The organism is Pseudomonas sp. GW822-FHT02G04 (genome assembly GCF_058802085.1).
Window position 1 is genome coordinate 394,085 of sequence record NZ_JBXANU010000002.1, and the last position, 100,056, is coordinate 494,140.

The following is a 100,056-nucleotide window of genomic DNA, read 5'->3' on the forward strand; positions in this document are numbered from 1 at the left end:
TGTTCGGTGGACACCTGTGGCATCAGCAGGCGTGCACAGCTGCGTTGCATGCGCAGAGCGTTCTGATCCGGACGGAACAGGTTGATCGAACCGTCCTTGCAACGATAGGCCTTCATGCCTTCGAAGCATTGCTGGCCATAGTGAAGGGCAGTGGAGCCTTCGCTGATGTGCAGCACGTTGTCTTCGGTCAGGGTGCCTTTGTCCCACTCGCCATTACGCCAGTGCGACAGATAGCGCTTGTCTGTTTTGATGTAGTCAAAACCCAGCTTGTCCCAATTGATGCTTTCGTTACCCATGACACCCTCTATCACTTAACAACCGCCGAAACGGTTCAAGGCTTCTGACATTTTTCTGGATGGGGACAACAATACTTCATTCCGGGCCCGTTTCGCAGCCCGGAATGCGATCTCTCTCGCACTGATCGTTCCCACGCTCTGCGTGGGAATGCCTCAATGGACGCTCTGCGTCCGCTTCTGGGACGCGGAGCGTCCCGGGCTGCGTTCCCACGCAGAGCGTGGGAACGATCAGTTAGAGATGCAGCGCGTGACCGAGGGCACGTAGCGCTGCTTCTTGCACCGCCTCGCCGAGCGTCGGATGCGCGTGGATGGTGCCGGCGATGTCTTCCAGCCGCGCGCCCATTTCCAGGCTTTGACCGAACGCCGTCGACAACTCCGATACACCGACACCAACCGCCTGCCAGCCAACAATCAGATGATTGTCGCGCCGTGCCACAACCCGCACGAAGCCGCTTTTCGACTCCAGCGTCATCGCCCGGCCATTGGCAGCGAACGGGAAGCTCGACACGATGCAGTCCAGCCCCGCAGCCTTGGCCTCATCCGGGGTCTTGCCAACCACCACCAGTTCCGGGTCAGTGAAGCACACGGCGGCGATGGCGGTCGGGTTGAACTCGCGGTGTTTGCCGCTGATCAGTTCGGCAACCATCTCGCCCTGAGCCATGGCCCGGTGGGCGAGCATCGGTTCGCCGCTGAGGTCGCCGATGGCATAGACGTTGCGCATGCTGGTCTGGCAACGGTTGTCGATCTTGATCGCCGAACCGTTCATGTCCAGGTTCAAGGCTTCGAGGTTCCAGCCCTGGGTGTTGGGTTTGCGACCGACGGCCACCAGCACCTGATCGGTTGCAAGATTCAGGATGTCGCCGTTCGGGTCACGAACTTGTAGAGAATTTATTTGTGAATCAAAGCCTTCAACGCTGTGCTTCAAGTAAAGCTTCATGTCGAGTTGTTTGAGTGCTTCGTGCACCGGATGGGTCAGTTCGGCATCGTAAGCCGGCAGAATACGATCCTGCGCCTCGACCACGCTGACTTCGGCGCCGAGTTTGCGATAGGCAATCCCCAGCTCCAGGCCAATGTAACCGCCACCGACCACGACCAGCCGTTTCGGCACGCTTGTCGGCGCCAGGGCTTCAGTGGAGGAGATGATCGGCCCGCCAATCGGCAGCATTGGCAGGTTGACGCTTGTCGAACCGGTGGCCAGCACCAGGTGCTCGCACTGAATCCGCGTGTCGCCGACTGTAACGGTTTTGCCGTCGATCACTTTCGCCCAGCCGTGGATGACCTGGACCTTGTGCTTCTTTAATAGTGCCGAGACGCCGGTGGTCAGGCGATCAACGATGCCGTCCTTCCACTCGACGCTTTTGCCGATGTCCAGGGTCGGCGCCGATACGCTGATGCCCAGCGCCGAGTATTGGCTGTGGTGCTGTGTCTGATGGAACTGTTCGGCGACGTGGATCAGCGCCTTCGATGGGATGCAGCCGATGTTCAGGCAGGTGCCGCCCAACGATTGGCCTTCCACCAGAATGGTCGAAATGCCCAATTGACCGGCACGGATCGCCGTCACATAACCGCCAGGGCCGCCGCCGATGATCAGCAGCGTGGTGTTCAGAGTTTGCATTTCTTACTCCACAAACAGCGTTGCGGGTTGTTCGAGCAAGCCACGAATGGCCTGGATGAAGAGCGCCGCGTCCATGCCATCGACCACGCGGTGATCGAAGGAACTGGAAAGGTTCATCATCTTGCGGATCACGATCTGGCCTTTGATCACCATTGGCCGTTCGACGATCTTGTTCACGCCGACGATCGCCACTTCCGGCAGGTTCAGCACTGGCGTGCTGACGATGCCGCCCAGGGCGCCGAGGCTGGTCAGGGTGATGGTCGAGCCGGACAGCTCATCGCGGCTGGCCTTGCCAGTGCGCGCGGCAGTTGCCAGGCGGGAGATTTCCGCGGCGTTGTCCCACAGGCTGCGGGCTTCGGCGTGACGCACCACCGGCACCATCAAACCGATGTCGGCTTGCGTGGCGACGCCCACATGCACCGCGCCGAGACGGGTGATGACCTGGGCTTCGTCGTCGTAACGGGCGTTGATCTGCGGGAAGTCGCGCAGGGCCACGACCAAGGCACGCACGAGGAACGGCAGCAACGTCAGTTTGCCGCGGGTCGCACCGTGTTTTTCGTTCAGGTGTGCACGTAGCTCTTCGACGGCCGTGACGTCGATTTCTTCGACGTAACTGAAGTGGGCGGCACGCTGGGTGGCGTCCTGCATGCGTTGGGCGATCTTGCGGCGCATGCCGATCACCGGGATTTGCTGTTCGTCGTTACGCTGGGCGTAAGCGGCAGTGGCGGTCGATGCGTTCGACTGACCTTGAGCCAGATAGACTTCGAGGTCTTCGTGCAGAATCCGCCCGGCAGGGCCGCTGCCACGCACCAGACGCAATTGAATGCCGAGGTCCAGCGCATGCTTGCGCACGGCCGGGGAGGCCAGCGGACGTTCATCGGCTTCACGCGCGACCATCGGGCCTTGGCAAACAGCAGCCGGACGCGGCGCTGCTGCAGCCGGTTTGCTTTCTACGACGGCTTCAACTTTCGGCGCCGCCACCGGTGCTTCTTTAATAGCAGCCGCTGGCGCAGTCGATTCCTTAACGTTGCCCGCGCCTTCGACTTCAATGCTGATCAGCACACTGCCGACCGCCATGACTTCGCCGGGCTGGCCACCGAGCGCAATCACCTTGCCGTGCACCGGGGATGGAATATCGACCATCGCCTTGTCGGTCATCACATCGGCGAGTACCTGATCTTCGACGACCATGTCGCCGACCTTGACGTGCCACACCGACAGTTCAACTTCTGCAATGCCTTCGCCAATGTCCGGCATTTTAATAACGTGCGTGCCCATTCAGACCTCCATAACCCGATGCAAAGCCGCGCCCACACGGGACGGACCAGGGAAATACGCCCACTCTTGCGCGTGCGGGTAGGGAGTGTCCCAACCGGTGACGCGTTCGATCGGCGCTTCCAGGTAGTGGAAGCAATGCTCTTGCACCAGCGCGGCCAGTTCGGCGCCAAAACCACAGGTGCGGGTCGCTTCGTGAACGATCACGCAACGCCCGGTTTTCTTCACCGATTTGACGATGGTTTCCAGGTCCAGCGGCCACAGGCTGCGCAGGTCAATGACCTCGGCGTCGACGCCGCTTTCTTCAGCGGCGACTTGCGAGACGTAGACGGTGGTGCCGTAAGTGAGCACGGTCACGTCCTTGCCCGGACGCGCGATGGCGGCGACGTCCAGCGGCACGGTGTAGTAGCCGTCCGGCACTTGCGCGGCGGGGTGTTTCGACCACGGGGTTACCGGGCGGTCGTGGTGGCCGTCGAACGGGCCGTTGTACAGGCGTTTTGGCTCGAGGAAGATCACCGGGTCATCGTTTTCGATGGAGGCGATCAGCAGGCCTTTGGCGTCGTAAGGGTTGGACGGCATAACGGTGCGCAAACCGCAGACCTGGGTGAACATCGCTTCGATGCTCTGGCTGTGGGTCTGGCCGCCATAGATGCCGCCGCCGCAGGGCATGCGCAGGGTCATCGGCGCGGTGAACTCGCCGGCCGAGCGATAGCGCAAGCGCGCCGCTTCGGAAATGATCTGGTCCGATGCCGGGTACACGTAGTCGGCGAACTGGATCTCGGCCACCGGCCGCAAACCGTATGCACCCATGCCCACGGCGACGCCGACGATGCCGCTTTCGGAGATCGGCGCATCGAATACGCGGGAGGTGCCGTACTTGGTCTGCAGGCCTTCGGTGCAACGGAACACGCCACCGAAATAGCCAACGTCCTGGCCGAACACCACGACGTTGTCGTCACGCTCAAGCATCACATCCATGGCCGAGCGCAGGGCCTGGATCATGGTCATGGTGGTCGTGGTCATGGCGGTTTCCAACTGAATATTATTGTTGTGATCGTTCATGTCAGATCCCCAACTCCTGACGCTGGCGCTTCAAGTGCTCCGGCATCTCTTTGTAGACGTCTTCGAACATGGTCGCGGCGCTCGGAATCTGGCCGCCGGCGAGGGTGCCGTACTGCTCGGCTTCTTTCTGCGCGGCGATCACTTCGGCTTCCAGTTCGGCGCTGACGGCGGCGTGCTCCTCTTCGGACCACTGGCCGATTTTGATCAGGTGCTGCTTGAGGCGCGCAATCGGGTCGCCCAACGGGAAGTAGCTCCAGTCGTCGGCAGGACGGTATTTGGAAGGGTCATCGGAGGTCGAGTGCGGGCCGGCGCGGTAGGTGACCCATTCGATCATGGTCGGTCCGAGGTTGCGGCGCGCGCGTTCGGCGGCCCAGGTGGAAGCGGCGTAGACCGCGATGAAATCGTTGCCATCGACCCGCAGGGAGGCGATGCCGCAACCAACGCCGCGTCCGGCAAAGGTGGTGGCTTCACCGCCGGCAATCGCCTGGAAGGTCGAGATCGCCCACTGGTTGTTGACCACGTTGAGGATCACCGGCGCACGGTAGACGTGGGCGAAGGTGAGGGCGGTGTGGAAGTCCGCTTCAGCGGTGGCGCCGTCGCCGATCCAGGCCGAGGCGATTTTGGTGTCGCCTTTGATCGCCGAGGCCATGCCCCAGCCTACGCCCTGGACGAATTGAGTGGCGAGGTTGCCGGAAATGGTGAAGAAACCGGCGTCCTTGACTGAGTACATGATTGGCAGCTGACGGCCCTTGAGCGGATCGCGCTCGTTGGACAACAGTTGGCAGATCAGGTCCACCAGCGGCACTTCGCGCGCCATCAGAATGCTTTGCTGACGGTAGGTGGGGAAGCACATGTCGTCGATGTTCAAGGCTAGGGCCTGGGCGCTGCCGATGGCTTCTTCGCCAAGGCTTTGCATGTAGAACGACATTTTTTTCTGACGCTGGGCGACCACCATGCGGTTGTCGAAAATCCGCGTCTTGAGCATGGCGCGCATGCCTTTACGCAGGATCTCGACGGGGACGCCTTCAGCCCATGGGCCGAGGGCATTGCCCTGGTCGTCGAGCACCCGAATCAGGCCTTTGGCCAGATCGGCGGTGTCGGCGGGTTCTACGTCAATTGGGGGTTTGCGCACCAAGCCTGCGTCGGTCAGACGCAGGTAGGAGAAGTCGGTTTTGCACCCTGGGCGGCCCGAAGGTTCGGGAACGTGCAGGCGCAGCGGTTCGTACGCTTGGTTCATGGCTTCTACGCTCGATCTTGTGAATTTCTTGTAGTGAGCTGGCAGTCATTCTTCGGTAAAAGAATTCTTGTCCTACAACAATCATAGGCCTGGCCAAGAAGAATATTTCTCTCTGTTTCGTTGCGCTGGAGATCATTTGAGGATAAAAAATCTGCATAAACATAAAAAACAGGTGGTTTTGTCTCATGCGCAAACTGGACCGTACCGACATCGGCATTCTCAACAGCCTTCAGGAGAACGCGCGCATCACCAACGCCGACCTCGCACGCTCGGTGAACCTGTCGCCAACGCCGTGCTTCAATCGGGTCAAGGCGATGGAAGAATTAGGGCTGATTCGCGAGCAGGTGACGCTGCTGGATGCCGACCTGCTGGGGTTGCATGTGAATGTGTTCATTCACGTCAGCCTGGAGAAGCAGGTGGAAGAGGCGCTGCAGCATTTCGAAGAGGCGATTTCGGATCGCCCTGAAGTGATGGAATGCTATTTGATGGCCGGCGACCCGGACTATCTGATCCGCGTGTTGGTGCCGACCATCCAGTCGCTGGAGCGCTTCATGATGGACTTTCTGACCAAGGTGCCGGGAGTGGCGAACATTCGTTCGAGCTTTGCGCTCAAGCAGGTCAGGTACAAAACGGCGCTGCCGTTGCCGGCGAATGGGTTGACCCTGGCCAACTGATCGTTCCCACGCTCCGCGTGGGAATGCCGCCAGGGACGCTCCGCGTTCCGCTTCCGGATGTGACGCAGAGCGTCACGGGATGCATTCCCACGCGGAGCGTGGGAACGATCGATGGCGTGGGTCAGAGTTGGTTCAGGGGGATTTTCAGGTAGGTCACGCCATTATCTTCCGCCGGTGGCAAATTCCCCGCCCGCACATTCACCTGAATCGCCGGCAGCAACAGCGTCGGCATGCACAAACTGGCGTCACGCTGGGTGCGCATCGCGACGAAGGAGGCTTCGTCGACGCCGTCGTGAATATGGATATTGCTTTTGCGCTGCTCGCCGACCGTACTCTGGCATTGCGGGGCGCGGCCCTCGGGCGGGTAATCGTGGCAGACGAAGAGGCGCACGCTGGAGGGGAAGGCCAGCAGTTTGCGGATCGAGGCAAACATCTGATTGGCGTTGCCGCCGGGGAAGTCGCAGCGCGCGGTGCCGACGTCCGGCATGAACAACGTGTCGCCCACCAGAATCACATCGCCGTCGATCAAATAAGCCATGTCTGCCGGGGTATGCCCTGGCACATGCAGGGCCGTGGCCTTGAGGTTGCCGATGCGGAATGACTCGTCCGGCGCGAACAGGTGATCGAACTGCGAACCGTCGACCCTGAATCCCGGTTCAAGATTGAACAGCGTCTTGAACACGCCCTGAACCTGGCTGATCGACTGACCAATCGCAATCTTGCCCCCCAGTTCCTGACGCAGGTACGGCGCGGCCGACAGGTGGTCGGCATGCGCATGGGTTTCCAGCAGCCATTGCACCTGCAACTGGTGTTGGCGAACGAAGTCGATGATCTTGTCGGCCTGGACGGTCGAAGTACGCCCGGCGGCGGCGTTGTAATCGAGCACCGGGTCGACAATCGCGCATTGCCCGCCATCGTGCTCGTAGATCACGTAGCTGTAGGTCTTGGATGCGGGGTCGAGGAAGGCTTCAATCAAGGCGAGCATGGTGGCCGTTTCTTCTTGGACAGGTCTTGAGGGTAGTTTCATTTTCCCTGCATTGACCAGCCCCGCATCCATTCAGTTGATGAAAAAAACTGTGCGGGCTCTATCCTGTCACTCAATCGATACCGGGCGTACCCGGCCTTTTTTCGCGGATCATGAGTGTTTTATGTTGTTGGCAAGTTTTTTTGGCCTGGTCATGGGCCTGGTGCTCGGCTTGACCGGAGCCGGTGGCGGTATTCTTGCGGTGCCGGCCCTGGTGCTTGGGCTGGGTTTGACCATGACTCAGGCGGCGCCCGTCGCTTTGTTTGCGGTGGGCAGTGCGGCGGCGGTCGGTGCGATCGATGGTTTGCGCCATGGGCTGGTGCGCTATCGCGCGGCGTTGTTGATTGCTTTGCTCGGCGCGGTGTTTTCGCCGGTGGGCATCTACTTCGCGCATCAGTTACCGGAAAAGATCCTGATGATTCTGTTCAGCCTGCTGATGGTCATGGTGGCCTGGCGGATGCTGCGCCCGGAAAAGCTCGACGCCGGCCCGAGCGATCACGGCCACGCCAACTGGGGCCAGAAGAACTGCATGCTCGATCAGCAGACCGGGCGTTTTTCCTGGACCGCCAAATGCACCGCGACCCTCGCCGCACTCGGCGCGGTCACCGGTGTGGTCTCGGGGTTGCTCGGGGTCGGTGGCGGTTTTCTGATAGTGCCTGCGTTCAAACAACTGACCGATGTGCAGATGCGCGGCATCGTCGCCACGTCGTTGATGGTGATTAGCCTGATCTCGATCATCGGGGTGATTGGCGCGTTTCACGCCGGGGTGCGGATCGATGGTTTGGGCGTGTCGTTCATCGTCGCCAGCATCGTCGGAATGATCCTCGGCCGAAAACTCTGCGCACGGGTGCCGGCCCGAGGGCTGCAGATGGGCTTTGCCAGCGTCTGTGTGGTGATCGCCGTTTACATGCTGTTTAGAGCGCTCGCCTAGCGGCCACCAGTTCCTGTGGACGCCAGTCGGGTCCACAGGCTTACGTCCTAAGTTCCGTGCCTGGCCGACGGGCGGTCTTACACCGAATTTGCCGCGCGCTACCGGCCAGCCCAAAGCACCTGACAACCGCCCCCAAGGCAGCGTATGACGCCGCCTGTCCGCTTTCGATAATCGCCTCCGACATCAAGTCCCCGTAGCGGAGCGCGTCATGCACAACAATAAGAATTTCAAGCATCGTTTCTTGCCGGCTTTCATCGTTAGTCTGTCATCCCTGGGCCTGAGCTCAATGGCCCAGGCCGAGATCATGCTGTACGACAAGGACCAGACCACATTCTCCACCGATGGCTACATCAACGCCTTCTACGTCAACAGCAACGTGGACCGGGCCGGCGAACAGTACGACCGGAGACAGGCGCGGGTGAAGATGGGGTTCCTGCCCAATTACCTGGGCTTCAACATGGGCAAGCAGGTCGATGACCTCAAACTCGGCGCCCGGGCTTCGTTCTGGGTGACCATCAATGACAGCGAAACCAACGGCACCGACACCGCCATCGACGTGCGGCAGTTCTATGGCACGGTGGCCAACCCGGAGTGGGGCGAGGTGCTGATCGGCAAGGACTTCGGCCTGTTTGCCCGCTCCAACATCCTGCTCGACGAACTGCTCGCCGGCTACGGTCAGGTCAGCGATACGTTGGGCCTGGTGGACGGCGGCGGGGTGTCGTTCGGCAACATCGGCAGCGGCTATCCGTACCCGTTCCCGACGTCGCAGATTACCTATCGCACCCCAATGATGGACGGCTTGCGGGTCGCGGTGGGGATCATGGACCCGGTCGACACCAACGACAGCAGCGCAACCGGCAAGGCCTACCAGAAGAACCCGCGTACCGAGAGCGAGATCACCTATCAGTTCGACCTCGGCGGAGCGAAGATTTACAGCTGGCTCAACGGCAGCTACCAGACCTCGGACAACACCGACTCCAACGTCGAGTCCGTCACTTCCAAAGGTGTCGGTTACGGTGTGCAGGCGAAGATGGGCGGGCTGTCGCTGACCGGCTCCGGTTTCCAGGCCAAAGGCATTAACCCGTTCTTCACCAACAATGCCGGTGAACCGACCCTGCGCAATGTCGACAGCAACGGTTACCTGTTGCAGGGCTCCTACAAACTGGGCAAGAACCGCCTGGCCTTGTCTTACGGCAAGACCAAGGACGACGGTAACGGCGTGGTCGGCAGCGGCGCTGATTACGAAACCCGGGGCGTTGCGCTGTTCCATGACGTCAACGACAACCTCAAGCTGGTGGCCGAGTACAACCAGTTCGAAATCAACGGCCACGACACCAGCGCCCAGAATGAAAACACTGATACGTTTGCGGTGGGGGCGGTGTTGACCTGGTAACCCCGTAGCCCGCACAACGCAGATCTTCTGTAGGAGCGAGGCTTGCCCGCGAAGAGGCCGTCACATTCAACATCAATGTCGGCTGATACACCGCTTTCGCGGGCAAGCCTCGCTCCTACATGGGAATGTGGTGTTTTGTAGATACTGTCCGTCCTCTCATCCCATCGAACCACCCACCCGCTACCCAAGTAGCATTCGTCGCCGCCCGCAGGCTTCGTACACTCGAGCCTCATACAGGCGAGGGGCGACGATGCAGCAGGTTCAGAGCGACGGTGTGGTCAGTGCCATGTCCCAGGCCATCGATGCCCAGCAAGCGGCGCAGGATCTGGCGCGGCAACTCTTGCACCCCCATTTGGGCTTCGTGCTGTTCTTCTGTTCCGCGGAGTACGACTTGCAGGCGCTGGGGCAGGCGTTGCAGCAGAGCTTCGGCGGCATTCGCCTGGTGGGTTGCACCAGTGCCGGCGAAATCACCCCCCAAGGTTATGGCCGCAGCTGCGTGACAGCGGTGGGTTTCGATCATCGGCACTTTTCCATCGCCATCGAACTGATCGACGAGATGGAGCATTTCAGCCTGATCGATGCCCAGCAAATGGTCGAGCGCCTGGTCAGTGGTTGTCGCAGCAATACCCTGGCGCCGATCAAGGGCAACAGCTTTGCCCTGACCCTGCTCGATGGCTTGTCCAGCCGTGAAGAAATGGTGCTCGCTGCTTTGAGCGCGGCGTTGGGCGACATTCCGCATTTCGGCGGCTCGGCCGGCGACGACAATTACCTGACTCACACCCATGTGTATTTCGGCGGCGAGTTTCACAGCGGCGCGGCGGTGGTGGTGCTGGTCAATACCTGGCTGGACTTTGAAGTCTTCACCACCCACCACATCCTGCCCAGGGCCGAAAAACTGGTGGTCACCGCTGCCGACAGCACTTCGCGCCGGGTATTCGAACTCAACGCCGAACCGGCCGCCGAGGAGTACGCCCGGCATATCGGCGTGGCGGTGGCCGACCTCGATTACCGGACCTTTGCCGCGCACCCGTTGGCGGTGCGGATCAACGATCAGTATTACGTGCGGGCGATCCAGCAGGTTCATCCAGACCTGAGCCTGAGTTTCTACTGTGCGGTGGAAAACGGCATCGTCCTCACCGTCATGAAACCCGGCCCCATGCTGCCCAATCTGCAAGGCCTGTTCGAGGGTTTGCGCGAGCGTCTCGGGGACTTGTTGCTGACCATCGGCTGCGACTGTTTTCTCCGGCGCCTGGAACTGGAAGACGCCGGCAGTCTCGAGCAGATCGGCGCGTTTTTGCGGGACCAGCGGGTGATGGGTTTCAACACCTACGGAGAACAGTTCAATGGCATGCACATCAACCAGACCTTCACCGGGGTTGCCATTGCCCGAGGACGCGCCCCTGGACAGCGCTGACCTTCAGGCGCAGATCGCCAGCCTGCGGCACGAAAACCAAAAATTGCAGCGCATCAATGACGCGCTGATCGAACGCATCGAGTCCGGCATCACCCGGGGCAACGACCCGTATGCGGCGTTCCAGCATTCGGTGGTGCTGGCCGAACAGGTGCGTGAGCGCACCGACGCCCTGAACCAAGCCATGGCCGAACTCAAGGCCGGCAATCATTTGCTCAGCGAAGCGCGGCTACGGGCCGAAACCGCCCATCAACACTTGATCGACGCCATCGAAAGCATCTCCGACGCCTTTGTGCTGTTCGACGCCGAGCAGCGGATCGTGCTGTTCAACAGCCGCTTCAAGGCGTTTTGGGGTGACAGCCGGGTACGGATCAACGCGGGCATGCGCCTGAGTGAGGTCAAACGGTTGATGACTTCTACCGGGCTGTTCAGTGAAGAACCCCGGTCGCATGTCGACGAAAGCCTGCTCTATCGCCTGCACAATGGCCGTTGGCTGCAAGTCAGCGAGCGGCCGACCCAGGAAGGCGGGCGGGTGATCCTGTTCACCGACATTACCGACGTCAAACTCAGCGAAACCCTGCGCCGCGAGCAGGCCGTGGCGCAAAAGTCGCACCTGTTGCAACGGGCGGTCGACAACCTGTCCCAAGGGGTGGCGATGGTCAACGCCGAGGGCATTCTGGAACTGTGGAACCGACGCTTCCTGGAACTCAGCGGCCTGGCCCCGGTGGCGGCTCATCGACCGTTCGCTGAAGTGATCGCTGACAGCGAACTGAACCTGCTGACCCCGGCCAGTCGCGATGCCAACGGGCGGTACGTGCAGGAATGCGAGCAGCGCCTCTACGATGGCCGGGTCCTGGAAATCCGCACCCATCCGTTGCCCACCGGCGGCTTCGTCAACACCTTCACCGACATCACCGAACGCTACCAGCACGCCGAAGCCCTCAGCGAAAGCGAGCGCTGGATTCGCTTGATCACTGACCACGTGCCGGCGCTGATCGCCTACCTGAATGCCGATCTGGTCTATGAGTTCACCAACAAAGTCTACGAAGAATGGTACTGCTGGCCCCGGGGCGTAATGCTCGGGCAGAGCCTGCGCGAAGTGCACAGCGAGCAGCACTATCAGCGCCTTGAGGCCTATGTGGCCCGAGCTCTGGCCGGCGAGAGCGTGACGTTCGAGTTTGCTGAAACCAACATCAACAATCAGGAACGCTACATGCTGCGCTCCTACGTGCCCAATCGCCTGGCCAGCGGAGAAGTGGTGGGGATTTTCGTGTTGATCCGCGACATCACCGAGCGCCGCCGCACCGCCGAGGCGCTGCATCAGGCCTATCAGAACCTTGAGTTGCGGGTACGCGAACGCACCACCGAACTGACCACCCTCAATGACCAATTGCTGCGCGAAATCGACGAGCGTCGCCGCGTGGAATCACGCTTGCGCGAGGCCAAGCTCGAGGCCGAGCAGGCCAACCTGTCGAAGACCAAATTTCTCGCTGCCGTCAGCCACGACCTGCTGCAACCGCTCAACGCCGCGCGGCTGTTTACCAGCGCGTTGCTGGAGCGCCGGGAACCGCTGGCCAACGAGAATTTGGTGCGCAATGTCAGCAATTCCCTGGAAGACGTGGAAAACCTGCTGGGCACACTGGTGGACATTTCCAAACTGGATGCCGGGGTGATCAAGGCCGACATTGCGCCGTTCGCCCTCAGCGAATTGCTGGAAAACCTCGCCGCCGAATACACCCAAGTGGCGCGCAGCGAAGGCCTCGAGCTGCATTTCATCCCGTGTTCGGCGCTGGTGCGCAGCGACATTCAGTTGCTCGCGCGGATTCTGCGCAACCTGCTGAGCAACGCCATTCGCTATACCTACAGCGGGCGGGTGGTGCTCGGTTGCCGGCGCCATCACCAGCGGCTGACCATCGAAGTCTGGGACAGCGGCATGGGCATTGCCGAAAACCGTCTGGAGGAGATTTTCCAGGAGTTCAAACGCGGTGACGTACAGCGTCCGGATCAGGATCGCGGCTTGGGGCTGGGCCTGGCGATCGTCGAGAAAATTGCGCGTATTCTCGGCCACCGGATTCACGTGCGTTCATGGCCGGGCAAGGGCTCGATGTTCTCCGTCGAAGTGCCATTGAGCGCCACGGCGCCGAAGGCGTTGCCAAGTTTGTTGATGAGTGAACCGATGCTCGAACGCCTGCGCGGTGCGCGGGTGTGGGTGCTGGACAACGACGCGGCGATCTGTGCCGGGATGCGCACCTTGCTCGAAGGTTGGGGTTGCCGAGTGGTCACGGCGCTGTCGGAGGAGGACCTGGCGCGGCAAGTGGACAATTATCACGCCGAAGCCGACCTGTTGATCGCCGACTATCACCTGGATGACGAGCAGAACGGTGTCGATGCCGTGGCCCGCATCAACGCCCGTCGCGCCTCGGCGATCCCGGCGATGATGATCACCGCCAACTACAGCAATGAGCTCAAACAACAGATCCGCGAACTGGGCCACACCCTGATGCACAAACCGGTGCGGCCGATGAAGCTCAAGACGGCGATGAGTCATTTGCTGAATTCATCCAGATAGAGTGATCGTTCCCACGCTCTGCGTGGGAATGCCTCACCGGACGCTCTGCGTCCGCTCTTTGGGACGCGGAGCGTCCCTGGCTGCATTCCCACGCGGAGCGTGGGAACGATCGACAGAACCGGGCAGTTACCGCCGCAAATACGACCCGAAATCAATATCCCCGGCACTCAATATCGCCTGCACCCGGTTGTGTACATTGAGTTTGCGCAAGATCGCCGAGACATGGGCCTTGACCGTGGTTTCGGCGATTTCCAGGGTGTAGGCGATCTGTTTGTTCGATTCGCCCTTGGTCATACGCTCAAGCACCAGCAGCTGTTTGCGGGTCAGCGCCTGGAGCAGCTCCGGCGGGAAGCTCGGGGTCTCGCTCATGCGCCGGCTGGCACCGCTCTTTTGCGTGCGGATGATGTCCGGCGGCAGGTACACATTGCCATTGAGAATCTGCTGGATGGCTTCGGTCATCTGGATGCGTGGCGAGGACTTGGTGATGAACCCCACCGCGCCATAGGTGATGGCTTGCAGCACGATCTGCTTGTCCTGTTCGGCCGAGACGATCACCACCGGAATGGTCGGCGCCTCGTTGCGCAGGTTGATCAGGCCATTGAGGCCATGCATGCCGGGCATGTTCAGGTCGAGCAGGATCAGGTCCAGGTCATCGTGCTCCTGGGTCAGGGCCAGGGCGCTGTCGAGGTCGGCGGTTTCCATGACCTCGCTGCCGGGGAAACCGTCGCTGATGACGTTATGAATGGCTTCGCGAAACAGCGGGTGATCGTCGGCAATCAGAATTTTGTACATGGCCTTTCACCTCATTATTTTTTTTCAGGGTGTGGCAACAACACGCAAGCGCTCAAGTCAGGGAAAAGGCTCGGGCTTTGCCTGCGTCACGGGCAGATTCGCCGCTTGCCAGGCATCCAGTCCGTCGCGGTACCAATACAGTGTTTTATAGCCCATGGAAGCAGCGCGTTTTACCGCGTTCCAGCTCAACCAGCAATCGGAGCGGCAGTAAAAGACCAACGGTCGGGCCTGGTCGCCCGCTGTCAATTGCTGCAAGTAGCGCGCGAAATATGCCTGCCAGGACGGTGTCAGGTCACCGTCCCCGGTATTGGCCAACCAATGGCTGCCGGGCAGGTTTTCGTGGGGCTGGTCTTCGATGAAACGGCCCTGTAGCCATTGCCGGCGGTAGACGTCGATCAGCACCGGCCGGGGCGTCTGCTTGAGCAGGTCTTGCAGGGCGGGCGTGTCGATGATGTTCGCGCCCTGGAGCTGAGTCGGGGTCGGGCTGCGGTACAGGCCGATGCGATAACCGTCGGCGGAGAACAGCGCCGTTTCGGCCTGTGCGGCGCCCAGCAACAGGCTCAGCGACAGCGCAGCGAGAGAAGGGCGCAACAGAACACGTCGGGCACGCGGCATAGGGGTCAGTCCTTATAGTTATGAACCCATTACATGCCAGTAGCGATGCGTTGTGAATGCGACGATAGACAGGTAAACCAGTACCAAAGTAGTAATTTGCCCTGGTTTGCCGGGTGCTGATCGTTCCCACGCGCAGCAAAGGAATGCCTCACCGGACGCTCTGCGTCCGCTCTTGGGACGCGGAGCGTCCCTGGCTGCATTCCCACGCAGAGCGTGGGAACGATCCGGATAGTGTTGTCAGCCGGTTTTGCGCAAGGCGGCGTGTTGCGGGTTGAAGGTGAGCACGGCGAGCAGGGCGAACACCAGCGTCAGCCCCGCGCACACCGCCAGCGCCAACGGGTTGAAGCGTTCGTACAGCGCGAATCGCACCAGCTCCACCGCATGGGTGAACGGGTTCAAGGCGCACAGCCAATACAGCCACTCGCTGGAGTCGCGCATTTTCCACAGCGGATACAGCGCCGACGACAGGAAAAACAGCGGGAAGATCACGAAATTCATCACCCCGGCAAAGTTCTCCAGTTGGCGAATCGCATTGGACAGCAACAGGCCCAGCGCACTGAGCATCAACGCCACCAGCAGCAACGCCGGCAACGCCAGCAACAGGCCCATGGCCGGCGGTTGCACGCCGTACAGCCAGGCAATCGCGAGGAAGGCGTACACCTGCAACAACGAAATCAGCGACGTCGCCAGCAATTTGCTGCACAGCAGAAAGGTCCGGGGCAGGGGGCTGGTCAGCAGCACGCGCATGCTGCCCATCTCCCGGTCATACACCATCGACAACGAACCTTGCATGCCGTTGAACAGCAGGATCATGCAGGCCAGGCCCGGGATGATGTAAACCTCATAGGGAATGTAGGTGTCGTAGGGCTCGATGATGGCGATGCCCAGTGCCGCGCGGAAACCGGCGGCGAACACAAGCAGCCACAGCAACGGCCGCACCAGCGCACTGAGAAACCGCGTGCGCTGCAACACGAAGCGCAGCCATTCGCGCAGCACGATGCCGCTGAAACATTGCCAGTAAGCGTTCATCGGATGACTGCTCCTGAAGGGGCCAAAGTGGTCAGGCGGGCGAAGGCCGAATCGAGGTCGCCGCCATGTTCCAGGCTCAGCGCATCAGCTAGTCCGCTGGCGACCAAATGGCCTTGATGCAGGATCAGCAAGTCATCGCTGGGTTGCACTTCATCCAGCAAATGAGTGGTCCAGAGCACGCTGATGGTTTGCTCGCGGCACAGGCTGCGGATGTGCTGGTTAAGCGCCAGGCGGCTGGCCGGGTCGAGGCCGACGCTGGCCTCGTCAAGCAACAGCAGGCGCGGTTCGTGCAGCAACGCGCGGGCGATTTCCACCCGCCGGCGATGGCCGCCATTGAGTTCGCGGACCCGCTCGCGACGGCGCTCGGTCAGCGCCTGACGCGCCAGTTCTGCGTCGACCCGCAGCCCGGTCTGGCGTCGGGACAGACCATGCAGCGCGGCGTGATAACGCAGGTTCTGCTCGACGCTGAGGTCCAGATCCAGCGTGCTTTGCTGAAACACCACCCCTAATTGCTTGAGCGCCGGGCGTGCCGCGTTGCGCAAGGAGCAGCCGCCGACCCGGATATCACCGCGTTGCAGATCATAGAGGCGGGTGAGCAGGGCGATCAGGGTTGATTTGCCCGCGCCATTCGGCCCAAGCAATGCCGCAAAACGCCCCGGTGCCAGGCTGAAACTCACCTGGCGCAAGGCCTCGCGCGGGCCGTAGGCGAAACTCAGGTCGCTGACCTCAAGGGCGTTCATGGCGTGACCACCACGCCCCATGGATAGCGCCCGACCTTCACCGATTTGCTCACCTTGAGGGTGTCGACATCGATCACCGACACGTCGCCACTGACGCCATTGGTGGCCAGCAATTGCCGTTGATCCGGGGTGAACGCCATCTGCCAGACCCGTCGGCCCACCAGCAGGTAATCAACAATCTCGAAGGTCTTGGCGTCGATCACCGCCACATGGTTGGCCGGGCCGAGGGCGACGAAGCCGTACTTGCCGTCGGCGCTGAGTTTGATGCCGACAGGCTGGACTTTGTCCGGGTGCACGCCTTTGATCTGGAAGCTCAGGGTCTTGAGGATCTTGCGGCTGGCAACGTCGAGAATCGTCACCGTGCCGCCGATTTCCGCCGAGGCCCAGAGCTGCGAACCATCGGGATTGAACTCGACGAAACGCGGCCGCTGATCCACCAGCGTATTGTCGGCCAGGGTCTGGGTGCCGGTGTCGATCCAGTGCAGCATGTTGGTGGTTTCACTGGTGTTCACCGCCCACTTGCCATCGGGGCTGACGGCCATGCCTTCGGGCTCGACGCCAACGTTGATCTGCCCGAGCACCTTGGAGGTTTCGGTGTCGATCACCGTCACCAGCGCATCGTCTTCGTTGGAGACATACAACCAGCGATTGTTGGGGTGCAGGGCGAATTGTTCAGGGTCTTTGCCCGAGGGCAGTTCCTTGATGATCTTGCGGGTGGCGACGTCCATTACCTGGACCCGGTCCGAATCGCTCGCGCAGATGTACAGCAGCTTGTTGTCGTGGGACAGCAACAGGCCGCGCGGGCGCTGGCCGACGGGCAGGGTTTCGGTGACCTGCAGGGTCTGCATGTCGATCAGGCTCAGGCTGTTGTCCTTTTCGTTGGAGACCCAGGCAGTGCTGGCCGCCGCATGCCCGGCGGCGAGCAGTAGAGCGCATGAAAGCAGGGTGCGGCGCATGGCAGATTCCTTGTTGTTGTGGTGGTAGGGCTTTCAGGGAAAGCGGCAGCTGACCTCGGCTTTGTCGTAACCCAGGCTGTCCATTTCGTTGAAGGGGTGCAGGAAACCGTCTTGCGGCGAGGTGCTGACCAGCGCCCGGGGCTGCACGATGGGGATCGGCTGGCGCAACTGACCGTTCCACGGCCGATAACTGAGCTTTCGGCCCTTGAAGCCGTCCAGCGGCAATTGCTCGCTGATTTCAAGCGTACGAATCGCCATGGCATCGACCTGGCGCAATTTTCCCACCGCGCTGGCGATGCTGCGCACCGCCATCCATGCGGCGAAATCTCGGTCGTTCATCCAGCGCCCGGCCAGGGCTTCGAAGCGTTTTTGCAACTGCGCGGCACCATAGGTTTCCACGGTCTTGTGCCAGCCTACCGGGGTCAGGCCCTGGGTGCCGGCGACCGGGCGTGGGTACCAGGTCTGGTAGGGCACATACTCGCCGAAGTCGCCGCGTTCATCGGCGACCAGCACCACGTCGTATTCGGCGGTTTGGGTGAACAGCGGCATGTCGGCTTGAGCGCTGCGCCGTTGATCGTTATCGAAGCTCCAGGCTTTCTCCGCCACCAGTTGCAGGCCGAAGCGTTTCGCCCCCCGGCGCAGGGCGGCGGCGTAGGCTTGATCGTCGGCGGTCGGGCCGACGATCAGCAGCGCCCGTTGCCATTTGCGCAGCACCAGAAATTGCGCGAGTGCATCGGCCAGCATCGCCCGGCTTGGCAGACTGTGCAGCACGTTCGGCAGGCAATCGGTAGTGCGCAGGCTGTCATCGGGGCTGCCGGCATTGAACAGCAGGCTGTCGGGTAGCACGGCGCTGAGTCGGCGCAGGGTTTCCACTGGCGCATTCACCACAAACAGGCGCAGGCCCTGTTCGTGTTGGGCTTTGGCCGCTTCGATCAGCGCATCCGGATTGTCGACGCTGGCGCTGACCAGGCTGTAGCTGTGATTGAGGAAACGCCCGGTACTGTTGCTGTCGATGATCGCCAGTTCCGCGCCACGCAGGCCGGCATCGGTTGGCTCGGGAATGACGTTTGACAGCAACGGCCCGGGATCGGGGCGATACCCCAGATAGCCGATCCGCACCTGCAACGGTGCATCCGCCGCCTGACTATGGGTCGCCAGCCCGGCGGCGCAGGCAATCGCCAGCAGGTAGATCAAGGCATAAGGGGCGAGCTGGCGCATAAGGCACTCCATCACAGGTAGCGCCAGCATAGGAACCCAGGACGGGTGGGGAAATATGCAGAAAGTATCGATGGGCCAGTACCAAGGTAGTAACGGCGTGCGAAACGTACCTGGGTGGTTCACCACAAGCCCTACTACCAAGGAAGTAGGCCGCGGCCACCAAAGCAGCATAGGGTCGGCGCGACGGGATTCCTAAGATGGCTGCCATAGCCTCTGTAAAGAGGTTTTGCGTGCAATCTTGAGGGCATAACAATGACAACAAAACGCAACGCCTTGCTCGTTGCCGGACTGCTGGCCGGCTTCATCAGCGCAGGTTCCGTCTGGGCCCACGGCAACGTGGTACCCCAGGCCGTCGAAACCAAGGGACTGACCCCGATCAAGGATGCCGGCGTGCAGGTCAATGCCGATGGTTGGGCGGCGGTGAACCCGTATCGTTCTTCTCCAGAACACGATAAAGCGTTGGAGATCGGTTCTTCGGCCTACAACCAGAATTGCGCGGCCTGTCATGGCCTCGAAGCCAAGTCCGGCGGCATTGCCCCTGACTTGCGCATGCTCGATGTCGGCGAGGCTGGTGATGAGTGGTTCGTCGAACGGGTGCGTAATGGTGCCGTGCGTGATGGCCGGGTGTACATGCCGAAGATGGCCGACTACTTGAGCCAGGAAGCCTTGTGGGCGGTACGCACCTACCTGGATAGCGTGCACGTCGAGGAGTGACCCATGCGCCTGCTCGCGGTGTTGATCAGCGCTGTGTGGTTGTGCTGCCAGGCAGCGCAGGCACAGGTCCGAACCTATGACGAAATGATCGCCGCCGCCGAGCTGAAAGTCGCGGTCTACAAGGACTTCGCGCCCTACAGTTTCGAAGACGCCGGCCAGCCTCGCGGAGTCGATGTCGAACTCGCCCAGGCCTTGGCCAAGGCCATGGGGGTAAGCCTGAAACTGATCTGGGCACCCGCCGGGGAGAAGCTCGACGACGACCTGCGCGATTACATCTGGCGGGCCAGTCAGCTGCACAATCAGCAACTGGCCGACCTGATGATGCGCGTGCCCTACGACCGCGATTACTCACAGAAACGCAATGAGCTGGGCGAACTGGAGAACGGCCATGTGGTGATGTTCGGGCCGTACCAGACCGAGCAATGGCAAGTGGCTTATGACCGTCGTCGGCTGGACTCGGTGGCCAGCGTCGCGGTGTTCCAGCAGCACCCGATCGGCGTCGAAGTCGACAGTGTGCCGTCGTTTTACCTGACCTCGGTGTTCAACGGCATGCTTGCCGCCAAGACCCACCATTACCCCGGCGTGCCCCAGGCGTTTGCCGCGATGAAGGCGGGTGAAGTCGACGCGGTGATGGCTATGCGCGGCGAGATCGACTGGCAGGTTCATCAGGCCGCCGACCCGCAAGTGGCGCTGGCGGAAAACGCCTATCCGAACATGGGCAAGCAACGCTGGGAGATCGGCATGGCGGTGCATGAAAGCAACCGGCAACTGGCCTATGCGGTGGAAGAGGCGCTGGAGGCGTTGATTCGCGAGGGCACGGTCAAAAGCATTTATGCCCATTACGGCCTGCGCTATGACGTGCCTGAGATGTATCAACAATGAACTGGCGCGCGCGTTGGCTGTTGGCCTGTTGGTTGCCCTTGGCCGCGCAGGCGGTTGAGGTCGACCCGGTGCCGTCGGTGATGTGGGCGTTCTATCACAAGCAGATGCTTGGCGACGCACCGTTTGTGTTCGACGAGCGGGTCAAGCTGCTGGCACCGCCGTTCGCCGAAGACGCCCGGCAAGTGCCGTTGGAAATCGACGCTCGGGCGTTCAAGGGCGAAGTGGTGCGAATCCTTGCCTGGGCCGAACTCAACCCGCTGCCGAAAATCGTCGACTTCGAGCCTTTGACCGGTGTGCTGCCCTGGCTGTCGATCCGCATTCGCGTTGAACAGGCCACGCCGTTGCGCGCGGCAGTGTTGACCCGCGATGGGCTGTGGCATGTCGGCTCGACCTTGATCGATGCGGCGGGCGGCGGTTGCACGGCGCCGAGCGTGGTGCGCACCCAGCCGGGCTGGGAAGAACACATCGGCGAAGTGCTTGGCGGTCGTTATCCCCGTGGTGAATTCAGCCGCGTGCGTTTGCAGGTGGCGCATCCGATGGACAACGGCATGGTCAGCGGCATCCCGGAATTTTTCCTCAACCAGGCCGAGCTGCGGGACTCAGACAACCGGGTACTGGCGCGTCTGGAGCTGTTCCCGGCGGTCAGCGAGAACCCCAACCTGGCTTTCGACATCGAAGGTGCGGGGCGGACGCGCCTGATATTGCGCGACAACAGCGGCAATCAATTCGATGCGGCCATACCCTGACCCAAGGAGCGTGTGATGCGCTGGATGCTGTTGTTGTTCATCTGTGTGAGCCTGCCGACCCTGGCCGATCCCGATTACGCACTCAAGCCCCGACAGATTGCCGAAGACACCTGGCTGCTGGAGGGCAGCACCGACAATTTCGCCAAGAACAACGGCGGCAACATCGTCAACACCGCGTTCATCGTCACCGGGCAAGGGGTGGTGGTGATCGATACCGGGCCATCGAAGCGCTATGGAGAAGCCCTGCGCAAAGCGATTGCCGCAACCACCGATAAGCCGGTGATCCAGGTGTTGCTGACCCATCACCATCCCGACCATGTGCTGGGCAATCAGGCCTTCACAGACGTGCCGATCGGTGCACTGGCCGGCACCACCGAGCTGTTGCATCAACAGGGTGATGCGATGGCCGAGAACATGTATCGGCTGGTGGGTGACTGGATGCGCGGCACCGAAGTGGTGTTGCCGACGCAGACGCTGACGCCTGGCGTGCAAAGTTTTGGGAACCACGATCTGCGGCTGCTGAGTCTGGGTGGGCACACCGGCGCGGATCTGGCTATTCTCGACCAGAAAACCGGCGTGCTGTTTGCCGGGGATCTGGTGTTTTATCAGCGGGCCCTGACCACGCCGAACAGCCTGGGGCTGTCAGTGTGGCTGGCGGATATCGCCACGCTACAGGGGCTGCCGTGGACGCTGATCGTGCCCGGGCATGGGCCCGTGGCAACGGACAGCAAACCGTTCGAGCAGATGCGCGATTACCTCTCCTGGCTCGATCAACTCATGCGCGACGGTGCGGCGAACGGCAGCGACATGGCCGAGATGATCCGCAGCCCCATCCCCGAACGTTTCGCCGGGATCAGCCTGAGCCGCTATGAACTGATCCGTAGCGTCAGCCATTTGTACCCGCGCTATGAGCGTGCACAGATGAGCCGAGTCGATTCCGGCACGCGCTGACTCTGATCGTTCCCACGCTCTGCGTGGGAATGCCTCAACGGACGCTCCGCGTTCGGCTCTGCGAGGGACGCGGAGCGTCCCGGGCTGCATTCCCACGCGGAGCGTGGGAACGATCATCATCCAGTGTTCATCTCCTCCGACCCGCTACCAAGGAACTAGAAATCTCCGCATTGCGGGCAATTGTTGCAAGGGCGGCGGCGCCCAAGAATCTGCACCAGACCGGGAAAATTTCCCGGGTATAACAAAAACCGCAGAGGTAGCCGTCATGACCCAACCCGCACGTCGCCAACCCTTCGTCTTGAGCGTGCTGCTCAGTGCCATGCTGTTGTCCGGCCAGGCAATGGCCGCAGTCTCCGATCAAGACATCCTCCAGGATCCGAAGAATCCGGAACAGGTCGTCACCAATGGCCTGGGCGTCCAGGGTCAGCGCTACAGCCCGCTGGACACCCTCAATGTCAACAACGTGAAAGACCTGCGCCCGGTCTGGGCCTTTTCGTTCGGCGGTGAAAAGCAGCGCGGTCAACAGGCGCAGCCGATGATCAAGGACGGCGTGATGTACATGACCGGCTCCTACTCACGGGTGTTCGCCGTGGATGCGCGCACCGGCCGCAAGCTCTGGCAATACGACGCGCGCCTGCCGGATGATATCCGTCCGTGCTGTGACGTGATCAACCGCGGGGTGGCGCTGTATGGCGACCTGGTGATCTTCGGCACCCTCGACGCCAAGCTCGTGGCCCTGAATAAAGACACCGGCAAAGTGGTGTGGAGCAAGAAAGTCGCCGACCACAAGGAAGGCTACTCCATCAGCGCCGCGCCATTGGTCATCAACGGCAAACTGATCACTGGCGTGGCCGGTGGCGAGTTCGGGGTGGTGGGCAAGATCGAAGCCTATGACCCTAAAAACGGCGATCTGCTGTGGACCCGGCCAACGGTCGAAGGCCACATGGGTTACGTCTACAAAGACGGCAAGGCCGTAGAGAACGGCATCTCCGGCGGCGAAGCAGGCAAGACCTGGCCGGGCGATCTGTGGAAAACCGGCGGCGCTGCGCCTTGGCTGGGTGGCTACTACGATCCGGAAACCAATCTGCTGCTGTTCGGCACCGGCAACCCGGCACCGTGGAACTCGCACCTGCGTCCGGGCGACAACCTTTACTCATCCTCGCGCCTGGCGCTGAACCCGGACGACGGCACGATCAAATGGCACTTCCAGAGCACCCCGCACGATGGCTGGGACTATGACGGTGTGAACGAATTGGTGTCGTTCAACTACAACGAAGGCGGCAAGGAAATCAAAGCCGCAGCCACGGCGGACCGTAACGGTTTCTTCTACGTGCTGGATCGCACCAACGGCAAATTCATCCGCGGTTTCCCGTTCGTGGACAAGATCACCTGGGCCAGCGGCCTGGATAAAAACGGCCGGCCGATCTACAACGAGGCCAGCCGTCCGGGTGCGCCGGGTTCCGAGGCCAAAGGCAGCTCGGTGTTTGTAGCGCCGGCGTTCCTCGGCGCGAAAAACTGGATGCCGATGGCCTACAACCGCGACACCGGCCTGTTCTATGTGCCGTCCAACGAGTGGGGCATGGACATCTGGAACGAAGGCATCGCCTACAAGAAAGGCGCGGCGTTCCTCGGCGCCGGTTTCACCATCAAGCCATTGAATGAAGACTACATCGGCGTGCTGCGCGCCATCGACCCGAAAACCGGCAAGGAAGTCTGGCGCCACAAGAACTTCGCGCCGCTGTGGGGCGGGGTGCTGACCACCAAGGGCAACCTGGTGTTCACCGGTACGCCGGAAGGTTTCCTACAAGCGTTCAACGCCAAGACCGGCGAGAAAGTCTGGGAATTCCAGACCGGCTCCGGCGTGCTCGGCTCGCCCATCACCTGGGAAATGGATGGCGAACAATACGTTTCGGTGCTCTCCGGCTGGGGCGGCGCGGTACCGCTGTGGGGCGGCGAAGTGGCCAAGCGCGTCAAGGACTTCAACCAGGGCGGCATGCTCTGGACCTTCAAGCTGCCCAAAGACCTGGTTGCCAAGCACTGATCGTTGATCGTTCCCACGCTCTGCGTGGGAATGCAGCCCAGGACGCTCTGCGTCCCCTCCAGAGCCGAACGCGGAGCGTCCGTTGAGGCATTCCCACGCAGAGCGCGGGAACGATCACCTGCAGCGGCGCCTTCTACTACCAAATAACGAGAGTCCCCCTGCCAACGGCGCATTCGTCTGGCACGCGGGGCTCTCTACTATCGGTTCATCGCCTGTTGGCCTGACAGGCATCGACCCAGACAGAGGCCCATCATGATCTACGCACAACCCGGAACACCTGGCGCCATCGTTTCCTTCAAACCGCGCTACGGCAATTTCATCGGCGGCGAGTTCGTCGCCCCGGTCAATGGCGAGTACTTCACCAACACCTCACCGGTCACCGGTGAAGTGATCGCCGAGTTCCCGCGCTCCAGCGCCGCCGACATCGAAAAGGCCCTCGACGCCGCCCATGCCGCCGCTGATGCCTGGGGCAAAACCTCGGCGCAGGACCGTTCGCTGGTGCTGCTGAAGATCGCCGACCGCATCGAACAGAACCTGGAAATCCTCGCCGTCACCGAAACCTGGGACAACGGCAAGGCCGTACGCGAAACCCTCAACGCCGACGTGCCGCTGGCCGCCGACCACTTCCGTTACTTCGCCGGGTGCATCCGCGCCCAGGAAGGCGGCGCCGCCGAAATCAACGAACTGACCACTGCCTATCATTTCCACGAACCGCTGGGTGTGGTCGGGCAGATCATCCCGTGGAACTTCCCGCTGCTGATGGCCGCGTGGAAACTCGCCCCGGCGCTGGCGGCCGGCAACTGCATCGTGCTCAAACCCGCCGAGCAAACACCGCTGTCGATCATGGTGTTCGCCGAGCTGATCGCCGATTTGCTGCCGGCCGGTGTGCTGAACATCGTCCAGGGTTTCGGTCGCGAAGCCGGTGAGGCGTTGGCCACCAGCAAGCGCATCGCCAAGATTGCCTTCACCGGTTCCACCCCGGTGGGCGCGCATATCATGCATTGCGCCGCCGAGAACATCATTCCAAGCACCGTTGAACTGGGCGGCAAGTCGCCGAACATCTTCTTCGAAGACATCATGAACGCCGAACCTGCGTTCATCGAAAAAGCCGCCGAAGGCCTGGTGCTGGCGTTCTTCAACCAGGGCGAAGTCTGCACGTGTCCGTCCCGGGCACTGGTGCAGGAATCGATCTACGAACCGTTCATGGCCGAGGTGATGAAGAAGATCGTCAAGATCAAGCGCGGCAACCCGCTGGACACCGAAACCATGGTCGGCGCCCAGGCGTCCGAGCAGCAATACGACAAGATCCTCTCGTACCTGAAAATCGCCCAGGAGGAGGGCGCCGAGCTGCTCACCGGCGGTGCGGCCGAGCGTCTGGAAGGCGACTTGTCCAGTGGCTATTACATCCAGCCGACGCTGCTCAAGGGCCACAACAAAATGCGCGTGTTCCAGGAAGAAATCTTCGGCCCGGTGGTGGGTGTCACCACCTTCAAGGACGAAGCCGAAGCCCTGGCGATTGCCAACGACAGCGAATTCGGCCTCGGCGCCGGCCTGTGGACCCGCGACATCAACCGCGCCTACCGCATGGGCCGGGCGATCAAGGCCGGGCGCGTCTGGACCAACTGCTACCACCTGTACCCGGCCCACGCCGCGTTCGGTGGCTACAAGAAGTCCGGTGTCGGCCGTGAGAACCACAAGATGATGCTCGACCATTACCAACAGACCAAAAACCTGCTGGTGAGCTACGACATCAATCCGCTGGGGTTCTTCTAACCCCATAAGCACACCACAAACCCTGTGGGAACGAGCCTTTGTGGCGAGGGGGCTTGCCTGTGGCGAGGGAGCTTGCTCCCGTTCGGCTGCGAAGCAGTCGCGAAGCTTTTGGGGCCGCTTCGCGACCCAACGGGAGCAAGCTCCCTCGCCACAGGCCCCCTTCACCACATTGGCCCGTTCCCGCATTGGTTCTGTGTGTGCTTGAAAGCCTTGCAACACCCCCTACCAACGCACGCCGCCACCTCCTTCGAAAGTAGCATTCGGGCAGTTGGCGCCCCGTGCATTAATGGCTCTACCGGAATCGTCCGGCACAAGAAGAGGAATGACCCATGTGGCATAAACCCGCGTTTACCGATCTGCGCATTGGCTTCGAAGTGACGATGTATTTCGCCAATCGTTGATTGATCGCCCGGTCAGCCGTCGCGTTGGCCGGGCCTGCTTTCTGGAGCCTGCCATGCACATCCGCGTTCTCGGTTCCGCCGCCGGCGGCGGTTTTCCGCAATGGAACTGCAACTGCCGCCAATGCGCGGCGATGCGTCACGGCAGCCTGCGCGCACAACGCCGCACGCAGTCGTCCATTGCCCTGAGCGACGACGGAGTGGAATGGATACTCTGCAATGCTTCACCAGACATCCGCGCACAACTCGAAAGTTTCCCGACGCTGCAACCGGCCCGCCGCGTGCGTGACACGGCGATTGCCGGGGTGGTCCTGCTGGACAGTCAGATCGACCATTGCACCGGCCTGTTGAGCCTGCGCGAAGGCTGTCCGCATTCGGTCTGGTGTACCGAGCGGGTGCATGAAGACCTGAGCAGCGGCTTTCCCTTGTTCAGCATGCTCAAGCACTGGAATGGTGGTTTGCAGTGGCAACCCATCGAGCTGGACCGTGAACCGTTCAGCATCGCGGCCTGCCCACACCTGCAATTTCGCGCGATTCCATTGGTCAGCAACGCGCCGCCGTATTCCCCCAATCGTGGCAACCCGCAGCCGGGGGACACCATCGGCCTGTTCATCGAAGACCTGCGCAGCGGTGCATCGGTGTTCTATGCGCCGGGTCTGGGGCAGGTCGACGCCGAAGTATTGAGCTGGATGCAGCGCGCCGATTGCCTGCTGCTGGACGGCACGCTGTGGCGCGACGATGAAATGCGCGTGTGCGAAGTCGGCCAGAGCCTGGGCCGCGAAATGGGCCACCTGCCACAAAGCGGTCCCGGCGGGATGCTCGAAGTGCTGGAGGGCTTCAATCGCCAGCGCAAGGTGCTGATTCACATCAACAACACCAACCCGATCCTCGACGAAGACTCGGCCGAGCGGGCGTTGCTGGAGCGGCGGGGGATTGAAGTGGCCTATGACGGCATGAGTATTGAGCTGTAGCGGATGGCCCCATCGCAAAACCCAACGGTTGTTCCCCGGAGAACCGCAATGACTGACACCCCCATGACCCCCGCCGAATTCGAAGCGGCCCTGCGCGCCAAAGGCGCCTGTTACCACATCCACCATCCATTCCACCAAGCCATGTACGCCGGGCGCGCCACCCGCGAGCAGATCCAGGGCTGGGTCGCCAATCGCTTCTACTATCAGGTGAACATTCCCCTGAAGGACGCGGCAATCCTCGCCAACTGTCCGGACCGCGACGTGCGGCGGGAATGGCTGCAACGGATTCTCGACCATGATGGCGCCCCCGGCAGCGAAGGCGGCATCGAAGCCTGGTTGCGTCTGGGCGAAGCGGTGGGCCTGGATCGTGAGCAGATTCTGTCTCAAGAACGAGTGCTGCCCGGTGTGCGTTTTGCCGTGGACGCCTACGTCAATTTCGCCCGTCGCGCCTGTTGGCAGGAAGCGGCCAGCAGTTCGCTGACCGAGCTGTTCGCGCCGCAGATCCATCAGTCCCGGCTCGACGCCTGGCCCAGCCATTACCCATGGATCGACCCGGCCGGTTACGACTATTTCCGTACGCGCCTGAGCCAGGCCCGGCGCGATGTCGAGCATGGTTTGCGGATCACCCTGGCGCATTACGTCACGGTTGAGGGCCAGCAACGCATGCTGGAGATTTTGCAGTTCAAGCTTGATGTGCTGTGGAGCATGCTCGACGCGATGAGCATGGCCTATGAGCTGGACCGCCCGCCGTATCACACCGTCACCGCCGAGCGGGTCTGGCACCGGGGGATCGCCCTGTGAACGCGGTCGAACAGCAACCCGGCCCACCGCTGTGGTTGTTGGCGGAGTTGACCTATCGCTGCCCGCTGCAATGCCCGTATTGTTCCAACCCATTGGATTTCGCCCAACAGGGCGAAGAGCTGACCACCGCCGAATGGATTCGGGTGTTCCGTGAGGCGCGGGAGATGGGCGCTGCGCAACTGGGCTTTTCCGGTGGCGAGCCGTTGGTGCGCCAGGACCTCGCCGAGCTGATCAAGGCGGCGCGAGACATGGGTTACTACACCAACCTGATCACCTCGGGTATCGGCCTGACCGAGCAGAAGGTCCGCGACTTCAAGGTCGCCGGGCTGGACCACATCCAGATCAGCTTTCAGGCCGCCGACGAAGCGGTCAACAACATGCTCGCCGGCTCGCGCAAGGCCTTCACCCAGAAACTGGCCATGGCCCGGGCGGTGAAAGCCCAGGGCTACCCGATGGTGCTGAACTTCGTCACCCATCGGCACAACATCGACCAGATCGCGCAGATCATCGAACTGTGCCTGGAGCTGGAGGCGGATTTCGTCGAGTTGGCGACGTGTCAGTTCTACGGCTGGGCCGAACTCAACCGCGTCGGCCTGTTGCCGACCCGCGAACAATTGCAGCGCGCCGAGCGCATCACCAACGAGTATCGCCAGCGGCTTGAGGCCGAGGGCCACCCGTGCAAACTGATTTTCGTTACCCCGGACTACTACGAAGAACGCCCCAAAACCTGCATGAATGGCTGGGCCAACCTGTTTCTCGACATCACCCCGGACGGCACGGCGTTGCCTTGCCACAGTGCTCGCCAGTTGCCGGTGCAGTTTCCCAACGTGCGCGAGCACAGCGTCGAACACATCTGGAACGACTCCTTCGGCTTCAATCGTTTTCGCGGCGATGACTGGATGAAAGAGCCATGCCGCTCTTGCGATGAAAAACATAAGGACCTGGGCGGCTGCCGCTGCCAGGCATTCATGCTCACGGGGGACGCGAGCAACGCCGACCCGGTGTGCAGCAAGTCGCCGCACCACGACGTTATTCTCAAGGCCCGGGACGAAGCCGAAGCGCCGGGGCAGGGCATGGAACACCTGACGTTGCGCAATGAGAAGGCTTCGCGGCTGATCTTTCGCGGATAAATTGCGAACGCGAAGCCCCACCCCAGGCAGTTGCTACCCATTGGTCTGATTGCATTCGCAGCCGGATGCTTTAGTGTTGGCTTTACCTTCCAAAACAATAAAAACAGGCTTTCCAATGAGCCACAATCTCAGTCAACTGCGTAAATTCGTTTCGCCTGAAATCATCTTCGGTGCCGGCTGTCGGCATAACGTCGGCAATTACGCCAAGACCTTCGGCGCCCGCAAGGTGCTGGTGGTCAGCGACCCCGGTGTGATCGCCGCCGGTTGGGTCGCCGATGTCGAGGCCAGCCTGCAAGCCCAGGGCATCGATTACTTTGTGTACAGCGACGTTTCGCCCAACCCGCGGATCGAAGAAGTGATGCTCGGTGCCGAGTTGTACCGGGAGAATCACTGCGATGTGATCGTCGCGGTCGGCGGTGGCAGCCCGATGGATTGCGGCAAGGGCATCGGTATCGTCGTCGCCCACGGGCGCAACATTCTTGAATTCGAGGGCGTGGACACCCTGCGCATGCCCAGCCCGCCGCTGATCCTGATCCCGACCACCGCCGGCACGTCGGCCGATGTGTCGCAGTTCGTGATCATCTCCAATCAGCAAGAACGCATGAAATTCTCCATCGTCAGCAAGGCTGCGGTGCCGGACGTGTCGCTGATCGATCCGGAAACCACCCTGAGCATGGACCCGTTCCTGTCGGCCTGTACCGGCATCGACGCGTTGGTCCACGCCATTGAAGCCTTTGTTTCCACCGGTAACGGACCGCTCACCGATCCCCACGCGCTGGAGGCGATGCGGCTGATCAACGGCAATCTGGTGCAAATGATCGCCAACCCGAACGACATCGCCCTGCGGGAAAAAATCATGCTCGGCAGCATGCAGGCCGGGCTGGCGTTCTCCAACGCGATCCTCGGCGCGGTGCACGCCATGTCCCATAGCCTCGGTGGATTCCTCGATCTGCCTCACGGCTTGTGCAACGCGGTGCTGGTGGAACACGTGGTGGCGTTCAACTACAGCTCGGCGCCGGAGCGCTTCAAGGTGATTGCCGAGACCTTCGGCATCGATTGTCGCGGCCTGAACCACCGGCAGATCTGCGGGCGTTTGGTCGACCACTTGATCGCCCTCAAACACGCCATCGGCTTCCACGAAACCCTGGGCCTGCACGGGGTGAGTACGTCGGACATTCCGTTCCTGTCGCAACATGCCATGGACGACCCGTGCATCCTTACCAACCCGCGCGAATCCAGTCAGCGCGACGTCGAGGTCGTCTATGGCGAAGCCCTCTGACGAACAGCAACGGGCGCTGACCGGGTTACTCGGCCTGGGCAATCACTCGGCGCGCAAGAGTCATTACCCGGAACTGGCCGCGCGCCTGGATGAACTGGAGGCCGAGCGCAATCGCTACAAATGGCTGTTCGAAAACGCCGTGCACGGAATCTTCCAGGCCAGCCTGCAGGAAGGCATGCGCGCCGCCAACCCGGCGCTGGCACGGATGCTTGGCTATCAGGACCCCCAGGAGGTGCTGTTTTCCCTGACGGACCTGGCGGGCACGCTGTTCGTCGGCGGCGCGCAAGAGCTGGAAAGCATCGGTGAAATCCTCCAGCGCGAACGCAGCCTGCTGGGCTATGAAACCCAGCTGCGGCGCAAGGACGGCAGTGTCCTCGACGTGTTGATGAACCTGCTGCTCAAGCCGGATCAACAAGGCCTGGTGGAGGGTTTTGTCGCCGACATCACCGAGCGAAAACAGGCCCAGGAGCGTTTGCAACAGCTCAACGACCAACTGGAGCAGCGGGTCACCGCGCGCACCAATGAGTTGCTGGAAGCCAACCGCAATCTGCAACAGCAGATCACCCAGCGCAAACAGATCGCCGAAGCCTTGCGCGATGCCCGTGATGCCGCCGAGGCCGCCAATCGCAGCAAGGACAAATACCTCGCCGCCGCCAGTCACGACTTGCTGCAACCGCTCAACGCCGCGCGTTTACTGATCTCGACCTTGCGCGAACGCCATTTGCCCGACGTCGAACAGGTACTGGTGGAGCGCACCCATCAGGCACTGGAAGGGGCCGAAGACCTGCTCACCGACCTGCTGGATATTTCCCGGCTCGATCAGGCCGCGGTAAAGCCGGACGTTGCCCTGTACCGCCTCGACGAATTGCTCACACCACTGGTTTCGGAATTTCAGTCGGTGGCCGCGGCGGCCGGGTTGAACCTGCGGGTGCACATGGGCGATTACGCCATTCATACCGACTTGCGCCTGATGACGCGGATTCTGCGCAACTTCCTCAGCAACGCCTGCCGCTACACCGACGAAGGCAGCATCCTGCTGGGTGCCCGACGCCGGGGAGACGCGCTGCGTATTGAAGTCTGGGACACCGGGCGCGGGATCCCGGCGGATCGTCTCGACTCGATTTTCCTTGAATTCAACCAACTGGACGTTGGCCGCGCCGCCGACCGCAAGGGCGTGGGCCTGGGGCTGGCAATTGTCGAACGCATCGCCAAGATCCTCGATTACAGGATTCAGGTTCATTCGCGGCCGGGACACGGTTCGATGTTCAGCATCGAGGTGCCGATTTCCCGTGAGATTCCATTGCCGATCAGCCAGGCCGCGCCGCAGCCGAGCACCGGCAACCCGCTGCCGGGGCGGCGCCTGTTGGTGTTGGACAACGAAGTCAGCATCCTTGAAAGCATGAGCGCGCTGCTCGGGCAGTGGGGCTGCGAGGTGGTGACCGCCACCGACGAGGCTACCGCGCTGGTGGCCTTGCAGGGGCAGGCCCCGGAACTGATTCTGGCGGACTATCACCTCGATCACGGAGTGGTGGGCTGTGAAGTGATCCGGCATTTACGCGAGCATTTCAGCCGGGCGATACCGGCGGTGATCATCACCGCCGATCGCACCGATCAGTGTCGTCGCTCGTTGCAGCGACTCGACGCGCCATTGCTGAACAAACCGGTGAAGCCCGGCAAGTTGCGTGCAGTGTTGAGTCAGTTGTTGGCGTAGCGATAGTGCGGGGCGAGGGGGAGAGGTGCTTTTGTGGCGAGGGGGCTTGCCCCCGTTGAGCTGCGAAGCAGCTCAAAAATCTCTGATTTACCAAAAATCTTGTGAGTGCTACGCACTCAGACGGGGGCAAGCCCCCTCGCCACAGGCTCGCTCCCACATGGGTATGTTTCCCCCATGTTTTTCCGGCAAACTGACAACACTCCTTGAATCAAGGCCATCGAATGGATCACTACACCCCGCGCGACTGGCAGCCCCACGAGCGGCCCAGCCTGCCCGGTTCGCCCTCGACGCCGTTGCACTCCAACCCCAGGCGGCTGGCCTACGCGCTGGTGGGGGTGTTGGTGGCATTGACCGGTGGACTCGGCAACTCGCTGGTGGTCGCCAACCTGCCTTACCTGCAAGGCGCGCTGGGGGCGACCACGGCCGAGATGGCCTGGCTGCCGGCGGCTTACGTGATGACCAACGTGTCGATGAACCTGCTGCTGGTGAAGTTTCGTCAGCAGTTCGGCCTGCGGGCGTTCACCGAAGTGTTCCTGATGCTCTATGCGCTGGTGACTTTCGGCCATCTGTTCGTCAACGACTTGAGTTCGGCGATTGCCGTGCGCGCGGCCCACGGCATGGTCGGCGCGGCGCTGAGTTCGTTGGGCCTGTATTACATGATCCAGGCTTTCCCGGCGAAATGGCGGATGAAGGCGCTGGTGTTGGGCCTCGGCACCTCGCAACTGGCCTTGCCCATGGCGCGGTTGTTCTCCGAGGACCTGTTGCAGATCGCCGAATGGCGCGGGCTGTACCTGTTCGAACTGGGCATGGCGCTGTTGTCTCTGGGCTGTGTTTTTCTGTTGAAACTACCGCCGGGTGACCGCTTCAAGACCTTCGAAAAACTCGACTTCCTGACCTTCGCCATCCTTGCCAGCGGCGTGGCCTTGCTCTGCGCGGTGTTGTCTTTGGGGCGGATCGACTGGTGGCTCGAGGCGCAGTGGATCGGAGTGGCCTCGGCGGCTTCGATCGTGTTGATCCTCACGGGCCTGGCCATCGAGCATAACCGCAGCAACCCGATGCTGATGACCCGCTGGCTCGGCAGCGGGGCGATGATTCGCCTGGCCCTGGCGGTGATCCTGATTCGCATGGTGACGTCGGAGCAGTCCACCGGCGCAGTGGGGTTCATGCAGGCGCTGAACATGAGCAGTCAGCAGTTGCATAGCCTGTATGTGGTGATGTTGATCGGCAGTATCGCCGGCCTTGCCACCAGCGCCCTGACCATCGACCCCAAGCACCTGATCATGCCGCTGAATATCTCCTTGGCACTGATGGCGGTCGGTTCGGTGATGGACAGTTATTCGAACAACCTGACCCGCCCGGAAAACCTGTACTTCAGTCAGTTTTTGCTGGCCTTCGGCGGGACGTTTTTCCTCGGGCCGACCATGGTCTACGGCATGCGTAACGTGCTGTCCAGCCCGCGCAACCTGGTGAGTTTCTCGGTGCTGTTCGGTATCTGCCAGAACCTCGGCGGCCTGATTGGCGCGGCATTGCTGGGGACGTTTCAGATCGCGCGCGAGAAGTTTCATTCCAGCCACATCGTCGAGCAACTGACGTTGCTTGACCCGCGTGTGGCGGCGCGGGTCCAGAGCGGCGGGAATGCGGTCGGCTCAATGATTGCCGACCCGAGCCTGCGCAACCTGCAGGGCATTCGCAGCCTGGCCGCGGCGGCCACCCGCGAGGCCAATGTTCTGGCCTATAACGACGTGTTCATGCTGATTGCCGTGATCGCGGTGCTGACCATGATCTGGATTTCCATTCGCGCCCTGTGGCTGATGAGCACTACCCAGGCAGTCACCCCGGCGCCTGCTACTCCAACCAAACAACCCAGCGGTGCCTCTTCTCCATGACCGAACCGACCACCACCAACACCATTGCCGCCACCCCCGAAGGCGTGACGCCGCCATCCTCGCCGGGCACTGAACCGCGTTCGCTGGGGGTACGGATCATCTCGTCCCTGGGCTTTGCGGCGATTGCCATCGTCGGTGTGCTGATCGTGTTGTATGCCTGGCAACTGCCTCCGTTCAGCAGCGCGGTCGAGACCACGGAAAACGCCCTGGTGCGCGGGCAGGTGACGATCATCGGCCCGCAACTCAGCGGTTACGTGTACGAAGTGCCGGTGCAGGATTTCCAGTATGTGAAGGCCGGGGATTTGCTGGTGCGCCTCGACGACCGCATCTACAAGCAGCGTCTCGATCAATCCCTGGCGCAACTGGCGGTGCAGAAAGCCGCGCTGGCCAATGTGGTACAGCAACGCAACAGTGCCGAAGCGACCATCAAATTGCGCCAGGCGGCGGTCGCCGACGCTCAGGCGCAGTTGCGCAAAAGTGAAGCGGATTTGCGCCGTAACAAAGAGCTGGTCGGTGATGGCTCGGTGTCGAAACGCGAGCTGGACGTGACCCTGGCCGCCAACGCCCAGACCGTTGCCGCCGTGGCGCAAGCCCAGGCCAACCTGGACATCGCCCGGCAGGATTTGCAAACGGTGATCGTCAATCGCGGTTCGCTGGAAGCGGCGGTGGCGAGTGCTGAAGCGGCGGTGCAACTGGCACGGATTGACCTGTCGAACACCCGCGTGGTGGCACCGCGTGACGGTCAACTCGGGCAGATCGGCGTGCGCCTGGGCGCCTACGTCAACTCCGGGGCGCAGCTGATGGCGCTGGTGCCGAACCAGTTGTGGGTGATCGCCAACATGAAGGAAACCCAGATGGACAACGTGCGGGTCGGCCAGCCGGTGAGCTTCACCGTCGATGCGCTGAACCACCAGAAATTCCACGGGCGGGTGCAGCGGATTTCACCGGCCACAGGCTCCGAGTTCAGCTTATTGCAGGCTGACAATGCCACTGGCAACTTCGTCAAGATCGCCCAGCGGGTGCCGGTGCGGATCACCGTCGATGCCGATCAGGAGCAGAGCGAGCGGCTGCGGCCGGGGATGTCGGTGGTGGTGAGTATTGATACCGCTGCGCCGATTACCCCTGACTGACACCGCCCCTTGTAGGAGCGAGGCTTGCCCGCGAAGAGGGACTGTCAGCCGACATCAATGTTGAATGACAGACCGCTTTCGCGGGCAAGCCTCGCTCCTACAGGGGAGGTGTGTTTCAGGAGGCGATCATTGGGGGCAGGGTGCCCAGCAGTGAAACCGCCGCTACCGCGCCGATCCCCAGTATCCATTCCAGCATGACGCTGGTGCGCAACAGCCCCGGACGCTGCTGGCAATCCTTGACCCGCAGCCGATTGAACAGCGCCAACCCCAGCATTGCGATCACCAGCACGACCTTGATCGACAGAATCAGCGCAAACCCGGACAGCAACGGCGTCGGCCAGAACACGCCGGTCAATACCCGCACGTTGATCAGCCCCGTTATCACCAACCCCGCCACCAACGCGTAACCGATCCCGCTGAAGCGTTGCAGTATCGTGCTCAAGGGATGAGCGTCCGGTTGGCGCAGGATCATCACCAGCAGCATCAACCCACCGAGCCAGGCGCCAACGCAGGTCAGGTGAATAATCTGGTTGAGGATCAACAGTTGGCCTTGCAGGCCATCGAGCATGGCGCCATGACCGACCGGGGCCAGCGTCGCCAGCAGCAGGCTGGAAAGGCCGATGCGCAAGGGCATGCTGGAGCGCCAGGGCGTCAGCAGCAGGGCCATGAGCAACAGATTGAGCATCAGATGCCAGCGCCAGACCTGACCGAAAAAGGTATTGCTCAGCACCAGACTCAGCGTCGCCGGATCGAATGCTGCGTTCGAGGAGCCGGCCATGCTGGCGGTGATCAGCAGCAACCAGCCGACGCCGCTGAGCAACGCCACCGCGCTGAGCCAGCGGGTCACTCGCGCCAGGGCCGGATCCAGCAACGCCGTTTCACGGCCCAACAGCAAAGGCCTGAACACCCAGGCCCCGAACAGCATCAGCACCACGGTGAAATGCAGGAAGCGGCACAGCACCAGCGCATCGGTCATGAATTACTGACCCACCTTGAAGCGGTAGGCGCCTTCACTTTTATGGGTGTCGACCGACACGGCGTGCCATTCGACCTTGTAATCGCCAGCGGTCAACGGCGCTGCCGGAGTGACGACCAGGGTTTTCTTGTCGCTGCCTTCGGTGGCGAGGCTTTTTACCGGTACGTCGGCACCGTCCTTGCTGATCGTCACTTTGGTGAACGTTGCTTCAACCCCTTCGGAAAACACCAGGCGCAGTTCCGCAGGCGCGCTCACCGTGCTGTCGGCCGCCGGGGTCTGGCTTTTCAGATGGGCGTGGGCAAATACCGATGAAGCGGCGAGCAGCGAGCCGAGCAGGGCAGCGGTGGTCAGGGCGTTCTTGAGCAGCATCGTGAATACCTCGCAGGCAAGTTCAAAGAGGCGACCAGTTTACCCGCCGCAAGACCGCTGTACGAAGTTTCGTTTTCCCCTGTCGCCGCGACGTAGAGCGGATGCTAGTCTTGACCAACGCTGTTGTCAGGGAGCCCTCATGGGCAATCACAAGATCGAGATTCGTCGCAGTAACGTCGAAAAAATCCTGCTGGCGGCCGAAAAGGTCTTCGCCGAAAAAGGCTTCGGCAGCACCGCCATGGCCGACATCGCCGCTGAAGTGCAACTGCCGCGCTCCAACCTGCATTACTACTTCAGCACCAAGAGCGAGCTGTACAGCGCGGTGCTCCTGGGGTTGCTGGAGGTCTGGAAGCAGGACGCCCTGTGCTTCGAAATGTTCGACGACCCGCGAGTGGTGCTCAGCAGCTACATCCGCGCCAAGATGAATCATTCCCGCAGCCGGCCGTATGGTTCGAAAGTCTGGGCCAACGAAATCATCCACGGCGCACCGACCCTCGGTGAGAAACTGGATGCCAGCCTGTACGACTGGGCCAAGATGAAAGAAGCGAAAATTCGCCAGTGGGTGGAAGACAAACGCATCCTGCCGGTGGAGCCTTCCAGCCTGCTGTACATGATCTGGGCCTCGACCCAGCACTACGCCGACTTCGATCATCAGGTGAATATTCTTAATGATCATCAGCCGTTGTCGGACATGCAGTTCGAACGGGCGGTGCAGACGGTGACCAGCGTGATCTTGCGCGGGATCGGTTTGGAGCCTTGAGGTAGGCCAGATCGTTCCCACGCTCAGCGTGGGAATGCAGCCCGGGACGCTCCGCGTCCCAAGAGCGGACGCAGAGCGTCCATTGAGGCATTCCCACGCAGAGCGTGGGAACGATCGGCGCCCGGACGATGCATTACTCAAACGGAAACGTGATACGGATTCCTCGGATCATGGTTCCAATCCAGAAACGGCTTGCCCGTATCCACCGGCACCATCTCGATGCAATCCTGCACCGGGCAGGTGATCTGGCACAGGTTGCAGCCCACGCACTCCTCATCGATCACTTCATATTTATGCGTGCCGTCTGCCTGTTTGAGGCTGGCAATCGCCTGGTGCGAGGTGTCTTCGCAAGCGATGTGGCAGCGACCGCAACCGATGCACGCCTCCTGATCGATTTTCGCAATCACCTGATAGTTGATGTCCAGGTACTTCCAGTCCGTGGTATTGCCCACCGCGCGCCCGGAAAACTGCGACACGCTGGTGTAACCCTGACTGTCCATCCAGCGTGACAAACCGTCCTTCATCTCCTCGACAATCCGGAAGCCATGCAGCATCGCCGCCGTGCACACCTGCACCGAGCCGCTGCCCAGGGCTATGAATTCCGCCGCATCGCGCCAACTGCCGATGCCGCCAATGCCGCTGATCGGCAAGCCCTGGGTCTGCGGGTCGCGGGCGATCTCGGCGACCATGTTCAACGCAATCGGCTTCACCGCCGAACCGCAATAACCGCCGTGGGTGCTTTGGCTGCCGACGGCGGGATTGGCGACCATGCGCTCCAGATTGACGCTGGTGATCGAGTTGATGGTGTTGATCAACGACACCGCATCGGCGCCACCACGGTGTGCGGCACGGGCGGCGACGCGGATGTCGGTGATGTTCGGCGTGAGCTTGACGATCACCGGCAACGAGCAATAGGTCTTGCACCAGCGAGTGACTTGTTCGACGTATTCCGGTACCTGGCCGACCGCCGCGCCCATGCCCCGTTCCGGCATGCCGTGGGGGCAACCGAAATTCAGCTCGATGCCATCGGCGCCGGTGGCTTCCACCAGCGGCAGGATGTTTTTCCACGATTCTTCAACGCAAGGCACCATCAACGACACGATCAGAGCACGGTCTGGCCAGTCCTTTTTGACCTGGGTGATTTCTCGCAGGTTGATTTCCAGCGAACGGTCGGTGATCAACTCGATGTTGTTGAAGCCCATCACTTCACGGTTAGCCCCGAAGTGCGCGGAGTAGCGTGACGACACGTTGACCGCCGCCGGGTCTTCCCCCAGGGTTTTCCAGACCACGCCACCCCAGCCTGCCTCGAACGCACGGACCACGTTGTAGGCTTTGTCGGTCGGCGGCGCGGAAGCGAGCCAGAACGGGTTGGGGGCCTTGATGCCGGCGAAGACAATCGAAAGATCGGCCATTTACGCAGCCTCCACGTTGAGCATGAGTTGGGCGTTGATGGCCTCGGCGGCCAGCTTGCCGTGCTGCACGGCTTGCACGGTGAGGTCTTGATCGAGGCTGGTGCAGTCGCCGCCGGCATACACGCCGGGAATGCTGGTGCGCAGATGTTCGTCGACGAGAATGCGATCACCCTGACGCTTGAGTTCACGGGCCAGCGGATCGGCGAGGGCGCTGGCGTCGAAGGCCTGGCCGATGGCTTTGAAGATAGCGTCGGCGGCCAGTTCAAAGGTTTCGCCGGTGGTTTGCAGGCGACCTTCCACCAATCGAGTGCGGGCGAAGCGCATGCCGCGCACGTTGCCTTGGTCGTCGAGCAACACCTCTTCGGGTTGCGCCCAGGTCAACAGCCGCACTTGATTGGCCTTGGCGATGTCCTGTTCGTGACCGGTGGCGCCCATGTCCGTGACGCCACGGCGGTACACCAGATTCACGTCACGGGCACCGAGGCGGGCCATTTGCACGGCCATGTCGATGGCGGTGTTGCCGGCACCGAGGACGATGCAGCGCTCGGCCAGCGGCAGCTGTGTCAGGTCATCGGCCTGGCGCAGTTCGCGGATGTAGTCGGTGGCGGGGAGCAGGCCGGGGGCATCCTCGTTGGGCAGGCCCAGTTGTTTGCTGGCGGCCAGGCCCAGGCCGAGAAACACCGCGTCGAATTGCTGATGCAGTTCGCTGAGGGTCAGGTTATCGCCGAACTTCTGCCCGTGGCGAATCTCGATTCCGCCAATCCCCATCAGGAATTCAAGTTCCTTCTGTGCGTAATCGTCCACCAGTTTGTACTTGGCGATCCCGTATTCGTTGAGGCCGCCAGCCTTTTCCCGTGCCTCGAAAATCACCACGTCATGGCCGTGCATGGCGCTGCGGTGCGCGCAGGACAAACCGGCCGGGCCGGCCCCCACCACGGCAATGCGCTTGCCGGTTGCGGCGGCGCGCTGGAACGGGTGTTCGCTGAAATTCGCGTTGTCCACGGCGTAGCGTTGCAACAGGCCGATCAGCACCGGCGCGCATTCCTGGGCGTTGTTGCGCACGCAGGCTTGCTCGCAGAGGATTTCCGTCGGACAGACCCGGGCACAACTGCCACCGAGGATGTTGGCCGAGAGGATCTTCTGCGCCGCGCCCTGAACGTTTTCCTGATGGATATTGCGGATGAACGACGGAATATCGATGTCGCTCGGGCACGCGTTCACGCACGGCGCGTCGTAGCAATACAGACAGCGCGAGGCTTCCAGGTGCGCCTGACGGTCGTTGAGCGGCGGCGCCAGGTCGGTGAAATGGCCGGCGAGGGCGGCCGCGTCCTCATGGGGATGCGGGAGGTGGTTCAAAGTCTTGATCACGGTGTTGGCCTCACGGTTAATTGAGGTACTGCCTCTGATGGGCTGATCGTTCCCACGCGCCGCAAAGGAATGCCTCAAGGGACGCTCCGCGTTCCCCTCTGGGACGCAGAGCGTCCCGGGCTGCATTCCCACGCAGAGCGTGGGAACGATCGGGGGTCAGCGTTTTACTGCTGTCGGCTTATGCAACTCAGCCCGCTTGCTCAGCAAATCAAACACCGCCGGATACGCCGGCCGTTCGATATACCGGCCCGCGCCACGCTCGGCGCGCAAATCACCATCGGCCCACACCACTCGGCCCTGGCTGACGGTGTGGCTCGGCACGCCGCGCACGGTCTTGCCTTCGAAGATGTTGAAGTCGACCTGCTGGTGGTGAGTCTTGGCTGAAATCGTCCGCGTGCCTTCCGGGTCCCACAACACCAGGTCGGCATCGGCACCGACACGGATCGCACCTTTGCGCGGGTAGAGGTTGAAGATCTTCGCGGTGTTGGTGGAGGTGAGCGCTACGAAGTGCTGCATCGACAAACGCCCGGTGTTCACCCCTTCATCCCAAAGCACTGCCATGCGGTCTTCGATACCGGCGGTGCCGTTGGGGATCTTGCTGAAGTCATCGCGGCCGGCAGCTTTTTGCTCGGCGCAGAAGCAGCAGTGGTCGGTGGCGGTGGTGTGCAGGTTGCCCGCTTGCAGGCCATGCCAAAGGGCTTCTTGATGACCGCGCGGGCGGAAGGGTGGGCTCATCACGTAACCGGCGGCGGTCTGCCAGTCCGGGTGTTGGTAAACGCTGTCGTCCAGCAGCAGATGCCCGGCCAGCACTTCGCCGTAAACCGGTTGGCCCTTGGCGCGGGCATAGGTGATTTCGTCGAGGGCTTCCTTGGTCGAGACATGGACCAGGTACAGCGGCGTGCCGAGGGTTTCGGCAATGCGGATCGCCCGGCTCGCGGCTTCACCTTCCACCTGCGAAGGCCGCGACAGCGGATGCGCTTCCGGCCCGGTGATGCCCTGGGCCATCAACTTGCGTTGCAGGTGATAGACCAGCTCGCCGTTTTCCGCGTGCACGGTCGGCACCGCGCCCAATTCCAGGCAACGCTCGAAACTCGCGACCAGGGTGTCGTCAGCAGCCATGATCGCGTTCTTGTAGGCCATGAAATGCTTGAAGCTGTTGACCCCGTGCTGGCTGACCAGCTCGGCCATTTCCTCGCGAACCTGCTCGCTCCACCAGGTGATGGCGACGTGAAAGCCGTAGTCAGACGCCGACTTTTCGGCCCAGCCGCGCCATTGATGAAAGGCCTCCATCAATGATTGCTGCGGGTTGGGTATCACGAAGTCGATGATCGACGTGGTGCCACCGGCCAATCCCGCTGCGGTGCCGCTGAAAAAATCTTCGCTGGCCACCGTGCCCATGAAGGGTAGTTGCATGTGCGTGTGCGGATCGATGCCGCCGGGCATCAGGTATTGGCCGCTGCCGTCGAGCACTTGCGCATCGGCGGGAACATCGAGGTTTTCACCGATGGCTTTGATCACGCCGTCGGCGCAATACACGTCGGCGCGATAACTTTCATCATGGGTAATAACGGTGGCGCCACGGATCAACAGAGACATTCCGAGTTCCTCGCAGGCATGACCGACTATTGCCGGTTCTAGATGTTTTATATGCAGCAGACGCCAATCGGTGTATTCCTGTCAGCGCTGTCAAGAATAGACGCTAGCTGCAGTTCATGAATTGAGCAAGAATATTTTTTATAAGCTTATTACTGTTTTAACTGTTTGATAAATAAAGATAAAAAATGAAAATAACCAAAATGGTGAGACCGCTCACCATTTTGACGCACTTGACAGGTTGGAAATATGGTCAAGATTTTCTATGTGAAATCAGCTGGTTGAGGATGGTCTATGGTTGATGCGCAACCTTTCAAAAAAAGATCGACGCACCAGATTGAGTCCTGACTGTTCGGACAACTTGCATGGCATTTGGCCTGAGTGACAGGGCAACTGACCGGGGACTCGCTAGTTGGATAAATAAAGCTGATTAACATCAGTTGGTTAGCAAAGTTTTATGGCACTGCCCGAGGCGCAAGCGGGGCACCCGGCACGTTTATTGATGCCGCCGCTGACACCGTGGCCGGTCCGTAAAAGTTGTCAGTTTCTCCGGCCATCGTCCGGCTCGCGCACATTGCGCCAGCCTCTGATGAGCAAAAATAATCAAAAGAACAGTGGAGCGGCCATGCAACAGATCAGATCGCAAGTGACCGAGCGCGACGGCTTGTTTGAGCTCGAAGCCGGCAGCGATGTCCTCGACAGTCCCCGATACAACCACGACATGGCACCGACCAAGGTGCGCGAACGAACCTGGAACAAATGGCACATCACCGCGCTGTGGGTCGGCATGGCGATCTGCGTGCCGACTTACACCCTCGGCGGTGTGCTCACTGCCTACTTCGGCCTGACCGTGGGCGAAGCGCTGCTGGCGATTCTGTTCGCCAATATCATCGTGCTGATCCCGCTGACCCTGAACGCCTTCCCCGGCACCAAGTACGGCATTCCGTTTCCGGTGTTGCTGCGCTCGTCCTTCGGCATTCTCGGTTCCAACATTCCATGCCTGATCCGCGCCTTGGTGGCGTGTGGCTGGTTCGGCATCCAGACCATGTTCGGCGGGCTGGCGATTCATCTGTTCCTCGGCTCGGTGTTCGATGACTGGAAAGCCCTGGGCGGTATCGGTGAAGTGATCGGCTTCATGCTGTTCTGGGCCTTGAACCTGTGGGTGGTGATTCGCGGCGCGGACTCGATCAAATGGCTGGAAACCCTCTCGGCGCCGTTGTTGGTACTGGTGGGCGTGGGCCTGCTGGTGTGGGCCATGCCAAACGTGTCGATGACCGAGTTGCTGGCGATCCCGGCCAAACGTCCGGAAGGCGCCAGCGTGGTCAGTTACTTTGCCGCCGGGCTGACGGCCATGGTCGGCTTCTGGGCCACGTTGTCGCTGAACATCCCGGACTTCAGCCGCTACGCGAAAAGCCAGAAGGACCAGATCGTCGGGCAGATTATCGGTTTGCCCCTGACCATGTTCCTGTTCGCCTCCCTCGGCGTGGTGATGACGGCCGCGTCGGTAAAACTGGTGGGTGTCACTGTCTCTGATCCGGTCACCCTGATCGGCCATATCCAGAGCCCGGTCTGGGTCGCACTGGCCATGGCGCTGATCATCATCGCCACCTTGTCCACCAACACTGCGGCCAACATCGTGTCGCCAACCAACGATTTCCAGAACGTCGCGCCCAAGTACATCAACCGCACCACGGCGGTAATGCTCACTGGTTTGGTCGGGTTGGCGCTGATGGCCCATGAACTGCTGAAAAAGCTCGGGCTGATTGTCTCGGATCTGAGCCTGGAGACGGTGTATTCCAACTGGTTGCTCGGCTATTCGAGCCTGCTGGGGCCGATCGCCGGGATCATGGTGGTGGACTATTTCCTGATCAAGAAACAGCAACTGGATTTGGCTGGCCTCTACCGTGACGACGTGTACCCGGCGTGGAACTGGTTTGGCTTCATCGCATTCGGCGTGCCGGTGGTGTTGACGCTGCTGTCGCTGGGCAGCGATGCCTTCAGCTGGTTCTACAGCTACGGCTGGTTCACCGGCTCGGCCCTTGGTGGGCTGATTTATTACGGGTTGAATTCGATGCGGCCGAGTCCGTCTGTTGCGAAATCTGCAGTTTGATCATTCCCACGCTCTGCGTGGGAATGCAGCCCGGGACGCTCCGCGTCCCAGAAGCGGACGCAGAGCGTCCATGGATGAATTCCCACGCAGAGCGTGGGAACTAGAAGAACTGAGGAGATCACCATGAACGCTGCCGTAGACGTTCTGCAATCCACCCATCAGCACATCAATCGCGACCGTCTGTGGCAGTCGCTCATGGACCTGGCCAAGCTCGGCGCGACGGTCAAGGGCGGTGTCTGCCGGCTGGCCCTGACCGACCTCGACCGCCAGGCGCGCGATATCTTCGTGAAGTGGTGCGAGGAGGCCGGTTGCACGGTCAGCATCGACGCCGTCGGCAACATCTTCGCCCGTCGTCCGGGGCGCAATCCGAACCTGCCACCGGTGATGACCGGCAGCCACATCGACACCCAGCCCACCGGCGGCAAGTTCGACGGTTGCTTCGGCGTGCTGGCCGGGGTCGAAGTCTTGCGTACCCTCAATGACCTCGGCGTGGAGACCGAAGCGCCGCTGGAGGTGGTGGTCTGGACCAACGAGGAAGGCTCACGCTTCGCCCCGTGCATGATGGGCTCCGGCGTGTTCGCGGAAAAATTCACCCTAGAGGAAACCCTGGCCAAGATCGATGCCGAGGGCGTGACCGTCGGTGAAGCCTTGAACGCCATCGGCTACGCCGGGCCACGCAAGGTCAGCGGCCATGCCGTGGGGGCGTATTTCGAGGCGCACATCGAGCAAGGTCCGATTCTTGAGGACGAACACAAAACCATCGGCGTGGTGATGGGCGCGCTGGGCCAGAAATGGTTCGACCTGAAATTGCGCGGTGTCGAAGCACATGCCGGCCCGACACCGATGCACCTGCGCAAGGATGCGCTGGTCGGCGCCGCAGTGATCGTCGGCGCAGTCAATCGCGCCGCTCTCGGCCATCAACCCCACGCCTGCGGCACTGTCGGTTGCCTGCAAGCCTATCCCGGCTCGCGCAACGTGATTCCCGGCGAAGTGCGCATGACCCTGGACTTCCGTCATCTGGAACCGGCGCGACTCGACTCAATGATCGCCGAAGTCCGCGAGGTCATCGAAACCACCTGCGAGCAACATGGCCTGACTTTCGAACTGACACCCACCGCCGACTTCCCGCCGCTGTATTTCGACAAGGGCTGCGTCGAAGCGGTACGCGGTGCCGCTCAAGGGTTGGGGCTGTCGCACATGGACATTGTTAGCGGGGCAGGGCACGACGCAATCTTCCTCGCCGAACTCGGCCCGGCCGGGATGATCTTCGTGCCTTGCGAAGGTGGCATCAGCCACAACGAAATCGAAAACGCCGCGCCGGATGATCTGGCGGCCGGGTGTGCGGTGTTGTTGCGAGCCATGCTGGCGGCTTCGCAGGCGATTGCCAGTGGTGAGCAGGCGGCTTGACCACTGGCCTGGCGGGGGTGCTCAACGGCGGGTTTGCAGCGCTTTGAACATCAGCATCCCCGCCAGCATGGCGATGGCGAACACCCAGGCCTGCCAGTGCCCCGTCGGCAACAACACCAGTGCCGGGCCGGGGCAGATGCCGGCAATACCCCAACCGATGCCGAAGAGCAGGCTGCCACCGATCAGGCGTCGGTCCAGCTCACGGCTGACCGGCAATTGCATAGGCGCACCCAGCAAGGACGCCGGTTGTTTCATGGCCCAGTGAAACGGCCCCCAAGCCACGGCAATGGCGCCGATCATGACCAGCGCCAGCGAGGGATCCCAAACGCCGGCAATGTCCAGAAAACCCAGCACTTTGGCCGGGTTTGCCATGCCGGCCAGCAACAGGCCGATACCGAACAGCAGGCCGGCGAGGAAAGCGGTCAGTTTGCGCATGTTCAATACCCCAGCAGATGACGCAGGACGAACACGGTCACGAAGCCTGTGAACATGAAACTCAATGTCGCGGCAATGGAGCGTGGTGACAGGCGCGAGATACCGCACACGCCGTGGCCACTGGTGCAGCCGGAGCCATAACGAGTGCCGATGCCGACGCACAATCCGGCGATGATCAGCCCCACCGTACCGGTTTTGAATTCGATGGCCGGCCACACATGAAACAGCGCCCACACCAACGGTGCTGCCAACAGTCCAAGCAGGAATAGGGCTTTTTCACCCCGCCCCGAATCATTACGCTCAAGCAGGCTGCCTAACAGCCCGCTGATCCCGGCAACCCGTCCGTTGGCCACCACCATGACGCTTGCGGCCAGACCGATCAGCGCACCTCCCGCCAAGGCGGACCATGGGGTGAAGTGAAGCGAGTCAAACATCATGGCAACTCTCCAGACGGGCAAAGAACGGCACTAAACCACTCTTTTTTGTTTGAGCATAGGGCTGCTTTTGGGTACCCGTGTCACAAACCCGAATCCTCAATCGTCATCCTGTTGAACCCCTCAATTAGCGGAGCAACACGATGTCGTCCAACACCCAACCGGTCAACCTGCTGCAGTCCATCCCTCAGGTTTTCGAAAGCCTGACCCAAGTCCATGTCACCCTCGACAACCATGACCTGGCCCCGACCCTCAAACACCTGCTGCACCTGCGTGCCTCGCAGATCAACCAATGCGGTTTCTGCGTGAAGATGCACACCCGCGAGGCGCGTGAAGCCAATGAAACCAACGAACGCCTGGACCGTCTGATTGTCTGGCGTCACGTCAGCGATTTCAGTGCATCGGAGCGCGCCGCGCTGGCCTGGACCGAAGCCCTGACCGTGCTCGATGAAAAGACCGACTACGCCAGCCTGCGCGGCGACTTGCGCGAACATTTCAACGATGCGCAGATCGGCGCCTTGACTGCCGAGATCGGCATGATCAACCTGTGGAACCGTTTGCAGGTGTCGAGGCACTGATCGATGAACTCCGCTGAAAACGCCGTCGCTGTATTCGAACAGCGCCGGCCCTTTTTGCTCGGTCTGGCGTATCGCATTCTCGGCTCGCGCACCGAAGCCGAGGATGTGGTGCAAGAGTTGTTCATCAAATGGCTAGAGGCCGACCGGGCCTCCATCGCCACGCCGGCCGCCTGGCTCACCACGGCCTGCACCCGGCACTGCATCGACCTGCTGCGCTCGGCGCACACGTCACGGGTCGATTACATCGGCACCTGGCTGCCGGAGCCGATTCACACCACCCACCAGCATTCACCCGAGCATATGCATGAACTGGCCTCGTCATTGTCCACCGCGTTCCTGCTCTTGCTGGAACGGCTGACCCCCAAGGAGCGCGCCGCGTACCTGCTCTACGAAATCTTCGACATGGACTACGCCCAGGTCGCCGAAGCGATCGGGGTTCAGGAAGCCGCTTGCCGCAAGCTGGTGTCCCGGGCCAAGGTCGGTCTGGGGAGTGGGCAAATCCGCTATCAACCCGAACCCGCACGTCAGGACCAGTTGCTGAATGCTTTCCACAGCGCCATCGCCAGCGGCTCGACCGCGTCCCTGACCGCGCTGCTGGCCGAAGACGTCGAACTCTGCGCCGACAGCGGCGGCAAGGCCTCGGCGATTCGCGAAACCCTGTTCGGCATCAACCGCGTGCTGGATTTCATCGGCCACTCGCTGCATGCCTACTGGCAGACGTGCGAATGGCTGCCCACGCAAATCAATGGCGCTCAAGGCGTGATCATCAAAGCCGACGACGAACTCACTGCGTCGCTGAGCTTTGGTTTTGACGAAGCAGGGCGGGTGAACCGGATTTTCATCATGCGTAATCCGGAGAAGTTGGCGGGGTTGGAGGCTTCGCTGAATATGCAATGAAAAGATCGCAGCCGTTGTAGGAGCTGCCGAAGGCTGCGATCTTTTGATCTTGATCTTTTGGGGGGCGTTGAAAATCAAAAGATCGCAGCCTTCGGCAGCTCCTACGGGGGGATGCAGTTCAAATAATGTGGGAGCGAGCGCCCGGGATTTTTGACAGGGCGCATATCCATTCCTGCGATAACGGCCGCTGTTTTTTGGCATTGGCGAGTGGCTGGGCTATAAGGAATGCAAGGGTATATCTTTTCTGTGACAGGGCCGCGGGTTCGCGGGGTGGTTTTCGAGTCGCGGAAAATGTCGATTACTTACCGCGGGTCAGCCTATGAACAGTCTTGGGAAATGTGCTTTTTCGCCACTGTCGCTCGCACTCTGCGTGGCGATTCTGGGTGGTTGCGCCAGTCCGCCGCCCCCACCACCCGCTGCGCCGCCACCGCCACCGGTTCGTACCTGTTCGACCACCGAAAGCACCGATGTGCAGGGTGATATGAGGGCTGAAGGGCAGGTGACCCGAACCACGACCCTGACCCGTTGCGTCACTCAGTAAACCGGGTCTGGTGTACCGCCAGTAGCACGTGCAACTGGCGGTGTATTACCTGAGCGTCGGTTCAGACTTCCTCGATCCTGACCCACCGCGACTCCCGTGCCGCCAGACGAATCGCCGTCGCCAGGCGTTCGACTTCCCACGCCTGGTCGAAATCCGTACCGTCCTGACCTTGGCCGGCCAGCGCCATTACCAACTCATGCACTTCAAGGGTCTTGAGTTCGTTGTAACCCAACTGGTGCCCTGGCGCCGGGCTGAACGCGGCGTAACCCGGCAAATCCGGCCCCGCCAGCAGCCGTTGGAAACCGCCTTGCCCGGCACGATACAGCCGCAGTTCATTCAAGCGTTCCTGATCGAACGCCAGGGTGCCTTGGGTGCCGCTGATTTCAAAACTCAGGTGATTCTTGTAACCGTGTTTGAGCCAGCTGCTGCTGAAGGTCCCTCGCGCGCCATTGGCGAACCGCAGCAACGCGTGGACCTGATCGTCGACCGCGACCTCGCGTCGTTCCTGACCACCCGCCGTCACGGGGCGCTGCGCATGCACGGTCTGGGTATCCGCGCACACCGCCTCGACGTCGCCCAGCAGATGACGGGCCATGGCCAGCAAGTGACTGCCCAGGTCCGCCAGGGCGCCGCCGGCGTAATTGGCGTCGCAGCGCCAGGACCAAGGTGAAACGGGATCGGCCATGAAGTCTTCGCTGAACTCGCCCTGGAAACTGATGACCTGGCCCAGCGCGCCGTTTTGAATCAAATCCCGAGCCAGGCCGATGATCGGGTTGTGCTGATAGTTGTAACCCACCCGCGTCACCACGCCTGCGGCTTTGGCTGCAAGGCGCATGGCACTGGCCTGCTCGAGGCTCACCGCCAGCGGCTTTTCGCAGTACACCGGTTTCCCGGCGGCGATGGCAGCCATGGCCATGGGGTAGTGCAGATGATTAGGGGTGGTGATGGCGATCAGGTTGACCTTGGGGTCATCGATCAGCTGTTGCCAGTCGCTGTGAGCAGCATCGAAGCCCCAGGCGTCGGCGCAGTGGCGGGCGCGCTGCGGGTCGGCGTCGGCAAGGGCGGCGAGTTTGAGCTTCAGCGGCAATTCAAAAACAGCGCTGACATTGCGAAAGGCCAGGGCGTGGGCGCGGCCCATGAAACCTGTGCCGATGAGTCCGATACCGAGTTCGCGCATAGCCGGGGTCCTTTTGGATTTTTGTTTTCAGGAGGGCTATTTATGGAATAAAAATTCGTAATATGCAATGAAGTGGAATAAATATTCTTTTTATTTGTGGGGGGGCAGGAAGCACTGAGAATGGCTACACCGCCTTGCGTCATTGCCTGCAGCAACGCCGGATTGTCAGGTCATTGATGCGTTGCATACCTTCCGAGAGCCGGCCTTTCGATGGAAGGGGTAGACCTCAGGAGGCACACAGCGCTCTCAGCCTTAGGGGCTGGTAGCCAGAGGCCAACCGACGCGCGCGGCACGCAGGAGGCTGGCCTTGACAACCAAGCGGTGAAATGGGGCAATAACGAAGATGTAGGCCCGGCCTAGACGGTTGTGGCACTGGACCACGGTTGAAAAAACCAGTTGGCGACTGCCTTCTGGCTCTGCCTCTCCAGAACACAGGATCGATATCCGGAAGTCGAGGTGCTTGTCGTCTTCTCCCAACACGATTTCAGTCTGGTTCGTGCTGTAGACCTTGAAGATTCCAATCCGATTAGCAAGTGATGCCAAATGTTTGGCTGTCTTGAGACCAAAACAGGCAACGATAGTGTCTCGGACTTTCATGAGCCATCCAATCCAGGATGGCTGGTGGGAAAGGATGAATCGCGCTAGCAAATCCGGATTGCTGGATGTGCCCGCAGGGAGCCGAATCGCAAAAGCGTCCGCCAGGTTCATCGACTTGTAAAGGTGGGTGATGCCGGACCTCGAGGGGACTGGCACGGACATAATGAGCTCAAATTCTCGGGGCATCGGGGATCTCTCCTGAGTTCTAACTACCAATTAGACGACATGCCATGTCGCGTTTCTTGTTGCGATGGTTTGTCGTATAACGCTCCTTCTCCTTGTCGGATACTGAGCCCGATCAAGGCATCATAGAGCTCTTGCTGCCCAGCTGGCAGAACAGGGAGCAACGTCGCACGGCGCTTGTCGACATCGAACCAGGATTCAACCAACCATCCCACCAGATAGAGCGCCGAAAGGCATCCGCCAGCGGTTGCAACGTTCCCCTGGCATACAAGAGGCTGGTCCACGGGCTCAAGTCCCAGAGCTTGCAAGCCCGATCGTGCATCCGGGTGTGTCGTTGCCTGGCCGCTGAGCAGCCCAAGCCGTTCGAGAATGAAAGCTCCGGCGCATATGGAGCCGATTCGCTGGCGTCTGGAGTCAAGTTCAAACGACGGCAGGAAATCTGGGGCGGCAAGTGCAGCGGGTATCCCTTCCTTGCCGCTGACGAACAATACCGCGTCGGCACTATTGGCCTCGGAAAGCGGACCGTGCACCGAAACAGGCAGGCCGTGCGCCGATCGCACGATAGAGCTGGAACCCAATATTCGGACGTGCCAGTCCACAGTATTGCGGCCTAATATGTCCCACATCAGGAATAGGTCGATATCAGTGAATTGGTCGAAAGCAACCAGAACGATTTTCTTCAAGGCGAGCTCCATGAAAAGTGCTGGCGTGCAAAACGCAACGGCCATCTTTGCTGGTGTTCGCAGCGTATCAATCGGTTGCGCACCATACACAGTCTGTATGGCGCTAAATACGGAGCGAAATAACTGGTGAGAAAACTAACTCGTAACCATTGGATCGCGGCTGGTTTTGAGGCCCTCGACCAAATAGGGTATGTTGGCGTTTCGGCCGAGAGTCTATCGCGCCGATTGAATGTGACCCGCGGATCGTTCTATCACCATTTCCGCAATCGCGAAGACTTTGTCCGCACCTTGCTGGCCGCTTGGGAAGAAGACTACACGGAGCGCATGCTCGCTTATGCGGCGCAGGGTCGTAGCGCGGGCGAAACCTTGAAACGCTACTTGAGTATTGCCGCTGAGAAACAACCTGGGCGGGAAGTTTCCATCCGGGCCTGGTCGTTGCACGATCCGTTGGTAGGCGAGTTTCAGCAGCGTGTTGACACAAGACGACTGGAGTTCGCGATACGGACGTGCCGCCGCTTGGTCCATATGCCAGGCCAAGCAGAAGTGATTGGTCAGGTGGCCCATCTGTGCCTGATTGGTGGTCAACAGGCAGGGCTGCGGCGTGATGCCGCTCGCTTCAACGGTTTCCTGCATCGAGCCTTTTCACTTTTCGAAGGGGCTCTTCCACCGTGGCGGGCCTAAGTCATGAGCTAAATTGGGTAACTGAATAAATAGAGTTCGCTTTGCACAGGCGAGAGTCTTCCACGAGTCCTCCGATCAAACATCAAAGGCAGCCCTGAGGCTGCCTTCGATTTATTCGCAGAACCGAATCAGGACAGGAACCCGCCATCCACATTCAGCGAAACCCCAGTCGTATAACTGGAAGCATCACTCGCCAGATACAACACCGCCCCCGCCATTTCACTCGGATCCGCCACGCGCTTGAGCGGAATCTGCTGCAGCGCGGTTTTCAGAATCGCGTCGTTCTTCACCAGCGCCGAAGCAAACTTGGTGTCGGTCAAACCGGGCAGCAGAGCGTTGCAGCGAATGCCGAACTGCGCGCATTCCTTGGCAAACACTTTGGTCATGTTGATTACGGCTGCCTTGGTCACCGAGTAGATGCCCTGGAAGATCCCCGGCGAGATGCCGTTGATCGAGGCGACGTTGATGATGCTGCCGCCGCCGTGTTCGCGCATCAGCTTGCCGGCTTCCACCGACATGAAGAAGTAGCCGCGAATGTTCACGTCGACGGTTTTCTGGAAGGCGCTGAGGTCGGTGTCCAGCACGTTGCAGAACTGCGGGTTGGTCGCGGCGTTGTTGACCAGGATGTCCAGGCGTCCAAACTGTTCGCGGATGCCGGCAAAGACTTGGGTGATCTGTTCCATTTCACCGATGTGGCAGGCAATGGCGGTGGCCTTGCCGCCGGCGGCGATGATCGCGTCGGCGACGTGCTGGCAGCCGTCAAGCTTGCGGCTCGAAACGATCACGTGGGCACCTTGCTGCGCCAGCAGTTTGGCGATGGCTTCACCGATGCCGCGACTGGCACCGGAGACGAAAGCGATCTTGCCGTCGAGGTCGAACAACTGAGTCTTGGACATGATTTTTCCTTGTTATGTGGCCCGATCAGAGCCGCGATCAGAGGCTGGATTTCTGAATGACTTGCAGGCTCATCTGCTCCAGCAGTTTGTTCATGTGAATGAACTGTGCGAAGCGTTTGTCCTGGGTCTGACCATGGAAGAAGCGGTAGTAGATCTGCTGCACGATGCCGGCCAGACGGAACAGGCCATAGGTGTAGTAGAAATCGAAATTGTCGATCTGGATGCCGGCGCGCTCGGCGTAGTAATCGACGAATTCGCGGCGGGTCAGCATGCCAGGGGCGTGGCTTGGCTGGCGGCGCATCAGTTGCACCGGTGCCGGGTCGCCGGCTTCGATCCAGTAGGCGAGGGTGTTGCCCAAGTCCATCAGCGGATCGCCGAGGGTGGTCAGCTCCCAATCCAGCACACCGATGATCTGCATCGGGTTATTCGGATCGAGGATCACGTTATCGAAGCGGTAATCGTTGTGGACGATGCTCGACGTCGGGTGATCGGCCGGCATCTTGTCGTTGAGCCAGGCCTTTACTGCTTCCCACTTCGGCGCGTCCGGGGTCAGGGCCTTCTCGTAGCGCTCGCTCCAGCCTTTGATTTGCCGCGCGACATAACCTTCGGGTTTGCCGAGGTCGCCCAGGCCATAAGCCTTGTAGTCGACCCGGTGCAGTTCGACGAACTTGTCGATGAAGCTCTTGCACAGGGTTTCGGTCTTCGCTGAATCAAGGCCCAGTTCCGGCGGCAGTTCGGAGCGCAGGATGATCCCCTTGACCCGTTCCATCACATAGAACTCGGCGCCGATCACCGATTCATCGGTGCAGTGCACATAGGCTTTGGGGCAGTAGGGAAAACCTTCCCGCAGCTGATTGAGGATGCGAAATTCGCGGCCCATGTCGTGGGCGGACTTGGCCTTGTGGCCGAACGGCGGCCGACGCAGGACGAATTCCTGTTCGGGGTATTCCAGCAGGTAAGTCAGGTTCGACGCACCGCCCGGAAACTGGCTGATCACAGGCAAGCCACTCAGGCCCGGAATGTGCGCCTTGAGGTACGGATCGATCAGGCTGGCATCGAGTTCTTCGCCAGAGCGGATACGGGTGGACTGGTCAGTAAGCGCCATGCTTATCCCTTCTGCTTATTTTGGAGGCCAGACATCATTGGCTAATCTAATGGCGCGCCAGGGTGGCCACAAGCGCGGCACGGTCTTATAGGTTAGCGTGTTGCCGGATAATCAGCGTTCCTGATGTGCGCGAACAGGCTCGGCGGACGCAAACGGGGCGTGGAGTGAGTGGGGCAACAAGCCCCTGAGCGAGCTCTGGGAGAACTGATCAGCGCCGATGCCGAGTCCCGACGACTCTGGACGCTATTGGGCGTTCTTTAGTGATTGAGTCGGGTGGCTGTCGACGGCGGCGGTAACGCAATAGGCGTCAGTACCGGTTGACCGGAAAAAAACGCCGTCAGGTTTTTGCCGGCCAGTTCGACGGTGCCTTGGGTGGCCTCCGGGGACAATCCGGCGACATGCGGGGTCAGAATCACGTTGGCCAACCCCTTGAGGGCGTCCGGTACCTGGGGTTCGTTGTCGAAGACATCCAGCGCGGCACCGGCGATCCGCCGCTGTTCGAGCGCGCTGATCAGGTCGGCCGTGACGACCACACTGGCCCGGGCGATGTTGACCAGGAAGCCGTTGGGCCCCAGGGCGTCGAGCACTTGCCGGTTGATCAGGTGCTGGGTGCCGATCCCGCCCGGGGTGGCAACTATCAGAAAGTCCGAATGGCGTGCCAGCTCGGTAGGCGTCGAGCAATAGCTGTACGGCACATCGCTGCGATGCTGGCGGTTGTGGTAACTCACCCTCATATCGAAGCCGTTGGCGGCACGTTTGGCGATAGCCAGGCCAACGGCACCGAGGCCGAGGATGCCTATGTGTTTGCCGGCCAGCGAAGGACGCATGATTTTCGGCCATTCGCCCCGACGAACGGCAGCATCGGCCCGAGGGATGTCACGAACCAGTGCCAGCAGCAACGCCATGGCGTGATCGGCGACGGAAGAGGCATTGACGCCGGCGCCGTTGGTGACGGTGATGCCCCGGTTGACGGCGGCTTGCAGGTCGACGTGTTCGTAACCGGCGCCGATCACGCAGATGATCTTGAGGTTGGGCAGGGCGGCGATTTCATCGGCATACAGGCCCAACGGGCCACGCGTCAGCACCGCCTCGATCTGGTTGCCCTGTCGGGCAATGGCAGCGGCGCGCTCGGCCGGGGTCGGGGCCAGGATCAAATGAAACCCCTGATGTTCGAGAATCGGCAGGTATTCATTGATGGTTTCAACCAGTACCAGAACAGTTGCGGTCATGCTGGGCTCCTGTGGCAGCGGAGTGTCGGGGCTCGAACGTCGCGTCAGATTGCTGACTCCAGAGCGGTTTGGCAATGGTCCGCGATCATAGGCTATTGGTTGGCAAGCACCCGTGCAGGCGTTGGCGATACCGGCGAGCTTCTTAGATACAACACTAGATCAGCGCGCGGCAGGTGGAGAGGATTTGTCCGCGATGAAATTGCCGTAGCAGCTGTCGAGCCTGCGAGGCTGCGTTCGGCTGCGCAGCAGTCGTAAAATCAGGCGCTGCGGTCCGTCAGGCACACCGTACATCAGGGTTTACTAAAGCGTGTCAGAAAACGACATGTCGCATACCCGATGCCGACAGTTATTTTTCTAAAAACGACAGGCCTTTGATCTGCTCCGCACAACCATTGCTCAGCTAAACCTTTGCTTCTGCTCGTTTATCGCGGAGAATCCCGCCCCTGTTTCGGCCGGAGCATGTCTGTCGGTTTTTTCCGACGCGTCCTGACCGAGTGGCAAGTGACCGGAAAGCGGAGATCCGACCGGATGAATGATCAGGCCAATAGCGTCGACGAACGCTATGTAGCGGCGACACCAGCGAGCCTCGAAAGCTGGAATCGCCATGACACCACCTGGATGCTGGGCCTGTTTGGCACGGCAATCGGGGCTGGTACCCTGTTTTTACCGATCAACGCGGGGCTGGGCGGCTTTTGGCCGCTGCTGATCCTGGCGTTGCTGGCGTTCCCCATGACGTTTTACGCGCACCGCGGCCTGACCCGCTTTGTGCTGTCCGGCCGTGAAGGCGCAGACATCACCGAGGTGGTGGAAGAACATTTCGGCATTAAGGCCGGCGCGCTGATCACCTTGCTGTATTTTTTCGCGATCTTCCCGATCCTGCTGATCTACAGCGTGGCCCTGACCAATACCGTGGGCAGTTTCCTCGAACATCAGCTGCACATCATGCCGCCACCGCGCGCCGTGCTGTCGTTCGTGCTGATTCTCGGCCTGCTGGCGGTGGTGCGTTGCGGTGAGCAGGTGATCGTCAAGGCCATGAGCCTGATGGTGTATCCGTTCATCGTCGCGCTGCTGTTCCTGGCGGTGTTCCTGATTCCTCACTGGAACGGCGGCATTCTCAGCACCGCGTCCACGCTGCCTGAGTCGTCGGCGCTGCTGCACACCCTGTGGCTGGCGATTCCGGTGATGGTGTTCTCGTTCAACCACTCGCCGATCATTTCGGCGTTCGCGGTGGACCAGAAACGTCGCTACGGCACTCATGCCCAAGAGCGCAGCTCGCAGATCCTGTCCCGCGCCCACCTCTTGATGGTGGTGATGGTGCTGTTCTTCGTCTTCAGCTGCGTGCTGACCCTGTCGCCGGTGCAACTGGCCGAAGCCAAGGCGCAGAACCTGTCGATCCTGTCGTATCTGGCCAACCACTTCAGCAACCCGACCATCGCCTTCGCGGCGCCGTTGATTGCCTTCGTGGCCATTTCCAAGTCGTTCCTGGGCCACTACATCGGCGCCAGCGAGGGTTTGAAGGGCTTGATCGTCAAGAGCGGCAAACGCCCGGCGCCGAAGACCCTGGACCGTATCGTCGCCGCGTTCATGCTGGTGGTCTGCTGGATTGTCGCTACCCTGAACCCGAGCATTCTCGGCATGATCGAAACCCTCGGTGGCCCGGTCATCGCGGCGATCCTGTTCCTGATGCCGATGTACGCGATCCGCAAGGTGCCGGCCATGGCGCGTTACCGTGGCCAAGCCTCCAACGTCTTCGTGACGCTGGTGGGCCTGGTGGCGATTACGGCGTTGATCTACTCGCTCACCGCCTGAAGCAGCGGGCGATCAATCGGGACTGCCCCGGTTGATCGCCCCCTGCGAATGCCCGGCCAGACGATCTTTGGTTCGCTGGTGGCAATGCTCGATAGCCGCAACGGCTTTTTCGCAGGCCTTGCACAGTGTGGCCGGCGCAGCGGCTTGCTGCGGTGCGAACCACTCGGGGCAGAAGCTGATCACGCCGTCCGGCGAATGCATCCATTGGCTGATAACGTGGTGAACCGTCCCGCCCAGGCCCTTTCTGGCCCTCAAGGCGTTAAGCGATGGCGCACAGAGTTGGTCCAGCGCCAACCGATGGACCTCGCGCAAGAACGGTGAAATTTGTACCGAAAGGTAGGCAATGCCGAACTTCTCCTGGGCCACTCGTGCGCCCAACGCCCAAAACGAGCCCACCACCACGATATCCTCATGGCGCCGCGCGGCGAGGTAGTCGAAGGTCGGTTCGAGCAGGCTGGAGACCGCATTCCACTGTTCCGCCAAAGCGCTTTTCGAGTTTCGCAGGCGGGGCATGTCGTCACAGGTTTGCTGGCCTAATGGCTCGAATTCCAGCCCGTACTGTTCGATGGTGGCCTGGAACGCCGGCAGGCTGCACAAGGTCGCGCGATGACCGCGCAGGTTCAGCGCATTGGCCAGGCCAATAAAGGGGAAAACGTCATCGGCCGAACCGATGGCGATCAGGATCACCCGCATGACTCCTCCTTGAGATAAGGCCCGCGAGGGCCTCGTGGCACGCCGTCCTGGTGCCGACATCAGGCAAAGATAGCTGGGTAATTGGCGCCAGGCATAAAAAAACGCCGCTCATCTCACGATGGGCGGCGTTTTTCATGGCTTTGTAGCGTTAGGCTTGAACGACCGGGATGTTGGCGTTCGCAGCAGCTTCACGGAACTCGGCGATCTGGTCGAAGGACAGGTAGCGGTAAACGTCGGCCGCCATGCTGTCGATCTTGCCAGCGTATTCCATGTACTCCTCGACGGTCGGCAGGCGACCCAGGATGGACGCAACGGACGCCAGCTCGGCCGAAGCCAGGTAGACGTTCGCGCCGTCACCCAGACGGTTCGGGAAGTTACGGGTCGACGTCGACACCACGGTGGAGTTCGGCTCTACACGTGCCTGGTTACCCATGCACAGCGAGCAGCCTGGCATTTCCATGCGTGCGCCGGCCTTGCCGTAGATGCCGTAGTAGCCTTCTTCGGTCAGCTGGTGAGCGTCCATTTTGGTCGGCGGCGACAGCCACAGACGGGTTGGCAGCTGACCTTTGACCTGTTCCAGCAACTTGCCGGCAGCGCGGAAGTGACCGATGTTGGTCATGCACGAACCGATGAACACTTCGTCGATCTTCTCGCCAGCAACGCTGGACAGCAGACGGGCGTCGTCCGGATCGTTCGGTGCGCAGAGCACAGGCTCGTTGATGTCGGCCAGATCGATTTCGATGACTTCGGCGTATTCGGCGTCGGCATCGGCTTCCATCAGTTGCGGGTTGGCGATCCAGGCTTCCATCGCTTGAGCGCGACGCTCCAGGGTACGCGCATCGCCGTAGCCTTCGCCGATCATCCAGCGCAGCAGGGTGATGTTGGACTGCAGGTACTCGGTGATCGACTCTTTCGACAGCTTGATGGTGCAACCGGCAGCCGAACGTTCGGCCGACGCGTCGGACAGCTCGAAAGCCTGTTCCAGCGTCAGGCCTTCCAGGCCTTCGATTTCCAGGATGCGGCCGGAGAAGGCGTTTTTCTTGCCTTTCTTCTCGACGGTCAGCAGACCGTTCTGGATGGCGAAGTAAGGAATGGCATGAACCAGGTCACGCAGGGTGATGCCAGGTTTCATTTTGCCTTTGAAGCGCACCAGAATCGATTCCGGCATGTCCAGCGGCATGACGCCGGTGGCAGCGGCGAACGCGACCAGACCGGAACCGGCCGGGAACGAGATGCCCATCGGGAAACGGGTGTGCGAGTCGCCACCGGTACCCACGGTGTCTGGCAGCAGCATGCGGTTCAGCCACGAGTGGATGATGCCGTCGCCCGGACGCAGGGATACGCCGCCGCGGGTCATGATGAAGTCAGGCAGGGTGTGGTGGGTGGTCACGTCGATCGGCTTCGGATACGCCGCGGTGTGGCAGAAGGACTGCATTACCAGATCAGCGGAGAAGCCCAGGCACGCCAGGTCTTTCAGTTCGTCACGGGTCATTGGACCGGTGGTGTCCTGGGAACCTACGGTGGTCATCTTCGGTTCGCAGTAGGTGCCAGGACGAACGCCTTTGCCTTCTGCCAGGCCGCAAGCCTTGCCGACCATTTTCTGCGCCAGGGTGAAACCCTTGGTGCTTTCGGCCGGAGCTTCAGGCTTCTTGAACAGGTCGAACGGCGGCAGACCCAGCTCGGCGCGAGCCTTCTCGGTCAGGCCACGGCCGATGATCAGCGGAATACGGCCGCCAGCACGGACTTCGTCCAGCAGAACCGGGGTCTTCATTTCGAAGGTGGTCAGGACTTCGTCGCTGTTGTGCTTGGTGACTTTGCCAGCATGCGGGTACAGGTCGATCACGTCGCCCATGTTCATGTTGGAAACGTCGAACTCGATTGGCAGTGCGCCGGCATCTTCCATGGTGTTGTAGAAGATCGGAGCGATTTTGCTGCCGAAGCAGAAACCGCCAGCGCGCTTGTTCGGCACGTAAGGAATGTCGTCGCCGAAGAACCACAGTACCGAGTTGGTAGCGGATTTACGCGAGGAACCGGTACCGACCACGTCACCGACGTAGGCGATAGGGAAACCCTGGCCGCGCATTTCTTCGATCTGCTTCATCGGGCCGGTCTTGCCTTGCTCGTCCGGAACGATGCCGTCACGGGCCATTTTCAGCATGGCCAGGGCGTGCAGCGGGATGTCTGGACGCGACCAGGCATCTGGAGCAGGGGACAGGTCGTCGGTGTTGGTTTCGCCGGTCACCTTGAAGACGCGCAGGCTGATCTTGTCGGCCAGCACAGGGCGCTTCTTGAACCACTCGCCGTCGGCCCAGGATTGCAGGACGCCTTTGGCGTGAACGTTGCCGTTCTTGGCTTTTTCAGCCACGTCGTGGAAGGCATCGAACATCAGCAGGGTGTGCTTGAGTTCTTCGGCAGCTACTGGTGCCAGTTCGGCGTCGTCCAGCAGGTTTACCAGGGTCACGATGTTGTAGCCGCCCTGCATGGTGCCGAGCAGTTCAACAGCGCGCTTCTTGTCGATCAGAGGGGATTTTGCTTCGCCTTTGGCGAGGGCAGACAGGAAACCGGCCTTTACATAGGCGGCTTCGTCCACTCCTGGCGGAACGCGATTGGTGATCAGGTCAACGAGGAAAGCTTCTTCGCCAGCCGGGGGATTCTTCAGCAGCTCGACCAGGCCTGCAGTTTGTTCGGCGTTAAGCGGCTGGGGAACGATACCCAGTGCTGCACGCTCTTCGATATGTTTGCGGTAGGCTTCAAGCACAGTTATTACCCTCATCAGTGGTCCCAAATGGGTGTCCGGGACGCTCATCCCGAAATTGCCGTACTCATGCGCTGCGTGGCGTTGTGGGCCGCTTAGCCAGAATTACCGGCAATTCCTTACAGAAGCTGCTTTCAAAGTTTTACGCCTGCAGAACGGGGAGCTGATGAGGGTTGGCGTTGGGCTTTTCCCCGCTGGAAAAACCCTTCGCCAACACCGCTCTGAAGGAACGACTGTGCTCGTGACGCTTTGAAAACAGCTTCTTGACGGACATTGGCGCCTTAAAAGGCTGGCTGATTCTACGGCAAAAAAATTTGAAAGGTAAGTTAGGTCCAAAACTTTGAGGGGTGATGAATGTTAGACAAAGGGCTAACATGCCGACCTGTTCTGCTTTCCCGTGTTTTGTCTACCTATGCCCAATCAGACCATCAAGACCCCCTGCGTCGGCCTCTGCTCCACTGTTTACGGTGATTTGGTGTGCCGTGGCTGCAAGCGTTTCCACCACGAAGTGATCCACTGGAACGGTTACAACGAGGAAGAAAAACGCGCGGTGTGGTTGCGTCTTGAGCAGTTGTTGTCCCAGGTGATGGCCGCCAAGGTAGAAATTTTCGATCCCGCGCTGCTGAGAATGCAGCTGGAACAGCGCAAGATTCGCTTTGTGCCGCATCAGTCGGAATATTGCTGGGCTTATCAGCTGATCGCCCGGGGCGCGCGGGTCATCAATAATCTGGAAGCCTACGGAATGGTGTTGCTGCCGGAGTTTCGCGACTGGAACCTGCCGGAACTGAGGGATGCCATTGATCGGGAGTTTTTCCTGCTCTCGGAAGCGCATTACCAGCGCTACATTGCGCCGGGGTTCCTAAAAGACGCCTTTGGCGGCTGATTGTTTAACCTGTGGCGAGGGAGCTTGCTCCCGTTCGGCTGCGCAGCAGTCGTCAATCGGCCAATGATTTTTGTCTGACACACTGCGCCGACCGACTTGGGGTCGCTTCGCAACCCAACGGGAGCAAGCTCCCTCGCCACAAGTCTTCGTGGCCTCAATGCCGGGTCACGATCTCTTCCAGATGATCCATGATGTCGTCCGGCTTGAGCACCAGCACATCGCTCTCCAGCGCATCAAGCACCACTTCCGCTGTATTACCGATCAACGCCCCGGACAACCCGGTCCGCGCCACCGTGCCGATTACCGTCACAGAGGCGCCCAGTTTATGGGCCATGAACGGAATCAACACATCCGCCGGGCCTTCCTCGATGTGCAGGTGGTCGTCGTCGATGTCGAACTCGGCCTGGAACGCCTTGCACTGCTCGCGGTAACGGGCCTCGATGGTTTCCTTGAGCTGCAACGTCGGGTCGGCCGCCGACAGCATCGGCGACGGATGGGCGCTGATCACATGCAAATGGGCCTTCGCCAGGCTGGAAATGTCGTAGCCATGATCGATGATGCTGGCGTGCAAGGTGCGGTGTTCGCCGTCCATGTTTCCGACATCAATGGCCGCCAGGATCACGCCACCGGCCCAGGGTTTGGCGGTTTTCACCAGCAGCACCGGAGTCGGGCAGTAGCGCAGCAGTTTCCAGTCCGCCGGGGTCAGCAGGGCCTTTTTCAGTGGGCTGTCGGGATAATGCTGCTTGACCACCAGCCCGCAACCTTCAGCCTGTTGCACATCGATAATGGTGTCGTGCAGGCTTTCGCTCCAGGCTTGCTCGGTGGTGACGTTGTAACCGTCTTCCAGCAGGGCCGCCTTGAGCACGCTGAGCATCGCGCTGTGGTCGTGCTTTTTATCGCAGACCAGCAGATGCAGATGAGCCTGGGTCACACCAGCGATCAGTTTGGCCCGTTTGAGCGCCAGGCTTTCCGAGTGTTCGGGTTCGATGACCACCAGGATGCTGCGAATGGCTTGCATGATCGGGTTCTCCAGGAAGGTAAAAACACTGCGTTGGACAACTATAGTTGCTGGTCGGGCATTCGCGACTTGATGCATATCAACGGTGGCGACTGGTGGTCTGTCGGCAGGCCGGTATAATCGGCGCCCTTCGTTTTGAACCTTTTATCCGTGAGCCCCATGATCCTTCCCGAAATTCACGAGTTCCTTGGCTGCCGCACGCCCGACGGTTGGGTCCAGGCCGCGCTGGCCGATCAGGAAACGCTGCTGATCGACCACAAAAACTGCGAATTCAAGGCGGCCAGCACGGCGTTGAGCCTGATTGCCAAGTACCACTCCCACGTCGATCTGATCAACCTGATGTCGCGTCTGGCCCGGGAAGAGCTGGTGCACCACGAGCAGGTCATGCGCCTGATGAAAAAACGCAAGATCGAACTGCGTCAGCTGTCCGCCGGGCGTTACGCCTCGGGGCTGCGCAAAGTGGTGCGCAGCCACGAGCCGGTGAAACTGGTGGATACGTTGGTGGTCGGCGCGTTCATCGAAGCTCGCAGTTGCGAGCGTTTCGAGGCATTGGTGCCGCATCTGGATGAGGAACTGGGCAAGTTCTACTTCGGCCTGCTGAAAAGCGAGGCCCGGCATTTCCAGGGGTATCTGAAACTGGCTTATCAGTACGGTGACGCCAAGGACATCGCCCAGGTGATCGACAAGGTGCGTGATGCCGAACAGGCGTTGATCGAGTCGCCGGATGTGGAGTTCCGGTTTCACAGTGGTGTGCCGGTCGCGGCGTGACAAAGTTTTATCTTCAATAATTGTTAAAAACTCTTAAAAGAATGAAACATCGCCAAAAACCGGCCCCCGCGGCCGGTTTTTGCTGTCTGCGATAACCGTCCCTTCATCGATTGGCGCCATAATGCCGGCCATTTCATTCAAGGGTTGGCAGACGGTCATCATGGAGAGCCTGGGTTTTGGCAAAGTATTGCTGGTGGAAGACGACGAGAAGCTCGCCGGGCTGATTGCGCATTTCCTGGCCCAACACGGTTTTGAAGTTCGACAGGTGCACCGCGGTGACCTCGCGGTAGCCGCTTTCCTTGAATTCAAACCGAAAGTCGTCGTACTCGACCTGATGTTGCCGGGTCAGAGTGGCCTGCATGTGTGCCGCGAAATCCGCAGCATATCCGACACACCCATCGTTATCCTCACCGCCAAGGAAGACGACCTCGATCACATTCTCGGCCTGGAATCCGGTGCCGACGACTACGTGATCAAACCCATCAAGCCCCCCGTGCTGCTCGCCCGTTTGCGCGCTTTGCAACGCCGTCAGATGCCGGACAGCAGTGTGTGCAGCTCGCTGGAATTCGGTCATCTGATTATCGATCGCAGTTGCCGCGAAGTGCGCCTGGCGGGCGAGGGCATTGAGCTCACCACCATGGAATTCGAACTGCTGTGGTTGCTGGCCAGCGCTGCCGGCAAGACGCTGTCCCGCGACGACATTCTCAACCGCATGCGCGGTATCGCTTTCGACGGCCTCAACCGCAGTGTCGACGTGTACATCAGCAAATTGCGCGGCAAGCTCAAGGACAACCCGCGCGAACCGGTGTGCATCAAGACCGTGTGGGGCAAGGGTTATCTGTTCAATCCGTTTGCGTGGGAGCTGTAAATGCTGCGGTTATTTTTGGGACTGTTTCTGGTGATGACGGTTGGCCTGGTACTGGGGCTGCAAACCGTCGAGCGCACGTTCGATGCGCTGCTCGACGGTCAGATGCGCAGCTACAACCAAGAGGCGGTGCGTGGTCAGGCCTGGTCGCTGGTCGAGCAGTTGCGCGGCCTGGACAGTCCGGCCCGGGAGCGACAACTGGAAGCCTTACGCCCTCACTACGGCTTGGGCCTGGCCCTGGCCGAGACCGATCAATTGTCCCTGACCGATCAGGAACAAGCCGAGTTGGCCCAGGGCCTGCTGGTGATGCGCGACAAGTACACGCAGTTCATCTCGCGCATTGACGACGGTTCGCAGCTGCTCAGCATCAAGCTGCCGGCCGAGCCGAGTCTGATGCCGTTCTACATTGCCGCGGCCTATCTGATGATCGCGGTGATGATCGGTTTCGTGTTGTATTTCTGGGTGCGCCCGCACTGGCGCGATCTGGAGACACTGCGCCTGGCCGCCGAACGTTTTGGCGACAACGACCTGTCGGCGCGCATCCAGCTGTCCAAGCGCTCGAACATTCGTGACCTGGCCGAACACTTCAACCTGATGGCCGCGCGCATCGAGGGGCTGATCGCCAATCAGCGCGAGCTGACCAACGCGGTGTCCCACGAATTGCGCACGCCGATTGCACGGTTGTCGTTCGAACTCGATCAACTCAAGCAACAACCGGATCCGACCCAGAACCGCGAGTTGATTGCCGACATGTACGCCGACCTCGGCGAACTGGAAGAAATGGTTTCCGAGTTGCTGACGTACGCCAGCCTTGAGCGTGGCGCTACGGTAATTTCGCGGGAGAACATTCAGGCCAGCCATTGGCTCGACAGTGTGGTGGGTAGCGTGGCGCTGGAGGCCGAAGCCGCTGGGGTGCAATTGCTGATTGTCGAATGTCAGGTTGACGAAATTCGTATCGAACCGCGCTTCATGGCCCGGGCGGTGATCAATTTGCTGCGCAATGCCATTCGCTACGCCGACCAGCGGGTGGAAGTGTCGTTGGTGCGCACCGGTGATCGTTACGAAGTGCAGGTCAACGATGATGGGCCGGGCGTGCCGCTGGACGGGCGGGAGAAAATCTTCGAACCGTTCTCGCGCCTCGATGCCAGCCGCGACCGTCGTACCGGTGGTTTCGGCCTGGGCCTGGCGCTGGTGCGGCGGGTGTCTCAATCCCATGGCGGGCAAGTGGAAGTGGCGGATTCGCCGTGGGGCGGGGCGTCGTTTCGCATGACCTGGGCGCACCTGGATTAGGTTTTTTTGGGACACCAATCCACCTGTCCAACTGACGACGTCTGCATCCGTCGTTGCACAGTCGGGCTGTCGGCCGCATCGTTGGCCAGGCACTGCGCTGCCAGCACCGTCGAAAAACTCCACGGATCATTGACCGGCAATGACCAGTTAAAATCCGCTCCGCGACTCGCATGTTCGAAGGTAGCGCCGAGGATGATCGGCCCCATCTGATAGGTCCCATCCAGCCCCAGTGGCGAGTGCGACTTGATCGGGCCCATGCCGTCGAGCTCATCCGAGCCTTTGAATCCGCTCTTGCGATCCTTGCGCACATCACTGGCGCCGACGTACACGCTCAAACCGAAATCGTCTTCATCAAACGCCCAGCCCGGACCTTTATGGGTATCGAGGAAAAATCCATAAGGGCTGCTGATCTTTGCCCCCAACAGCGGCGCCACTACACGTTCGTCGCTGCCGCTGTAACGCCACTCTTCGGCGTGCGATGAGTCGGCGGGGAAGAGCAGGCAGCATGAAGCCAACGACAGAGACAACGAACGGAACATGGCAGCACCCGAAGGGAAGTTGGATGCGGCCATGCTAGGCGGGTGCCGACTAGCAATCTTCGACAGCTTTGTCGGGAAACTGTCAAAGACTGTGAACGGACTTAGCGGCTTAAACCCAGGCGAACATGCCACTGGGCGATGGATTCTGAGGGGTAAACCTCGAATTGCTGGTCGCGTGGATGCGCCTCGACTTTCACCCACGGCGCTTTGGAACCGAGCATCAGATGCGTGTGCTCGGGCGGCACCGGCAATGGGGTGTCGATGGCCGAGGCAAACGGGTGAATCAGCTCCGGCCATTCAGGGCTGAACAGCCATAACCCCGAACCGCACAGGGAACAGAAATGCCGCTCGGCGGTGCTGCGCCGGGCGCGCTTATCGCCTTTGTCCTTGAGGCGCGCATGGTAAATCGAGATGTGCTTGCGACCGCGCACCTTGAGGCTCCGGGCATCGCCGCCGAGGTTGATCGCATAACCACCACCGCCCTGGGTCTTGCGACAGATCGAGCAGTAGCAACGTTGATAAGGGTAGGGGTGGGCGCTGGTCAGACTGAACGACACCGCGCCGCAATGGCAGGAGCCTTCGAGCTGCATGGGAGCCTCCGATGGGGAGGATGACTCAAGACAGACTAGACCGTAAGCGTTTCTGCACTTGAATTTATGGTGGCCGTTCGGGCGCCTTCGCGGGCAAGCCAAATGTGGGAGCAGGCTTGCTCGCGAAGAACGATGACGCGGTCTCAGTTACGAGCACTGCCCCTGCGGCACCTTCAGGCAATGAGCCTCGCGACCCTCCCACTTGGCGATCACCAGTGGTGCCAGCGCATTGCCAAGCACATTCAGGGCGGTGGTCGGCATCTCCATCAACCGGTAAACCCCGGCAATGAACGCGATGCCTTCCAGCGGTAATCCGGCACTGGCCAGGGTGGCCGAGAGAATCACGAACATGAACCCCGGTACACCCGCGGCGCCCTTGGAAGTCAGGACCATGGTCACCACCAGCAACGCCTGATCGCCCAGGCTCAGGTCGATGCCGTACAACTGGGCGACGAACAAGGTGCCGATGCCGAGGAACAGCGATGCGCCGTCAAGGTTGAAGGAGTAACCCACCGGTACCACGAAACTGACTAGCGACGGCGGCACGCCATAGGTCTCGAGTTTCTTCATCAGTTGCGGCATCACCGCCGCCGAGCTGGCGCTGGAGAAGGCCAGGACCAGTTCATCCTTGATGTGGCGCATCAGCGCGAACAGGTTGATCCCGCACAGTCGCGCCACCAGGTTGAGCACCACCAGCACGAAGAACGCAATCGCCACGTAACTGACCATGATCAGCTTGGCCAGTGGCAGCAAAGAGCTGAAACCGAAGTTGGCCACGGTCACGGCAATCATCCCGAACACACCGATCGGTGAGTAGGCCATGATCATCGACGTGACCTTGAACATCGCTTCCGAGACACCGCGCAGCAGCGCGATCAACGGCTCCTTGCGTTCGTTGCTCAGCTTCGAAACACCGAGGCCGAACATCACGGCGAAGAACAGCACCGACAGCAGACTGCCCTGGGCCATCGCGTTGATGACGTTGTCCGGAATAATACCGACGATGATCTGCCCCAGGCTGTGCCCTCCGGCTGCGCTGCTGGTCGGCAGGGTAACGGCGGCCGCCTTGAGGCTCGCCAGATCAGTGCCGGCACCGGGTTTGAGCAGGTTGCCGATTACCAGTCCGACGATGATTGCCAGGGTGGTGATGCTGAAGAAATACGTCAGCGACTTGACCCCGATGCGGCCCAGGGATTTGCCGTCGCCATGACCGGCAATGCCGACCACCATGCAGGAAAACACAATGGGTACGACGATCATCTTCATCAGCTTGATGAAAATGTCGCCGGCCGGTTGCAGCAGGTTGTTCACCAGCCATGGACGAGACTCGGGAAAGCTGTGCAGCAGGGCGCCGATGGCAATGCCGGCGAGCAGGCCGATCATGATTTGCCAGACCAGCGCGATACGGGGCTTGTGCATGGGGGATGCCTCATTTGATGACATGATTATGAGTGTTGTTCTAGGCAGTCAATGAGCAGCCGTCCGATGGCTGTCGGGTGTTGCGATCAGCCGTCAGCGCAAGCGTTGGCACGCTTCTTTGAGACGACGGCAACCTTCTTCGATCACGTCCAGCGAACTGGCGAACGACAGACGGATATACGGCGACATGCCGTATGCCGCGCCGCTGACCGTGGCCAGGCCGTGCTCCTTGAGCAGGTAGGCGACCAGTTGCGTATCGCTGTCGATGCGCTCGCCACTGGTGGTGGTTTTGCCCATCAGCCCGCTGACGTTGGCGAACACATAGAACGCCCCGTCCGGAGGGGTGAAGCTCAGGCCGTTGATCGGTTGCAACAGTTCGAGCATGCGGTCACGGCGTTGTTGGTAAACCTCGCGCATGCCAGCAATCGGTGCCTGATCCCCGGCAAACGCCGCGACCGCAGCCGCCTGGCTGACCGAACTCGGGCATGTGGTGGTTTGTGACAGCAGTTTGCCGATGGCCCCGATCAACCAAGCGGGACCTGCGCCAAACCCAAGACGCCAACCGGTCATGGCGTAACCCTTGGATGCGCCGTTGACGATCAGCGTGCGCGCTTTGAGGTCTGGGGCGTGTCTGGTCAGCGGCACGTGCCGGGCATCGCCATAGACGAACTGCTCGTAGATTTCGTCGGCCATGATCAATACGTGAGGATGCCGACGTAGGACGTCTGCCAGTGCCAACAGCTCGGTTTCGCTGTAGACCGCACCACTCGGATTGTTCGGCGTGTTGAGGATCACCCATTTACTGCGCGGGGTGATTGCCTTTTCCAGCGCCGTTGGCGAGAGCTTGAAACCGTTGGACTCATCACCGGGAATGATCACCGGCGTGGCGTCGTTCAACCGGGCGATATCCGGGTAAGACACCCAGTACGGCGTGTGCACAATCACTTCATCGCCCAGGTTCAGTGTTGCGGCCAGGGCGTGGTAAATGATGTGCTTGCCGCCGCAGCCGGTAACCACTTCGTCGAGCCCGTAATGCAGGCCGTTATCGCGTTCAAGCTTGAGGCAGATCGCTTTGCGCAAGGCGAGTGTGCCGTGGGTGGCCGTGTAGTGCGTGTCACCGCTGTGCATCGCGGTGCTGGCGGCGTCGAGGATATGTGCCGGGGTGTCGAAATCCGGTTCGCCCATGGTGAAGTTGACGATGTCCAGACCCTGGGCGCGCAACTCGGTCACCAGTGCGTTGGCGGCGATGCTCGGCGAAGGCTGAATGCCCAGCACCCGATCAGACAAAAATGCAGTGCTCATTGTGTTCCCCCTTAATCGGCCAGGCCGGCCTGTTGCAAGACCTTGTCCATCCAGCTCTGACGCAGGGCGCCGGTGGCGATTTCGGCTTTGACTTCTTCTTCGTGGGCCGCATGTTGTGCGGCGCGACGCAGCACTTCGGCCGCATCGGCCTGGGAAAACGCCACCAGTCCGTCTTCGTCGCCGACCAGCAAATCGCCCGGTTGAACCAGCATGCCGCCGATCGACACCGGCACGTTGATCTCGCCCGGACCGCTCTTGTAAGGGCCGCAGTGCACGACGCTGCGGGCGTAGCAGGGTGTGTCGTCGAAACTGGCGACATCGCGAATCGCGCCGTCAATCACGAAACCGACGCAGCCACGCTGCTGGGCGTAGAGCTTGACCAGTTCGCCGATCACCGCGTTGTTGGTATCACCCAGGGCGTCCACCACCAACACATGGCCGGGTTGCAGCATGCTCATGGCCTTGTAGATCAGCAGGTTGTCGCCTGGACGGGTTTTGACGGTCAGGGCGGTGCCGACCAATTTGCCGCTGCGGTTGTAGCGGGTCAGGCCGCGAGCACCGATGTGCCGGCCAAGGTTGTCGCTGATGTGCGGCGTGACCACATGGGCGAACGCTTCGAGCACTTCGGCAGCGGCCAGCGGTGGGTTGGGAAGAATGCGTGAACCGGGCAAGGACATGGCTGATCTCCTGAAGAATGAAGTAGCAGCCGATCAGGGCTGTGGCTCGATCTTAGGAGCGATGAACAAACAGTTTTAGCGATATTTTATTATGCGGTATTATCGCTTTTTTTCATCTGGTGTTTGCAATGATCACCTTCAAGCAGATAGACGCGTTGTTCTGGATTGCCGAGTTGGGCAGCTTTGAAGCGGCAGCGAACAAGCTGAACATGTCTCAGTCGGCGATTTCCAAGCGTATTCAGGAGCTTGAAGAAACCTTCGATGTGGAGATTTTCGACCGCAGCAAGCGCAACGCACGGCTGACCGAGAAGGGCGGCGAACTGCTGGATTACGCCAAGGATTTGCTGGAGCGCCGTGACTACTTGCTGGAGCGGGTCAGCGCCCGTGAAGTATTGGTGCGCAGGTTTCGCCTCGGGGTCACCGAACTGACGGCGCTGACCTGGTTGCCGGCGTTGGTCGAGTCGTTACGGCAGGCTTACCCCAAGGTGCAGATCGAGCCTTCGGTGGAACTGAGCAGTGAACTGTTTCGCAAGCTGGAAAATGATCAGCTCGATCTGGTCATCGTCCCGGATGTCTACAACGATACGCGGTTCGTCAGCACCCCGTTGAAGACCGTTGAAAACGCCTGGATGTGCGCCCCGGGCCTGATTACCGACCCGGATCCGGTGAGTATCGAGCGCTTGGCCGGCTGCACGGTATTGACCCAGGGCTCCCAGTCCGGGACAGGCTTGATCTACGAGCGCTGGATGGCCTCCCACAATGTGCAGATGCCTAAAACCATCACCAGCCATAACTTGCTGGTGCAGGTCGGATTGACCTTGTCCGGGGTCGGTGTGAGTTATTTGCCCAAGGCATGCCTGTCGCACTTGATCGAACGAGGCGCATTGCGCGCACTGGTGACGACGCCGGGCCTGCCGCGGATTCGCTACGCCGCGCTGCACCGCACTGATCGTCAATTCGGTCTGAATCAGGATGTCGCAAAACTGGCGTTGCAGTGTTGCGATTTTTCGCGGCTGTTGCTCTGAACGTTAGATGTCGGGCTTGCCCGCGATGAACGATTACACGGTCTACCGGTTAGGCACCCGCCACAAGTACCACGCCGCCACCGTCCGATAAGGGCTCCACGCCAGCCCGATATCAATCATCTGCTTGCGGCTCGGCTGTTGTTCCAGCCCCTTGAGCCGGCGATAACCCTCACGCACTCCAAAGTCATCGGCTGGCAAAACGTCTGGCCGCTCCAGGCTGTACATCAGCAGCATTTCCACGGTCCAGCGGCCCACTCCGCGCAAGGTAATCAAGCGCTCGATCAACGCTTCATCGTCCATCGCCAGCGCCGTGGCGTAGTCCGGCACCACGCCGTCCAGAGCCGCCTGAGCGATGCCCTGAATGGTTGCGATCTTGCTGGCGGAAAAGCCGCAACTGCGCATCTGTTCGAAGTCGGTCGCCAGGATCTGCTCGGGTCTGGGGAAGGTGCTCGCAGGAAACAACGCCAGCAGCCGACCGACAATCGCATCACCGGCCTTTGCATGCAGTTGCTGATAGGCAATCGCCCGCACCAGCGATTCATAAGGATCGCGAGCCGCATGGGGCTGATGCAGGCAGGGGCCGATGGCGCTGATGTGGCGCTGCCAGTCGGCATCGAGGGCCGAGAGGAATTCGCTGGCCAGTTGATAGGTGTCGGGCATGGAACATCCTGAGGGGCGGGTGGCTGCGGCAAGACTAGTCGTCCCCCCGCAGCGCCGCACTCCATTGCTTGCGGTCAAACTTTCCCGGTCGGGGCCAGCAGGGCGTTCACTTGGCCATAGGTGAAGGCCTTGAGGTTACTGCTGTCGAGCGTGCCGGTTTGCAGAAAGCTTTTGGCCAGACCGGCCATGGCGCCGTAGAGGAATTCGGCGATGCCCGAGCCGGCGCTCAAACGGCGCACGCCAAGGGTTTGCAGTTCCTCAGGAGATGGCAGGCCCGGGAAGCCGAGCACGTTCAACGGCAGCGTCGTGCCGTGGCACAGGGCGTCGATCTCGTACGCCGCCGTGACGCCCGCGGCGAACAGCCCGTCGGCACCGGCCGCCTGATACAACGCGGCGCGTTTGAGCGTCTCGGCGACACGATCTTCGGCCGGCACCAGGCCCCTGAGGTATACGTCGGTGCGGGCATTGATGAACAGCTTCACATCCCGGCGACTGGCAACCTGGCGCGCGATTTCGATCTTGCGGGCCAGCAGGTCGGGCGGGGCAGAGCCGTCCTCGATATTGATCCCCACGGCACCGGCGGCGATCACCGCGTCGACCACTTGCGCAACCCGTCCCAGGTCATCGGAATAACCCGCCTCAATGTCCACGCTCAACGGCACACTGATGACCCGGGCGATGGATTCGACCGTGGAAACCAGCCGTTCCAGCGGCAAGGTGTTGCCATCCGGATAACCATGAACCCACGCCACCGCCGCGCTGCTGGTGGCCACGGCTTTGCTGCCCAACTGTTCCACCAGTCGCGCCCCGGTGGCATCGGCGACGTTGGTCAGAATCAGCAGCCCGCTCTGGTGCAGTTGGTGGAATTGAGTGTCGAGTGTGTCCATGGAATGTCCTTCCTTATGACTTTTTATTGGAAAACTGTTTATTTTATTGGAAAGCCGTGGAGTGATCAGAATGCCAGTTGTTGGGTGATTTGCACCGCGGCGCTTTCCAGCCGGAGCAGAAACGCTTTACGCGGTTGTCCTCCACCATAGCCGGTCAACGAGCCGTCTGCGCCAATCACCCGATGACAGGGCAACACAATCGCCAGACGGTTTTGCCCATTGGCCATGCCCACGGCGCGACTGGCGCCGGGCTTGCCCAACTGCGCGGCAATCGCGCCATAGGTGCTGGTCTGGCCATAGGGGATCTTGATCAATTCGCTCCACACTTGCCTGGCGAAAGCGCTGCCGGGCAGGTGCAGGGGCACGTTGAATTCGCTCCGTTTGCCGGCGAAGTATTGCGCCAGTTCTTCTTCGATCTGCTGCAAATGCCCGTTGTGACCGGGGGCCACGGCGTAGCCATAACGGTTCTGCAGTTCTTCGATTTCCTTGGTCAATGCCGGTCGATCGAGAAACTCCAATAGCACCAGTCCACGTCGTTCGGCCATGGCGATCATCGGCCCCAGCGGCGTGGTCAAGCGGGTGAACAGCAGGGGTTCGCTGTGGGCGGCGCGACCGGGGGTGATGTGGAATGACTTTTGAAACGCATCGCGAAAACCGCTCAAGGATTCGTAGCCGGAATCGAACGCCGCGTTGTCGATGGATTCGCCTTGCTTGATGCCACCGAGGGCGATGCCCAGCCGTCGGCTGCGCAGCCAGGCGTGAAAGGTCATGCCGAAATGCTGCTTGAACCAGCGCCGCAGTTTCAGCGGCTCGATGCCTTCGGCGAGCAATTGGGCATCGGTCCAGCGCAGGTCGGGGTCGGCGTCGACGGATTTCAGCAGTTGCTGCACCCAGTCCGGCGCAATGGCCGCGGCGTCCAGCGGTTTGCACCGCAGACAGGCCCGATAGCCCGCCGACATCGCCTCATCGGCATGAGCGAAGAACTCGACGTTTTCCGGCTTCGGTTTGCGCGCCGTGCAACTGGGGCGGCAGAAGATGCCGGTGGTTTTGACCGCGGTAAAGAACACCCCCTCGTAGGCGGTGTCGCGTTCGAGCATGGCGCGAACCATCTCGGCGTGGGGCGGAAGCACAGCGTTTTGTAGGTTCATGGGCTGAGCATAAGCCGCGTCGCCTGGCGTCTCCACCGGAAAATCGACAGAGAATTTTTGTGGCCCTAAGCTACAGTCATCGGGTCATCGGCAATGCTGTAAACGCTATTTTCAGGAATCCATCCCAATGCAAGCATTCACGATTAAACACATCGATCACATCGTCCTGCGCGTTGAGAACCTCGAACGCAGCATCGCGTTTTACGGCGAGGTGCTCGGCGCCGAACTGGTCAAGCGCCGCGACGATCTGGGCCTGGTGCATTTGCGTGCGGGCACCTCGATGATCGACCTCGTCGACATCCAGGGTGAAATCGGCCGCACGGGCGGTGCTGCCGCTGGTCGCGAACGGCGCAACGTCGACCACTTCTGCCTGCGCATCGAACCGTTTGACGAGGAAGCACTGGTCAGTCACTTGCAGTCCTTCGGCCTGAAACCCGAGAAAGCCGCCGTGCGTTTCGGCGCCGAGGGCAACGGGCTGTCTATCTATTGCTTCGATCCGGACGGCAACCAGGTCGAACTGAAAGGACCGTCCCAAGCGTAAAGGTCACGCCCGTTTCGCCATCAACAGCACCGAAGCCGCCGCCGACAACAATCCCGCGCAGCAACGGTTGAACATCCGTTTGCCCCGTGGTTCAGCGAACCAGCGGCGCATGTGCAGGCCCATGTAGGCGTAGGCGCTGATGGCGATCCATTCCAGCAGCAGGAACAACGCGCCGAGCACCGCGAATTGCGGAGCCACCGCCTGTGTCGGGTCGACGAACTGCGGCAGGAAGGCGGTGAACAGCAAAATGGCCTTGGGATTACCCGCCGCCACCAGAAACTCCTGTCGCGCCAGGGCCAGGATCCCCACCGGAGCGCCGGTGATGTGCTGCTCGGCCTCGGGATTGGCGCGCCACAGTTGCCATGCCAGGTACAACAGGTAAGCGGCACCGATGATCTTGATCGCGTAGAACAGCCATTCCGAGGTTTTCAGCACCACCGACAACCCGGCGGCGGCCAGAGCGATCATTCCGGCAAACGCCAGCAAGCGCCCGACGCCGGCCACACAGGCGCGACGATAGCCATAACGGGTGGCATTGCTGACTGACAGCAGATTGTTCGGGCCGGGGGCCATGTTCAGGGCAAAGCAGGCCGGCAGAAACAGGAAGAGGGTGGCGAGGTCCATGAACGGGGCTCCAGGAACGAGAGCGGTATTTTTATCACGGGTGGTTGGTGATTTGGCCCATACAGCGGTGGATGCAAATAGCCGTACAGAGAACAACACGGGACAGCCCACGATTGTTCGGCATTTGCCTTAAGTCGTGATCTGTCCCTTTTTACGGGTGAAATCAAAAGATCGCAGCCTTCGGCAGCTCCTACGCCGGACGTGGTGCTTCTACGGGCGGGGTGCCGTCGTGGAACATTGTTTTCAGTTGAGCACGCAGTTCTGGTGAATCGGTGTGCTTGTGAACACTGACTGCATGCTGTGCAGCGGCCTCGAGCAGTTCGTTTTCAGAGTCTGCGGACAGTGCGACCGAGCATTTGGAAGCGCTTGGGAACTCGCGGCAGTCGATGTATTTACGCGCCATGATCTTCTCCTCCCTACGATGAAGGCAGGCCGTGGCCTGCGGGAACGATCACTCGACGCGCCCCGCATCGAGTGTGCCGACTCTTGAAGTATAGGCCCGCCATAAGGTGCCTCGTGACGGTCTTGCAACCTACAGGGCGCGACATGCATCGCGGGACAGGCAAGGGTTGTTTTCTTCAATACAGCATTTCCCTGGCTCTTTACCTTGAGCCCTGGTTCAACTGAATTGAAGAAGGTATGCAATGAGTCTGATTCTTTCGATGGCGGCGTTTGCCTTGGTCGCTTCCATTACACCGGGACCGGTGAACATTGTGGCGTTGAGTTCGGGGGCGCAGTTTGGTTTTCGCGCCAGTCAGCGGCATGTGGCCGGGGCGACTCTGGGGTTTGTGTTGCTGTTGGTGCTGATGGGCCTGGGGTTGCATGAGGTGTTGCAGCGATGGCCGGCGCTGACGCAGGTGGTGCAACTGGCGGGTGTAGCGTTTCTGTTGTTCATGGCCTGGAAGCTGGCGGCGGACGATGGTCGCATCGATGCAAAAGAGTCGCGCCGGGCACCGTCGATGCTGTACGGCGCGGTGATGCAATGGCTCAACCCCAAGGCTTGGCTGGCCTGTGTGGCGGGGATGGGCGCGTTTGTTGCCGACGGCGAAGCACGGTTGGTGTGGCAGTTTGCGGCGGTGTATCTGGTGATTTGCTATGTGTCTGTCGGCTGTTGGGCGTATGCCGGGACATGCCTGCAGGGTTATCTGAATAATCCTGCAAGCATGCGTTTGTTCAATCGGGTGATGGCGGGATTGCTGGGGGGGAGTGCAGCGTATTTGCTGTTTTCCTAGCACCATCCCCCAGACAATCATTTCATTCGAGGCCGTGTAGCAAGCTGAACTCGTTTTTTGTCAGCGGTGTGAACCGGTTGTTTCGTAGCTGGCTGATGGCATACAGCGCACGACCGGTTCGGCCGTTACCGTTGCCCAGACCGTGGAAGCCCACGACGGTGGCGAGCAAATGTTTATCGAAATGCTCATGGCTGGTGTTGAGTAATTTCAGGTGTTCCTTCATCGCAGCGAACCCACTGATATTGCTAGGGTATGTCGTTTCAAAATGTAGTCCGATGCGCTCGATGCCTGCGGCATCTGGTGCAATCCGGACGTTCAGCTCTCTGATCAATGCCGGATCGGTCAGCGACTTTTTATTCCCGGCATACTCACGCAATACCGCAACGATGTTGTCGAGGTCGTTAGTTGGAGTGGTTGAACCGTTCACGATCCAGGCTCCCGCCCTTTGCGAATTATCTGTAAAGCCGCTTGGATTGAAAGCCGATTCCGGCATGATTTGGCCAAAAGGCGCCTTGCCCAGATCTTGTTTCAGCACATTTTGCTGGTAATTTTTTACATAGGTGACATTTTTCGTGTCGAGCTGGGCCAGGACTTTCAGCGCCTCGCCATAATTATCGGCTCCTGATCCTGGTCGGGCGGAGATGTAGTCGTGTGGCAAATTTTTGAGGTAGGTCTTGAACAGATCATCTACGGCCGCTCGGCCAATCAAAGCCTCCAAATCTTGTGCTGACTTGAGTTTTGTTGTCGATTCAACGACTGCATTGTTGAACAGATGTTCTAGTTCAATGTTGGTTACGTTACTCGGCAAACGACTGTCTTTGTTCCCCAAAAGGGTCACAATCTGTTCGACGGTTTCGATGCTGTCGTCCTTGAACAGCGCACGCCCATGGGCAACCGTGTCCAGTGACATGCGGATCCGGGGAGCCGAGCCGGTATGGTTGATGGCCTTGATCAAGTCGTAGCCGTTTGCACCGGACATAAAACGCAATTGCTGTCTGGCCAGGTGAGAAGCGGAGCGGGCGTGGCCGCTCAATTTCATTACACCTCGAGCCAGCAGCTTGCTGCCACCGGTGAGTAATTTTGTAGGATCGTCGATGGGAGTGAAGAGGCTGATGACGGTACTGCCAACCACTTTGGAAGTGGAAAGCAGTTTCGAGACCAGGGTTGTGGCCTTCGCGCTGATAGCGGCAACTTTAATGCCGATGACGGCAACGGAAACAGCGAGGGCCGCGGCATCCATGACGCAGCCGAAAATGGCGTTTTTTTGTCGGGAAGGCACCCCTGAGGAAAGCTCCTCGACGCATTCCTTGAACGGAATGATCAGGTTCAGCATGAACGTGTATATGGCTTCGGTCTTTGCAATCGCTTTTTCACGTGTGGTCTGATCGAGGCCCAGTTGCATCAGTTCATCTTCAGTGAAATAGGGGTTCTCTTTTGCAATAAGGTTGCTGATTGCTTCTTTTCGCGTCGAACGAAAGTAGGGGTTCGGCGTGGTGGTGTCTGCACTTGCTGATGGGTTGAATTCACCGATTTTGCGGATGAAAAAAGCGGATTTTGCATAGCTGCGGGGGGCCGTGTTCGATTGATAAGCCTGTATGTCCAGTTGGCCTTCCAAATGTCGTTTGTGGTCCACAAATGTTGCGCCGGTTGTGGACCCGTTGGCCATGAAGAGAGGGCGAAACACTTCGCTAAGCTCCTCGCTGTATACGCATTCCGTCCTCATCGGAAATAGCTGATAACAACGAAGCTCTGAATCAAGTACTGCACAAATGATAACGCCATAACGACCGGTCTTTCCGGGAGTGGGCGTTGCCGGTCTTGCAGCACCCGTCGGGTTGGGGATATTAGTAAATCGGGTGGTGGTGTATTCCTGAACACAATAGAGACCCAGGTGGCCGTCCTCAATGAACGACCTGTCCGTCAGGCTTAGTTGCGAAAATGTAACATTGATAATGGCCGACAACGCTTCGGTCATTGAGTTGTAATGATTGTGGATCGCTTGTTCAAATAAATCTGCAATGGGGTACAGGTCAGTCAGATCAGGGAATGCGTCGTAAATACTGTTCCCTTTGGTTCGGTCCCAATCCTGGGTGTGAAGCTCGTCGCCCAGGTAAAGATCGACAACCGATACCCGCCTTCCTGCACCACCGCCCGTTCCGCGATGTTTGACCAACAGTTCCTCAGGGTCACAATCCGGCACCTGGGATTTGAGTTCTTTAAGTGCGAGCGCCTTGCGATGGGGCAGCGGTTTGCCCAGATCAATCAAGGCGCTCGTCATCATGTCAGCATGTTGCTTGTACTCATCCATCGCCACCGTAACGGCTTGCTGATTGAGGTTACCCTCTGAATCCCGGGTGATCAGATCGTTCATCAGCGCCCAAGTGATCACCGGGTCAGCCGAGTGCGTGGCAAACACTGTTTTGAGTTCAGGGGTCAACTGCGATGCGCGGGCGAACCCCAGCAAGTGTTGGTAGGCCATGCTCCGGGAAACACCGGGGACGATCTCTTCGGCAAAGTGTACGGCTTGCGTGAAGACGACCCAGGCCGGTGTGCCAATACGCAGGTTTGACGGCAGTTCATCGGCAAGATATTCCGGCGCCATGCCTCCCAGGACCAGTTCCGCGACGAGCGGGGCAATCATGGCGTCGAGCTTGAGTTGGCTGACCAGATGCTGTTCAAGTTGCGTGCGGACCGCTGAGGGGGGAAGCAGCAAATAGCGTTTCGAGTAGAGGTCAAAACCTGCAAACGAGGTATTGGCGCTGTCCAGTTCCGGATCAAGGTCAAGCAGCATCACCGCAATCATCAGTTGTTCGATGAACTGTGCGGTTGGCTTGGGGCCGTTTTCATCAGTGAACCAGCCTAATGCCGTCATGAACGCATGCCCATTATTCGCGCTCGACACTGCAATATCGATCAGCCGTGTCAGACGGTAACCTTGGCTGGTGGGCAGTTTATCGGCGGAAAAGCTTTCAAGTTTCAGCGAATGGCCATAAAGCGAAACCAAAGGAAGTTCGCCTCCGGTTTCTTCCTCGATCACATCGCGAATGAGGGTGCGATTTTTCTCCGTGAGTTCGAACGGTGAGTCTTTGGGGGAAATCAGCAACTGCCAGTAGTTCCCATAGGGCGACGGTGCTGGAAGTGTGGTGACATTCAGTAAATCAATTAACTCTTTCGCACTTTCCACGCTGGCCGGAAGTGGCAAGCCATGAAAACGTAACCACTGACTTATTGTAATTTTTCCGGTGGACGTCACCCATCCGCCGGTCAGCTTGGCACTGCTTGAAAGGAGGCGCAGCTGTTCATCGATATCGGCAACGCCAGTGAAGTGATGGGCGATGTCGTTACGCTCAGAGAAAAAACCAACGGTGACCAGCTCGCCGTTGAGTACACGGGTACTGATGTTGTCATAGGTGTAAAAGAGTTGGCCGTGTTCGTTGACATGAAAGATGTTTGTTTGGGGGATGCCTTGTTCGGCCCCGATTTTTTTGAAGTCGGGTTGCCGGATGAGCCTCGCCAGGCAGGTAGTAGCTGGACGATGTAGTTGGGAGAAGTCGGAATCCGGGTCGCAGGTAACGGATACACGGTCCCACGACCATCCAACGGTTGCCATGACGTCTTCATCGCTGAGGAAGTTGGCAATGGTTTCAATGACTGATTGTTTCTCGCGTTGGTTGTTGGAATGAAATACATAGTTATCTGGCGTGTTCAAGTAAGAAGCTCCATCTTCTGATGTTGGGTTGTAACGTGGGAAGGGAGCTTAAATAAGAGTTCGGCGCGTTGTCATTTTATTTATATGACTTTATATGACTTTTGCAGGCAAGGGTCGTGGGTTGATTTTAACTAACCTGTTTTTGATAGGGGAACTTGTCGATGTATTAACTTACCCGCGATATTGCCCAGGCGTCGCCGCCAGATGCTGTTTGAACGCCCGCTGAAAATGCGCCTGATCAGCAAAACCCGCCTCTAACGCAACATCAGCAATTAATCGCCCATTGCGCAGTCGATCCCGGGCGAACTGGATGCGGCGGTTGACCAGAAATGCATGGGGCGTCATGCCGTAATGCTGTTTGAAGGCGCGAATAAGGTAGGACGGCGACAGTTGCGCCGCTTCGCAAATGTCTTCGAGCTTGAGCTGGTGCGTGCAGTTATCGCGGATGTAGTCGGCGGCCCGTTCCAGCTTGAAGTTAGGCTCGCGCAGCGGTTGATCTATAGGATTGAGCCGCTGTTGCACCTCGGTGAAAAACTCCACCGCCGCGCTGTGCTTGTGCAGCACATCCTGCTGCCGATCGACCAACACCTCGTACAAGTTCTTCAGGCCGGCGAACAGCTCGACATCGCGATTGTGGGTGATGGAAAACCGGCGAAACGCCGAGTCCTGGCTGAAGCCGAGCTGATGCTGCAAGTCAGTCAGCCACGGCGTCTCGACGTACAGCATCAGGTACGACCAGGGCTGGTCATCGATCGGATTGCAGGCATGCACATCGCCGGGGTTCATCAGCACCACGGTGCCGGCGCTGACCTGAAACTCCGATTGCTCGTGGATGTAGGTGCTGCGTCCGGCGGTGATTGCACCGATGGAAAAGTGTTCGTGGGAATGCCGGGCGTAGCAGACCTCGCGGCCGTCGGCGATGGAGCGGGCTTCGATGAAGGGCAGGGCGTCGTCGCGCCAGAAGCGCGGGGCTTTGTCTGCATCTTTGGCGACGATGTGCTTCATCTCGGTGTCCTTGGCGGGCCAGTACCTCAGTGTATTAGCTCTGGCCGGCAAAGGCTCGTTCCAGTTCGGCGATGTCGAGTTTTTTCATCTGCAACATCGCTTGCATGGCACGCTGGGATTTTGCCGTGTCGGGGTCTTGCATCATGTGCATCAGCGCCACCGGCACGATTTGCCACGACACGCCGAATTTATCCTTGAGCCAGCCACATTGCTGCGCCTGCACAGGCCCACCGGCGGACAGGTTGCCCCAGAAGTGGTCGACTTCCTCCTGGTTCTGGCAATTGACCTGGAACGACACCGCTTCGTTGAAGGTGAACACTGGCCCGCCATTGAGGCCGGTGAAGGTCTGGCCATCGAGCTCGAAACTGACCGTCATCACCGAGCCTTCCGGCCGGCCGTGGATTTCCTGACCGGCCTTGCCGTAATGGGTGATGGCGGTGATTTTCGAATGATCGAAGATCGAGCAATAAAACTTCGCCGCCGCTTCGGCCTGATCGTCAAACCACAGGCAGGGTGTGAGTTTTGGAAAGCGTTGCATGGCGGTTGTCCTCGGCAGGTTGAACACGCTGGATTATCAGATTAGCCAGCCTGTAGGCGATTGGACGGACCGTAGATCGACAAGTCCGTAGCAGCTGCTACGGGATGGGAGCGACCGGTGGTCGATGAACATGGCTTGTGGATCAAATTGCGCTTAGCTGTAGGGATGACCCAAGGCACGCGTAAACCGCCGACCCTGTAGGAGCGAAGCTTGCTCGCGAAGAACGATAACGCGGTGTGACAGCAGTGACGCCTTCGCGGGCAAGCCTCGCTCCTACAGAAAAATAATGGCGTCGCGGTAGAGACGCCCCTTCAGAACACTGTGAGTCTGAGGAAATCCGCCATGCTGACCCTGAACATCAATGGCAAGGACCAGGAACTGGATGTCCCCGCGGACATGCCATTGCTCTGGGTTCTGCGCGATGTCGCGCACCTGACGGGCACCAAATTCGGTTGCGGCATGGCCCAGTGTGGCGCCTGCACCGTACACGTCGATGGCGCGCCGCTGCGCTCCTGCATCACGCCCGCCACGGCGGTGGCCCACGGGCAGAAAATTCTCACCATCGAAGGCCTGTCCAGCGATGGCTCGCACCCGGTGCAACGGGCCTGGGCCGAGCTCGACGTGGTCCAGTGCGGTTATTGCCAGTCCGGGCAGATCATGTCGGCGGCCGCGTTGCTGGCGAAAATCCCCAAGCCTACCGACAGCGACATCGACCAGGCGTTGTCCGGCAACATTTGCCGCTGTGGCACCTACCCAAGAATCCGCGCCGCGGTCAAACGCGCCGCCGAGATCGGGTGAGGCCACGTTGAAGCTATGTTGAAGCCATGTAGATGGGAGCCTGAATAATGAACAGCATCAACCCTGTCTCGCGTCGCGGTTTTCTCAAGGGCAGTGCGGTGTTGGGTGGCGGTCTGGTGGTGGCGTTTGTCATTCCTGGCGGCCATCGCTTTGCCCAAGGTGCCGAGAATCAAGGAGAGGTCTTCGCGCCCAATGCCTTTTTACGCATAGGCAACGACAACAGCGTTACCGTGCTGCTCGGCCATTCGGAGATGGGCCAGGGCATCTGGACCGGCCTGACCATGTTGATCGCCGAAGAACTGGACGCCGACTGGGCGAAAATCCGCGTCGAACACGCGCCAGCCTCGGCCGCCGAGTACGGCCTGCCGGCGTTTGGCGGGATGCAGATCACCGGCGGTTCGACCTCGACCTGGATGGAGTTCGATCGCTATCGCCAGGCCGGAGCGGCGGCGCGCCTGATGCTGATCGAGGCAGCGGCCAAGCGATTCGACATGGCGCCTTCGCAGATCCGCACCGAGTCGGGCGTGGTGATTGCCGGCGACAAGCGCGCTACTTACGGCGAATTGGCGGATGACGCCGGCAAGTTGCCGGTGCCGGATCCGGCCTCGATCAAGTTCAAGGAGGCCAAGGACTGGAAGGTCATCGGCAAACCCACCAAGCGTCTCGACACCCCGGAGAAAATCACCGGGCAGGCCAAGTTCGGCATGGACGTACAATTCGATGGGCTCATGACCGCAGTGGTCGCTCGGCCGCCAGTGTTCGGTGGCAGCGTCAAATCCTTCGAAGGCGCCGAAGCGCTGGCGGTGCCGGGCGTGCACAAAGTGGTGCAGGTGCCCACGGGTGTCGCGGTGATTGCCGATCATTATTGGGCGGCGAAGTTGGGGCGCGATGCGCTGAAGGTCGAATGGGAGCCGGGGCCGAACGCCGGCCTCGACAGCCAGCAACTGCTGGAAAGCTTCCGTAAACTCGCCGCCACCCCCGGCACCTCGGTCAGCCAGGCCGGGGACGCGACGGTGATGTTGGGTAGAGCGGTGAAGACTATCGAGGCCGAATACAGCGTGCCGTACCTGGCCCACGCGCCGATGGAACCGCTCAATTGCACGGTGAAAATCACCAAGGACAAATGCGAAATCTGGACCGGCACGCAGTTCCAGACCCTGGATCAGATGATCGCGGGGAAGATCACCGGGCTCAAACCCGAACAGGTCGAGATCCACACCCAATTCCTGGGTGGCGGCTTTGGGCGTCGGGCCAACCCGACCTCGGATTTTGTCAGCGAGGCGGTGTACGTCGCCAAAGCGGCGGGCGAACCGGTGAAAACCGTCTGGTCCCGAGAGGATGACATTCGCGGCGGTTACTATCGCTCGGCGTTCCTGCATCAGGCGCGCATCGGGCTGGACGCCGACGGTATGCCGATCGCCTGGAAGCATGTGCTGGTCGGGCAGTCGATCATGGCCGGTACGTCGTTCGAGGCGACCATGGTCAAGGACGGCGTCGACAAAACCTCCGTCGAAGGTGTGGCCGACAGTCCTTATCTTGAGGGGCTGGCCAATCACCTGGTCGACCTGCATTCACCGCAAACCGGCATCAGCGTGCTGTGGTTGCGGTCGGTAGGGCATACCCACACTGCATTCGTCATGGAATCGTTGATCGATGAACTGGCAGAGGCGGCCGGCAAGGACCCGGTGGAATACCGACGAACCTTGCTCAAGGCGCATCCAAGGCATCTGGGGGTGCTGAATCTGGCGGTGGAGAAAGCCGACTGGAAAGCCCCGTTGCCGGACGGCCACGCATTGGGCGTGGCGGTGCATGAGTCTTTCGGCAGCTATGTCGCCCATGTGGCCGAGGTATCCCAGGACAATCTGGCGATTCGCGTACACCGGGTGGTGTGTGCGGTGGATTGCGGCATTGCGGTCAACCCGCAGAGCATCGCCGCGCAGATGGAGTCAGGCATCACCTTCGGCCTCGGATTTACCTTGCACAGCAAACTGACGTTCAAGAACGGTCAGGTGCAGCAGTCCAATTTTCACGACTATCAGGTGCTGCGCCTGAACGAAATGCCCGTGGTCGAGGTGCACATCGTCCCCAGCAGTGACAAACCCGGTGGCATCGGCGAGACCGGTGTTCCGCCCGTGGCGCCGGCCGTGGCGAACGCGGTGTTTGCCCTGACCGGGCAGCGCCTGCGGGAACTGCCGCTGCAACTGTCGGGGGTGTGACATGAAACGACATCTGGTGCTGGGCGCGGTGGTGCTGATCGGGCTGACTGGCTATGCCTCGGACCTGTTCGCTGACGATAAAGCTGCGGTGAAGGCGTTCGAAACGGTGCAGAAGGTGTTCCAGAGCCCCCGTTGTCAGAACTGCCATATCCCCGGCGATTCGCCTTTACAGTTCGATGCCGGCAATCCTCACGCGATGAGGGTGGTTCGTGGGATGGATGGCAAAGGGGCAGCCGGTCTGCCGTGTGCCAGTTGCCATGCCGAAAGCAATCCGCCCGCCAGTTATGGGCCTCACGCACCGCCCGGAGCGCCGCATTGGAGCCTGCCGCCGGCCGCGCACAAAATGGCCTGGATCGGTCTGCCGCCCGACAGGTTGTGCGCGATGATCAAGGACCGTTCCAGTAATGGCGATCGTGATTTTGCGGCACTGATCAAACATGTCAGCGAGGACAAACTGGTGCTCTGGGGCTGGCATCCGGGTGAGGGACGGGCGCCGGTGCCGGTGCCCCACGATATCTTCGTCACCCAGTTCAAGCTCTGGGCGGGCGCTGGAGGGCCGTGTCCGGTGGCGGGTAGCTGACCAGCGGCGCGTTTATAGGGAGTCAAACCGGGTGTGAACGACTCTAACGTTCATACCCATCAAGGGAGTGAGTAATGTTAACCCCGAACAAACCGCTCAAACCCGGCGCTGGCACGCCAAACGTCCTCGACAGCGCCGTGCAGGATCGCGATGTATTGCGCGACCTGGCGCGCAAGGCCGAGCAAGAACTGATGGGCGTGCAGATGGCGAGCATGGATGAGTTGACGCTGCTCTCCAATCGTCATGGCTTCGAGGCTCTGTCCCAATTGGCGCTGGAGGCCTGTCAGCAGCTGGGCAAACCCGCGACCCTGCTGTATTTCGATCTCGACGACTTCAAGCGCATCAACCGGTTGTATGGGCGTGCCGAGGGCGACAACGCCCTGAAAACCTTTGCCGACGTGTTGCGCATCGCTTTTCGTGAAAGCGATGTGATCGGTCGGCTGGGCAGCGATGAGTTTGCTGCCTTGTTGACCGGCGCCCACACGGTGGAGATCGCCGCGATCAGGGCGCGCCTCGAAGAAATACTCGATGAGCGTAATGCCACGGTGCATCGTGGCTATGACATTCGCTTCAGTGTCGGGCAGATCGAGTTTGATGTTCAGCTACCCCAAACGGCGCAAGACCTGCTGGCTCTGGTCGATAAGGCGTTGCGCGCCCGACAGTTCGACGCTCGTTACTCTTGAATGGCGCCTTGCAAAACCGCTGCAACGTGCTCGGCTGTTCGTAACAGCCGGCCATCGTCTCTGAACCGTCCGATCATCTGTAGCCCGACAGGCAACATGGCTTGGGCGGGCCTCAGCGGGATGTTCAGTTGCGGCCAGCCAAACGCCCCCCAGAACTTGATGAAATCCGATGGTCCGGTGCTTTCCAGGCCTACCGGCGCGACCATCCCGCAAGAGGCGCCGAGCATGGCGTCGAAGGGTTGGCAAAGCTCGCTCAAGCGTGGGGCAAGATCGGCCAGACGCGCCTTGGCGGCGGATTCCTGTTGCCAGGCTGTAGTTGCCGCTCGCTCGAACATGGCCAGGGTCGAAGGGCTCAATTGTGTTCGGTGTTGTTGAAACTCCTTCGCCAGCGAGCGGGCACCTTCACAATCGTTAATCAACTGATGATCGTCGAACACACCGGCAAACTCATCCGGCAGCCGTACTTCGCTCACGTGATGGCCGGCGCTGCGCAGCTGATCCACCGCCTGTTCCAGGGCAAGGGCGACGTCGGGGTCCACTTGATCCCAGCGCGACGTGCGGCAGAACCCCAATTGCAGTGGACGCCGCTCGATGTCAGGCACCACGAACCCGGGAATCAACACGCGCGCTACCAGGTGCAGGTCGCGCACTGACTGTCCATACCAGCCCACGGTGTCGAAGCTCGGCGCCAACGGTTTTACCCCTTCCAGCGACACCAGCCCCAGCGACGGTTTGAAGGCGAAGAGGCCGCAGTAGGACGCCGGCTTGAGCAACGAGCCGGCCGTCTGGGTGCCCAGCGCCAGGGCAAAGAACCCCGCTGCCATCCCGGCCGCCGAGCCGGCGCTGGAGCTGCCTGGCGTGCGGGTGAGGTCGTGGGGATTGCGGGTTGGACCGGTGTGCATGTATGCAAACTCGGTGGTATGGGTCTTGCCCATGATCAGCGCCCCGGCCTGGCGCAGCAGCGTCACGACGTGGGCGTCCCGGGAGGGTTGATGGTCGGTATAAATGGGTGAATAGAACTGTGTGGGGTAGGCAGCGGTGTCGAAAATGTCCTTGATGCCCACGGGGACGCCGGCCAGCAGGCCCTGGCCGTTGTGCTGCGCCGCATCGGCGCGTACCTGCCGGGCGTCGAACGAGACAAAAGCCTGGATATCCGGCTCCTGCGCCTGAATGCGCTGAAGAAAGGCTTCGGCGACGATGGCAGCAGTGGTCTCGCCATTGACCACCGCTTCACTGAGGTTGGTGGCGTCAATGGGTAGGCGGATCATTTGGCGAACAACTGATTGATATTTTTGAATGCCTTGAACTCCAGGGCATTGCCGCAGGGATCGAAGAGAAACATCGTGGCCTGTTCGCCCACCAATCCCTGAAACCGGATGCCCGGCTCGATCACGAAGTGTGTGCCCAGGGCTTTCAGGCGTTCGGCCAGCGCCTCCCATTCTTCCATCGGCAATACCACACCGAAATGCGGCACCGGTACGTCGTGGCCATCCACGGCGTTGGTATGGGCGGCTTCCTGAGAAGCGTTTTTCGGGGCCAGATGAATCACCAGCTGATGGCCGAAAAAGTTGAAATCGACCCAGTGATCGCTGGAACGACCTTCTTCCAGGCCGAACACCTCGCCATAGAAACGCCGGGTAGCGTCCAGATCGTAAACCGGGATGGCCAAATGAAAAGGGGACAGTTGCATCGGATGTGCCTCGACGGGTTGAGAGTTGAGACTGAGTTTAGTCCTGTGCTTTTTGATTGAAAGACGATAGTTTTTGCAGCGAGCTCAAATTATTTCGATCAATTGGGGGCTGTATGCTGCGGGAACTGAAAACCTTCATTGCCGTGACGCGCCATGGCACGTTCGCCGCGGCAGGCATGCACATCGGCCTGACTCAGTCGGCGGTCAGTGCGCAGATCCGCAATCTGGAGCAGGCGTTGGGAATACGTCTGTTCGATCGCACCGGGCGTCAGGCGCTCCTCAATGCCGCAGGGCAGCGAGCGCTGCCGATGGCTCAGGAAATGCTCGAGATCTTCAGTCGCATGGCCGTCAGTGATGACATCAGCGAGTTTCGTGGCGAATTGAAGATCGGCGCGGTGGCCACCGTCCAGACCGGGTTGTTGCCACGGGCGCTGTTGCGACTCCGGCAACAGGCGCCATTACTGGAGGCGAAACTGGTGCCGGGGGTATCCCTGAACCTGTTGAGCCAGGTGGACACTGGTGAAGTGGACCTGGCGATTCTGATCAGGCCGCCGTTTGAATTACCCAAGGAGCTATCGGTGCAAGTCATTCGCCGGGAGCCGTTTGTGCTGATCGTGCCGACAGATCTTGAAGGGGACGACCCGCTGCAGTTACTCGCCAACCACCCCCACGTACGCTACGACCGCAATTCATTCGGTGGGCGATTGGTGACGCGGTTTTTGCGCGAGCAGCAGATTGACGTGCAAGTAGCGCTGGAGCTCGACGAGCTGGAGGCCATTGTCAAAATGGTGGAATGCGGGCTGGGTGTTTCGCTATTGCCCGAGGCGGGGCTGTGGCTTGAGCATGGGGCGAAGGTCAGGATCATCCCGCTGGGAGAGCTGACGTTCTACCGGGAGATCGTGCTGTTGCAGCGTTATAGCCAGCGCACACAGCCGATCCAGCAGTTGTTTGCCCAGTGTTTGTTGTGAAGATCTTTTGATTTTGAAGGCACAAAAAACCCGCCTGAAGAGGCGGGTTTTTTAACGGCTAACCGAAAATCACTCTTCGATGTTGCCCATGGCGGTGGTGTTGAAGCCACCGTCTACGTACATGATTTCGCCGCTGATGCCGGACGCCAGGTCCGAGCACAGGAAGGCGCCGGCGTTGCCGACTTCTTCGATGGTGACGTTACGACGCAGCGGGGTTTGCGCTTCGTTGGCGGCCAGCATTTTGCGGAAGTTCTTGATGCCGGAAGCAGCGAGGGTGCGGATCGGGCCGGCCGATACGCAGTTGACGCGGGTGCCGTCCGGGCCCAGGGAACCGGCCAGGTAACGTACGCCAGCTTCCAGGGAAGCCTTGGCCATGCCCATTACGTTGTAGTTCGGCATGGTGCGCTCGGCGCCCAGGTACGACAGGGTCAGCAGGCTGCCATTGCGGCCTTTCATCATTTCGCGACCGGCTTTGGCCAGGGCCACGAAGCTGTAGGCGCTGATGTCGTGAGCGATGCGGAAACCTTCACGGGTGGTGGCTTCGGTGAAGTCGCCGTCCAGTTGGTCGCCCGGTGCGAAGCCGACGGAGTGCACGATGCAGTCCAGGCCGTCCCACTTCTTGCTCAGCTCTTCGAAGACCTTGGCGATCTCTGCGTCGCTGGCCACGTCGCACGGGAAGCACAGCTCAGGGCTCGAACCCCAGCCCTGTGCGAACTCTTCGACACGACCCTTGAGTTTGTCGTTCTGATAAGTGAAGGCAAGCTCAGCGCCCTCGCGATGCATGGCGGCAGCGATGCCGGATGCGATGGACAGCTTGCTGGCGACACCGACGATCAGTACGCGCTTACCGGCGAGAAAACCCATGTGTTGCTCCTCTCTTTCAGGTTTATTGCGCAGTGGCTGGTGCCAGAAAAGCGGCTTCCAGCAACTGCTGTGTATACGGATGTTGGGGGGCGGCAAAAATACTTTGCGCGTCTCCCTGTTCGACCACTTGGCCATGCTTGACCACCATCAGCTGGTGGCTCAGCGCTTTGACGACAGCCAGGTCATGGCTGATAAACAAATACGTCAGGTTGTACTTGGTTTGCAGTGAACGTAGCAGCTCCACCACTTGGCGTTGCACGGTGCGGTCGAGGGCCGAAGTCGGCTCGTCCAGCAGAATCAACGCCGGTTTTAGCACTAAAGCCCGGGCAATGGCGATTCTTTGCCGCTGCCCACCGGAAAATTCATGGGGGTAGCGGTGCCGGGTTTCCGGATCCAGGCCTACCTCCTTGAGTGCCGCAATAATCGCTTGTTCCTGCTCGGCCTCGGTGCCCATCTTGTGGATCCGCAGGCCTTCGCCGACGATCTGGCTCACGCACATCCGTGGGCTCAGGCTGCCGAAAGGGTCCTGGAACACCACCTGCATTTCCCGCCGCAGCGGCCGAACCTGTTGCTGCGTCAGGCAGTCTAGCTGCTTGCCTTCAAAACGGATCGCACCTTTGCTACCGATCAGCCGCAAAATCGCCAGACCGAGCGTCGACTTGCCGGAACCGCTTTCTCCCACAATCCCCAGGGTCTGGCCCTGGGGCAGGCTGAAATTGACGCCGTCCACCGCTTTGATGTGGTCGACGGTCTTTTTCAGAAAGCCTTTCTTGATCGGGAACCAGACTTTCAGGTCCTCGACCTGCAGCAATGGCGGGCCAATTACATTGGTCGCCGGCTTGCCGCTGGGCTCCGCTGCCAGCAGTTCCCGGGTGTACGGATGCTGCGGCGCGCGGAACAATTCTTCGCACGATGCCTGTTCGACGATGCAACCGCGCTGCATGACACATACGCGATGCGCAATTCTTCGTACAAGGTTCAAATCGTGACTGATCAGTAACAACGCCATGCCCAGGCGGGCCTGCAATTCCTTGAGCAATTCGAGGATTTTCAGCTGAACAGTCACATCCAGCGCGGTGGTCGGTTCGTCGGCGATCAGCAGTTCCGGCTCGTTGGCCAGGGCCATGGCGATCATCACCCGCTGGCGCTGGCCACCGGACAATTCGTGGGGCAGGGCCTTGAGACGTTTCTCGGGTTCGGGGATGCCGACCATCTCCAGCAGTTCCAGCGTGCGCTTGGTCGCGACTTTGCCGGTCAGGCCCTTGTGGATGCCCAATACCTCGTTGATCTGCTTCTCGATCGAGTGCAGTGGGTTGAGCGAGGTCATCGGCTCTTGAAAGATCATCGCAATCCGGTTGCCGCGGATGTGGCGGATGGTTTTCTCTTTCAGCTCCAACAGGTTCCGGTCGGAATAGGTGATGGTGCCGGACGGATGCCGGGCTAGCGGGTAGGGCAGCAGCCGCAGGATCGAGTGGGCGGTCACCGATTTGCCGGAGCCGCTTTCACCCACCAGCGCCAGGGTTTCGCCGCGCTTGATGTCGAAGCTGACGCCTTCGACCACCCGCTGAACGTGCTCGCCGACGACAAATTCGACGGCCAGGTCGCGCACTTCGATCAGATTGTCCTGATTCATTTCACTTCCTCGGGTCGAAGGCATCGCGAGCGGACTCGCCAATGAACACCAGCAGGCTCAACATCAGCGCCAGCACCGCAAACGCACTCATGCCGAGCCACGGCGCTTGCAGGTTGGACTTGCCCTGCGCCACCAGTTCACCCAGGGACGGCGCGCCCGGCGGCAGACCGAAGCCCAGGAAGTCGAGGGCGGTCAGGGTGCCGATGGCGCCGGTCAGGATGAACGGCATGAAGGTCATGGTCGAGACCATGGCGTTGGGCAAAATGTGGCGGAACATGATCGCACCATTCTGCATGCCCAGCGCCCGGGCCGCGCGCACGTATTCCAGATTCCGTCCACGCAGGAACTCGGCGCGTACCACATCCACCAGGCTCATCCACGAAAACAGCAACATGATCCCCAGCAACCACCAGAAGTTCGGCTGCACGAAACTGGCGAGGATGATCAGCAGGTACAGCACCGGCAGCCCGGACCAGATCTCCAGGAAACGCTGCCCGGCCAGGTCGACCCAGCCGCCATAGAAACCCTGAAAGGCGCCGGCGATCACGCCGATGATCGAGCTGAGGATGGTCAGCGTCAAAGCGAACAGCACCGAAATCCGGAAGCCGTAAATCACCCGGGCCAGCACATCACGACCCTGGTCGTCGGTGCCCAGCAGGTTGTCGGTAGACGGCGGTGCGGGAGCCGGGACTTTCAGGTCGTAGTTGATACTCTGGTAGCTGTAGGGGATCGGTGCCCATAGCACCCAGGCGTCCTTGGCCTTGAGCAGTTCACGGATGTACGGGCTCTTGTAGTTGGCTTCCAGCGGGAACTCGCCGCCGAACGTGGTTTCCGGATAGCGCTTGAGCGCCGGGAAGTACCAGGCGTTGTCGTAGTGCACCACCAGCGGTTTGTCGTTGGCGATCAGCTCGGCGCCGAGGCTTGCGCCGAACAGAATCAGAAACAGCCACAACGACCACCAGCCACGCTTGTTGGCCTTGAACAGTTCGAAACGTCGGCGATTGAGAGGGGACAGGTTCATCTCAATGCTCCCGGCTTTCGAAGTCGATGCGCGGATCGACAAGGGTGTACATGAGGTCGCCGATCAGCTTCAGCACCAGCCCCAGCAGCGTGAAGATGAACAGTGTGCCGAAGACGATCGGGTAATCGCGGTTGATCGCCGCTTCGAAGCTCATCAGACCGAGGCCGTCGAGGGAGAAGATCACTTCCACCAGCAATGAGCCGGTGAAGAAAATGCCGATGAGCGCTGAAGGGAAACCGGCGATCACCAACAGCATGGCGTTGCGAAACACATGGCCGTAGAGCACGCGGTGACGGGTCAGGCCCTTGGCTTTGGCGGTGACCACGTATTGCTTGTTGATTTCGTCGAGGAAGCTGTTTTTGGTCAGTAGCGTCATGGTCGCGAAGTGACCGATTACCAGTGCGGTGACCGGCAGTGCCAGGTGCCAGAAGTAATCGAGGATCTTGCCGCCGGTGCTGAGCTCATCGAAGTTGTTCGAGGTCAGGCCCCGTAGCGGGAACCAGTCGAAATAGCTGCCGCCGGCGAACACCACAATCAGCAGGATGGCGAACAGGAACGCCGGGATCGCGTAACCGACGATGATCGCCGAACTGGTCCACACATCGAAGTGGCTGCCGTGTCGCGTCGCCTTGGCGATCCCCAGCGGAATCGACACCAGGTACATGATCAGGGTGCTCCACAGCCCGAGGGAGATCGACACCGGCATCTTTTCCTTGATCAGGTCGATGACCTTGGCGTCACGGAAGAAGCTGTCGCCGAAATCCAGGGTGGCGTAGTTCTTGATCATGATCCACAAACGTTCCGGCGCCGATTTGTCGAAGCCATACATGTGCTCGATTTCCTTGACCAGCGCCGGGTCCAGGCCTTGCGCCCCACGATAGGCCGAGCCAGCCACCGACACTTCGGCACCGCCACCGGCGATGCGGCTGGTGGCGCCTTCGAAGCCTTCGAGCTTGGCGATCATCTGTTCCACCGGCCCACCGGGGGCGGCCTGGATGATCACGAAGTTGATCAGCAAAATGCCGAGCAGGGTGGGGATGATCAGCAGCAGTCGCCGAAAAATATACGCCAGCATCTGATTACTCCGTGCCCGCAGGGTCGGCTTGCAGTTTGGTTTCGACTTCTATCGCAGGTGTCGCGTCGGGCTTGACCCACCAGGTGTTGATGCCGATGTCATATTTGGGCGAAACCTTCGGGTGGCCGATGTGGTTCCAGTACGCCACACGCCAGGTCTTGATGTGCCAGTTGGGGATCACGTAATAGCCCCATTGCAGCACCCGGTCCAGCGCCCGGGCGTGGGCCACCAGGTTTTTGCGCGAATCGGCGTTGATCAGTTGCTCGACCAATTGGTCCACCACTGGGTCTTTAAGGCCCATGGAATTGCGGCTGCCGGGTTTGTCGGCGGCGGCGGTCATCCAGAACTCACGCTGTTCGTTACCCGGCGAGTTGGATTGCGGGAAGCTGCCGACGATCATGTCGAAGTCCCGGGAGCGAACGCGGTTGATGTATTGAGAGACGTCGACCCGACGGATCACCAGGTCGATGCCCAGGTCGCTGAGGTTGCGCTTGAACGGCAGCAGTACCCGCTCGAACTCGGTCTGGGCCAGCAGGAACTCGATGGTCACCGGTTTGCCGGTGGCGTCGACCATCTTGTCGTCGACGATCCGCCAGCCGGCCTCTTGCAGCAGTTGATAGGCCTTGCGTTGCTGAGTGCGGATCATGCCGCTGGCGTCGGTCAGCGGGTTCTGGAATGCCTCGCTGAACACCTGCTCGGGAATCTTGCCGCGGAACGGGTCGAGGATCGCCAGTTGATCGGCGTCCGGCAGGCCGGTGGCGGCCATTTCCGAGTTTTCGAAGTAACTGCGGGTACGCGCGTAGGCGCCGTTGAACAGTTGCTTGTTGGTCCACTCGAAGTCCAGCAACAGAGTCAGCGCCTGGCGCACGCGCACATCCTGGAACACCGGACGACGCAGGTTGAACACAAAGCCTTGCATGCCGGTGGGGTTGCCGTTGGGGATCTCTTCCTTGATCAGCCGCCCTTCGGTCACCGCCGGAATGTTGTAGGCCTTGGCCCAGTTTTTCGCGGACATTTCCAGCCAGTAGTCGAACTGACCGGCCTTGAGCGCTTCCAGCGCGACGGTGTTGTCGCGGTAATAGTCAGTGGTCATCACATCGAAGTTGTAGAACCCGCGATTGACCGGCAGGTCCTTGCCCCAGTAATCCTTGACCCGCTCATAGCGCACCGAACGTCCGGCCTTCACTTCGCTGACTTTGTACGGGCCGCTGCCGAGCGGCAGTTCCAGGTTGCCTTTGTTGAAGTCGCGGGAGGCCCACCAATGTTTGGGCAATATCGGCAGTTGGCCGAGAATCAGCGGCAGTTCGCGGTTGTTGTTGTGCTTGAATTTGAACAGCACGGTGAGCGGGTCTTCGGCGATCGCTTCCTCCACGTCGCTGTAATAGCCGCGATAAAGCGGGGCGCCGTCCTTGACCAGGGTCTGGAAGCTGAACACCACGTCTTCCGCACGCACCGGGTGACCGTCGTGAAAACGTGCTTCGGGGCGCAGGTAGAAACGCACCCAGCTGTTGTCCGGGGATTTCTCGATCTTGCCGGCGATCAGGCCGTATTCAGTGAAGGGTTCATCCAGCCCCTGTTTGGCCAGGGTGTCGTAGATCATGCTGATATCGTCGGCCGGCACGCCTTTGTTGATGAACGGGTTGAGGCTGTCGAAGCCACCGAACCCGGCCTCACGGAAGATCCCGCCCTTGGGTGCATCGGGGTTTACGTAATCGAAGTGCTTGAAGTCGGCCGGGTATTTCGGCGGCTCGTTGTACAGGGTCAGGGCATGTTGCGGGGCGGCGCAGGCCAGCCCGGCGAACAACAGGCCGCTGGCCTGCAAGAGCAGGGCGCGTACGGGGTTCATTGATCTTTCTCCGAAGATTTCAGCCACCACGCGCTCAGGCCCAGTGTGTAGGGCGGCGTCGTGACGAAGGCGAACCGGTTGCGGTAGGCCAGGCGGTGATAATTGAGGTACCAGTTGGGAATGATGTAGTGCTGCCATAGCAGCACCCGGTCGAGCGCCTTGCCGGCGGCGACTTGTTCATCCCGGGTCTGGGCGCCGAGCAGTTGTTCGAGCAAATGGTCGACCACCGGGTTGGCGATGCCTGCGTAGTTCTTGCTGCCCTTGACCCCGACCTGGCTGGAGTGGAAGTACTGCCATTGCTCCAGGCCCGGGCTGAGGGTCTGGTTGAGGGTCATCAGGATCATGTCGAAATCGAACTGATCGAGGCGCTGTTTGTACTGGGCGCGATCGACCGTGCGCAGCCGTGCGTCGATGCCGATGCTGGCGAGGTTCTCGACGTAAGGCTGAAGGATCCGCTCCAGGTTCGGGTTGACCAGCAGGATCTCTAAGCGTAGCGGTTGGCCAATGCTGTTCTGTAGCCGCTGGCCATTGAGCTTCCAGCCGGCCTCGGCGAGCAGGCTCAAGGCCTTGCGCATGGTTTCGCGCGGAATGCCGCGGCCTTCGGTCTGCGGCAGGCTGAACGGCTCGGTGAGCAGCTTGGCGGGCAACTGATCGCGATAGGGCTTGAGCAACAGCCACTCGTGGCCGACCGGCAGTCCGGTGGCGGAGAACTCGCTGTTGGGGTAATAACTCATGGCGCGCGTGTAGGCGCCGCTGAACAGCGTGCGGTTGGTCCACTCGAAGTCGAACATCAGCCCCAGCGCTTCACGGACCTTGATCTCGGCGAAGGTCGACCGCCGAGTGTTCATGAACAGGCCCTGGCTCTGGGTCGGGATCTGGTGCGGGATCTGCGCCTTGATCACCTCGCCACGGCGCACGGCCGGGAAGTCGTAGCCATTGTCCCAGTTCTTCGCCTGGTGCTCGATGTAGATGTCGAACTCGCCGGCCTTGAACGCTTCGAAAGCCACGTCGCTGTCACGGTAGAACTCGACTTCCATGCGATCGACGTTGTACTTGCCGCGATTGACCGGCAGGTCCTTGCCCCAGTAATCCTTGACCCGTTCGAAGACGATCTGCCGCCCAGGGGTTACCGAAGTGATGCGATACGGCCCACTGCCCAATGGCGGCTCGAAGGTGGTGGCCTTGAAGTCGCGATCTTTCCAGTAATGCTGGGGCAACACCGGCAACTCGCCCAGGCGCAGGATCAGCAACGGATTGCCGGAGCGCTTGAAGACAAAGCGAATGCGCTGCGGGTTGAGGATGTCGACCCGTGACACTTCCTGCAGGTTGGTGCGGTATTGCGGATGACCTTCCTTGAGCAGCAGGCGATAGGAGAACGCGACATCGTAAGCGGTGATCGGCGTGCCATCGTGGAAGCGCGCTTCGGGGCGCAGGTTGAACACCACCCAGCTGCGGTCCTCGCTGTATTCCACCGATTGGGCGATCAGGCCATAACTGGACGTCGGCTCATCGCCCGACGGCGCGTACTGGCCGGTGCCGACCATCAGCGGTTCGTTGAGTTCGTTGATGCCGTATTGCAGGAAGTTGGCCGTGGAAACCGGGCTCGAACCTTTGAAGGTGTAAGGGTTTAGCGTATCGAAGGTGCCAAACGCCATCACCCGCAACGTACCGCCCTTGGGCGCTTGCGGGTTGACCCAGTCGAAGTGGGTAAATCTGGCCGGATACTTGAGCGTGCCGAACTGCGCATAACCGTGGCTTTCGCTGATCGTCGCGCTTGCGGGGGAGCTCAAGGCCAGGCTGATCAGGAGAAGGAGGAGGGGACGCTTCAAGTCAGAGATCCGATCCAGGCGGCTTGGGCTTTGTGGGCCGTACAGTAACAGCTTGTATCGACAGGAAAAAGACGGGGGCTTAATGCGTTGTTAATTGCGAGGTGATGGTCCGGCGGATCGCAGAACCTGTGGCGAGGGAGCTTGCTGTGGCGAGGGGGCTTGCCCCCGTTGGGTCGCGAAGCGGCCCCGGCATTTTCTTCCGATTCACCGTATCGGCAGGATTTACGACTGCTGCGCAGCCGAACGGGGGCAAGCCCCCTCGCCACAGCAAGCCCCCTCGCCACGAAAGCCCCTCGACAGGGCGTGCTGTTTAATGCGGGGAAGAAACCGTCAGCATCTGTCCCGGCTTCAGCGCTTGGCCTACCCGCGGGTTCCAGCGCTTGAGGTGTTGCATTTCGACATTGAAACGTTTGGCAACCATGTACAACGAGTCGCCTTGCTGGACCTTGTACTGGGTCTGCGGCTTCTGTTTGTCTGCCTTGCCGCTGGTTTTGCTGTTCGCTGCCACGACAGTGTTGATGCGACCGCCGCTGCGCCTGGTGGTGTCCTGCATCACCAGGGTCTGGCCGACCTTGAGGTTCTTGCCGTTCAGTTTGTTCCAGCGTTGCAGGTCTTTGACGTCGACCTTGTTGGCCTTGGCAATGGAGGCCAGATTTTCGCCGCGTTTAACCCGGTAGGCGCGCTTGATGCTGGCGATTTCGCGCTCGTCGGCACCTTCGAACACCGGCTTGAGCGGCCGCTGGCTGATCAGCTCTTCAGGACGCATGGTCGAGAGGCTGGCGGTCAGCAGTTGCGCCTTGGACGTCGGCACCAGCAGATGCTGGGGGCCGTCGATAGTGGTGCGTTGCTTGAAGGCCGGGTTGAGCTGGAACAGCTCGTCTTCGTCGATGTTGGCCACCGCGGCAACCTTGGACAGGTCCATGCGCTGGTTGATTTCGACGACCTGGAAATACGGTTCGTTGGCGATCGGGTTGAGGTTCACGCCATAGGCGTCGGGGGCCAACACCACTTGCGACAGAGCCAGCAGCTTCGGTACATAGGCCTGGGTTTCCGCTGGCAGCGGCAGGTTCCAGTAGTCGGTCGGCAGGCCCAGTCGTTCGTTGCGTTCGATGGCCCGGCTGACCGTGCCTTCACCAGCGTTATAGGCCGCCAGGGCCAGCAGCCAGTCGCCGTTGAACATGTCGTGCAGGCGGGTCAGGTAATCCATGGCCGCAGTGGTCGAGGCGGTGATATCGCGACGGCCATCATAGAAGCGGGTCTGACGCAGGTTGAAGTAACGCCCGGTGGAAGGAATGAATTGCCAAAGACCCACCGCATCGGCCCGGGAGTAGGCCATCGGGTTGTAGGCGCTTTCAATCACTGGCAACAGCGCCAGTTCCAGCGGCATGTTGCGTTCTTCAAGGCGTTCGACGATGTAGTGAATGTAGAGGCTGCCGCGTTCGCCGGCGTTTTCGAGGAAGGACGGGTTACTGGCGAACCACAGGCGCTGCTGCTCGATACGCGGGTTGACGCCCAGGTTGTCCTGCAACTGGAAGCCCTGGCGCATGCGCTCCCAGACGTCCTGGGGAACTTGCGGTGTTGGTTTTTCGCTGAGCCAGATCGGTTTTTGCTTGGCTCGCGCGGCGATATTCGGTGTGTGTGTCGCTTCGGTCTGCGGCACATGGCTTGAACAGCCCGCCAAAGTGGCGGACACAGCCACCGCGATGGCTTGAGCCAAGCGGGTCAATGCGTCTGAATTGGTGGCTTTACGAATAGGTGACGACATTGGCTGGAAGTAAGTTCCGGGCGAAAATGTCGGGCGATTCTAGAAAGCACACCCCCTGCGGTCAACCATTCAGAATTTTTGTACCATCGCGCAGGCGACTTAGAACGTATCTTTCCAAGCCCTCAATGCAGCAAAGACCGCACTCGGCGCCCGGTTTTCGGTTCCATTCCGTTCGTCCACTTTTTCTTTAACGGATGTTTCGCCGGTACGCAAAAACGGATTGGTGAGCTTTTCCAGCGCCAGGGTCGAAGGCAGCGTCATGATTCCGGCTTCCCGTTGACGGGTGACTTTGGTCCGTCGTTCGAGGGTGTCGGGGTTGCCCGGTTCGACCGCCACGGCAAACTTCAGATTGCTCAGGGTGTATTCGTGGGTGCAATAGACCAGCGTATCTTCCGGAAGCGCCGCGAGACGGCTCAGCGAGTGATGCATTTGCTCGGGCGTGCCTTCGAACAAGCGTCCGCAACCGGCAGCGAACAGGGTGTCGCCGCAAAACAAATGACCACGGTGGTAATAGGCAATATGCCCGAGGGTATGGCCCGGAACTTTGATGACATCGAGGTCCCAGCCCAGCACGTTGATCCGGTCGCTGTCCTTGAGGGCCACGTCCCGTGCCGGGATGGTCTCGCTGGCCGGGCCATAGACGGTTGCGTCTGTCGCTTTTTTCAGCCGCTCGACGCCGCCGACATGGTCATGATGGTGATGAGTGATCAGAATATCGCTTAACACCCAACCCGGGTGCGCCGCGAGCCATGCCTCTACGGGCGCGGCATCGCCCGGATCGACTACGGCGCAGCGCTGGGTGCTGTGGTCTTGTAACAACCAGATGTAGTTGTCGGTGAAGGCGGGCAGGGCACTGATCTGTATCATCGTCGGATTCGCCAAGCGGAAAACATTGGCGCATCTTAGAGCTTCCTGGCGCGTTGGAGAATGCAATGACCGATAAAGCGTTCGCTCAGGCTGATCCTGACTGGCTGGCATTGATCAGCGCGGCCCGTGACTGGCTGTCCGGCCCCATCGGGCAATTTCTGCTGGACGAAGAACGACGCATGCTCGAAGACGAGTTGGGGCGCTTCTTCGGCGGCTATCTGGTGCATTACGGCCCCTCGGCACAGACGCCACCGTCGGCGCCGCAGGTGCAGCGCAATGTGCGACTCGGCGCGCCGTTGCCGGGGGTCGAGATCGTCTGCGAAGAGCAGGCCTGGCCCTTGAGCGAGCATGCCGCCGATGTGGTGGTGTTGCAGCATGGGCTGGATTTTTGCCTGTCGCCCCACGGCTTGTTGCGCGAAGCGGCGAGCAGTGTGCGCCCCGGTGGGCATCTGCTGATTATCGGGATCAACCCCTGGAGCAGCTGGGGTCTGCGTCATGTGTTCGCCCATGACGCCTTGCGCCAGGCCCGCTGCATTTCGCCGTCGCGGGTCAGCGACTGGCTGAACCTGCTGGGCTTCGCGCTGGAGAAACGCCGCTTCGGGTGCTATCGTCCGCCGCTTGCGTCACCTGCCTGGCAAGCTCGTCTGGCCGGTTGGGAGCGCAAGGCCGGTGACTGGCAATTGTCGGGTGGCGGCTTCTATTTATTAGTCGCGCGCAAGATCGTGGTGGGACTGCGGCCGGTGCGCCAAGTACGGCGCGAACCGATGGGCAAGCTGATTCCGTTGCCGATGGCCAAGGTCAACCGTCGTCACATCGAACCGTAATACACTTTTTTATATTCCCGGCCGGGTATGCCCCGGCCTCGGGCATCGTCGGTCACCGATCGGCGAGCCAGCGCATTTTCTGGATAGATTGGCATGAGCGATAGCGTAGAACTCTTCACCGATGGCGCCTGCAAGGGCAATCCTGGCCCAGGCGGCTGGGGCGCGTTGCTGGTGTGCAAGGGCGTTGAAAAAGAACTCTGGGGCGGCGAAGCCAACACTACCAACAACCGCATGGAGTTGATGGGCGCGATCCGTGGCCTGGAAGAGCTCAAGCGCTCTTGCGACGTGCTGCTGGTGACCGACTCCCAGTACGTGATGAAAGGCATCAACGAGTGGATGGCCAACTGGAAGAAACGCGGCTGGAAAACCGCAGCGAAGGAGCCAGTGAAAAACGCCGACCTGTGGAAACTGCTCGACGAACAGGTCAACCGCCACAACGTCACCTGGAAATGGGTGCGCGGGCACATCGGCCATCATGGCAACGAACGGGCCGACCAACTGGCCAACCGTGGCGTGGATGAAGTGCGCGGGTACAAGCAGGCCTAGACCCTCTACTGATGATCGTTCCCACGCTCTGCGTGGGAATGCCTCAACGGACGCTCCGCGTTCGGCTTTAGAGGGTGGGACGCGGAGCGTCCCGGGCTGCATTCCCACGCGGAGCGTCACTAGTGTCCGGTAAAACCTTTTCAGAGCTGAAGGCTGCCTTGGGCAGCCTTCAGCTCTGTTCGCTTTTGCCTTC

General features: G+C 60.4%; 91 protein-coding genes and 1 pseudogene (1 of these 92 running past the window's edge). 41 read left to right on the forward strand and 51 right to left on the reverse strand.

Going from position 1 to position 100,056, the window contains the following annotated elements; translation table 11 throughout:
* The 5 genes from AC1RO5_RS04340 to AC1RO5_RS04360 all read right to left on the reverse strand — a co-directional run.
* On the reverse strand, nt 1–296 hold the 5' end (the start) of the coding sequence (locus AC1RO5_RS04340; RefSeq protein ID WP_493173050.1) for a branched-chain amino acid aminotransferase. The gene continues 724 nt to the left of window position 1, outside the view; only the first 296 of its 1,020 coding nucleotides appear in the window; its start codon is at nt 294–296; its stop codon lies beyond the left edge, outside the window.
* A 232-nt stretch (nt 297–528) separates the two neighbouring features.
* The gene (gene lpdA / locus AC1RO5_RS04345) at nt 529–1,911 is read right to left on the reverse strand and encodes a dihydrolipoyl dehydrogenase (protein ID WP_493173052.1); all 1,383 of its coding nucleotides are present in this window, start codon (nt 1,909–1,911) and stop codon (nt 529–531) included.
* A 3-nt stretch (nt 1,912–1,914) separates the two neighbouring features.
* The gene (locus AC1RO5_RS04350) at nt 1,915–3,189 is read right to left on the reverse strand and encodes a dihydrolipoamide acetyltransferase family protein (protein ID WP_493173054.1); all 1,275 of its coding nucleotides are present in this window, start codon (nt 3,187–3,189) and stop codon (nt 1,915–1,917) included.
* Complete coding sequence (locus AC1RO5_RS04355) at nt 3,190–4,248, reverse strand: alpha-ketoacid dehydrogenase subunit beta (protein WP_493173056.1); 1,059 nt, start codon at nt 4,246–4,248, stop codon at nt 3,190–3,192.
* Between the two features lies 1 nt (nt 4,249).
* Nucleotides 4,250–5,485, reverse strand: a complete 1,236-nt coding sequence (locus tag AC1RO5_RS04360) for a 3-methyl-2-oxobutanoate dehydrogenase (2-methylpropanoyl-transferring) subunit alpha (RefSeq protein ID WP_493173058.1) — start codon at nt 5,483–5,485, stop codon at nt 4,250–4,252.
* Between the two features lie 185 nt (nt 5,486–5,670).
* Between AC1RO5_RS04360 and bkdR the strand changes: the two genes are divergently transcribed.
* On the forward strand, nt 5,671–6,159 hold the full coding sequence (gene bkdR, locus AC1RO5_RS04365; RefSeq protein WP_017339472.1) for a Bkd operon transcriptional regulator BkdR: 489 nt from the start codon (nt 5,671–5,673) through the stop codon (nt 6,157–6,159).
* 121 nt (nt 6,160–6,280) lie between these two features.
* Here bkdR and AC1RO5_RS04370 read toward each other — a convergent pair whose 3' ends face one another.
* On the reverse strand, nt 6,281–7,144 hold the full coding sequence (locus AC1RO5_RS04370) for an MBL fold metallo-hydrolase (RefSeq protein ID WP_493173060.1): 864 nt from the start codon (nt 7,142–7,144) through the stop codon (nt 6,281–6,283).
* A gap of 163 nt (nt 7,145–7,307) precedes the next feature.
* Here AC1RO5_RS04370 and AC1RO5_RS04375 point away from each other — a divergent pair, with 163 nt between their 5' ends.
* From AC1RO5_RS04375 to nahK, 4 genes are all read left to right on the forward strand, one after another.
* Nucleotides 7,308–8,114 carry a sulfite exporter TauE/SafE family protein gene (locus tag AC1RO5_RS04375; protein WP_493173062.1) on the forward strand — a complete coding sequence of 269 codons (807 nt, stop codon included), beginning with the start codon at nt 7,308–7,310 and terminating at the stop codon, nt 8,112–8,114.
* 208 nt (nt 8,115–8,322) lie between these two features.
* On the forward strand, nt 8,323–9,507 hold the full coding sequence (locus AC1RO5_RS04380) for a porin (protein WP_493173064.1): 1,185 nt from the start codon (nt 8,323–8,325) through the stop codon (nt 9,505–9,507).
* Nucleotides 9,508–9,757: 250 nt separating this feature from the next.
* The gene (gene nosP, locus AC1RO5_RS04385) at nt 9,758–10,921 is read left to right on the forward strand and encodes a nitric oxide-sensing protein NosP (RefSeq protein WP_019579408.1); all 1,164 of its coding nucleotides are present in this window, start codon (nt 9,758–9,760) and stop codon (nt 10,919–10,921) included.
* Nucleotides 10,851–13,487, forward strand: a complete 2,637-nt coding sequence (gene nahK / locus AC1RO5_RS04390) for a hybrid sensor histidine kinase/response regulator NahK/ErcS' (protein WP_493173066.1) — start codon at nt 10,851–10,853, stop codon at nt 13,485–13,487. Before nosP ends, nahK begins: the two co-directional genes overlap by 71 nt.
* A 126-nt stretch (nt 13,488–13,613) precedes the next feature.
* Here nahK and AC1RO5_RS04395 read toward each other — a convergent pair whose 3' ends face one another.
* The 6 genes from AC1RO5_RS04395 to AC1RO5_RS04420 all read right to left on the reverse strand — a co-directional run bounded on the left by AC1RO5_RS04395 (nt 13,614) and on the right by AC1RO5_RS04420 (nt 18,837).
* Complete coding sequence (locus tag AC1RO5_RS04395; RefSeq protein ID WP_493173068.1) at nt 13,614–14,279, reverse strand: response regulator; 666 nt, start codon at nt 14,277–14,279, stop codon at nt 13,614–13,616.
* Between the two features lie 57 nt (nt 14,280–14,336).
* On the reverse strand, nt 14,337–14,894 hold the full coding sequence (locus AC1RO5_RS04400) for a PQQ-dependent catabolism-associated CXXCW motif protein (RefSeq protein ID WP_493173070.1): 558 nt from the start codon (nt 14,892–14,894) through the stop codon (nt 14,337–14,339).
* Nucleotides 14,895–15,131: 237 nt separating this feature from the next.
* Entirely contained in the window at nt 15,132–15,923 is a 792-nt protein-coding gene (locus AC1RO5_RS04405; protein WP_096480057.1) for an ABC transporter permease, read from the reverse strand.
* Entirely contained in the window at nt 15,920–16,663 is a 744-nt protein-coding gene (locus tag AC1RO5_RS04410; RefSeq protein ID WP_493173072.1) for an ABC transporter ATP-binding protein, read from the reverse strand. Before AC1RO5_RS04410 ends, AC1RO5_RS04405 begins: the two co-directional genes overlap by 4 nt.
* The gene (locus AC1RO5_RS04415; protein WP_258668754.1) at nt 16,660–17,619 is read right to left on the reverse strand and encodes a YVTN family beta-propeller repeat protein; all 960 of its coding nucleotides are present in this window, start codon (nt 17,617–17,619) and stop codon (nt 16,660–16,662) included. The genes AC1RO5_RS04410 and AC1RO5_RS04415 overlap by 4 nt, the downstream gene beginning before the upstream one ends.
* Nucleotides 17,620–17,652: 33 nt before the next feature.
* Nucleotides 17,653–18,837, reverse strand: a complete 1,185-nt coding sequence (locus tag AC1RO5_RS04420; RefSeq protein ID WP_493173075.1) for an ABC transporter substrate-binding protein — start codon at nt 18,835–18,837, stop codon at nt 17,653–17,655.
* A 252-nt stretch (nt 18,838–19,089) separates the two neighbouring features.
* Between AC1RO5_RS04420 and pedF the strand changes: the two genes are divergently transcribed.
* The 14 genes from pedF (at nt 19,090) to AC1RO5_RS04490 (ending at nt 35,250) form a co-directional block, all read left to right on the forward strand.
* The gene (gene pedF / locus AC1RO5_RS04425; protein ID WP_007937645.1) at nt 19,090–19,551 is read left to right on the forward strand and encodes a cytochrome c-550 PedF; all 462 of its coding nucleotides are present in this window, start codon (nt 19,090–19,092) and stop codon (nt 19,549–19,551) included.
* A gap of 3 nt (nt 19,552–19,554) precedes the next feature.
* Entirely contained in the window at nt 19,555–20,433 is an 879-nt protein-coding gene (locus tag AC1RO5_RS04430) for a substrate-binding periplasmic protein (RefSeq protein ID WP_493173077.1), read from the forward strand.
* Complete coding sequence (locus tag AC1RO5_RS04435; RefSeq protein WP_493173079.1) at nt 20,430–21,179, forward strand: quinoprotein dehydrogenase-associated SoxYZ-like carrier; 750 nt, start codon at nt 20,430–20,432, stop codon at nt 21,177–21,179. Before AC1RO5_RS04430 ends, AC1RO5_RS04435 begins: the two co-directional genes overlap by 4 nt.
* Nucleotides 21,180–21,194: 15 nt before the next feature.
* A complete protein-coding gene (locus AC1RO5_RS04440; RefSeq protein ID WP_493173081.1) occupies nt 21,195–22,130 on the forward strand; it encodes a quinoprotein relay system zinc metallohydrolase 1 in 936 nt (311 codons plus the stop codon).
* A 265-nt stretch (nt 22,131–22,395) separates the two neighbouring features.
* The gene (locus AC1RO5_RS04445) at nt 22,396–24,171 is read left to right on the forward strand and encodes a PQQ-dependent methanol/ethanol family dehydrogenase (RefSeq protein WP_493173083.1); all 1,776 of its coding nucleotides are present in this window, start codon (nt 22,396–22,398) and stop codon (nt 24,169–24,171) included.
* Between the two features lie 252 nt (nt 24,172–24,423).
* Nucleotides 24,424–25,944 carry an acetaldehyde dehydrogenase ExaC gene (gene exaC / locus AC1RO5_RS04450; RefSeq protein WP_258668748.1) on the forward strand — a complete coding sequence of 507 codons (1,521 nt, stop codon included), beginning with the start codon at nt 24,424–24,426 and terminating at the stop codon, nt 25,942–25,944.
* Between the two features lie 329 nt (nt 25,945–26,273).
* Nucleotides 26,274–26,345: a pyrroloquinoline quinone precursor peptide PqqA gene (gene pqqA / locus AC1RO5_RS04455; protein ID WP_081499480.1), complete on the forward strand. Its 72-nt coding sequence runs from the start codon at nt 26,274–26,276 to the stop codon at nt 26,343–26,345.
* A 53-nt stretch (nt 26,346–26,398) separates the two neighbouring features.
* On the forward strand, nt 26,399–27,313 hold the full coding sequence (pqqB, locus tag AC1RO5_RS04460; RefSeq protein WP_493173085.1) for a pyrroloquinoline quinone biosynthesis protein PqqB: 915 nt from the start codon (nt 26,399–26,401) through the stop codon (nt 27,311–27,313).
* 48 nt (nt 27,314–27,361) lie between these two features.
* Nucleotides 27,362–28,114 (forward strand): pyrroloquinoline-quinone synthase PqqC, encoded by a 753-nt coding sequence (gene pqqC, locus AC1RO5_RS04465; RefSeq protein WP_493173087.1) that lies wholly within the window; start codon nt 27,362–27,364, stop codon nt 28,112–28,114.
* Nucleotides 28,111–29,244 (forward strand): pyrroloquinoline quinone biosynthesis protein PqqE, encoded by a 1,134-nt coding sequence (gene pqqE, locus AC1RO5_RS04470; protein WP_493173089.1) that lies wholly within the window; start codon nt 28,111–28,113, stop codon nt 29,242–29,244. The genes pqqC and pqqE overlap by 4 nt, the downstream gene beginning before the upstream one ends.
* Nucleotides 29,245–29,359: 115 nt before the next feature.
* Nucleotides 29,360–30,523, forward strand: a complete 1,164-nt coding sequence (ercA, locus tag AC1RO5_RS04475; protein WP_493173091.1) for an alcohol dehydrogenase-like regulatory protein ErcA — start codon at nt 29,360–29,362, stop codon at nt 30,521–30,523.
* A complete protein-coding gene (locus AC1RO5_RS04480; protein WP_493173095.1) occupies nt 30,507–32,234 on the forward strand; it encodes a hybrid sensor histidine kinase/response regulator in 1,728 nt (575 codons plus the stop codon). The genes ercA and AC1RO5_RS04480 overlap by 17 nt, the downstream gene beginning before the upstream one ends.
* A 221-nt stretch (nt 32,235–32,455) precedes the next feature.
* On the forward strand, nt 32,456–34,120 hold the full coding sequence (locus tag AC1RO5_RS04485; RefSeq protein WP_493173099.1) for an MFS transporter: 1,665 nt from the start codon (nt 32,456–32,458) through the stop codon (nt 34,118–34,120).
* Nucleotides 34,117–35,250, forward strand: coding sequence for an HlyD family secretion protein (locus AC1RO5_RS04490; RefSeq protein WP_493173103.1), 1,134 nt, complete (start codon nt 34,117–34,119; stop codon nt 35,248–35,250). The genes AC1RO5_RS04485 and AC1RO5_RS04490 overlap by 4 nt, the downstream gene beginning before the upstream one ends.
* A gap of 115 nt (nt 35,251–35,365) precedes the next feature.
* Here the strand turns inward: AC1RO5_RS04490 and copD are convergent, their stop codons facing one another.
* Together copD and copC are read right to left on the reverse strand one after the other, a co-directional pair.
* On the reverse strand, nt 35,366–36,226 hold the full coding sequence (gene copD, locus AC1RO5_RS04495) for a copper homeostasis membrane protein CopD (protein ID WP_493173105.1): 861 nt from the start codon (nt 36,224–36,226) through the stop codon (nt 35,366–35,368).
* Between the two features lie 3 nt (nt 36,227–36,229).
* A complete protein-coding gene (copC, locus tag AC1RO5_RS04500; protein WP_493173107.1) occupies nt 36,230–36,595 on the reverse strand; it encodes a copper homeostasis periplasmic binding protein CopC in 366 nt (121 codons plus the stop codon).
* 139 nt (nt 36,596–36,734) lie between these two features.
* Here copC and AC1RO5_RS04505 point away from each other — a divergent pair, with 139 nt between their 5' ends.
* Nucleotides 36,735–37,355 carry a TetR/AcrR family transcriptional regulator gene (locus AC1RO5_RS04505; protein WP_007937670.1) on the forward strand — a complete coding sequence of 207 codons (621 nt, stop codon included), beginning with the start codon at nt 36,735–36,737 and terminating at the stop codon, nt 37,353–37,355.
* A gap of 137 nt (nt 37,356–37,492) precedes the next feature.
* Here AC1RO5_RS04505 and preA read toward each other — a convergent pair whose 3' ends face one another.
* From preA to hydA, 3 genes are all read right to left on the reverse strand, one after another.
* Complete coding sequence (gene preA, locus AC1RO5_RS04510) at nt 37,493–38,767, reverse strand: NAD-dependent dihydropyrimidine dehydrogenase subunit PreA (RefSeq protein WP_493173109.1); 1,275 nt, start codon at nt 38,765–38,767, stop codon at nt 37,493–37,495.
* Nucleotides 38,768–40,135: an NAD(P)-dependent oxidoreductase gene (locus tag AC1RO5_RS04515; protein WP_493173112.1), complete on the reverse strand. Its 1,368-nt coding sequence runs from the start codon at nt 40,133–40,135 to the stop codon at nt 38,768–38,770. It abuts the gene before it with no gap.
* Between the two features lie 156 nt (nt 40,136–40,291).
* Entirely contained in the window at nt 40,292–41,731 is a 1,440-nt protein-coding gene (hydA, locus tag AC1RO5_RS04520) for a dihydropyrimidinase (protein WP_018929684.1), read from the reverse strand.
* A 622-nt stretch (nt 41,732–42,353) separates the two neighbouring features.
* Between hydA and AC1RO5_RS04525 the strand changes: the two genes are divergently transcribed.
* Together AC1RO5_RS04525 and AC1RO5_RS04530 are read left to right on the forward strand one after the other, a co-directional pair.
* Nucleotides 42,354–43,838: an NCS1 family nucleobase:cation symporter-1 gene (locus AC1RO5_RS04525; RefSeq protein WP_493173115.1), complete on the forward strand. Its 1,485-nt coding sequence runs from the start codon at nt 42,354–42,356 to the stop codon at nt 43,836–43,838.
* 123 nt (nt 43,839–43,961) lie between these two features.
* Entirely contained in the window at nt 43,962–45,245 is a 1,284-nt protein-coding gene (locus tag AC1RO5_RS04530; protein ID WP_493173118.1) for a Zn-dependent hydrolase, read from the forward strand.
* 21 nt (nt 45,246–45,266) lie between these two features.
* On the opposite strand, the gene AC1RO5_RS04535 is transcribed toward AC1RO5_RS04530, so the two are convergent.
* A complete protein-coding gene (locus AC1RO5_RS04535) occupies nt 45,267–45,680 on the reverse strand; it encodes a DUF6691 family protein (protein WP_493173122.1) in 414 nt (137 codons plus the stop codon).
* Between the two features lie 2 nt (nt 45,681–45,682).
* A complete protein-coding gene (locus AC1RO5_RS04540; protein WP_493173124.1) occupies nt 45,683–46,117 on the reverse strand; it encodes a YeeE/YedE family protein in 435 nt (144 codons plus the stop codon).
* Nucleotides 46,118–46,257: 140 nt separating this feature from the next.
* Here AC1RO5_RS04540 and AC1RO5_RS04545 point away from each other — a divergent pair, with 140 nt between their 5' ends.
* On the forward strand, nt 46,258–46,692 hold the full coding sequence (locus AC1RO5_RS04545; protein ID WP_493173126.1) for a carboxymuconolactone decarboxylase family protein: 435 nt from the start codon (nt 46,258–46,260) through the stop codon (nt 46,690–46,692).
* A gap of 3 nt (nt 46,693–46,695) precedes the next feature.
* Nucleotides 46,696–47,589 (forward strand): RNA polymerase sigma factor SigJ, encoded by an 894-nt coding sequence (gene sigJ, locus AC1RO5_RS04550; protein WP_493173128.1) that lies wholly within the window; start codon nt 46,696–46,698, stop codon nt 47,587–47,589.
* A 602-nt stretch (nt 47,590–48,191) separates the two neighbouring features.
* On the opposite strand, the gene AC1RO5_RS04555 is transcribed toward sigJ, so the two are convergent.
* From AC1RO5_RS04555 to AC1RO5_RS04565, 3 genes are all read right to left on the reverse strand, one after another.
* The gene (locus tag AC1RO5_RS04555) at nt 48,192–49,307 is read right to left on the reverse strand and encodes a Gfo/Idh/MocA family protein (RefSeq protein WP_493173130.1); all 1,116 of its coding nucleotides are present in this window, start codon (nt 49,305–49,307) and stop codon (nt 48,192–48,194) included.
* A gap of 252 nt (nt 49,308–49,559) precedes the next feature.
* Nucleotides 49,560–50,090 (reverse strand): DUF2867 domain-containing protein, encoded by a 531-nt coding sequence (locus AC1RO5_RS04560; RefSeq protein WP_493173132.1) that lies wholly within the window; start codon nt 50,088–50,090, stop codon nt 49,560–49,562.
* 23 nt (nt 50,091–50,113) lie between these two features.
* Nucleotides 50,114–50,770 carry a DJ-1/PfpI family protein gene (locus AC1RO5_RS04565; protein WP_493173134.1) on the reverse strand — a complete coding sequence of 219 codons (657 nt, stop codon included), beginning with the start codon at nt 50,768–50,770 and terminating at the stop codon, nt 50,114–50,116.
* Nucleotides 50,771–50,896: 126 nt separating this feature from the next.
* Between AC1RO5_RS04565 and AC1RO5_RS04570 the strand changes: the two genes are divergently transcribed.
* Entirely contained in the window at nt 50,897–51,451 is a 555-nt protein-coding gene (locus AC1RO5_RS04570) for a TetR/AcrR family transcriptional regulator (protein WP_493173136.1), read from the forward strand.
* Between the two features lie 128 nt (nt 51,452–51,579).
* Here the strand turns inward: AC1RO5_RS04570 and AC1RO5_RS04575 are convergent, their stop codons facing one another.
* Entirely contained in the window at nt 51,580–52,347 is a 768-nt protein-coding gene (locus tag AC1RO5_RS04575) for an SDR family oxidoreductase (protein ID WP_030130434.1), read from the reverse strand.
* 37 nt (nt 52,348–52,384) lie between these two features.
* Nucleotides 52,385–53,452 (reverse strand): phosphotransferase family protein, encoded by a 1,068-nt coding sequence (locus tag AC1RO5_RS04580; protein ID WP_493173139.1) that lies wholly within the window; start codon nt 53,450–53,452, stop codon nt 52,385–52,387.
* Nucleotides 53,453–53,618: 166 nt separating this feature from the next.
* Between AC1RO5_RS04580 and AC1RO5_RS04585 the strand changes: the two are divergent.
* Nucleotides 53,619–53,713: pseudogene (locus AC1RO5_RS04585) on the forward strand (hypothetical protein); the annotation flags it as partial.
* Here AC1RO5_RS04585 and AC1RO5_RS04590 read toward each other — a convergent pair.
* Entirely contained in the window at nt 53,710–54,681 is a 972-nt protein-coding gene (locus tag AC1RO5_RS04590) for a 2-hydroxyacid dehydrogenase (RefSeq protein WP_493173141.1), read from the reverse strand. The pseudogene AC1RO5_RS04585 and the gene AC1RO5_RS04590 sit on opposite strands and share 4 nt — an antisense overlap.
* A 528-nt stretch (nt 54,682–55,209) precedes the next feature.
* Between AC1RO5_RS04590 and AC1RO5_RS04595 the strand changes: the two genes are divergently transcribed.
* Nucleotides 55,210–56,490: a serine/threonine transporter gene (locus tag AC1RO5_RS04595; RefSeq protein ID WP_493173143.1), complete on the forward strand. Its 1,281-nt coding sequence runs from the start codon at nt 55,210–55,212 to the stop codon at nt 56,488–56,490.
* A 12-nt stretch (nt 56,491–56,502) separates the two neighbouring features.
* Here AC1RO5_RS04595 and AC1RO5_RS04600 read toward each other — a convergent pair whose 3' ends face one another.
* Together AC1RO5_RS04600 and acnB are read right to left on the reverse strand one after the other, a co-directional pair.
* A complete protein-coding gene (locus AC1RO5_RS04600) occupies nt 56,503–57,183 on the reverse strand; it encodes a glycosyltransferase (RefSeq protein ID WP_493173145.1) in 681 nt (226 codons plus the stop codon).
* Nucleotides 57,184–57,331: 148 nt separating this feature from the next.
* Complete coding sequence (gene acnB, locus AC1RO5_RS04605; RefSeq protein WP_019648931.1) at nt 57,332–59,941, reverse strand: bifunctional aconitate hydratase 2/2-methylisocitrate dehydratase; 2,610 nt, start codon at nt 59,939–59,941, stop codon at nt 57,332–57,334.
* Between the two features lie 409 nt (nt 59,942–60,350).
* On the opposite strand from acnB, the gene AC1RO5_RS04610 reads away from it, so the two are divergent.
* Nucleotides 60,351–60,821, forward strand: a complete 471-nt coding sequence (locus AC1RO5_RS04610; RefSeq protein ID WP_007937731.1) for a DUF1289 domain-containing protein — start codon at nt 60,351–60,353, stop codon at nt 60,819–60,821.
* Between the two features lie 154 nt (nt 60,822–60,975).
* Here the strand turns inward: AC1RO5_RS04610 and AC1RO5_RS04615 are convergent, their stop codons facing one another.
* Complete coding sequence (locus AC1RO5_RS04615; protein ID WP_493173147.1) at nt 60,976–61,839, reverse strand: universal stress protein; 864 nt, start codon at nt 61,837–61,839, stop codon at nt 60,976–60,978.
* Between the two features lie 159 nt (nt 61,840–61,998).
* Here AC1RO5_RS04615 and AC1RO5_RS04620 point away from each other — a divergent pair, with 159 nt between their 5' ends.
* The 3 genes from AC1RO5_RS04620 to AC1RO5_RS04630 all read left to right on the forward strand — a co-directional run bounded on the left by AC1RO5_RS04620 (nt 61,999) and on the right by AC1RO5_RS04630 (nt 64,762).
* Complete coding sequence (locus AC1RO5_RS04620; protein ID WP_008010271.1) at nt 61,999–62,607, forward strand: MiaE family protein; 609 nt, start codon at nt 61,999–62,001, stop codon at nt 62,605–62,607.
* A gap of 160 nt (nt 62,608–62,767) precedes the next feature.
* Nucleotides 62,768–63,475: a winged helix-turn-helix domain-containing protein gene (locus AC1RO5_RS04625; protein ID WP_493173228.1), complete on the forward strand. Its 708-nt coding sequence runs from the start codon at nt 62,768–62,770 to the stop codon at nt 63,473–63,475.
* Nucleotides 63,476–64,762, forward strand: coding sequence for an ATP-binding protein (locus AC1RO5_RS04630; RefSeq protein ID WP_493173149.1), 1,287 nt, complete (start codon nt 63,476–63,478; stop codon nt 64,760–64,762). It begins immediately after the preceding gene.
* Here AC1RO5_RS04630 and AC1RO5_RS04635 read toward each other — a convergent pair.
* The 5 genes from AC1RO5_RS04635 to AC1RO5_RS04655 form a co-directional block, all read right to left on the reverse strand.
* Nucleotides 64,759–65,301: a hypothetical protein gene (locus tag AC1RO5_RS04635; protein ID WP_493173151.1), complete on the reverse strand. Its 543-nt coding sequence runs from the start codon at nt 65,299–65,301 to the stop codon at nt 64,759–64,761. The genes AC1RO5_RS04630 and AC1RO5_RS04635 overlap by 4 nt on opposite strands.
* A gap of 101 nt (nt 65,302–65,402) precedes the next feature.
* Nucleotides 65,403–65,891, reverse strand: a complete 489-nt coding sequence (locus AC1RO5_RS04640; protein WP_493173153.1) for a GFA family protein — start codon at nt 65,889–65,891, stop codon at nt 65,403–65,405.
* A gap of 147 nt (nt 65,892–66,038) precedes the next feature.
* Nucleotides 66,039–67,310, reverse strand: coding sequence for a cation:dicarboxylate symporter family transporter (locus AC1RO5_RS04645; RefSeq protein WP_493173155.1), 1,272 nt, complete (start codon nt 67,308–67,310; stop codon nt 66,039–66,041).
* A gap of 93 nt (nt 67,311–67,403) precedes the next feature.
* Nucleotides 67,404–68,612 (reverse strand): pyridoxal phosphate-dependent aminotransferase, encoded by a 1,209-nt coding sequence (locus AC1RO5_RS04650; protein ID WP_493173157.1) that lies wholly within the window; start codon nt 68,610–68,612, stop codon nt 67,404–67,406.
* 11 nt (nt 68,613–68,623) lie between these two features.
* Complete coding sequence (locus tag AC1RO5_RS04655; protein WP_493173159.1) at nt 68,624–69,289, reverse strand: RraA family protein; 666 nt, start codon at nt 69,287–69,289, stop codon at nt 68,624–68,626.
* 128 nt (nt 69,290–69,417) lie between these two features.
* Between AC1RO5_RS04655 and AC1RO5_RS04660 the strand changes: the two genes are divergently transcribed.
* Entirely contained in the window at nt 69,418–70,314 is an 897-nt protein-coding gene (locus AC1RO5_RS04660; RefSeq protein ID WP_493173161.1) for a LysR family transcriptional regulator, read from the forward strand.
* 42 nt (nt 70,315–70,356) lie between these two features.
* Here the strand turns inward: AC1RO5_RS04660 and AC1RO5_RS04665 are convergent, their stop codons facing one another.
* The 3 genes from AC1RO5_RS04665 to AC1RO5_RS04675 form a co-directional block, all read right to left on the reverse strand.
* Nucleotides 70,357–70,974, reverse strand: coding sequence for a DNA-3-methyladenine glycosylase family protein (locus tag AC1RO5_RS04665; protein ID WP_493173163.1), 618 nt, complete (start codon nt 70,972–70,974; stop codon nt 70,357–70,359).
* Nucleotides 70,975–71,048: 74 nt separating this feature from the next.
* Nucleotides 71,049–71,861: an isocitrate lyase/PEP mutase family protein gene (locus AC1RO5_RS04670; protein ID WP_493173165.1), complete on the reverse strand. Its 813-nt coding sequence runs from the start codon at nt 71,859–71,861 to the stop codon at nt 71,049–71,051.
* A gap of 65 nt (nt 71,862–71,926) precedes the next feature.
* The gene (locus tag AC1RO5_RS04675; protein WP_493173167.1) at nt 71,927–73,009 is read right to left on the reverse strand and encodes a bifunctional transcriptional activator/DNA repair enzyme AdaA; all 1,083 of its coding nucleotides are present in this window, start codon (nt 73,007–73,009) and stop codon (nt 71,927–71,929) included.
* Between the two features lie 127 nt (nt 73,010–73,136).
* On the opposite strand from AC1RO5_RS04675, the gene AC1RO5_RS04680 reads away from it, so the two are divergent.
* On the forward strand, nt 73,137–73,550 hold the full coding sequence (locus tag AC1RO5_RS04680; RefSeq protein ID WP_019648941.1) for a VOC family protein: 414 nt from the start codon (nt 73,137–73,139) through the stop codon (nt 73,548–73,550).
* Nucleotides 73,551–73,553: 3 nt separating this feature from the next.
* On the opposite strand, the gene AC1RO5_RS04685 is transcribed toward AC1RO5_RS04680, so the two are convergent.
* Both AC1RO5_RS04685 and AC1RO5_RS04690 read right to left on the reverse strand, forming a co-directional pair.
* Nucleotides 73,554–74,174, reverse strand: coding sequence for a LysE family translocator (locus tag AC1RO5_RS04685; RefSeq protein WP_493173169.1), 621 nt, complete (start codon nt 74,172–74,174; stop codon nt 73,554–73,556).
* Nucleotides 74,175–74,364: 190 nt separating this feature from the next.
* Nucleotides 74,365–74,577 carry a DUF1059 domain-containing protein gene (locus AC1RO5_RS04690; RefSeq protein ID WP_007937743.1) on the reverse strand — a complete coding sequence of 71 codons (213 nt, stop codon included), beginning with the start codon at nt 74,575–74,577 and terminating at the stop codon, nt 74,365–74,367.
* A gap of 241 nt (nt 74,578–74,818) precedes the next feature.
* On the opposite strand from AC1RO5_RS04690, the gene AC1RO5_RS04695 reads away from it, so the two are divergent.
* On the forward strand, nt 74,819–75,406 hold the full coding sequence (locus AC1RO5_RS04695) for a LysE family translocator (protein WP_493173171.1): 588 nt from the start codon (nt 74,819–74,821) through the stop codon (nt 75,404–75,406).
* Nucleotides 75,407–75,428: 22 nt separating this feature from the next.
* Here AC1RO5_RS04695 and AC1RO5_RS04700 read toward each other — a convergent pair whose 3' ends face one another.
* From AC1RO5_RS04700 to AC1RO5_RS04710, 3 genes are all read right to left on the reverse strand, one after another.
* Complete coding sequence (locus AC1RO5_RS04700; RefSeq protein WP_493173173.1) at nt 75,429–79,115, reverse strand: hypothetical protein; 3,687 nt, start codon at nt 79,113–79,115, stop codon at nt 75,429–75,431.
* Between the two features lie 171 nt (nt 79,116–79,286).
* Nucleotides 79,287–80,120: an AraC family transcriptional regulator gene (locus tag AC1RO5_RS04705; protein WP_413696548.1), complete on the reverse strand. Its 834-nt coding sequence runs from the start codon at nt 80,118–80,120 to the stop codon at nt 79,287–79,289.
* A gap of 34 nt (nt 80,121–80,154) precedes the next feature.
* On the reverse strand, nt 80,155–80,658 hold the full coding sequence (locus AC1RO5_RS04710) for a VOC family protein (RefSeq protein WP_493173175.1): 504 nt from the start codon (nt 80,656–80,658) through the stop codon (nt 80,155–80,157).
* A 342-nt stretch (nt 80,659–81,000) separates the two neighbouring features.
* Between AC1RO5_RS04710 and AC1RO5_RS04715 the strand changes: the two genes are divergently transcribed.
* The 4 genes from AC1RO5_RS04715 (at nt 81,001) to AC1RO5_RS04730 (ending at nt 84,935) form a co-directional block, all read left to right on the forward strand.
* Nucleotides 81,001–81,456, forward strand: a complete 456-nt coding sequence (locus tag AC1RO5_RS04715; RefSeq protein WP_019648947.1) for a (2Fe-2S)-binding protein — start codon at nt 81,001–81,003, stop codon at nt 81,454–81,456.
* 47 nt (nt 81,457–81,503) lie between these two features.
* Complete coding sequence (locus AC1RO5_RS04720) at nt 81,504–83,672, forward strand: xanthine dehydrogenase family protein molybdopterin-binding subunit (RefSeq protein ID WP_493173177.1); 2,169 nt, start codon at nt 81,504–81,506, stop codon at nt 83,670–83,672.
* Between the two features lies 1 nt (nt 83,673).
* A complete protein-coding gene (locus tag AC1RO5_RS04725) occupies nt 83,674–84,252 on the forward strand; it encodes a hypothetical protein (protein ID WP_493173179.1) in 579 nt (192 codons plus the stop codon).
* A 74-nt stretch (nt 84,253–84,326) separates the two neighbouring features.
* On the forward strand, nt 84,327–84,935 hold the full coding sequence (locus AC1RO5_RS04730) for a GGDEF domain-containing protein (RefSeq protein ID WP_493173181.1): 609 nt from the start codon (nt 84,327–84,329) through the stop codon (nt 84,933–84,935).
* Here AC1RO5_RS04730 and AC1RO5_RS04735 read toward each other — a convergent pair.
* Nucleotides 84,926–86,203: an amidase gene (locus AC1RO5_RS04735; protein WP_493173183.1), complete on the reverse strand. Its 1,278-nt coding sequence runs from the start codon at nt 86,201–86,203 to the stop codon at nt 84,926–84,928. The two genes, AC1RO5_RS04730 and AC1RO5_RS04735, sit on opposite strands and share 10 nt — an antisense overlap.
* Entirely contained in the window at nt 86,200–86,625 is a 426-nt protein-coding gene (locus tag AC1RO5_RS04740; RefSeq protein WP_019579332.1) for a VOC family protein, read from the reverse strand. Before AC1RO5_RS04740 ends, AC1RO5_RS04735 begins: the two co-directional genes overlap by 4 nt.
* A gap of 113 nt (nt 86,626–86,738) precedes the next feature.
* Here AC1RO5_RS04740 and AC1RO5_RS04745 point away from each other — a divergent pair, with 113 nt between their 5' ends.
* Nucleotides 86,739–87,593, forward strand: a complete 855-nt coding sequence (locus tag AC1RO5_RS04745; RefSeq protein WP_493173185.1) for a LysR family transcriptional regulator — start codon at nt 86,739–86,741, stop codon at nt 87,591–87,593.
* 69 nt (nt 87,594–87,662) lie between these two features.
* Here AC1RO5_RS04745 and fabI read toward each other — a convergent pair whose 3' ends face one another.
* From fabI to gloB, 8 genes are all read right to left on the reverse strand, one after another.
* Nucleotides 87,663–88,457 (reverse strand): enoyl-ACP reductase FabI, encoded by a 795-nt coding sequence (gene fabI, locus AC1RO5_RS04750; protein ID WP_007937760.1) that lies wholly within the window; start codon nt 88,455–88,457, stop codon nt 87,663–87,665.
* Between the two features lie 22 nt (nt 88,458–88,479).
* Entirely contained in the window at nt 88,480–90,090 is a 1,611-nt protein-coding gene (locus AC1RO5_RS04755; RefSeq protein ID WP_493173187.1) for an ABC transporter ATP-binding protein, read from the reverse strand.
* 1 nt (nt 90,091) lies between these two features.
* Nucleotides 90,092–91,111, reverse strand: coding sequence for an ABC transporter permease (locus AC1RO5_RS04760; protein WP_493173188.1), 1,020 nt, complete (start codon nt 91,109–91,111; stop codon nt 90,092–90,094).
* A 1-nt stretch (nt 91,112) separates the two neighbouring features.
* A complete protein-coding gene (locus AC1RO5_RS04765) occupies nt 91,113–92,186 on the reverse strand; it encodes a microcin C ABC transporter permease YejB (protein ID WP_493173190.1) in 1,074 nt (357 codons plus the stop codon).
* A gap of 4 nt (nt 92,187–92,190) precedes the next feature.
* Nucleotides 92,191–94,032, reverse strand: a complete 1,842-nt coding sequence (locus AC1RO5_RS04770) for an extracellular solute-binding protein (protein WP_493173192.1) — start codon at nt 94,030–94,032, stop codon at nt 92,191–92,193.
* Nucleotides 94,029–95,861 carry an extracellular solute-binding protein gene (locus tag AC1RO5_RS04775; RefSeq protein ID WP_493173194.1) on the reverse strand — a complete coding sequence of 611 codons (1,833 nt, stop codon included), beginning with the start codon at nt 95,859–95,861 and terminating at the stop codon, nt 94,029–94,031. Before AC1RO5_RS04775 ends, AC1RO5_RS04770 begins: the two co-directional genes overlap by 4 nt.
* A 310-nt stretch (nt 95,862–96,171) precedes the next feature.
* The gene (locus AC1RO5_RS04780; RefSeq protein WP_493173196.1) at nt 96,172–97,626 is read right to left on the reverse strand and encodes a transglycosylase SLT domain-containing protein; all 1,455 of its coding nucleotides are present in this window, start codon (nt 97,624–97,626) and stop codon (nt 96,172–96,174) included.
* Between the two features lie 99 nt (nt 97,627–97,725).
* Nucleotides 97,726–98,493: a hydroxyacylglutathione hydrolase gene (gloB, locus tag AC1RO5_RS04785; protein ID WP_493173230.1), complete on the reverse strand. Its 768-nt coding sequence runs from the start codon at nt 98,491–98,493 to the stop codon at nt 97,726–97,728.
* 65 nt (nt 98,494–98,558) lie between these two features.
* On the opposite strand from gloB, the gene AC1RO5_RS04790 reads away from it, so the two are divergent.
* Both AC1RO5_RS04790 and rnhA read left to right on the forward strand, forming a co-directional pair.
* Nucleotides 98,559–99,317: a methyltransferase domain-containing protein gene (locus AC1RO5_RS04790; protein WP_007937770.1), complete on the forward strand. Its 759-nt coding sequence runs from the start codon at nt 98,559–98,561 to the stop codon at nt 99,315–99,317.
* Between the two features lie 93 nt (nt 99,318–99,410).
* Nucleotides 99,411–99,863, forward strand: coding sequence for a ribonuclease HI (gene rnhA / locus AC1RO5_RS04795; RefSeq protein WP_003180633.1), 453 nt, complete (start codon nt 99,411–99,413; stop codon nt 99,861–99,863).
* Nucleotides 99,864–100,056: the final 193 nt, after the last annotated feature.

Excerpts from the sequence above, each read along its gene's own strand:
- AC1RO5_RS04480 (WP_493173095.1), top strand. The coding sequence starts at position 30,507 with ATGGCGAAGCCCTCTGACGAACAGCAACGGGCGCTGACCGGGTTACTC.
- rnhA (WP_003180633.1), top strand. The coding sequence starts at position 99,411 with ATGAGCGATAGCGTAGAACTCTTCACCGATGGCGCCTGCAAGGGCAAT.
- AC1RO5_RS04655 (WP_493173159.1), bottom strand. The coding sequence starts at position 69,289 with ATGTCCTTGCCCGGTTCACGCATTCTTCCCAACCCACCGCTGGCCGCT.
- AC1RO5_RS04575 (WP_030130434.1), bottom strand. The coding sequence starts at position 52,347 with ATGTCCAAGACTCAGTTGTTCGACCTCGACGGCAAGATCGCTTTCGTC.
- pqqB (WP_493173085.1), top strand. The coding sequence starts at position 26,399 with ATGCACATCCGCGTTCTCGGTTCCGCCGCCGGCGGCGGTTTTCCGCAA.
- AC1RO5_RS04355 (WP_493173056.1), bottom strand. The coding sequence starts at position 4,248 with ATGAACGATCACAACAATAATATTCAGTTGGAAACCGCCATGACCACG.
- AC1RO5_RS04710 (WP_493173175.1), bottom strand. The coding sequence starts at position 80,658 with ATGCAACGCTTTCCAAAACTCACACCCTGCCTGTGGTTTGACGATCAG.
- AC1RO5_RS04675 (WP_493173167.1), bottom strand. The coding sequence starts at position 73,009 with ATGAACCTACAAAACGCTGTGCTTCCGCCCCACGCCGAGATGGTTCGC.
- AC1RO5_RS04415 (WP_258668754.1), bottom strand. The coding sequence starts at position 17,619 with ATGCGCCGCACCCTGCTTTCATGCGCTCTACTGCTCGCCGCCGGGCAT.
- AC1RO5_RS04525 (WP_493173115.1), top strand. The coding sequence starts at position 42,354 with ATGCAACAGATCAGATCGCAAGTGACCGAGCGCGACGGCTTGTTTGAG.
- AC1RO5_RS04375 (WP_493173062.1), top strand. The coding sequence starts at position 7,308 with ATGTTGTTGGCAAGTTTTTTTGGCCTGGTCATGGGCCTGGTGCTCGGC.
- AC1RO5_RS04745 (WP_493173185.1), top strand. The coding sequence starts at position 86,739 with ATGCTGCGGGAACTGAAAACCTTCATTGCCGTGACGCGCCATGGCACG.
- nosP (WP_019579408.1), top strand. The coding sequence starts at position 9,758 with ATGCAGCAGGTTCAGAGCGACGGTGTGGTCAGTGCCATGTCCCAGGCC.
- AC1RO5_RS04590 (WP_493173141.1), bottom strand. The coding sequence starts at position 54,681 with ATGACCGCAACTGTTCTGGTACTGGTTGAAACCATCAATGAATACCTG.
- AC1RO5_RS04560 (WP_493173132.1), bottom strand. The coding sequence starts at position 50,090 with ATGCCCCGAGAATTTGAGCTCATTATGTCCGTGCCAGTCCCCTCGAGG.
- AC1RO5_RS04350 (WP_493173054.1), bottom strand. The coding sequence starts at position 3,189 with ATGGGCACGCACGTTATTAAAATGCCGGACATTGGCGAAGGCATTGCA.
- AC1RO5_RS04490 (WP_493173103.1), top strand. The coding sequence starts at position 34,117 with ATGACCGAACCGACCACCACCAACACCATTGCCGCCACCCCCGAAGGC.
- AC1RO5_RS04650 (WP_493173157.1), bottom strand. The coding sequence starts at position 68,612 with ATGAGCACTGCATTTTTGTCTGATCGGGTGCTGGGCATTCAGCCTTCG.
- AC1RO5_RS04760 (WP_493173188.1), bottom strand. The coding sequence starts at position 91,111 with ATGAACCTGTCCCCTCTCAATCGCCGACGTTTCGAACTGTTCAAGGCC.
- AC1RO5_RS04615 (WP_493173147.1), bottom strand. The coding sequence starts at position 61,839 with ATGCAAGCCATTCGCAGCATCCTGGTGGTCATCGAACCCGAACACTCG.
- copC (WP_493173107.1), bottom strand. The coding sequence starts at position 36,595 with ATGCTGCTCAAGAACGCCCTGACCACCGCTGCCCTGCTCGGCTCGCTG.
- AC1RO5_RS04780 (WP_493173196.1), bottom strand. The coding sequence starts at position 97,626 with ATGTCGTCACCTATTCGTAAAGCCACCAATTCAGACGCATTGACCCGC.
- AC1RO5_RS04360 (WP_493173058.1), bottom strand. The coding sequence starts at position 5,485 with ATGAACCAAGCGTACGAACCGCTGCGCCTGCACGTTCCCGAACCTTCG.
- AC1RO5_RS04625 (WP_493173228.1), top strand. The coding sequence starts at position 62,768 with ATGGAGAGCCTGGGTTTTGGCAAAGTATTGCTGGTGGAAGACGACGAG.
- AC1RO5_RS04630 (WP_493173149.1), top strand. The coding sequence starts at position 63,476 with ATGCTGCGGTTATTTTTGGGACTGTTTCTGGTGATGACGGTTGGCCTG.
- copD (WP_493173105.1), bottom strand. The coding sequence starts at position 36,226 with ATGACCGATGCGCTGGTGCTGTGCCGCTTCCTGCATTTCACCGTGGTG.
- AC1RO5_RS04600 (WP_493173145.1), bottom strand. The coding sequence starts at position 57,183 with ATGCGGGTGATCCTGATCGCCATCGGTTCGGCCGATGACGTTTTCCCC.
- AC1RO5_RS04485 (WP_493173099.1), top strand. The coding sequence starts at position 32,456 with ATGGATCACTACACCCCGCGCGACTGGCAGCCCCACGAGCGGCCCAGC.
- AC1RO5_RS04440 (WP_493173081.1), top strand. The coding sequence starts at position 21,195 with ATGCGCTGGATGCTGTTGTTGTTCATCTGTGTGAGCCTGCCGACCCTG.
- AC1RO5_RS04790 (WP_007937770.1), top strand. The coding sequence starts at position 98,559 with ATGACCGATAAAGCGTTCGCTCAGGCTGATCCTGACTGGCTGGCATTG.
- nahK (WP_493173066.1), top strand. The coding sequence starts at position 10,851 with ATGGCATGCACATCAACCAGACCTTCACCGGGGTTGCCATTGCCCGAG.
- AC1RO5_RS04395 (WP_493173068.1), bottom strand. The coding sequence starts at position 14,279 with ATGTACAAAATTCTGATTGCCGACGATCACCCGCTGTTTCGCGAAGCC.
- AC1RO5_RS04430 (WP_493173077.1), top strand. The coding sequence starts at position 19,555 with ATGCGCCTGCTCGCGGTGTTGATCAGCGCTGTGTGGTTGTGCTGCCAG.
- AC1RO5_RS04545 (WP_493173126.1), top strand. The coding sequence starts at position 46,258 with ATGTCGTCCAACACCCAACCGGTCAACCTGCTGCAGTCCATCCCTCAG.
- AC1RO5_RS04420 (WP_493173075.1), bottom strand. The coding sequence starts at position 18,837 with ATGCGCCAGCTCGCCCCTTATGCCTTGATCTACCTGCTGGCGATTGCC.
- AC1RO5_RS04685 (WP_493173169.1), bottom strand. The coding sequence starts at position 74,174 with ATGGACCTCGCCACCCTCTTCCTGTTTCTGCCGGCCTGCTTTGCCCTG.
- AC1RO5_RS04755 (WP_493173187.1), bottom strand. The coding sequence starts at position 90,090 with ATGAATCAGGACAATCTGATCGAAGTGCGCGACCTGGCCGTCGAATTT.
- AC1RO5_RS04645 (WP_493173155.1), bottom strand. The coding sequence starts at position 67,310 with ATGCACAAGCCCCGTATCGCGCTGGTCTGGCAAATCATGATCGGCCTG.
- AC1RO5_RS04660 (WP_493173161.1), top strand. The coding sequence starts at position 69,418 with ATGATCACCTTCAAGCAGATAGACGCGTTGTTCTGGATTGCCGAGTTG.
- AC1RO5_RS04765 (WP_493173190.1), bottom strand. The coding sequence starts at position 92,186 with ATGCTGGCGTATATTTTTCGGCGACTGCTGCTGATCATCCCCACCCTG.
- AC1RO5_RS04555 (WP_493173130.1), bottom strand. The coding sequence starts at position 49,307 with ATGCGCGAACTCGGTATCGGACTCATCGGCACAGGTTTCATGGGCCGC.
- exaC (WP_258668748.1), top strand. The coding sequence starts at position 24,424 with ATGATCTACGCACAACCCGGAACACCTGGCGCCATCGTTTCCTTCAAA.
- AC1RO5_RS04705 (WP_413696548.1), bottom strand. The coding sequence starts at position 80,120 with ATGAAGCACATCGTCGCCAAAGATGCAGACAAAGCCCCGCGCTTCTGG.
- AC1RO5_RS04370 (WP_493173060.1), bottom strand. The coding sequence starts at position 7,144 with ATGCTCGCCTTGATTGAAGCCTTCCTCGACCCCGCATCCAAGACCTAC.
- AC1RO5_RS04505 (WP_007937670.1), top strand. The coding sequence starts at position 36,735 with ATGGGCAATCACAAGATCGAGATTCGTCGCAGTAACGTCGAAAAAATC.
- sigJ (WP_493173128.1), top strand. The coding sequence starts at position 46,696 with ATGAACTCCGCTGAAAACGCCGTCGCTGTATTCGAACAGCGCCGGCCC.
- AC1RO5_RS04400 (WP_493173070.1), bottom strand. The coding sequence starts at position 14,894 with ATGCCGCGTGCCCGACGTGTTCTGTTGCGCCCTTCTCTCGCTGCGCTG.
- AC1RO5_RS04610 (WP_007937731.1), top strand. The coding sequence starts at position 60,351 with ATGCCCAATCAGACCATCAAGACCCCCTGCGTCGGCCTCTGCTCCACT.
- fabI (WP_007937760.1), bottom strand. The coding sequence starts at position 88,457 with ATGGGTTTTCTCGCCGGTAAGCGCGTACTGATCGTCGGTGTCGCCAGC.
- AC1RO5_RS04380 (WP_493173064.1), top strand. The coding sequence starts at position 8,323 with ATGCACAACAATAAGAATTTCAAGCATCGTTTCTTGCCGGCTTTCATC.
- AC1RO5_RS04580 (WP_493173139.1), bottom strand. The coding sequence starts at position 53,452 with ATGGCGCTTACTGACCAGTCCACCCGTATCCGCTCTGGCGAAGAACTC.
- preA (WP_493173109.1), bottom strand. The coding sequence starts at position 38,767 with ATGGCCGATCTTTCGATTGTCTTCGCCGGCATCAAGGCCCCCAACCCG.
- ercA (WP_493173091.1), top strand. The coding sequence starts at position 29,360 with ATGAGCCACAATCTCAGTCAACTGCGTAAATTCGTTTCGCCTGAAATC.
- AC1RO5_RS04740 (WP_019579332.1), bottom strand. The coding sequence starts at position 86,625 with ATGCAACTGTCCCCTTTTCATTTGGCCATCCCGGTTTACGATCTGGAC.
- AC1RO5_RS04435 (WP_493173079.1), top strand. The coding sequence starts at position 20,430 with ATGAACTGGCGCGCGCGTTGGCTGTTGGCCTGTTGGTTGCCCTTGGCC.
- AC1RO5_RS04715 (WP_019648947.1), top strand. The coding sequence starts at position 81,001 with ATGCTGACCCTGAACATCAATGGCAAGGACCAGGAACTGGATGTCCCC.
- AC1RO5_RS04720 (WP_493173177.1), top strand. The coding sequence starts at position 81,504 with ATGAACAGCATCAACCCTGTCTCGCGTCGCGGTTTTCTCAAGGGCAGT.
- pedF (WP_007937645.1), top strand. The coding sequence starts at position 19,090 with ATGACAACAAAACGCAACGCCTTGCTCGTTGCCGGACTGCTGGCCGGC.
- AC1RO5_RS04535 (WP_493173122.1), bottom strand. The coding sequence starts at position 45,680 with ATGCGCAAACTGACCGCTTTCCTCGCCGGCCTGCTGTTCGGTATCGGC.
- lpdA (WP_493173052.1), bottom strand. The coding sequence starts at position 1,911 with ATGCAAACTCTGAACACCACGCTGCTGATCATCGGCGGCGGCCCTGGC.
- hydA (WP_018929684.1), bottom strand. The coding sequence starts at position 41,731 with ATGTCTCTGTTGATCCGTGGCGCCACCGTTATTACCCATGATGAAAGT.
- gloB (WP_493173230.1), bottom strand. The coding sequence starts at position 98,493 with ATGATACAGATCAGTGCCCTGCCCGCCTTCACCGACAACTACATCTGG.
- AC1RO5_RS04770 (WP_493173192.1), bottom strand. The coding sequence starts at position 94,032 with ATGAACCCCGTACGCGCCCTGCTCTTGCAGGCCAGCGGCCTGTTGTTC.
- AC1RO5_RS04640 (WP_493173153.1), bottom strand. The coding sequence starts at position 65,891 with ATGCAGCTCGAAGGCTCCTGCCATTGCGGCGCGGTGTCGTTCAGTCTG.
- AC1RO5_RS04690 (WP_007937743.1), bottom strand. The coding sequence starts at position 74,577 with ATGGCGCGTAAATACATCGACTGCCGCGAGTTCCCAAGCGCTTCCAAA.
- AC1RO5_RS04405 (WP_096480057.1), bottom strand. The coding sequence starts at position 15,923 with ATGAACGCTTACTGGCAATGTTTCAGCGGCATCGTGCTGCGCGAATGG.
- AC1RO5_RS04530 (WP_493173118.1), top strand. The coding sequence starts at position 43,962 with ATGAACGCTGCCGTAGACGTTCTGCAATCCACCCATCAGCACATCAAT.
- AC1RO5_RS04695 (WP_493173171.1), top strand. The coding sequence starts at position 74,819 with ATGAGTCTGATTCTTTCGATGGCGGCGTTTGCCTTGGTCGCTTCCATT.
- AC1RO5_RS04635 (WP_493173151.1), bottom strand. The coding sequence starts at position 65,301 with ATGTTCCGTTCGTTGTCTCTGTCGTTGGCTTCATGCTGCCTGCTCTTC.
- AC1RO5_RS04620 (WP_008010271.1), top strand. The coding sequence starts at position 61,999 with ATGATCCTTCCCGAAATTCACGAGTTCCTTGGCTGCCGCACGCCCGAC.
- AC1RO5_RS04680 (WP_019648941.1), top strand. The coding sequence starts at position 73,137 with ATGCAAGCATTCACGATTAAACACATCGATCACATCGTCCTGCGCGTT.
- AC1RO5_RS04670 (WP_493173165.1), bottom strand. The coding sequence starts at position 71,861 with ATGGACACACTCGACACTCAATTCCACCAACTGCACCAGAGCGGGCTG.
- AC1RO5_RS04595 (WP_493173143.1), top strand. The coding sequence starts at position 55,210 with ATGAATGATCAGGCCAATAGCGTCGACGAACGCTATGTAGCGGCGACA.
- AC1RO5_RS04540 (WP_493173124.1), bottom strand. The coding sequence starts at position 46,117 with ATGATGTTTGACTCGCTTCACTTCACCCCATGGTCCGCCTTGGCGGGA.
- bkdR (WP_017339472.1), top strand. The coding sequence starts at position 5,671 with ATGCGCAAACTGGACCGTACCGACATCGGCATTCTCAACAGCCTTCAG.
- AC1RO5_RS04730 (WP_493173181.1), top strand. The coding sequence starts at position 84,327 with ATGTTAACCCCGAACAAACCGCTCAAACCCGGCGCTGGCACGCCAAAC.
- AC1RO5_RS04725 (WP_493173179.1), top strand. The coding sequence starts at position 83,674 with ATGAAACGACATCTGGTGCTGGGCGCGGTGGTGCTGATCGGGCTGACT.
- AC1RO5_RS04735 (WP_493173183.1), bottom strand. The coding sequence starts at position 86,203 with ATGATCCGCCTACCCATTGACGCCACCAACCTCAGTGAAGCGGTGGTC.
- AC1RO5_RS04445 (WP_493173083.1), top strand. The coding sequence starts at position 22,396 with ATGACCCAACCCGCACGTCGCCAACCCTTCGTCTTGAGCGTGCTGCTC.
- AC1RO5_RS04410 (WP_493173072.1), bottom strand. The coding sequence starts at position 16,663 with ATGAACGCCCTTGAGGTCAGCGACCTGAGTTTCGCCTACGGCCCGCGC.
- AC1RO5_RS04665 (WP_493173163.1), bottom strand. The coding sequence starts at position 70,974 with ATGCCCGACACCTATCAACTGGCCAGCGAATTCCTCTCGGCCCTCGAT.
- pqqC (WP_493173087.1), top strand. The coding sequence starts at position 27,362 with ATGACTGACACCCCCATGACCCCCGCCGAATTCGAAGCGGCCCTGCGC.